This is a genomic window from Streptomyces venezuelae (genome assembly GCF_008642315.1).
In the GTDB taxonomy this organism is placed as follows: domain Bacteria; phylum Actinomycetota; class Actinomycetes; order Streptomycetales; family Streptomycetaceae; genus Streptomyces; species Streptomyces venezuelae_D.
In genome coordinates this window covers 4100561-4213628 of sequence record NZ_CP029192.1, presented here as the reverse complement: position 1 = coordinate 4213628, position 113068 = coordinate 4100561, and the positions used below count along the sequence as shown (strand labels likewise).

105 protein-coding genes and 2 tRNA genes (2 of these 107 cut by a window edge) are annotated in these 113068 nt (G+C 71.3%); 65 read left to right on the top strand and 42 right to left on the bottom strand.

The features are described 5' to 3' along the window. The 4 genes from DEJ48_RS18085 to DEJ48_RS18070 all read right to left on the bottom strand — a co-directional run. A protein-coding gene (locus DEJ48_RS18085) for a hypothetical protein (protein ID WP_150217189.1) crosses the window boundary here: on the bottom strand, nt 1-294 show its 5' portion. Its footprint begins 465 nt before the window's first position; the window shows 294 of its 759 coding nt (coding positions 1-294); it begins with the start codon at nt 292-294; its stop codon lies beyond the left edge, outside the window. Between the two features lie 137 nt (nt 295-431). After that, complete coding sequence (locus DEJ48_RS18080; RefSeq protein ID WP_150217188.1) at nt 432-863, bottom strand: hypothetical protein; 432 nt, start codon at nt 861-863, stop codon at nt 432-434. Nucleotides 864-993: 130 nt separating this feature from the next. Beyond that, nucleotides 994-1413 carry a hypothetical protein gene (locus DEJ48_RS18075; RefSeq protein ID WP_150217187.1) on the bottom strand — a complete coding sequence of 140 codons (420 nt, stop codon included), beginning with the start codon at nt 1411-1413 and terminating at the stop codon, nt 994-996. 144 nt (nt 1414-1557) lie between these two features. Then, nucleotides 1558-1815: a hypothetical protein gene (locus DEJ48_RS18070; RefSeq protein WP_150217186.1), complete on the bottom strand. Its 258-nt coding sequence runs from the start codon at nt 1813-1815 to the stop codon at nt 1558-1560. A 314-nt stretch (nt 1816-2129) separates the two neighbouring features. Between DEJ48_RS18070 and DEJ48_RS18065 the strand changes: the two genes are divergently transcribed. After that, the gene (locus DEJ48_RS18065) at nt 2130-2426 is read left to right on the top strand and encodes a hypothetical protein (RefSeq protein WP_150217185.1); all 297 of its coding nucleotides are present in this window, start codon (nt 2130-2132) and stop codon (nt 2424-2426) included. 21 nt (nt 2427-2447) lie between these two features. Here DEJ48_RS18065 and DEJ48_RS18060 read toward each other — a convergent pair whose 3' ends face one another. Beyond that, complete coding sequence (locus DEJ48_RS18060) at nt 2448-3092, bottom strand: M23 family metallopeptidase (RefSeq protein ID WP_150217184.1); 645 nt, start codon at nt 3090-3092, stop codon at nt 2448-2450. 78 nt (nt 3093-3170) lie between these two features. Further along, complete coding sequence (locus DEJ48_RS18055; RefSeq protein ID WP_150217183.1) at nt 3171-3596, bottom strand: STAS domain-containing protein; 426 nt, start codon at nt 3594-3596, stop codon at nt 3171-3173. A gap of 369 nt (nt 3597-3965) precedes the next feature. On the opposite strand from DEJ48_RS18055, the gene DEJ48_RS18050 reads away from it, so the two are divergent. Next, complete coding sequence (locus tag DEJ48_RS18050) at nt 3966-5180, top strand: FAD-dependent monooxygenase (protein ID WP_150217182.1); 1215 nt, start codon at nt 3966-3968, stop codon at nt 5178-5180. A gap of 98 nt (nt 5181-5278) precedes the next feature. Here the strand turns inward: DEJ48_RS18050 and DEJ48_RS39755 are convergent, their stop codons facing one another. Then, nucleotides 5279-5539 (bottom strand): hypothetical protein, encoded by a 261-nt coding sequence (locus DEJ48_RS39755; RefSeq protein ID WP_190537466.1) that lies wholly within the window; start codon nt 5537-5539, stop codon nt 5279-5281. 172 nt (nt 5540-5711) lie between these two features. Between DEJ48_RS39755 and DEJ48_RS18045 the strand changes: the two genes are divergently transcribed. Continuing rightward, nucleotides 5712-7094 (top strand): glutamate decarboxylase, encoded by a 1383-nt coding sequence (locus DEJ48_RS18045; protein WP_150217181.1) that lies wholly within the window; start codon nt 5712-5714, stop codon nt 7092-7094. A gap of 54 nt (nt 7095-7148) precedes the next feature. Here the strand turns inward: DEJ48_RS18045 and DEJ48_RS18040 are convergent, their stop codons facing one another. Beyond that, nucleotides 7149-7640 carry a hypothetical protein gene (locus tag DEJ48_RS18040; protein ID WP_150217180.1) on the bottom strand — a complete coding sequence of 164 codons (492 nt, stop codon included), beginning with the start codon at nt 7638-7640 and terminating at the stop codon, nt 7149-7151. A gap of 107 nt (nt 7641-7747) precedes the next feature. Continuing rightward, on the bottom strand, nt 7748-8197 hold the full coding sequence (locus DEJ48_RS18035) for a DoxX family membrane protein (protein ID WP_150217179.1): 450 nt from the start codon (nt 8195-8197) through the stop codon (nt 7748-7750). A gap of 196 nt (nt 8198-8393) precedes the next feature. Between DEJ48_RS18035 and DEJ48_RS18030 the strand changes: the two genes are divergently transcribed. Then, a complete protein-coding gene (locus DEJ48_RS18030) occupies nt 8394-9617 on the top strand; it encodes an amidohydrolase family protein (RefSeq protein WP_150217178.1) in 1224 nt (407 codons plus the stop codon). A gap of 139 nt (nt 9618-9756) precedes the next feature. Next, on the top strand, nt 9757-10650 hold the full coding sequence (locus DEJ48_RS18025) for an FkbM family methyltransferase (RefSeq protein ID WP_150221245.1): 894 nt from the start codon (nt 9757-9759) through the stop codon (nt 10648-10650). Nucleotides 10651-10932: 282 nt separating this feature from the next. Here the strand turns inward: DEJ48_RS18025 and DEJ48_RS18020 are convergent, their stop codons facing one another. The 9 genes from DEJ48_RS18020 to DEJ48_RS17980 form a co-directional block, all read right to left on the bottom strand. Then, nucleotides 10933-11694 (bottom strand): glycosyltransferase family 2 protein, encoded by a 762-nt coding sequence (locus DEJ48_RS18020; protein ID WP_150217177.1) that lies wholly within the window; start codon nt 11692-11694, stop codon nt 10933-10935. A gap of 5 nt (nt 11695-11699) precedes the next feature. Further along, nucleotides 11700-12488, bottom strand: coding sequence for a GntR family transcriptional regulator (locus DEJ48_RS18015; RefSeq protein ID WP_150217176.1), 789 nt, complete (start codon nt 12486-12488; stop codon nt 11700-11702). Nucleotides 12489-12884: 396 nt separating this feature from the next. Then, a complete protein-coding gene (locus DEJ48_RS18010) occupies nt 12885-17030 on the bottom strand; it encodes a WD40 repeat domain-containing protein (RefSeq protein ID WP_150217175.1) in 4146 nt (1381 codons plus the stop codon). A gap of 429 nt (nt 17031-17459) precedes the next feature. Next, nucleotides 17460-17684 carry a DUF4287 domain-containing protein gene (locus tag DEJ48_RS18005; RefSeq protein WP_150217174.1) on the bottom strand — a complete coding sequence of 75 codons (225 nt, stop codon included), beginning with the start codon at nt 17682-17684 and terminating at the stop codon, nt 17460-17462. 514 nt (nt 17685-18198) lie between these two features. After that, a complete protein-coding gene (locus tag DEJ48_RS18000) occupies nt 18199-19209 on the bottom strand; it encodes an acyl-CoA desaturase (protein WP_150217173.1) in 1011 nt (336 codons plus the stop codon). A gap of 78 nt (nt 19210-19287) precedes the next feature. Next, nucleotides 19288-19599 carry a hypothetical protein gene (locus DEJ48_RS17995; RefSeq protein WP_317850921.1) on the bottom strand — a complete coding sequence of 104 codons (312 nt, stop codon included), beginning with the start codon at nt 19597-19599 and terminating at the stop codon, nt 19288-19290. Continuing rightward, complete coding sequence (locus tag DEJ48_RS17990) at nt 19596-19874, bottom strand: hypothetical protein (protein ID WP_150217172.1); 279 nt, start codon at nt 19872-19874, stop codon at nt 19596-19598. The genes DEJ48_RS17995 and DEJ48_RS17990 overlap by 4 nt, the downstream gene beginning before the upstream one ends. 6 nt (nt 19875-19880) lie before the next feature. After that, on the bottom strand, nt 19881-20453 hold the full coding sequence (locus DEJ48_RS17985; protein WP_150217171.1) for a DUF5994 family protein: 573 nt from the start codon (nt 20451-20453) through the stop codon (nt 19881-19883). Between the two features lie 294 nt (nt 20454-20747). Then, entirely contained in the window at nt 20748-21212 is a 465-nt protein-coding gene (locus tag DEJ48_RS17980) for a DUF5994 family protein (RefSeq protein WP_150217170.1), read from the bottom strand. Nucleotides 21213-21796: 584 nt separating this feature from the next. Here DEJ48_RS17980 and DEJ48_RS17975 point away from each other — a divergent pair. The 3 genes from DEJ48_RS17975 to DEJ48_RS17965 all read left to right on the top strand — a co-directional run bounded on the left by DEJ48_RS17975 (nt 21797) and on the right by DEJ48_RS17965 (nt 24732). After that, the gene (locus DEJ48_RS17975; RefSeq protein WP_150217169.1) at nt 21797-22240 is read left to right on the top strand and encodes a DUF5994 family protein; all 444 of its coding nucleotides are present in this window, start codon (nt 21797-21799) and stop codon (nt 22238-22240) included. 237 nt (nt 22241-22477) lie between these two features. Continuing rightward, on the top strand, nt 22478-23602 hold the full coding sequence (locus DEJ48_RS17970) for a ferredoxin reductase (RefSeq protein ID WP_150217168.1): 1125 nt from the start codon (nt 22478-22480) through the stop codon (nt 23600-23602). Nucleotides 23603-23646: 44 nt separating this feature from the next. Continuing rightward, nucleotides 23647-24732, top strand: a complete 1086-nt coding sequence (locus tag DEJ48_RS17965; protein WP_150221243.1) for a fatty acid desaturase family protein — start codon at nt 23647-23649, stop codon at nt 24730-24732. A gap of 106 nt (nt 24733-24838) precedes the next feature. On the opposite strand, the gene DEJ48_RS17960 is transcribed toward DEJ48_RS17965, so the two are convergent. The 3 genes from DEJ48_RS17960 to DEJ48_RS17950 all read right to left on the bottom strand — a co-directional run bounded on the left by DEJ48_RS17960 (nt 24839) and on the right by DEJ48_RS17950 (nt 26756). Continuing rightward, nucleotides 24839-24912, bottom strand: a tRNA-Pro gene (locus DEJ48_RS17960). 51 nt (nt 24913-24963) lie between these two features. Further along, nucleotides 24964-25770 carry a Pr6Pr family membrane protein gene (locus DEJ48_RS17955; RefSeq protein WP_190537464.1) on the bottom strand — a complete coding sequence of 269 codons (807 nt, stop codon included), beginning with the start codon at nt 25768-25770 and terminating at the stop codon, nt 24964-24966. A 59-nt stretch (nt 25771-25829) separates the two neighbouring features. Beyond that, nucleotides 25830-26756, bottom strand: coding sequence for a metallophosphoesterase (locus DEJ48_RS17950; RefSeq protein WP_150217167.1), 927 nt, complete (start codon nt 26754-26756; stop codon nt 25830-25832). Between the two features lie 131 nt (nt 26757-26887). Here DEJ48_RS17950 and DEJ48_RS17945 point away from each other — a divergent pair, with 131 nt between their 5' ends. Continuing rightward, a complete protein-coding gene (locus DEJ48_RS17945) occupies nt 26888-27352 on the top strand; it encodes a GatB/YqeY domain-containing protein (RefSeq protein ID WP_150185357.1) in 465 nt (154 codons plus the stop codon). Between the two features lie 117 nt (nt 27353-27469). On the opposite strand, the gene DEJ48_RS17940 is transcribed toward DEJ48_RS17945, so the two are convergent. Continuing rightward, the gene (locus tag DEJ48_RS17940; RefSeq protein ID WP_150217166.1) at nt 27470-29758 is read right to left on the bottom strand and encodes a transglycosylase domain-containing protein; all 2289 of its coding nucleotides are present in this window, start codon (nt 29756-29758) and stop codon (nt 27470-27472) included. A 383-nt stretch (nt 29759-30141) separates the two neighbouring features. On the opposite strand from DEJ48_RS17940, the gene DEJ48_RS17930 reads away from it, so the two are divergent. Continuing rightward, entirely contained in the window at nt 30142-30486 is a 345-nt protein-coding gene (locus DEJ48_RS17930) for a WhiB family transcriptional regulator (RefSeq protein WP_030782081.1), read from the top strand. Nucleotides 30487-30584: 98 nt separating this feature from the next. Here the strand turns inward: DEJ48_RS17930 and DEJ48_RS17925 are convergent, their stop codons facing one another. Both DEJ48_RS17925 and DEJ48_RS17920 read right to left on the bottom strand, forming a co-directional pair. Beyond that, entirely contained in the window at nt 30585-31985 is a 1401-nt protein-coding gene (locus tag DEJ48_RS17925) for an ArsA family ATPase (RefSeq protein ID WP_150217165.1), read from the bottom strand. After that, nucleotides 31982-32962 carry an ArsA family ATPase gene (locus tag DEJ48_RS17920; RefSeq protein ID WP_150217164.1) on the bottom strand — a complete coding sequence of 327 codons (981 nt, stop codon included), beginning with the start codon at nt 32960-32962 and terminating at the stop codon, nt 31982-31984. The genes DEJ48_RS17925 and DEJ48_RS17920 overlap by 4 nt, the downstream gene beginning before the upstream one ends. Nucleotides 32963-33044: 82 nt before the next feature. Here DEJ48_RS17920 and DEJ48_RS17915 point away from each other — a divergent pair, with 82 nt between their 5' ends. The 4 genes from DEJ48_RS17915 to DEJ48_RS17900 all read left to right on the top strand — a co-directional run bounded on the left by DEJ48_RS17915 (nt 33045) and on the right by DEJ48_RS17900 (nt 35608). After that, nucleotides 33045-33206, top strand: a complete 162-nt coding sequence (locus DEJ48_RS17915; protein ID WP_003975360.1) for a DUF4177 domain-containing protein — start codon at nt 33045-33047, stop codon at nt 33204-33206. Then, a complete protein-coding gene (locus DEJ48_RS17910; RefSeq protein WP_150217163.1) occupies nt 33203-33673 on the top strand; it encodes a RidA family protein in 471 nt (156 codons plus the stop codon). The genes DEJ48_RS17915 and DEJ48_RS17910 overlap by 4 nt, the downstream gene beginning before the upstream one ends. 128 nt (nt 33674-33801) lie before the next feature. Next, entirely contained in the window at nt 33802-34680 is an 879-nt protein-coding gene (locus DEJ48_RS17905) for an NUDIX hydrolase (protein WP_150217162.1), read from the top strand. Between the two features lie 97 nt (nt 34681-34777). Further along, entirely contained in the window at nt 34778-35608 is an 831-nt protein-coding gene (locus tag DEJ48_RS17900) for an MBL fold metallo-hydrolase (RefSeq protein WP_150217161.1), read from the top strand. A 114-nt stretch (nt 35609-35722) separates the two neighbouring features. Here the strand turns inward: DEJ48_RS17900 and DEJ48_RS17895 are convergent, their stop codons facing one another. Next, a complete protein-coding gene (locus tag DEJ48_RS17895; protein WP_016642758.1) occupies nt 35723-36397 on the bottom strand; it encodes a Crp/Fnr family transcriptional regulator in 675 nt (224 codons plus the stop codon). A 359-nt stretch (nt 36398-36756) separates the two neighbouring features. On the opposite strand from DEJ48_RS17895, the gene nth reads away from it, so the two are divergent. From nth to DEJ48_RS17880, 3 genes are all read left to right on the top strand, one after another. Next, nucleotides 36757-37758: an endonuclease III gene (nth, locus tag DEJ48_RS17890; protein WP_150217160.1), complete on the top strand. Its 1002-nt coding sequence runs from the start codon at nt 36757-36759 to the stop codon at nt 37756-37758. A gap of 112 nt (nt 37759-37870) precedes the next feature. Then, nucleotides 37871-38584, top strand: a complete 714-nt coding sequence (locus DEJ48_RS17885; RefSeq protein WP_150221242.1) for an NUDIX hydrolase — start codon at nt 37871-37873, stop codon at nt 38582-38584. A gap of 48 nt (nt 38585-38632) precedes the next feature. Next, the gene (locus DEJ48_RS17880; RefSeq protein ID WP_150217159.1) at nt 38633-39838 is read left to right on the top strand and encodes a MarP family serine protease; all 1206 of its coding nucleotides are present in this window, start codon (nt 38633-38635) and stop codon (nt 39836-39838) included. A gap of 19 nt (nt 39839-39857) precedes the next feature. On the opposite strand, the gene DEJ48_RS40355 is transcribed toward DEJ48_RS17880, so the two are convergent. From DEJ48_RS40355 to DEJ48_RS17850, 6 genes are all read right to left on the bottom strand, one after another. Continuing rightward, nucleotides 39858-40046 (bottom strand): hypothetical protein, encoded by a 189-nt coding sequence (locus DEJ48_RS40355; protein WP_079075134.1) that lies wholly within the window; start codon nt 40044-40046, stop codon nt 39858-39860. Nucleotides 40047-40176: 130 nt separating this feature from the next. Next, complete coding sequence (locus tag DEJ48_RS17870) at nt 40177-41118, bottom strand: alpha/beta fold hydrolase (protein WP_150217158.1); 942 nt, start codon at nt 41116-41118, stop codon at nt 40177-40179. Beyond that, nucleotides 41115-41612, bottom strand: coding sequence for a phage holin family protein (locus DEJ48_RS17865; protein WP_150185368.1), 498 nt, complete (start codon nt 41610-41612; stop codon nt 41115-41117). Before DEJ48_RS17865 ends, DEJ48_RS17870 begins: the two co-directional genes overlap by 4 nt. A 52-nt stretch (nt 41613-41664) precedes the next feature. Beyond that, nucleotides 41665-43077, bottom strand: coding sequence for a Na+/H+ antiporter NhaA (nhaA, locus tag DEJ48_RS17860; RefSeq protein ID WP_150217157.1), 1413 nt, complete (start codon nt 43075-43077; stop codon nt 41665-41667). A 232-nt stretch (nt 43078-43309) separates the two neighbouring features. Then, nucleotides 43310-45268, bottom strand: coding sequence for an acetate--CoA ligase (acs, locus tag DEJ48_RS17855; protein ID WP_150217156.1), 1959 nt, complete (start codon nt 45266-45268; stop codon nt 43310-43312). Between the two features lie 131 nt (nt 45269-45399). Then, entirely contained in the window at nt 45400-47790 is a 2391-nt protein-coding gene (locus DEJ48_RS17850) for a bifunctional SulP family inorganic anion transporter/carbonic anhydrase (RefSeq protein ID WP_150217155.1), read from the bottom strand. Nucleotides 47791-48086: 296 nt separating this feature from the next. Between DEJ48_RS17850 and DEJ48_RS17845 the strand changes: the two genes are divergently transcribed. Beyond that, nucleotides 48087-49358 carry a hypothetical protein gene (locus DEJ48_RS17845; RefSeq protein WP_150217154.1) on the top strand — a complete coding sequence of 424 codons (1272 nt, stop codon included), beginning with the start codon at nt 48087-48089 and terminating at the stop codon, nt 49356-49358. Nucleotides 49359-49394: 36 nt separating this feature from the next. On the opposite strand, the gene DEJ48_RS17840 is transcribed toward DEJ48_RS17845, so the two are convergent. Beyond that, the gene (locus tag DEJ48_RS17840; protein WP_150217153.1) at nt 49395-50375 is read right to left on the bottom strand and encodes an ATP-binding protein; all 981 of its coding nucleotides are present in this window, start codon (nt 50373-50375) and stop codon (nt 49395-49397) included. Nucleotides 50376-50476: 101 nt separating this feature from the next. Between DEJ48_RS17840 and DEJ48_RS17835 the strand changes: the two genes are divergently transcribed. Next, a complete protein-coding gene (locus DEJ48_RS17835; protein ID WP_150217152.1) occupies nt 50477-51292 on the top strand; it encodes an oxidoreductase in 816 nt (271 codons plus the stop codon). Between the two features lie 394 nt (nt 51293-51686). Here the strand turns inward: DEJ48_RS17835 and DEJ48_RS17830 are convergent, their stop codons facing one another. Further along, nucleotides 51687-52511: an HAD family hydrolase gene (locus tag DEJ48_RS17830; protein WP_150217151.1), complete on the bottom strand. Its 825-nt coding sequence runs from the start codon at nt 52509-52511 to the stop codon at nt 51687-51689. Nucleotides 52512-53018: 507 nt separating this feature from the next. Between DEJ48_RS17830 and ssd the strand changes: the two genes are divergently transcribed. The 7 genes from ssd to DEJ48_RS17795 all read left to right on the top strand — a co-directional run bounded on the left by ssd (nt 53019) and on the right by DEJ48_RS17795 (nt 58015). After that, nucleotides 53019-54155, top strand: coding sequence for a septum site-determining protein Ssd (ssd, locus tag DEJ48_RS17825; RefSeq protein WP_150217150.1), 1137 nt, complete (start codon nt 53019-53021; stop codon nt 54153-54155). Continuing rightward, nucleotides 54152-55321: a TadA family conjugal transfer-associated ATPase gene (locus DEJ48_RS17820; protein WP_150217149.1), complete on the top strand. Its 1170-nt coding sequence runs from the start codon at nt 54152-54154 to the stop codon at nt 55319-55321. Before ssd ends, DEJ48_RS17820 begins: the two co-directional genes overlap by 4 nt. Then, complete coding sequence (locus tag DEJ48_RS17815) at nt 55318-56190, top strand: type II secretion system F family protein (protein ID WP_150217148.1); 873 nt, start codon at nt 55318-55320, stop codon at nt 56188-56190. The genes DEJ48_RS17820 and DEJ48_RS17815 overlap by 4 nt, the downstream gene beginning before the upstream one ends. A gap of 44 nt (nt 56191-56234) precedes the next feature. After that, complete coding sequence (locus DEJ48_RS17810) at nt 56235-56975, top strand: type II secretion system F family protein (protein ID WP_150221241.1); 741 nt, start codon at nt 56235-56237, stop codon at nt 56973-56975. 128 nt (nt 56976-57103) lie between these two features. Continuing rightward, nucleotides 57104-57241 carry a DUF4244 domain-containing protein gene (locus tag DEJ48_RS17805; protein WP_411757464.1) on the top strand — a complete coding sequence of 46 codons (138 nt, stop codon included), beginning with the start codon at nt 57104-57106 and terminating at the stop codon, nt 57239-57241. Next, on the top strand, nt 57228-57644 hold the full coding sequence (locus tag DEJ48_RS17800) for a TadE family type IV pilus minor pilin (protein ID WP_150217147.1): 417 nt from the start codon (nt 57228-57230) through the stop codon (nt 57642-57644). The genes DEJ48_RS17805 and DEJ48_RS17800 overlap by 14 nt, the downstream gene beginning before the upstream one ends. Continuing rightward, the gene (locus DEJ48_RS17795; protein WP_150217146.1) at nt 57641-58015 is read left to right on the top strand and encodes an Rv3654c family TadE-like protein; all 375 of its coding nucleotides are present in this window, start codon (nt 57641-57643) and stop codon (nt 58013-58015) included. Before DEJ48_RS17800 ends, DEJ48_RS17795 begins: the two co-directional genes overlap by 4 nt. An 89-nt stretch (nt 58016-58104) precedes the next feature. Here the strand turns inward: DEJ48_RS17795 and DEJ48_RS17790 are convergent, their stop codons facing one another. Then, a complete protein-coding gene (locus DEJ48_RS17790) occupies nt 58105-60567 on the bottom strand; it encodes a DEAD/DEAH box helicase (RefSeq protein WP_150217145.1) in 2463 nt (820 codons plus the stop codon). Nucleotides 60568-60647: 80 nt separating this feature from the next. Between DEJ48_RS17790 and bldG the strand changes: the two genes are divergently transcribed. The 11 genes from bldG (at nt 60648) to DEJ48_RS17735 (ending at nt 76852) form a co-directional block, all read left to right on the top strand. After that, complete coding sequence (gene bldG, locus DEJ48_RS17785) at nt 60648-60989, top strand: anti-sigma factor antagonist BldG (protein ID WP_003975386.1); 342 nt, start codon at nt 60648-60650, stop codon at nt 60987-60989. Between the two features lie 118 nt (nt 60990-61107). Beyond that, the gene (locus DEJ48_RS17780) at nt 61108-61548 is read left to right on the top strand and encodes an ATP-binding protein (RefSeq protein WP_150170413.1); all 441 of its coding nucleotides are present in this window, start codon (nt 61108-61110) and stop codon (nt 61546-61548) included. Between the two features lie 298 nt (nt 61549-61846). Next, nucleotides 61847-64249 (top strand): sodium-translocating pyrophosphatase, encoded by a 2403-nt coding sequence (locus DEJ48_RS17775; RefSeq protein WP_150217144.1) that lies wholly within the window; start codon nt 61847-61849, stop codon nt 64247-64249. Between the two features lie 238 nt (nt 64250-64487). Next, nucleotides 64488-65072, top strand: coding sequence for a small secreted protein (locus DEJ48_RS17770; RefSeq protein ID WP_190537462.1), 585 nt, complete (start codon nt 64488-64490; stop codon nt 65070-65072). 101 nt (nt 65073-65173) lie between these two features. After that, nucleotides 65174-66688, top strand: a complete 1515-nt coding sequence (locus DEJ48_RS17765) for a methyltransferase (protein ID WP_150217142.1) — start codon at nt 65174-65176, stop codon at nt 66686-66688. Between the two features lie 141 nt (nt 66689-66829). Next, on the top strand, nt 66830-67027 hold the full coding sequence (locus tag DEJ48_RS17760; RefSeq protein ID WP_150217141.1) for a hypothetical protein: 198 nt from the start codon (nt 66830-66832) through the stop codon (nt 67025-67027). Between the two features lie 374 nt (nt 67028-67401). Continuing rightward, on the top strand, nt 67402-70227 hold the full coding sequence (gene topA / locus DEJ48_RS17755) for a type I DNA topoisomerase (protein WP_150217140.1): 2826 nt from the start codon (nt 67402-67404) through the stop codon (nt 70225-70227). A gap of 144 nt (nt 70228-70371) precedes the next feature. Beyond that, nucleotides 70372-73575 carry a dTMP kinase gene (gene tmk, locus DEJ48_RS17750; RefSeq protein WP_150217139.1) on the top strand — a complete coding sequence of 1068 codons (3204 nt, stop codon included), beginning with the start codon at nt 70372-70374 and terminating at the stop codon, nt 73573-73575. Between the two features lie 181 nt (nt 73576-73756). Continuing rightward, nucleotides 73757-74962: a DNA polymerase III subunit delta' gene (locus DEJ48_RS17745; RefSeq protein WP_150217138.1), complete on the top strand. Its 1206-nt coding sequence runs from the start codon at nt 73757-73759 to the stop codon at nt 74960-74962. Nucleotides 74963-75083: 121 nt separating this feature from the next. Continuing rightward, entirely contained in the window at nt 75084-76694 is a 1611-nt protein-coding gene (locus DEJ48_RS17740) for an alpha/beta hydrolase (protein WP_150217137.1), read from the top strand. 84 nt (nt 76695-76778) lie between these two features. Next, a tRNA-Thr gene (locus tag DEJ48_RS17735) sits at nt 76779-76852 on the top strand. Between the two features lie 22 nt (nt 76853-76874). Here the strand turns inward: DEJ48_RS17735 and DEJ48_RS17730 are convergent. Continuing rightward, a complete protein-coding gene (locus DEJ48_RS17730; protein WP_150217136.1) occupies nt 76875-77798 on the bottom strand; it encodes a LysR family transcriptional regulator in 924 nt (307 codons plus the stop codon). Nucleotides 77799-77993: 195 nt separating this feature from the next. Between DEJ48_RS17730 and DEJ48_RS17725 the strand changes: the two genes are divergently transcribed. The 7 genes from DEJ48_RS17725 to DEJ48_RS17695 all read left to right on the top strand — a co-directional run bounded on the left by DEJ48_RS17725 (nt 77994) and on the right by DEJ48_RS17695 (nt 87271). Next, nucleotides 77994-78371, top strand: a complete 378-nt coding sequence (locus tag DEJ48_RS17725) for a YybH family protein (RefSeq protein WP_150217135.1) — start codon at nt 77994-77996, stop codon at nt 78369-78371. Between the two features lie 75 nt (nt 78372-78446). Then, nucleotides 78447-78995, top strand: coding sequence for a cupin domain-containing protein (locus tag DEJ48_RS17720; RefSeq protein WP_150217134.1), 549 nt, complete (start codon nt 78447-78449; stop codon nt 78993-78995). Continuing rightward, nucleotides 78964-79782: an SDR family NAD(P)-dependent oxidoreductase gene (locus tag DEJ48_RS17715; protein ID WP_150217133.1), complete on the top strand. Its 819-nt coding sequence runs from the start codon at nt 78964-78966 to the stop codon at nt 79780-79782. Before DEJ48_RS17720 ends, DEJ48_RS17715 begins: the two co-directional genes overlap by 32 nt. Nucleotides 79783-80113: 331 nt before the next feature. Then, nucleotides 80114-80608 carry a hypothetical protein gene (locus DEJ48_RS40780; RefSeq protein WP_190538120.1) on the top strand — a complete coding sequence of 165 codons (495 nt, stop codon included), beginning with the start codon at nt 80114-80116 and terminating at the stop codon, nt 80606-80608. 104 nt (nt 80609-80712) lie between these two features. Then, nucleotides 80713-81516 carry a response regulator transcription factor gene (locus DEJ48_RS17705; RefSeq protein ID WP_150217131.1) on the top strand — a complete coding sequence of 268 codons (804 nt, stop codon included), beginning with the start codon at nt 80713-80715 and terminating at the stop codon, nt 81514-81516. After that, on the top strand, nt 81506-83677 hold the full coding sequence (locus DEJ48_RS17700; protein ID WP_223832085.1) for a sensor histidine kinase: 2172 nt from the start codon (nt 81506-81508) through the stop codon (nt 83675-83677). The genes DEJ48_RS17705 and DEJ48_RS17700 overlap by 11 nt, the downstream gene beginning before the upstream one ends. A 312-nt stretch (nt 83678-83989) precedes the next feature. Beyond that, the gene (locus DEJ48_RS17695; protein WP_150217130.1) at nt 83990-87271 is read left to right on the top strand and encodes an AfsR/SARP family transcriptional regulator; all 3282 of its coding nucleotides are present in this window, start codon (nt 83990-83992) and stop codon (nt 87269-87271) included. Between the two features lie 111 nt (nt 87272-87382). Here DEJ48_RS17695 and DEJ48_RS17690 read toward each other — a convergent pair whose 3' ends face one another. Beyond that, on the bottom strand, nt 87383-89122 hold the full coding sequence (locus DEJ48_RS17690) for a bifunctional 3'-5' exonuclease/DNA polymerase (protein WP_150217129.1): 1740 nt from the start codon (nt 89120-89122) through the stop codon (nt 87383-87385). Nucleotides 89123-89578: 456 nt separating this feature from the next. Between DEJ48_RS17690 and DEJ48_RS17685 the strand changes: the two genes are divergently transcribed. From DEJ48_RS17685 to DEJ48_RS17675, 3 genes are all read left to right on the top strand, one after another. Next, entirely contained in the window at nt 89579-90439 is an 861-nt protein-coding gene (locus DEJ48_RS17685; RefSeq protein ID WP_150217128.1) for a nitrilase-related carbon-nitrogen hydrolase, read from the top strand. 104 nt (nt 90440-90543) lie between these two features. Next, nucleotides 90544-91713 (top strand): DUF2786 domain-containing protein, encoded by a 1170-nt coding sequence (locus DEJ48_RS17680; protein ID WP_150217127.1) that lies wholly within the window; start codon nt 90544-90546, stop codon nt 91711-91713. An 87-nt stretch (nt 91714-91800) separates the two neighbouring features. Then, entirely contained in the window at nt 91801-93948 is a 2148-nt protein-coding gene (locus DEJ48_RS17675; RefSeq protein WP_150217126.1) for an FUSC family protein, read from the top strand. A gap of 31 nt (nt 93949-93979) precedes the next feature. Here the strand turns inward: DEJ48_RS17675 and DEJ48_RS17670 are convergent, their stop codons facing one another. From DEJ48_RS17670 to rpmB, 3 genes are all read right to left on the bottom strand, one after another. Then, nucleotides 93980-94519, bottom strand: a complete 540-nt coding sequence (locus DEJ48_RS17670; RefSeq protein WP_150217125.1) for a hypothetical protein — start codon at nt 94517-94519, stop codon at nt 93980-93982. Nucleotides 94520-94586: 67 nt separating this feature from the next. Then, nucleotides 94587-94892, bottom strand: a complete 306-nt coding sequence (rpsN, locus tag DEJ48_RS17665) for a 30S ribosomal protein S14 (RefSeq protein ID WP_150217124.1) — start codon at nt 94890-94892, stop codon at nt 94587-94589. Beyond that, nucleotides 94892-95128: a 50S ribosomal protein L28 gene (rpmB, locus tag DEJ48_RS17660; RefSeq protein WP_150217123.1), complete on the bottom strand. Its 237-nt coding sequence runs from the start codon at nt 95126-95128 to the stop codon at nt 94892-94894. Before rpmB ends, rpsN begins: the two co-directional genes overlap by 1 nt. A gap of 81 nt (nt 95129-95209) precedes the next feature. Here rpmB and rpmG point away from each other — a divergent pair, with 81 nt between their 5' ends. The 6 genes from rpmG (at nt 95210) to DEJ48_RS17630 (ending at nt 97732) form a co-directional block, all read left to right on the top strand. After that, nucleotides 95210-95374, top strand: a complete 165-nt coding sequence (rpmG, locus tag DEJ48_RS17655) for a 50S ribosomal protein L33 (RefSeq protein ID WP_150217122.1) — start codon at nt 95210-95212, stop codon at nt 95372-95374. A gap of 5 nt (nt 95375-95379) precedes the next feature. Beyond that, nucleotides 95380-95643, top strand: coding sequence for a type B 50S ribosomal protein L31 (locus tag DEJ48_RS17650; protein ID WP_150217121.1), 264 nt, complete (start codon nt 95380-95382; stop codon nt 95641-95643). Continuing rightward, nucleotides 95643-96821 (top strand): CobW family GTP-binding protein, encoded by a 1179-nt coding sequence (locus DEJ48_RS17645; protein WP_223832084.1) that lies wholly within the window; start codon nt 95643-95645, stop codon nt 96819-96821. The genes DEJ48_RS17650 and DEJ48_RS17645 overlap by 1 nt, the downstream gene beginning before the upstream one ends. Before the next feature lie 3 nt (nt 96822-96824). Next, entirely contained in the window at nt 96825-97064 is a 240-nt protein-coding gene (rpsR, locus tag DEJ48_RS17640) for a 30S ribosomal protein S18 (protein WP_150217120.1), read from the top strand. A gap of 58 nt (nt 97065-97122) precedes the next feature. Further along, entirely contained in the window at nt 97123-97365 is a 243-nt protein-coding gene (locus DEJ48_RS17635) for a hypothetical protein (protein WP_150217119.1), read from the top strand. Between the two features lie 127 nt (nt 97366-97492). Beyond that, complete coding sequence (locus DEJ48_RS17630; RefSeq protein WP_223775964.1) at nt 97493-97732, top strand: DUF397 domain-containing protein; 240 nt, start codon at nt 97493-97495, stop codon at nt 97730-97732. A gap of 46 nt (nt 97733-97778) precedes the next feature. Here the strand turns inward: DEJ48_RS17630 and DEJ48_RS17625 are convergent, their stop codons facing one another. Next, entirely contained in the window at nt 97779-98270 is a 492-nt protein-coding gene (locus DEJ48_RS17625) for an ATP-binding protein (RefSeq protein WP_150217118.1), read from the bottom strand. Nucleotides 98271-98573: 303 nt separating this feature from the next. Between DEJ48_RS17625 and DEJ48_RS17620 the strand changes: the two genes are divergently transcribed. From DEJ48_RS17620 to DEJ48_RS17585, 8 genes are all read left to right on the top strand, one after another. After that, nucleotides 98574-99437 (top strand): helix-turn-helix domain-containing protein, encoded by an 864-nt coding sequence (locus DEJ48_RS17620; protein ID WP_150170547.1) that lies wholly within the window; start codon nt 98574-98576, stop codon nt 99435-99437. 77 nt (nt 99438-99514) lie between these two features. Then, nucleotides 99515-100972 carry an aldehyde dehydrogenase family protein gene (locus DEJ48_RS17615; protein ID WP_150217117.1) on the top strand — a complete coding sequence of 486 codons (1458 nt, stop codon included), beginning with the start codon at nt 99515-99517 and terminating at the stop codon, nt 100970-100972. A 142-nt stretch (nt 100973-101114) separates the two neighbouring features. After that, nucleotides 101115-101666 carry a DinB family protein gene (locus tag DEJ48_RS17610; RefSeq protein ID WP_150217116.1) on the top strand — a complete coding sequence of 184 codons (552 nt, stop codon included), beginning with the start codon at nt 101115-101117 and terminating at the stop codon, nt 101664-101666. A 52-nt stretch (nt 101667-101718) separates the two neighbouring features. Continuing rightward, nucleotides 101719-102360 carry a PadR family transcriptional regulator gene (locus tag DEJ48_RS17605; RefSeq protein ID WP_150217115.1) on the top strand — a complete coding sequence of 214 codons (642 nt, stop codon included), beginning with the start codon at nt 101719-101721 and terminating at the stop codon, nt 102358-102360. Nucleotides 102361-102438: 78 nt separating this feature from the next. Continuing rightward, entirely contained in the window at nt 102439-103392 is a 954-nt protein-coding gene (locus DEJ48_RS17600; RefSeq protein WP_150217114.1) for an ATP-binding cassette domain-containing protein, read from the top strand. A gap of 38 nt (nt 103393-103430) precedes the next feature. Continuing rightward, nucleotides 103431-104180 carry an ABC transporter permease gene (locus DEJ48_RS17595; RefSeq protein ID WP_150221237.1) on the top strand — a complete coding sequence of 250 codons (750 nt, stop codon included), beginning with the start codon at nt 103431-103433 and terminating at the stop codon, nt 104178-104180. An 87-nt stretch (nt 104181-104267) separates the two neighbouring features. Further along, a complete protein-coding gene (locus tag DEJ48_RS17590; RefSeq protein ID WP_150217113.1) occupies nt 104268-105026 on the top strand; it encodes a MerR family transcriptional regulator in 759 nt (252 codons plus the stop codon). A gap of 147 nt (nt 105027-105173) precedes the next feature. Continuing rightward, entirely contained in the window at nt 105174-105872 is a 699-nt protein-coding gene (locus tag DEJ48_RS17585) for a DedA family protein (protein ID WP_150217112.1), read from the top strand. Nucleotides 105873-105902: 30 nt separating this feature from the next. On the opposite strand, the gene DEJ48_RS17580 is transcribed toward DEJ48_RS17585, so the two are convergent. Further along, on the bottom strand, nt 105903-107576 hold the full coding sequence (locus DEJ48_RS17580; protein WP_150217111.1) for a threonine/serine exporter ThrE family protein: 1674 nt from the start codon (nt 107574-107576) through the stop codon (nt 105903-105905). 118 nt (nt 107577-107694) lie between these two features. Continuing rightward, nucleotides 107695-108186, bottom strand: a complete 492-nt coding sequence (locus DEJ48_RS17575) for an inorganic diphosphatase (protein WP_055701044.1) — start codon at nt 108184-108186, stop codon at nt 107695-107697. 124 nt (nt 108187-108310) lie between these two features. On the opposite strand from DEJ48_RS17575, the gene dacB reads away from it, so the two are divergent. The 4 genes from dacB to hpt form a co-directional block, all read left to right on the top strand. Then, nucleotides 108311-109819: a D-alanyl-D-alanine carboxypeptidase/D-alanyl-D-alanine-endopeptidase gene (gene dacB, locus DEJ48_RS17570; protein WP_223832083.1), complete on the top strand. Its 1509-nt coding sequence runs from the start codon at nt 108311-108313 to the stop codon at nt 109817-109819. A 583-nt stretch (nt 109820-110402) separates the two neighbouring features. After that, a complete protein-coding gene (locus DEJ48_RS17565) occupies nt 110403-111530 on the top strand; it encodes a zinc-dependent metalloprotease (protein ID WP_150217109.1) in 1128 nt (375 codons plus the stop codon). A gap of 232 nt (nt 111531-111762) precedes the next feature. Then, entirely contained in the window at nt 111763-112827 is a 1065-nt protein-coding gene (gene tilS / locus DEJ48_RS17560; RefSeq protein WP_150217108.1) for a tRNA lysidine(34) synthetase TilS, read from the top strand. A 54-nt stretch (nt 112828-112881) separates the two neighbouring features. Beyond that, a protein-coding gene (gene hpt, locus DEJ48_RS17555) for a hypoxanthine phosphoribosyltransferase (protein WP_150175769.1) crosses the window boundary here: on the top strand, nt 112882-113068 show its beginning. It continues 374 nt past the right edge of the window; the window shows 187 of its 561 coding nt (coding positions 1-187); its start codon is at nt 112882-112884; its stop codon lies off the right edge, out of view.

Genomic DNA, 113068 nt, shown 5'->3' with positions numbered 1-113068 from the left:
GGCCAGCGGGAAGGTGAGCGTGGAGCCCTCGACGAGCCGCCCGGTCACCTTGACGCGCGCCGTCGTTCCCGTGCTGATCTCCTCGGCCGAGAGCTCGGTGATGGCGGAGGCGGTGCGGGTGCTGTCGGTCCGCGCGGCGACGGGGGGAGCGGAGGCGGACGGTGCGGCGGCCCGCGGTGCGGCGGCGGGCTGCGCCTCGTGGCCGGTCAGGGCGGTGGCCGTCGTGGCGGTCCCGGCGGCGAGGCAGGCGACGGCCAGGGCCATGGTGCTCAGCATGGTGCGGGGGGCGGGCATCGGAACTCCGTTTCGGGCAGGTGCTGCGGGGTGCGTGGGGGGAGGGGTGCGGGTGCGGGGGACCGCGTCACACCCGCAGGCCCCGAGGAAGGGCTCCTCGGGGCCTGCTGCCCTACGGCTCCAGTGGAGCCGCCGGGTCAGGAATGCGAACCGGTCGCGTTACCCGTCGCACCGGTGGAGTTGGCGGTCTTCGAGACCTTCACGAAGTAGGCCTTTCCGTCCTTGAAGCCACTCAGGGTCTTGGACGACGAACCGCCGTAGACGGTCGCCGAGTTGTCCGACTTCCCGTAGCCCGGGCCACTGTCGGCGGACGCGACGGTGGCACCACCGAGGACGACCGGCACGACAACAGCTCCAACAGCGATCGCCTTGGCAAGCTTGCGCATGAGACGCATTCCCTTCGATTGGGTCGCGAGCATCGGAGTGACCGGTGTCCCCGAGGACGGGGGTTCAGGACGTTCCCTGACGGCCACGGTCAGGGCCCGCTCGCTGTGCCCTGCCGACACCACCGTGAGCACGTCCCGGCGGATGTGCCTGCCGAGAATGCCGGGCGGCCGCGGCACGACCATCCGATTGTCTCCGTCACACTGCGCTGACCTGCGGTGACGAGGCGTCACCACCCCTGTCCGGGGGATTTTTCCCGCGTGCACTAAAGGGGTGACGAGGGGGGTGGCGAGGGGTGGGTGACGCCCCGTCGGATCAGCGTGCGGTCTTCGTCGCGCCGGACGACACCGCGGGCGCGAACATCCCGAGCGATGCCATGCCCAACGAGGCGGAGACGACGCACTCGTGGCCCCGGACGAGCGGCGGACCCGCCGCGCGGGACGTGCGCACCCGCACCACGTGTGAGGTGCCGTCACAGACGGCCGCGGCGGTGCCCTGGAAGACCCCGCCCCCCTGTGTGTCGGAGACGCCCACCTGCACCGAGTCCAGGCCGGTCAGGGCGTCGCAGCGGTAGCGGACCTGCACGGACGGCTCACCGGCCGCGGCCGTCAGCCGCAGCACCGTGACGCTGTCCGCGGCCTGAGCGGGCGTCACGCCGCCCAGCGCGACCGCCGTCGGCAGCGCGCACAGCACCGCGGCCCGCAGCGCGAACCGGGTCTTCTGAAGGGTTCTCATCACTCGCACTCCTGTCTCGTGTTCGCCGGAACGTGGTCCGGCCGGGGGGAAAAACGCAGGACGGCGTGCGCCGCCGGGGGCGGCACACGCCGTCTCGTGTTGCCACGCAGACTCAGCACATGGGCCGGGGGCCCCGCACCTGCGTCAGGAGTGCGAACCCGTGCCGCTGCCCCAGGCGCCGTTCGGGCCCGCGGTGCGGGTGACCTTGTAGAAGTAGGCCTTGCCGTTCTTGAAGCCGCTGACGACCTTGGTGCACGAACCGCCGTTCGCGTTGGCCGAGTGCATGGACTTCTCGTAGGCCGGGCCGTCGTCGTGCGGGGCCGCGGAGGCGAGGCCGGCACCACCCAGCACGAGGGGAGCGGAGAGGGCGACGACCGCCGCGGCCTTGGCGAAGCTGCGCATCAGACTTTCCTTTCGAGGAACCGGTGCGCGCAGGCACGGGTGTGCCGCGCGCAGACCCAAGCTGGACCGGATCGGCGGCGTCCGCGCGCGGTCAGCGGATCCGTGCTACGTCCGCACGTGTGAACGACGGCGCGGGCGTACGGCTGTGACCTGGGGTGACGTGGGCGGTGACGTGCTGTGGGACAAGTAGTCCGGCCGGGTGGTCGACGGCCGCGGCCCGGCGCATCGCGCGTGCACGGCACGGCGGATGAGCTTCCCGAGTGAGGGCGGCGCCGAACCCGTGACCTTCGCCCGGCCCGACAGGTTTTGAGGACATGACATCAGCACGACGACTCATCGCCGCCGTCTCGCTGGCCGCCGGAGCCGCGGCCCTGGCCGCGCCGGCCGCTCAGGCGTCCGCCCCCGTCCCCGCCCCCGACGCGGGCAAGCTCTCGGTGCTCAGCACGGTCGACGACCTCGCGACCGCCGGCATGCCCGAGGAGCAGCGCGCCCAGATGCCGAGGCTCGAAAGCCAGCTCGCCGGAGTCAACCGGCTGAACGACCTGAACCAGCTGCACCAGCTCACCGACCTGGTGGCCCCCGTCACGAACCTGCTGCCCGCCGTTCAGTGACGTCGTCCGTCACCGGCACGCTCACAGAAGCCGGACGCCGCGTCTGGCCAGGTAACTCACCGGATTGATGTCCGATCCGTAGTCGCGACGGGCCCGGATCTCCAGATGGAGGTGCGGGCCCGTCGCGCGTCCGGTGGCGCCGCTCCTGCCGAGGAAGGTCCCGGCGTTGATCTGTGCGCCCTCGCGGACCGCGATGCTCGACAGGTGCGCCACGAGGGCGTAGTGCCCGTCGGGCATCCGTACCGTCACGGCATTGCCGTACGCGCCGGACCACCGCGCCACGAGCACGACGCCCGAGCCCACGGCATAGACGGGCGTCCCCTGCGGGACGGCGAGATCGATGCCCGTGTGGTGCCCGGCCAGCCAGTCGCCGCGGATTCCGTAGGGCGCGGTGACCCTGAACCCCCGGCGCAGCGGCAGCGCGTACTGCTGCGGGGGCCCTTCCGGTATGCCCCGCATCTCCTCCGCGCCGAGGAGGTCGTCCGCCGCCGCGAGGGCCGCCTCGAACTCGGCGTCGTACTCGCCGGTGCAGTCGTGATCCGAACGGGCCGCCGCGGGTGACGCCGTCAGCGGTACCGCCCCACCGACCAGCAGTGCCACGGCGGCTCCCAGGGCACGGCGCCGGGTGGTGGCCGCTTCCGCGGGGCTCGCTATGTCGTGTTCCATGTCCGTCAGCTCACTGGTGCCGGACCCTGATCGCATCTCGGGGTGAGCCGCCTGGCGTACGCGGGGCATCGCCTCGTGTCACTGGGCGGGCGGGGACACGCCTTCGTCCGAGCTCCGTTCCGCGGGCGGCGGCCAGTTGGGGCGGGCCGGCTCCGGCAGGGAACGCAGGGCCTGGCCGACCGAGGCGTGCGAGGAGAACAGGGCCGTGCTGCCGCTGTGTTCGAGGAGCGCGGCGAGACGGCGGCCCACGCCCGCGAGCATCAGCGCGCCGGCTCTGCGCCGCAGCAGCCAGTGCAGGGCGAGCAGGCAGTTCAGGCCGCGGGAGTCGCAGAACGTCAGGGCGGTCACGTCGAGGATGATGTGGCTCCGGCCCGCGTCGACCGGCACGGCCAGGGTGTCCATGAAGAACTTCTCCGACGCCCGGTCGAGTTCGCCGCTGAGCCGCAGCACGGCACAGACGTCGGAGTGCGCGAGGCCCGCGATGGACAGACGGTGCGGCGACATACCCCTCACACCTCCGGGGCCGACAGCGAGTGCGGAACCGATCAGGACCGACCAAGTCCGGACCGGCTCGGACGATCTGCTCTCTGCGGGTATACAGGATCGGCAGGGAGACGTCAGCCCACCGGGAACAAGTCACGGCCGCCACCCGTACCCGTCCGGCCACCCGGCCGCTCCGGGCGTCCCGGTCCTCTCCGACGCACTCCTCTCCGGCGAACTCCTATCTGATGAGCAATGCGCCGCTCGTGCGGCACGCGTGTGCGCGGGCCGCCAGGAAAGACGTTTCACCCGTCCGTCCCGCAGCGTGGCTCACCACGCACGCACCGCCGCCCCTTACGTTGAGGCTCCTCCCGAAGACACACAGGAGCGCGCGTGAAGATCGATTGCGTCGGTGGAGGGCCCGCCTCCCTCTACCTGGCCATCCTCGCCAAACTCCGGGAACCGGCTCATGAGGTCACGGTCCACGAGCGGCACGCGGCCGGGTCGAGCCACGGCTGGGGCGTGACGTACTGGCCCGATCTCCTGACGGACCTGTACGCCCACGACCCCGAGTCGGCCCGCCTCATCGAGGAGCGGTCCGTGTGCTGGCGGGGCGGGTTCGCGTACGTCGGCGACCGCACCACCGCGCAGGACGGCGACCCCGGACACGCGATCGGCCGCCACCGGCTGCGCACGATCCTCGCCGACCGGGCCCGCTCCCTGGGCGTGCGCCTGGAGTTCGGCAAGGAGATCCGCGGCCGCGCCGACCTGCCCGGCGCGGACCTCGTCGTCGCGGGCGACGGGGCGCACAGCAGGCTCCGCACGGAACACGCGGCGGAGTTCGGCACCCGCGTCACCACCGGCGCCAACCGCTTCATCTGGCTCGGCACGACCCGGGTGTTCACGGCGTTCACCTTCGCCTTCGCGGAGACCGAGCACGGCTGGATCTGGTGCTACGCGTACGGCTTCAGCGACGAGCACAGCACCTGTGTCGTGGAGTGCTCGGCCGCGACCTGGTCGGCCCTCGGCTTCGACCGGCTCGACCACTCGGAGACGCTGCGGCTGCTGGAGAAGCTCTTCGCCGACATGCTCGCGGGACACGAGCTCCTCGGCCGCAGGGACAGCGGCGGCCACGCCCAGTGGCAGGCCTTTCCGACCGTGACGAACACGGCCTGGTCGCACGGCAACCTCGCCCTCATCGGCGACGCCGCCCACACCACGCACTACTCCATCGGGGCCGGCACCACCCTCGCCCTGCGCGACGCGATGAGCCTGGCCGGCGCGCTGGGCTCCGTCGCCGGGCCGCGCGAGCTGCCCGCCGCACTCGCCGCGTACGAACAGGAGCGCAGGCAGGCCCTGCTGTCGGTGCAGAGCGCCGCACGGCACAGTGCCCAGTGGTACGAGGACCTGCCGCGCTACATGGGCCTGGCGCCGCACCAGATGTTCGCGCTGCTCGGCCAGCGCCACTCGCCCCTGCTGCCCCACGTGCCGCCGCAGCTGTACTTCCACGTCGACCGGGCCATCGGCCGCCTCGAGGTCCTGCGCCGGCTCAAGCAGCGCCTCGGCCCGCGCCTCGCCCGTACGCTCCAGAGCCGCCGCACGTCCTGAGCGCACGCAGAAGCACCGGCGCCGACGGTGTCGCGTCCGTCGGCCCCGGTGCTCCGTGACTCGCTGCGGCTCGGTGCCGCCGGGCCCCGTACCAGGTACTAGCTGTTGGCGGCCTTCGCGCCCGTCTGCACGGACTTCATGCCGGTCTCGACCACGGTCAGGCCCGTCTTGCCCGCGTCCAGCACGTCCCGGCCCGTCTCGGCCGGGTTCATCAGGGTCTCGCCGACGACACGGCCCACGTTGCGGGCGCCGTCGCCGGAGACGGGGGCGGCGGCCTGCGCGGGGGCGGCAGCGGCGACGGAGGCGGCGGCGGCCGCCGTCAGGGTCAGGGCGGTGAGCATGCGCTTCGAGGTGTTCATGGTCTCTCAAACGGCACAGAGCGCAGGAAGGTGCGCCCGACATCGTTAGTAACCCGGGCAATTCCACCGTCCGAGCGACCCGCGCCTTTACCCGTATCTTCCGCCCGGTCTGTGAGGCTGGGAGCCGTTCACTGCCGTCTTGAGCCGTTATTGAGGTGAAGGGAGCGTCATCGTGGGGCTGCACAAGGTGTCCGACGGGACCCGTCAGGCGTACGACGACATCTACAGCACACCGATCAGCGCGCGGAAGCTGGCCGCGTACCGCGTCCCCGAGCACAGCTCGGACCCCCGCGCGGTGGCGGCGATGGTCGAGGACGAGCTGGCGCTCGACGGCAACTCGTCGCAGAACCTCGCCACGTTCTGCACGACGTGGGCGGAGCCCGAGGTGCACCGCCTCATGGACGTCTGCATGGACAAGAACATGGTCGACAAGGACGAGTACCCGCAGACCGCGGAGATCGAGTCCCGCTGCGTCCACATGCTCGCCGACCTGTGGAACTCCCCGGACGGCGAGACCACGATGGGCTGCTCCACCACCGGTTCCAGCGAGGCGGCCATGCTCGGCGGGCTCGCCCTCAAGTGGCGCTGGCGCGAGGCGCGCAGGGCGGCGGGCAAGCCGGCCGACCGGCCCAACCTCGTCTGCGGCCCGGTACAGGTGTGCTGGGAGAAGTTCGCCCGCTACTTCGACGTGGAGCTGCGCCAGGTCCCGCTGGAGCCGGGCGCGACGGGCCTGCGCCCGCACCAGCTCCGCGAGTACGTCGACGAGAACACCATCGGCGTCGTCGCGATCCTCGGCGTCACCTTCACCTGCGACTACGAACCCGTCGCCGAGATCGCCGCCGAGCTCGACGCGATCCAGGCGGACACCGGCCTCGACGTGCCGGTCCACGTGGACGCGGCCAGCGGCGGCTTCGTCGCGCCCTTCCTGCAGCCGGACCTGGTCTGGGACTTCCGTGTGGACCGGGTCGTCTCCATCAACGCCTCGGGCCACAAGTACGGGATGGCGCCGCTCGGCGTCGGCTGGATCGTCTGGCGCACGGCCGACCACCTCCCCGAGGACCTGGTCTTCCGCGTCGACTACCTCGGCGGCGACATGCCCACCTTCGCCCTCAACTTCTCCCGGCCCGGCGGCGAGATCGTCGCGCAGTACTACACGCTGCTGCGGCTCGGCCGCGAGGGCTACCGCAAGGTGTACGAGGCGTGCGCGGCCAGCGCGCGGGCGCTGGCCGACGAGGTCGCGGCCATGGGCCCCTTCACGCTCCTCTACGACGGCCGCGGCGCCCTGCCCGCCGTCTCCTGGACGCTCACCGACGGCGCGGCAGCCGCAGGGTTCACCCTCTACGACCTCACGGAACAGCTGCGCACCCGCGGTTGGCAGGTCCCCGCCTACCCGCTGCCGCCCGAGCGGCAGGAGACCGTGATCCAGCGGGTCCTGGTCAGGCACGGCATCGGACACGACAAGATCATGCTGCTCGCCAAGGACCTGCGGGCCGCCGTGGACCGGCTGTCCGGCGGGTCGACGGGGGCACCGGAGTCACCCGCGTTCCACCACTGATCCCCGCATCGTCGCGCACCGCCCGCACGACAGGAGCGCGTCACAGCGTGCGTCTCAGAAGTGCATCATCGCCATCAGCTCGGGACTGCGCAGGCCGGCCGACATCTCGGGGAGGCGCTGCCCCGGCCGCATCCAGCCCGCGCGCTCGGCGGCCGCGACGGCCGCCGCCTCGGCCTCGTCCGCCGCGGTGTTCAGGGCCTCGTCCACGCCGAGGCCCGCACGCCCCGCGGCGGCCGACGCGGCCTGCGACGCGCCGAGCGCGGCACGGCAGGCGGCGACGGCGGTCTCGCTCTCGCCGTCGTGCAGCTGTCCCATCTGCGCGGCCTGGGCCGCGGCCGCCGCCGCGTTGCGCGCGCAGCGCGAGTCCGCCGCCGGGTCCGGTGCGGACTCGGAGAGCACGGCGAGGGCCTGGAGGGATACGCGGGCGGCGTGCGTGGCCTTCCAGACGACGTGTTCCGGCGCCTCGTGCCGTTCGACGTGGTGGCAGACCGAGGCGGCGCGGAGGGCCGCGCTCTTGGCGCGTGCGGCGTGGCTGCGTTCCGTCATGGCCGTCTCCCTGTCCGCGGGCGGTTCGTGCCGGATGAGCGGCAGGGTGACAGGTCGGGCTCCAACTGACCAGACGTACGACGGCAGTGCGCGGGAACCCCGTGGGGTCAGACGAACAGCCCCAGCGCGTCGTCCAGCGACCACACCTGCCAGCTCATCGCGAAGAAGGCGACGAACGAGGCAAGCGCCATCATGAGGTTCTGCCCCTGCTCGGCCCAGTCGTGGATCATCAGGACGAGGTAGACCAGGTTGAGGACGAACCCGCAGATCAGCGCGATCGGGGTGAGGAAGCCGACGATCAGGCCGAGGCCCAGGGCGAGTTCGGCGTAGGCGACGACGTACGCCATCACGCGCGGCCGCGGCTTCACCACCACGTTGAACCCCTCGCGCACCGCGGACCACCGGTGCTTCTCGGCGATGCCCGCGGCCCATCCGATGCCGCCGCCGCCGAACCACGTCTTCTTGTCCTTGTGGCGCCAGCTCTCCAGCCACCACAGGCCGATCCCGATCCGGAGTACGGCCACCCACTCGGCTCCGCCGAGCCAGATCGTCTGCATCGCGCGTCCTCCCAAGCCAACCTGACGGGGCGTCAGTTCAGCGGATCGGACGGAAACGCGCAAGGGGTCGAGTTGCGGGCGGACGCTTGCCGCCGGAGGGGTGAGGCCATAACCTCGATCCGAAAGCAAATCTGATGGAGCGTCAGATTTAGGGTGTGGAAACCGGCAGGCAGCGGCAGCAGTAGGGGGCACAACAGTGGTCAGCAGCGAGGACGGCACCAAGGAACTCCCCCGGGTCATCAGCGTGGACGACCACGTGATCGAGCCCGCACACCTCTTCGAGATATGGCTCCCCGCCAAGTACCGCGACCGGGGGCCCAAGCCCTTCACCGCGGGCATCGGCGAGCTGGAGTACATCGGCGGCAAGTACCGGTTCACGACGGACCCGGCGGGACAGATCACCGACTGGTGGGAGTACGAGGGCAGCATCTTCCCGTACAAGCGCATCATCGCCGCCGTCGGCTTCTCGCGCGACGAGATGACGCTCGACGGCATCACCCGCGAACAGATGCGCAAGGGCTGCTGGGACCCCAAGGCCCGCCTCGCGGACATGGACCTCAACCACGTCGAGGCGTCCCTCTGCTTCCCGACCTTCCCCCGCTTCTGCGGCCAGACCTTCTCCGAGGCCAAGGACAAGGAGGTCGGTCTCGCCTGCGTCCGCGCCTACAACGACTGGATGGTCGAGGAGTGGTGCGGCGACAGCGGCGGCCGGCTGATCCCGCTCTGCCTGATCCCCCTCTGGGACGTGGACCTCGCCGTCACCGAGATCAAACGCAACGCCGCGCGCGGGGTGCGGGCCGTCACGTTCAGCGAGATCCCGACGTACCTGGGCCTGCCGTCGATCCACTCCGGGTACTGGGACCCGTTCTTCGCGGCCTGCGAGGAGACCGGGACCGTCGTGAACATGCACATCGGCTCGTCGTCGCAGATGCCCGCCGCCTCCCCGGACGCGCCGCCCGCGGTCCAGGCCTCGCTCTCCTTCAACAACGCGATGGCGTCGATGATGGACTTCCTCTTCAGCGGCGTCCTGGTGAAGTTCCCGCGGCTCAAACTCGCGTACAGCGAAGGCCAGATGGGCTGGATCCCGTACGCCCTGGAGCGCGCCGACGACGTGTGGGAGGAGCACCGGGCCTGGGGCGGCGTGAAGGACCTGATCCCGGAGCCCCCGTCCACGTACTACTACCGGCAGATCTTCTGCTGCTTCTTCCGCGACAAGCACGGCATCGAGGCGATCGAGACCGTCGGCGTCGACAACGCCACCTTCGAGACCGACTACCCGCACGTCGACTCCACATGGCCGCACACCAAGGAGGTCGCCGCCGAGCACGTCGGCCACCTCCCGGAGGAGACGGCGTACAAGCTACTGCGCGGCAACGCGATCCGCATGCTGGACCTGCCGTTCGACCGGGCCGGGAGGTAGGGGACGGGGGAGGGGCGGATACGGTTCATTCGACCGCGACAGAGACCGCCGCGGAGGCGCGCGACGGAGAGGCGACCGAATGAGCACCCCCCCTGTGGAGCTTTCGCAGCTCTCGAAGCTTCCGCAGCTCTCGCAGACGATGGTCACGCTCGGGCGGCGGTACGTGCGTGACGCCCCCGGCACCGTCGGCAAGGCGGCGCTGGCCTCCCGGTTCCTGAACGCCCGCCTCAAGGAGCACCCTCGCCGCCGGGTCGTCGCCGACCGGTACGGCCACCGGTTCGCCGTCGACACCCAGGACCTCATCCAGCGCTACGTGTACCTCTTCGGCGCCTGGGAGCCGCACATGACGCGGTGGCTGCGCGGGCGCCTCGGCCCCGGGGACGTCTTCGTCGACGTCGGCGCGAACGTGGGCTACTTCGCCGTCCTGGGGGCCGGGCTCGTGGGCCCGGAGGGGCGGGTCGTGGCGGTCGAGGCGTCGACCGCGTTCCACGAGCGCGTGCTGCTGCACGCGGAGCTGAACGGATGCACCAACATCCGCGCGGTCAACGCCGCCGTCTCGGACGCGCACAAGCGGCTCACGTTCATCCTCGCCAGCTCCCACAACATGGGCGCGAACAGCATCGTCCCGTACGACGGGCCCGCCGAGTCCACGTTCGAGTCGGACGCCTCGCCGCTGCCCGAGCTCCTGGAGTCCGACGAGCTCGCCCGCGCGCGCGTGATCAAGATCGACGTGGAGGGGGCGGAGGGCGGTGTCGTCCGGGGACTCGCCCCCGTGCTCGGCGACCTCCGCGAGGACGTGGAGATCGCCGTGGAGGTGACGCCGGACCGCATGGAGCAACTCGGCGACTCCGTGGACGAGCTGATGAGGACGATGACCGAGGCGGGCTTCCACGCGTACCGGCTGATCAACGAGTACGCCCCCGAGACCTACCCGGCCGCGATCCGCCGCCCGGCACCTCCGGTGCGGTGGCGCGAGCCGATCACAGAGGAAACGGAGCTGGTCTTCTCAAGGGTGAACGCGGAATCCCTGTAACCCACACACCGAGCCCACGCTCCGGGCTCCTACACGCACTGCCCGGTGCGGGGTGAACGGGTGGGTGGGCGGGTGCGATCCGCCGCGAAGCGGCGGTCCAGGTTCGGCCCCACGCGAGGGGAGCGAGCCCACGCCCCGGGTTCCTACGGTCACTGCCCGGTGCGGGGTGCACGGGTGGGTGGGCGGGTGTGATCCGCCGCGAAGCGGCGGTCCAGGTTCCGCCCCACCCGCGGGAGCGAGCCCACGACCCGGCGGGTCAGGACAGCCCCCCCCCGAGCGGGGTCAGCCGACCTTCGGCGGGTACTCCCACCGCAACGCGCAGAGCGATCGCACCCGCTCCGCCACCACAGCCATCCGCGCACCCCGCTCCCCCGCATCGGTATGCGCGCTCTGACCGGTCGCCTGGCCCTCCCACTTGCGATAGAGGAGCCCCACCTCGGACGAGAACCACCCGCGCGCGACGGAGTTGAGCGCGAGCAGCAGACCCGTGTCCTCCGAGGCGGGCAGCGCCATCCAGCCGCCCAGGGCGACGAGCAGCTCGCGGCGGACGAAGAGCGTCGCGGGGTGGACCGGCGCCCGGTAGTCGTGCTCCGACCAGTGGTCGACGACCGTCATGCGCTCGACGGGACCGTGCTCGGGATCGCCGGGGAAGCCGACCGTGGAGCCGTCGGGCAGCAGGTCGAGCACGCGTGACGTGGCCCAGCCGATCGCCGGATCCCCTTCGAGCGCCGCGAGATCGCGGGCCAGCGCGCCGGGGGCGAGCTGGTCGTCGGCGTCCAGGACCTTCACGTACTCCCCGTCGGCGTGCGCGAGCGCCATCGTCCGCGCGACGCCGGGACCGCCGGGCCGCCCCTGCCGGAAGGTGACGCGCTCGTCGTCGGGGACGTGCGGCGCGACCTGGTCGGTGCTGCCGTCCTCCTGGACGACCCAGCGCCACTCCCACCCCTCGGGGAGCTCCTGCGCGAGCAGCGACGCGTACGCGTCGGAGAGGAAGGGGGCCGACGGCGCGTGGACGGCGGTGACGATGATGATGCGCCGGGGCACGGCACTCACCACCTTTCCAGGGGAGTGGTGAAGACGGCTTCCGTGCGGTCGCCGGGCAGGGTGATGTGGGCGACCTCGACGACGCGGCCCTGTGTGTCGTACGACGTCTTGCGGAGCAGCAGCACCGACGTGCCGGGCGGCAGCTCCAGTTCGGCGGCCTCCTCCGGCGTCGGCGGCCGGGCGGTGAGGCGCTCCTCGACGCGGTCGAGCTCGATGCCGACGGTGGACAGCTGGTTCTGCGTGCCGCCGGGCCACGGCTCCTTGGCGTCGTCCAGCAGGTCCGGGTTCGTGGCGACGTGGTCGCGGACCAGGTAGGAGGTGGCCAGGTTGAAGGGGGCGTTCTCGGAGGCGTAGCGCGTCCGGTAGGAACGTTCGATCAGGGGTGTCCCCTCCGGGACGGCGAAGGCGGATGCGAGGTGTTCGTCCGCGCGGATCTCGCGGTACGCCGCGTGGAACACGAGATCCTGGAGTTCGAGGCCGGTGTCGTGCTCGGTGGCGCCGGTGCGCGCCCTGCGCTGTTCCGGGCGGCGCACGCGGTTCTTCTCCCACTGGTGGCGGGAGTTGTCGCGGACGACGCCGGCGCGGGGCCTGCGGACGAAGTTGCCGCGCCCGTGCTCCTTCTCGATCAGCCCTTCCTCCCGCAGGAGGCGGAGCGCGTCGCGGAGCGTCGGGACGCTGCGCCGGTACTGCTCGGCGAGCTTCGTCTCGGCGGGCAGCCGTTCTCCCGGCCGCAGCAGGCCCGCGCGGATGGAGCGGCGGATGTCGTCCGCTATCTGCTCGTATGCCTTCGGCATCGCGCTCACCATCCGTCGTCGGGGGCCGGCCCACACCCTACGACTCCTAAAGAGGAGCTGACGACTGACGCGGAAAGTTTCCCTACGAAACGATCTCGTGCCTAAAAGGTAAAAGCGTCGACGGAAATGGAAGGGCCCGATCGCTGGCGACGGGGGATGCACCAGCGATCGGGCTCTGTTCCAACAGTAACAAGGTCGAATGGATAGTGGGAGTCAACTCCGCGAATAAAGTATGGAGTTGTGATCGGGATCACGTACCCGCCTGAACGGTCGAGAAGGCAGGCCGGGTGCCCGAACGGGCAGGGCTCTGGCCGAAAAGGCGCGGCTGCGGGGTGGAAACGGGCCGTCCGTTACTCTTCGCGCGCGGCGCTCCGTTACTCGTCCCGCAGTGGCCCGTTACTCGTCGCACGGCGGCTCGTACGAGAGACGGGGCAGATACTCATCCCATTTCTCCCGCGTGAGAACACCCCGAGTGGTCGAGCAAATACGGTTAACGGCTTCCTCGGTGTCCAAGTTCCACAACCGGACGGTATCCGTGCCGCTCGCCACCCCCAGCATGTCGCTCTGCGGGCTGAACGACAGGAAGCTGCCCATCTTGGTGTTGGGGCTCATCGACTGCCCGATGGGGGAGGTGTCGGTGGGGTCGGCGACGTTCCAGAGCCGGACGGTGTTGTCGTTGCCGCCCGTCGCCAGGGTGTGGCCGTCCTTGCTGAACGTCAGCGACACGACCGCGTCGGTGTGGCCCGCGAGGGAGGCGTCGAGCCGGACCGGTTCGCGCGGGTCGCCGATGTCCCAGAGCCGCACCGTGCCGTCGTCGCTGCCGCTGGCCAGCGTGCGGCCGTCGGGGCTGTAGACGACGATGTTGACGGGACCCTGGTGACCCTTGAGGGGCGCCTGGAAGGGCACGGCCCGCCGCGGATCGGTCACGTTCCACAGCCGTACGGTGCCGTCCGCGCTGCCACTGACCAGCGTGCGCCGGTCCTTGCCGAACGTGAGGGAGTTGACGTACCCCTGATGGCCGGTCAGCGGCTCGCCCAGCCTGCGCGGGCGGGCGGGAGAGCTGACGTCCCAGAGCTGGATGGTGCGGTCGGTGTACGGAGTCGCCAGCGTACGGCCGTCCCTGCTGAAGGCGAGCGCCGCCGCGAACCGGGTCTTCAGCCGGACGGGCGGCCCGTAGGGGACGGGGCGCTTCGGGTCCGCGACGTTCCACAGCTGCACCGCGCGGTTGCCCGTCAGCACGGCGAGCGTACGGCCGTCCGGTGAGAACACCGGCGCCCGGACGTTGCCCTCCCCGGGCCGGAACGGCTTGCCCAGCAGGGTGGGCCGGTCGGGCCGCTCCACGTCCCACAGCCGTACCTTCTCGTCCCGGGAGGCCGTCGCCAGCACCTTCCCGTCGGGCCGGAACGCGCCTATCCGCCCCAGCATGTCCCCCGTCGAGATCGACCAGAGGCGGACCTTGTTGTCGCCGCTCCCGGTGGCGAGGAACCGCCCGTCGGGGCTGAACCCCAACGAGTACATCTCCCCGCTGCTGCCCGAGAGCGACTCGCCGACCTGCGAGGGATGCGACGGGTCGCGGACGTTCCACAGGCTCGCCGTGCTGTCCGCGCTCGCCGCGGCGAGCATGGTGCCCGCCGGGTTGAAGGCCACCGACCACAGCGGACCCGTGTGCCCGGTGAGCGGCGTCCCGAGCGCCGCGCCGTGCTCCGGGTCGGAGACGTCCCAGAGCCGGATGGTGTTGTCGGCGCCGCCGCTCGCGAGGGTGTCGCCGTCGGGGCTGAACGCCACGGAGTGCACGGTGGTCGAGTGACCGCGCAGCACCGTGCCGACGGGCTCGGGCCGGCGCGGGTCGTCCGTCTTCCACAACCGGATGGTGCCGTCGTCCCCGCCGGCCGCGAGAGTCCTCCCGTCATGGCTGAACGCCACCGACCGCACGGCCTCGGTGTGCCCGGTCAGCGTGGCGATCCGTTTCGGCTCGCGCGGCTCGTCCACGTCCCACAGACGGACGGCCTTGTCCTCGTTCGCGGCGGCGAGCGTCTGCCCGTCAGGGCTGAAGGCGAGCAGGTAGATGGCCCCGCCCTGCCCGGTCACGGGGCTGCCGAGAAGCCGCGGATGCCGTGGGTCCCGTACGTTCCACAGCCGGATCGTGCCGTCGTCCGACGCGCTGGCCAGCGTGTTGCCGTCCGGGCTGAACACCGCGGTGCTCACCCAGCTCTTGTGGCCGGTGAGGGGCTTGCCCAGCGGTTCGGGGTGCGTCGGGTCCGAGAGGTCCCACAGCCGTACGGTCCGGTCGTAGCTGGCCGTGGCGAGGAGGCGCCCGTTCGGGCTGAACGAGGTGAGGTAGACGGCGCCCTTGTGGCCGAGGAGCGGGGTGGCGAGCGGCGCGTTCACGATGGAGATCAGCCGGTTCCGGGTGCCCTCGTCGCCGGGGCGCAACCGGTGCGCCACCAGGTCCAGCTGGGCGGACAGGGACGGGTCGGTGTGCTGGGCGCGGTCGGCCTCGGCGACCACCTGCTCGAACACCGCGTCGTCCCGCTGCTGTCGGGCGACGACCGCGGACACGACGGCGACCATCGCGAGGACGACCAGGGTCGCCACCGCGCCCCGGCTGATCCACACCATGCGCCTGCGCAGCCGCGCCGAGGCGGCCAGGAACTCCACGGCTCCCTTGGTGAGGTACGTGTCTCCGGCCGACCGCGCCCACTCCCGGGCCTGTTCGAGCCGAGACCCCCGATAGAGCAGCGAAGAGTCCCGGTCGGAGTCCTCCCAGGACTTCCCGTCCTCCTCCAGACGCTGCCGCAGCAGGTGGTCGTTCCTGTCCTCGTCGATCCACTCCCGCAGGCGCGGCCAGGCGTGCAGCAGCGCTTCGTGGGTGATCTCCACGGTCTCCGCGTCGAGGGTCACCAGCCGGGCGCGGACCAGCGCTTCGAGGGACTCCTCCGTCTTGTGCGGGTCGGTCGACTCCTCGGCCAGCTGCCGACGCGTGCCCCGCCGCCGGGTGGCCTGCGTGTCCTCGCCCAGCCGGACGAGCCGCAGCAGGAGCAGCCTCGCCGCCGTCCGCGCCGCCGGGTCGAGCCCGGACCAGGCGCGCTCGGCGGTCGCCGCGACGGCGCCCTGGATACCGCCCGCCGCCCGGTACCCGGCCAGCGTCAGCCGCCCCGTCTTCCGCCGCTGCCAGGTGGCGAGCAGCGCGTGCGACAACAGCGGCAGCACACCGGCGTCGTGCGCCCCGCGGGGCCCGTCCGTGCTCACCTCCCGCACGATCAGCTCGGCGAGCCCCGGCTCCAGTTCGAGCCCCACGGCCTTGGCCGGCCCGGTCACCGCCTTGCGCAGCTCGGAGGTGGTCAGCGGCCCGAGCACCATGTGCCGGTGCTGGAGCGCGTCCGCCAGCTCGGGATACGCGAGGCACTCCTCGTAGAAGTCGGCACGTATCCCGAGAACGACGAGCGCCGGGGCGTGGGCGGACCCCTCGGCGGGGGAACAGGCGGCGTGCAGGACCGCGACGAAGGCCCGACGGTCGGCTTCGTCGGGGCAGAGGGTGAAGGTCTCCTCGAACTGGTCGACGATGATGACGGGCCGAGCGACGACCCGGTCACCGTCCACGGCCCCCTGGGCGTCGGCGTTCACGGCCCCCTGCACCTCGGGGCTCACGCCCCCCTGCGCCTGCTCGGCGGCGGAACGCTCGCCCCACGCCGTGATGGCCTCCCGCACGCTTCGCGCACACGCACGGGCGCGGTCGTCCGCTTCCGCTTCCTCGTCGCCCTCCCCGGCGGGCAGGACGCGGGCGAGCTCGGGGATGTTCCGGGTGAGCTCGGTCAGGGGGTCGGCGCCGGGCACGAGCTGCAGAACGGGCCCGGCGACCCACGCGCTCCCCGCGTCCCGGGCCAGCGACGCACCCCCCTGAAGGGTCGGCACGAGCCCGGCATTGAGGAGGGAGGACTTCCCCGCGCCGGACGCGCCCACGAGCATGACGAGACCGCCCGACTCGGCGGCGCGGAGCTGGGCGACGAGGGCGTCGGTGCTCCGCTCACGGCCGAAGAACCACTGGGCGTCCTGCTGCCGATAGGAGGCGAGCCCGCGATACGGACAGACACCGGGAACCCCGGAGGGAGATACGGAGCTGCTCCCTCCGCCGCCCTCATCGCTCCCGGCCCGCTCCCCGCTCTCCGGGGTGCCGTCGGGGCCGGCGGCCGCCCGCTCGCCGACGGGATCGGCGACGGCGAGCTCCCAGAGGCGGTGCCACTGGGCCATGTCGTAGAGACCGGGGGACACGGGCGCGGGCCGCTCGCGCCGCGCTTCGGGGATGAGGACGTGGAGCACCGCGGCGAGGGCGGCGAACTGGGCCGGTACGTTCTTGGCCCGTCGCCAGTCACTGATCCGCTGGGCGGACACGCGTACGGGTCGCCCGCGCTCGTCCACCCGCTGGAGGCGGACGACCGCTTCGGCCACACGCTTGAGGGGCGGGTTGCCGGCTTCCTTGTACAGCAGCGCGAGACGCTCCGCGAAGCTTGTGCGTGCCCCTGAGTCGGAACTCAAGGCCTCCACCCCTTACTTCCGCCGCACTTGGTCATCCGGACCGGAAAACTCACTTTATACGGCTGACCTGCGGCGAAGGAGTCCGGACGGATCCGGTGCCTCCTCTGCGGCAGCCGTAACTGGCAGGATCTCGTCGCAGTAGCGAACCAACCACGCAGCGTCCTGGCAGGTCATGGGCTCACTGCTCGCGAGGGCGGCCGACACCACCGATCGTTCTGAGCCTGGCTTGTGCCGGAGTGACGACGGGAGCGCCGTGTGGGCCACGAAGACTTGTGCAGACGGCCATATCCGGACCGCATTCGCATCGAACGCGGATCCGGACTTTCCCTGATCCGCGCCGATACGCGGGAGCACCGCGGGTCGGCGCCGTCCGCGTCGATCGGTGCCGGTCCCCACGAGGGGAGGGACCGGCACCGATACGACGCGGAGAGCACGGCTCTACTCGTCGGCACCCGCGGCGTCCTCGGCGAGCGTATGAGCCACGAGCGCGTTGGCGTGCCCGTGCCCCATCGCGTATTCATCCTTGAGCCGGCCCACGAGCTCCATGTGCTTGCGCAGCGGTGAGGCCCGAATGATTTCCTTCCACTCGGTGACGGGCCGCCCGTACTTCTTCTCGATGGAGGGAAAGTAGGCGGCGGGTCCCTTGGGGGCGGTCCGAGTCATGGCGGAGTCCTCTGCGTAGGCCTGATCATCACGAGCACGACTGATCGTCAGGAGTACAGACGTCCGCCGGGGCGAGAGATCATCGGCCGGGGGGAGTGATCTGCGCCACGAGTCTGTGCCAGAACATCCCTTCTTACCGAGGTCGTATTCCTGATAGCCGTCGGCGCTGCCGTATTCGCCGGATTCGGCGGAAGTCGCCGTCCGGCTCTCCCTTCTCGTAGTGATCCACCCACAGGTCATTGCTCCACCAGCGCAGTCGCGGATGGGGTCTGGGTCGGCATTTCAGGGTGGCGCGGCGTATGCGACTCCTGGCGGGTTTCGCCGAAGAGCCGCGGGTGCACGCGCCGGGCTGCTGCACGGCGACGAGGCCGGATGCCCTGGAGGGCGTGCATCCCGGCAGGGCAGCGCCAACAGAGACGTCGGGGCGAGACGTCCCCGTTGTCGTCCAGGCGATCCGTCGCAGCGTGGGCGGTGGGTGGGGAACAACCCTCAAGCCCGAGCGTGCTCCCTGAGTTCAGTTGCGACGGGCCGCGATGCGGTCCGGCGTCGGCCAGCGCACGTCGTATACCCAGCCGAGGCGTTCGAGCAGACGGATGGCGGCGGCGGACGGGTCGATCTGCCCGCGGTCCACGCCGTGGCGGGCGCTGGTGGGGTCGGCGTGGTGGAGGTTGTGCCAGCTTTCGCCGAAGGAGAGCAGGGCCAGCGGCCACAGGTTGGTGGCTCGGTCGTGGCGCCGGGTGCGGAACGGGCGCCGCCCGATCACATGGCACAGGGAGTTGACGCTCCAGGTCACGTGGTGGAGCAGGGCGATGCGCACGAGGCCCGCCCACAGCAGGGCGGTCGTGGCGTGGACCCAGGTGCCGCCGATCGCCCAGCCGAGGGCGAAGGGGAGGGCCAGGGTGAGGACACACAGGGCCGGGAAGGCCCGGGAGACGGCACGGATGTCGCGGTCGGCGAGCAGGTCGGGGGCGTAGCGCTCGACGGGGGTGGGGTCGTTGCGGAACAGCCAGCCGACATGGGAGTGGGCAAGACCGCGCAACTGGCCGCGCAGGTGCGTGCCGTAGCGGTAGGGGGAGTGCGGGTCGCCGGGGCGGTCGGTGAAGGCGTGATGGCGGCGGTGAGTGGCGACCCAGCCGATGACGTCGCCCTGGAAACTCATCGACCCGGCCACCGCGAGGGCGATCCGCAAGGGCCGGGCGGCCCGGTACCCGCCGTGGGTCAGGCCGCGGTGGAAACCGACCGTGACCCCGAGCCCCGTGACGACGTACAGGGAAAGGGCGAGCAGCACGTCAGTGGAGTGGATGAGACGTCCCCACAGCCACCAGCCGACCAGGCCGAGCGCGAGGAACGGCAGGACGACGATCACCGCGGTCACTGTCACGTACAGCCGATCGCCGCCGCTGCGCTCGGGCGGCGGGTGGTCGCCGGTGGGGAAGGGGGCCGTGCCGTCGTACGTGTGGGATGTGGTGGTCTCGTGCGGCGGGGCTGGGTCCCGGGGGAGAGGGGTTGAACGTAGGGTCGACATGCAAGGCTCCTCGACCTCGGTCTGAAAGAGGTGGCCGGGGTCCGGGGCCAGGGGATCGGTGGTGCGGCGGTCCGGAGATCAGTCCGTTTCGCCGACGTGGGTGCGCCGTGCTTGTGAGCGGCTTCCGGCGAGCCAGGACGGCGCTGCCCGGCCGGGCACTTGGGTGAGCAGGGTGTCCACGGTCAGGTGGAGCCGGGTGCCGCCCCCTGCGGTGCCCGTGGGGTAGCTGCGGGGCTCGTCGCAGACGAAGAACCGGCTGAGGAACTGTGCGACCTGCCGTGCCGCGTCGGGATCGGCGGCGATGAGGCGGACCTCGACGTGCCCGTCGGCCGACTGTTCCTCGCGGCGCGGCCCGGCCGGGCCCCGCCGCGCTGCCGTATGCCCGGTCATGCCCTTCGGCCCTTCGCGGCTCGGTTGGTCCTGCGCCGCGGGCGGGAACGCCCGCGGCCACCGTCCCGGTGGTCGCGGCGGGCACGGACGGCGGACGGCGCGGTGCCGTCGGGTCGCGGCCGTGTGAGGCCGTGGGCGTCACGGCGCCCGGGAAGACGACGGCCGTACCGGTGCGGTGCGATCCGTTCGGAGTGCTGGGGGTCGAGGAGGTGGATCACGAATGCTCCCAGAGCGATCATCGCGAGTGTGACGGTGGCGGTGATGCCGGTGTCCATGGCCCGTCACCTCCCGCCGGTCGTGCCGACGGGTGCGGCCGTTGCGCCGCCCTCGGCCTCCCACGACTCCGCCTGTGTGCGGCCCGGCGGGTCCGCCTCGGCCGGGGCTGCGGGGTGACGGCTCAGCTCGTCGGCGACGAGAGCACTGCCGGTGCGTACGATCCGAGGATCGCAAGCGGTGGCCATGAGCCGTGCTGCGGCCTCCGCACCGATCTCCGGGGGGATGATCAGCAGGTCCCAGCGCCCTACACGGTAGGAGCGCAGCATGAGCTGGTGCGGGTCCTGCTCGGCGCGGAACCACCCCACATTGACCACATGGCCCTTGACGGGGACCTTGCGTGGTACGCCGGGCCAGTACGTCGGGTTGACCGAGACGCGCGTGATGCGGCCCCACAGGGGGTCCAACAGGTCCGTCAGAGCGGGGAGTTCACGAGCCAGGTCTCGGGAGCGTGGCCACCAGGCGCCGTCGAGCAGACCGGAGAGCGGGCCCGGAGGCTTGACGGAAAGCCGCAACGGCGAACAGTCGGAGGGCTTGGCGGCGGTTGCGGTCGGCGGGGGTCGTGCGGTGAGCACCGTCATGGTGTCGACCTGTCCCCGGGCTGTCGTGCCGGCCCGGTGCGATGGAACCGAGCGAGAGACCGGCATGACAGCCGGTCGGGAAATCCCTCGGTACTGCCAGCCTACTCCTGCGGCGGCCTCGACCACGACTGAGGAACGACCCGCCGACGGTCAGGTGTTGACGTCGGGACGGCCGACGGTAGCGCGGGATCAGCGGGACCACTTGCGCGATGCCACCCCCACGACGGATGGATCACGACCGCCGGGGCGGGGAGTTCGGCGGCGAGCCGGTCGCCGCCGGTCGTGAGCGGCGGGCTACCCGGGCGGGACCTCGGTCGCCATCAGGGCCGTTCCGGTGAGGTGGGAGGCGGGATCGGCCGCGGCGGTCATCAGCCGGGCCGCCGCGTCGGCCCCGCTGCGGGGCGGGACGACGAACAGGTCCCAGCGGCGGGCTCCGCAGGAGAAGAGCCGGATCGTGTGCGGGTCGAGGCCGGACGTGTACCAGCTGGCTGTGACCGTGTGACCCGTCACGGGGAGGGTGCGCGGCTCGTGCGGCCAGCTTCCGCGGTGGGACGCGATCCGTGTCACGAGGCCGTGGGAGGCGTCGAACACGTCGGTGAGCGCGGCCAGCTCGGCGGCGAGGTCGTCTGTGCGGGGCCACCAGGCCCCGCACACCGGGCCCTGCGGGAAGGTCGGCGGGCGCAGGACGAGCCTGGCGGGTGGGTACATGGCGCGTCGTCCGGGGCCGGCCGAACTGCGGTGGACGATGGGTGCGTTCATGACGCACGCCCCTCTTCGGGCCTGTGGCGGCGCGGCCCGCTGTCGTGGTGCGCCGGAGGCGACGCCGAGCGGAGTCGGCGTACGAGGAGCATCCGGCGGCTTCAGCATACGTCCGGTTGTTTTCCGTCCGGCAGGAGTACGGTGAAGGGGCGAGGGCACGTATGCCCGGCGTCCGACCGGCTGGAGCACTCCTCCCTCGCCGCCCGCCCACTCTGGGGCAGCCCTGGACCTCGGCCGCGCCATCCGCAACCACGGCGAGGAGTCCGTCCATGCCCCGGGCACCCGCTACCCGCGCCTCCCCGAATCCCCACAGGACGCAGCCCCGCTCCCGGGGGCATGACGGGAACCTTCCTTGTGCACAGGGGAGTGCGACGCCTCGCGGGACGGTGGGGAGCGGCGGTGCATCGCCGCGCTCGCACCCGCCACGCCGTGGAACGTGGTCGGCTCGACGCGTCGGCGCCCCCACGCGCCTCTCCGAAGCACCTCGGCCGCATGCGACGGCCTCCACGAACCACCCGCGAACCACCCGTCACGCCCCCCAGTGACGCCCCGTCCGAGCACAGCAGCCGGCAGGAGCCGCACCCATGACTCTCACACCGCCACCCCTCCTTCCCTCCCCGTCCCTGCTCCGCCTGCGCCTGGCGCCCCATGCCGGCGGGCCCCGCGCCATCGATGGAGCATGGTGGCCGCGCTCGTATGATCTGCTGGCCGAACTCCCCTGTCTGCTGGCCGGGTTGCCCCGCTCCTGGGGGCACATCACGAGCGTCGTGCTCAACGGCGCGGTGTGGACGCCGACGCCGGGCCGGATGTTCGTCGCCGGTCAGGTCGTCCGTCTGCGCCGGAGCCTGACGGCCACGGCAGCGCACACCGTCGTCCTTCTCGCCCCCGGTCATGGGCGCTGGGATCTGCTCGTCGTCCCGCCGGATGCGACGGAGGAGGCCGCGAAGCCGATCATGGAGAGTGTGACGGGAGCAGGCAGCGTCGTGGCGTCGGAACCCCCCGTGGCGATTCCCCGGTCGCGGCCCTGAGAGCGGCCGGACCCGCGACGCCGACACGCGCGGTTCCGGTCCGTGAGAGGCCGACCCCCTCGCCATCGGGCCATTCTCGGGCGCGTCGGCGGCGTCGCACGCTGGGCACCGGCGCGTCCCGCCTGACAGGGGCCGTGCGAGGGGCGGCGCAAAGCGTGCCGTGCGGCGGTGTGGTCCGGCGCGCGGTGTGTTTCGCTCGGTGCCGGGTCCAGAGGCCGTGAGGGGAGGGCCACCCGCATGTCCGTACGTCCATGGCTGTCGCCGGGAGCGTTGCGGCCCGGCACCCGGGCCACGCTGACGGCCTTGTCCTGGCTGACCAGTCCGCTCACGCCCGACGACTATCTCGGCCTGATCGATCCGCTGTGGTCGGCGCGGCATCCCGCGGGCCGGGTGAGCGCCGTGCGGCGGGAGGCACCCGGCGCGGCCACACTGGTGATCCGGCCGGGCAGGGGCTGGAACGGTCACCGGGCCGGGCAGTACCTGCCGCTCGGGGTCGAGATCGACGGCGTACGGCACTGGCGTACGTACTCGATCACCTCGCCGCCCGGCCGCAGCCCCGGCGGCGGACCCGGCGGTGAGATCACCGTCACCGTGAAGGCCCGTCGCGACGGCCGGGTGTCCCCGCACCTGGTGCACCGCACCGCACCCGGCTCCGTGCTCCGACTCGGCCCGGCACAGGGAGAGTTCGTGCTGCCCCGGCCGCTGCCCGGCCGACTCCTCTTCGTGACGGCGGGCAGTGGTGTCACGCCCGTCGTGGGGATGCTGCGCACGCTCGCACGGCACGGCGGTGCGGCTCCGGACACCCTGCTCCTGCACAGCGCGCCGTCACCGGACGAGTGCCTCTTCCACGCCGAACTGGCCGCGTTGGAAAGCCGGTTGCCCTGGCTGAGCGTCCGCCTGACGTATACGCGTACGGAGGGCCGGCTCACCACGGAGCGGATCGGCGAACTCTGCCCGGACTGGCACCGCCGGGAAACCTGGGCATGTGGTCCGTCCGGGCTCCTCGACATGGCCGAGGGGCATTGGGCCGCGGCGGGAGTGCGGGAACAGCTGCGGGTGGAGCGTTTCCACCTGGCACCCGTGCGGGCGCCGAGGGCCGATGCGGTCGGCGGCCGGGTGCGGTTCGACCGCAGCGCCGTGGAGGCGGACGCGGCGGCAGCGTCGCCCCTCCTGGCCGTCGGTGAATCGGCGGGTGTGCCCATGCCCCACGGGTGCCGCCGCGGCCTGTGCTTCGGCTGCCTCGTCCCGCTCCTCGACGGCCGCGTGCGCGATCTGCGGAACGGTGAACTGAGAGGTGAACCGGGCGAGTTGATCCAGACCTGCGTCAACGGTGCCGCAGGGCCGCTCGTCCTCGACCTGTGAGGACCAGAGCCTGCGAGGAGAGTCCCATGCCCGTACCCATGTCGATGCCCACAGCGGCTGCCGCCGGAGCCGACGGAACTCCGCCGCCCGTGGCGTCGCACGCCGACCGCGCCGAACAACTGGGCCGGGAGCTGGACCGGCTCCGCGACGAGATCGTGGCGGCCCGTGGACCGGACGACGCCCGCTACATCCGTACGGTGATCGCCGTGCAGCGCGGCTGCGAAGCCGGCGGCCGCCTCGCGCTCGCCGTCTCCCTCTTCCCGCCCGCCTGGGCGGCGGGCACCGCCCTGCTCGCGGTCGCCAAGACGCTGGAGAACATGGAGCTGGGCCACAACATCCTGCACGGCCAATGGGACTGGCTGGGCGACCCGGCAGTCCACTCCACCACCTGGGAGTGGGACTTCGCCGCCCCTGCCGACGCCTGGAAGCGCACCCACAACCACCTGCACCACACCTACACCAACGTCGTCGGCCGCGACCGGGACCTCGGCTACACGATCCTGCGCATGAGCCCGGACCAGCCCTGGCGCCCCGCCCATCTGCTCCAGCCCCTGTACACCGCCCTGCTCGCCCCCGTCTTCGAGTGGGGCATCGCCCTGTACGACCTGGAGGCCGAGGCCGTGGCGCAGGGTCGTAAGAGCGTACGCGCCTTTGTCCGCGACGCATCGGGCGTGACACGGAAGGCGGTGCGCCAGGCGGCCAAGGACTACGTCCTGTTTCCGCTCCTCGCCGGCCCGTCCGCGCTGCCCTGTCTCCTGGGCACGCTCACGGCCAACGGCGCCCGCAACATCTGGGCGCACACAGTCATATTCTGCGGCCACTTCCCAGGCGACGTGCAAACCTTCACGGAGGACCAGTTGGACGGCGAGACACGCGGCGAGTGGTACCTGCGCCAGATCCAGGGCTCCGCGAACATCGAAGGAGGCCCGCTGCTGCACCTCCTCACCGGCAACCTCAGCCACCAGATCGAGCATCACCTCTTCCCCGACCTGCCCAGCAACCGCTACGCCCAAATGGCACCGCGGGTCAGGGAGATCTGCGACCGCTACGGCCTCCCCTACGTCACCGGACCGCTGTGGCGCCAGTACGCATCCATGTGGAGTCGCGTATTGCGTCATGCCCTTCCGTAGCGGGGGCCCGAAGCCGACTCCCCAACGGCTCCCGAGAGGGAACCAGAAACAGGCCAGGGACCCGACCCGCAAAGCGGATCAGGCCCCTGACCTGGTGTTTCAGCTGTCGGGGTGGCGGGATTTGAACCCACGACCTCTTCGTCCCGAACGAAGCGCGCTGCCAAGCTGCGCTACACCCCGATGTCGTTGTTCCACTGGCCTGGCGGGCAGGTCGTGGCGACATCGATTACTTTAGCGGACCGGCGGCCGGAGACGAAATCCGGTTTTCGGAGGGCCGCTCCCGGGGGCCCTCGGGACCGGGCGGACGCGGTCGAGGCCGACGATCAGGAGGGCCAGGGCGTAGAAGGCCAGGCCGAAGATCACGGCGTTGCCGAGGACGCCGGTGTAGCCGTGCAGGTCGACGTCGAGGAACGGGTAGGGGTAGCGGGACATCGGGCCCGGGGACATGAGCGCGCCGCGGGTCAGGGCGAAGGCCAGGTAGGCGAGGGGGTAGAGCAGCCACAGGCCCGCGTGGCGCAGGCGCAGGCCGCCCGGCCCGGTCAGCAGGAGCCAGTCGAGGGCCACGCCGACCGGCGTCACCGTGTGCAGGAGCTGGTTGGACGCCGAGTGCCAGCCCGACAGCGCCGCGGCCCCCTCCGTCATCGAGAAGCCGCTCGCGTCGTTGGCCAGGACGAAGTGGTAGACGAGGCCCGTGATCGTGATGAAGAGCAGCGTGCCGGCCGTCAGCCATGGGGGGAGGGGCGGGCGGCCCTTCCACGAGCGCCACGCGGCGAAGGAGAGGACCACCGCCACCAGCACGTTGCTCTGGACCGTGAAGTAGCTGAGGACGCGCAGCGGGTCCCCGATGACCAGGTCGATGACGACCCCGGTCACCGCGGCGAGCACGATCAGCGCACGGAAGACGGCCACGAAGGGCCGGCGGACCGGGGGTACGACCGCCTCGACCGGGACACCCCCGCTCGTACCGCGGCCTTTGCCCCGGGTCCTGGCCCTGTTCCTGGTCCCGTTCCTGTCCCTCGATGGAGTCGGCGCGATCATGCCTCCACCGTAGGCATGGATGCCGGAAGTGTGCCTTCCGTGCGTGGAGTGGACCGTCCTCAGTCCCGCGCCGTCAGCGTCAGCAGCGTCGCCTCCGGCGGGCACGCGAACCGCATCGGCGTGTAGCGGTTCGCCCCGCACCCCGCCGACACGTGGAGGTACGACGTCCGCCCCTCGGACTCGTGCCGGGAGAGGCCCTTCACGCGGTCCGTGTCCAGGTCGCAGTTGGTGACCAAGGCACCGTAGAAGGGGATGCAGAGCTGCCCGCCGTGCGTGTGCCCGGCGAGGATCAGCGGGTAGCCGTCGGCCGTGAAGGCGTCCAGCGACCGCAGGTACGGGGCGTGCACGATGCCCATCGAGAAGTCCGCCCCGGAGTCCGGGCCGCCCGCCACCTCCGCGTACCGGTCCCGCTTGATGTGCGGGTCGTCCAGGCCCGTGAACGCGATCTCGTAACCGTCGATCTTCAGCGCGCCCCGCGTGTTCGTGAGGTTCACCCAGCCCGCCGCGTCGAAACCGTCGCGCAGGCCCTCCCAGGGGTTGCGCGGAACGCCCACGGCCGGCGCGTTGCCGTTCAGACCGTGCCTGCCCTGCACCTTCTCGATGAGGTAGCGGCCGGGGTTGCGCGGCTTGGGGCCGTAGTAGTCGTTGGAACCGAAGACGTACGCCCCGGGGAACTCCATCAGCGGTCCGAGGGCGTCCAGCGTCTCCGGGACGCCCTCCGGGTCGGACAGGTTGTCGCCCGTGTTGATCACGATGTCGGGCCGCAGGCCCGCCAGCGAGCGCAGCCACCGCTGCTTCTTGCGCTGCCCGGACACCATGTGGATGTCGGAGACCTGGAGGACCCGCAGGGAACGCATCCCCGGCGGCAGCACGGGCACCGTCACCCGCCTCAGCCGGAAGGAACGGGGCTCGACGCCCACCGAATAGGCGAGACCGGCCGCGGCCGTCGCCGTGATGCCCAGGGGTACTGCGTATCGCGCGCGCATCACCCCATCGTCTCAGACCCGGACGGCAGTGCTCGCGGGGCGGCCTCCGAGCAACCCGCCCGCGCCCCAAGGGAATCCGCCCCGGAGAAATCGATGGGCGGAGAATCGTCCGCACCTGCCACAATCAACGCATGACCACGCTCAAGTCGAAGCTGCACGAAGACCTCACCGCCGCGATCCGGGGGCGCGACGAGCTGCGCTCCTCGACGCTCCGGCTGACCCTCACCGCGATCACGAAGGAGGAGGTCGCGGGCAAGACGGCCCGTGAGCTCTCCGACGACGAGGTGCAGAAGGTGATCGCCCGCGAGGCCAAGAAGCGCCGTGAGGCGGCTGAGGCCTTCGCCGAGGGCGGCCGTGCCGAGCAGGCGGCGAAGGAGAAGGCGGAGGGCGAGATCCTCGCCGAGTACCTGCCGAAGCAGCTCTCCGACGACGAGCTCCAGGACATCGTCGCCCAGGCCGTCGCCGAGGCCAAGGCCGCCGGTGCCGAGGGGCCGCGCGCCATGGGCCAGGTCATGAAGATCGTGAACCCGAAGGTCGCGGGCCTCGCCGAGGGCGGCCGCGTCGCCGCCACGGTGAAGAAGCTCCTCGCGGGCTGAGTGTCGATTCAGTCAGTACGACGATGAGGGCGCCCCCTGTCTCAGGGGGCGCCCTCATTCACGTACAGCCGTCGAGTCGGCACTCACGTACAGCCGTCGAGTCGGCCGAGGCTACGGCTACCTCCGCCAGCCCCCACCGATCCCGCCCCCGAAACCGTTCCCGTTCCCACCGTTCCCGTTCCCGCCCAGCACACCCGGCGGGATCGAGATGTCGGGCCAGGGGTTCCCGCCCCCGCCACCGCCGCCATTGCCTCCGCCGTTGCCGCCACCGCCGAGACCGCCCCCGTCACCGGGCCTGCCGTCGTCGTGGCCGCCATCGCCGCCGTGGTCCTCGTCCTTGTCCTTGTCCCCGCCGGGGATGTGGACGGTCCTGAAGTTCGGCGCCGGCTTGCCCGCGAGCGCGCCGGTCATCGCGTCGCGCCAGATCGGACCCGGCACCTCGCCACCGAAGACCTTGCCGTAGGGGACGCCGCCGATGGTGATGTCGACCATGCGCCGCTTGTGCATCGGGTCGCCGACCCAGACCGCGCCCGACAGGTTCGGGGTGTAGCCCACGAACCAGGCGGCGTAGCGGTAGTCCGTCGTACCCGTCTTGCCCGCGCTCGCGCGGGAGCCGAGACCGGCCTGCTTGCCCGTACCGTCCTCGACCACGCCCTTGAGCAGCGTGTTGATGGTGTCGGCGGTCTTCTCCGACATGGCGCGCGAGCACGTCGACTTCGGGACCGGCAGCGACTTGCCGCCGAGCGTGGCGATCGACTCGATGGCGATCGGCGTGCAGTACGTGCCGCGCGAGGCGAACGTCGCGTACGCGCCCGCCATCGTCAGCGGCGACATCTCCTGCGTGCCGAGGGCGATCGACGGCGCCTGGTCCATCTTCTTGCCGTCGGCGCGCTCGACGCCCATCTTCGCGGCGAGCTGCGTCACCGGGCAGATGCCGATGTCGCCGATGAGCTGCACGTAGTAGGTGTTGACCGACTTCGCGGTCGCTTCCCGCATGCCGTACGGACCGACCTCGGACTCGTTCTCGTTGGTCAGCTTGTCGCCGCCCGAGTTCACCCACTGCTTGCCGCCACAGGCGGAGACCCGCTCCGGGTACGGCATCTCGTACGGGGACGAGTAGCTCTGCCCCGCCGACTTGCCGCCCTCCAGGGCCGCCGCGGCGACGATCGGCTTGAACGTCGAACCGGGCTGGTACCCCGCGCCGCCTCCCATGGAGTCGTCCACGGAGAGGTTGATCGTGGTCTCGTCCTTCTTGAAGCCGTACGGACGGGACTGGCCCATGCCGCGGATCTTGCCCGTGCCCGGCTCGACGATGGCGGCGGCGGTCGCCACGTCGTCGGTCTTGTTCACGTGATTCTTGATCGACGCCTGCACCGAGTCCTGCGCCTGCGGGTCCAGGGTCGTGTGGACCTTCAGGCCGCCGCGGTTCCAGACCTTGGCCCGGTCCTCCTTCGTCTTGCCGAAGACCGGATCGTTGAGGAAGACCTCGCGCACGTAGTCACAGAAGAACCCGGCGCCCTTGACCGAGGTGATGCAGCCGTTCTTGGGGCGGCTCACGTTCAGCCCGAGGTCGGTCTTCTTGGCCGCGTCGGCCTCGGCCTGCGTGATGTCGTGCGTCTCGGCCATCCGCTGCAGCACGACGTTGCGCCGCTTGGTGGCCTCGGCCGCGTCGTTCACCGGGTCGTACCGGCTGGGCGACTGCACGATGCCGGCCAGGAGCGCGGCCTCCTGGACCTCCAGGTCCTTGGCGTGCTTGGAGAAGTACCGCTGGGAGGCGGCCTCGATGCCGTACGCCTGCTGTCCGAAGTAGGTGATGTTCAGGTAGTTCTTGAGGATCCGCTTCTTGCCGAGCTCCTCCTCGACCTGGATCGCGTACTTCAGCTCGCGGACCTTGCGGCCGATCGTCTGCTGCGTGGCCTCGGCGACCTTCGTCGGGTCGTCGCCGGCCTCCTCGACGAACACGTTCTTCACGTACTGCTGCGTGAGCGTGGACGCGCCCTGCGAGACGCCGCCGCTCTGCGCGTTCTGGTTGAGCGCGCGCAGGATGCCCTTGAGGTCGACGGCGCCGTGCTCGTAGAAGCGGGCGTCCTCGATCGCGACGATCGCCTTCTGCATGTACGGCGAGATGTCCTTGAGCGGGACGACCGTGCGGTCACGCGAGTAGACCGTGGCGATCTGACCGCCCTTGTTGTCCAGAATGCTCGTGCGCTGACTGAGCGGCGGCTGCTTCAGGTTGGCGGGGATCTCGTCGAACCCCTCGACCGAGCCCTTGGCCGCGAGGCCCAGCGCCCCGAAGGCGGGCAGGGCGATCCCGGCGAGCACCGCACCCGCCAGAACGCTGACTCCGAGGAACTTCGCGGCCTGCTGTGTAGGTGACAGACCACCGCCCGAGCGCTTCTTTCCCATGAGGGCAGCCTACGTTCTGATTCGCCGGACAGGCCTTAATGCCTTGGCCTAAGCTGCTCCCAACTGTCACAGCAGAGCGTTTCGGCAACAAGCCCTGCTCGCTCCCAGATCCGACGGATCCATGTCCGAATTCGCCTTATGTGGCGTCCGGCGTCCGTTGTGACTCAACTGAACTGTCCCGGAATGCCGGGTTCCTCACGGATGTCGCCCGCTCACTCCGTCGGGTGATCTGCCGCTTACGCATAGTCCGTTCGGGCCATTCAAGATTGGGCCCGAAGGGGGTGTTGCGCTGTGCCCACCTTCCGTAACGTCCTCAACTGGCGGCGGTGCATATGCCGCTGCCGCCGTGGGGGAGCCTCGATTCGGGAGAGGACGGCGCCGGTATGGGCTGGGTAACCGACTGGAGTGCGCAGGCGGCCTGCCGCACTACCGATCCGGATGAACTGTTCGTTCAAGGAGCAGCGCAGAACAGGGCCAAGGCGGTGTGCACCGGATGTCCGGTGCGGACCGAGTGCCTGGCCGACGCGCTGGACAATCGCGTCGAGTTCGGCGTGTGGGGTGGCATGACGGAGCGAGAGCGCCGCGCACTGCTGCGCAGGCGTCCCACCGTCACCTCATGGCGCAGGCTCCTGGAGACTGCGCGCTCCGAGTACGAGCGCGGCGCGGGCCTGCTGCCCGTGGACTTGGAGGACGAGGAGACGTACGAGAGCTACGCGGCGGTCGGGTAGACCGCCGGGGCGAGACGAACCGACGAGCACCGACGGGCGGGGCCCCGCGCCCCGCAGCCGGGCATTCGGGCATCCGGGCCGATGAACCCCACGTTCCGTCAGCCTGCAAGCCGGTCCCCTACGGCCCGGAGCCCCGCAAGGTCATGCACATCACCGGGCAGCGCGGCCACTTCGGCCACCGCCACCTCGGGGTGGAGAGCGGTGAAACGGTTACGCGTGCGCTGCTCACGGTCGAGCAGCTGCATGCGCTCCGCGTGCAGCCGCAACAGACCCGCGGTCAGCTGCTCGACGGAGGGTTCGGGGCCCCCGGAGGGATCGGGGTCCTCGGATGGATCGTGGTCCCCGGACGGGGCGAGGTTCCCGGAGGGATCGGGATCCTCGGAGGGCGTGGAGTTCGCTGCGTCGGACGGCGCGGGATTCTCTGAAGTCGCGTCATTCTCGGGGGAGTTACGAACAGCTACCTTCCCGTCCTCCTGATCCACAATGCCGCTCTCCTCAAGATTTTCCGCGGCGGCCAGCGCCCGCTCGGCCGACAGCTGAGCGGCGCCGCTGCCGTGCACACGGTTGAGCACGAGACCCGCGAGCGGCATGTCGTCCGCGGCCAGGCGCTCCACGAAGTACGCCGCTTCCCGCAGCGCGTCCCGCTCCGGCGACGCGACCACGAGGAACGCCGTGCCGGGCGCCTGCAGCAGTCGGTACGTGGCATCGGCCCGCGTACGGAAACCGCCGAACATGCTGTCCATGGCCGTCACGAACATCTGTACGTCACGCAGGAGCTGGCCGCCGAGCAGCTTGCCGAGGGCCCCCGTCATCATCGACATGCCGGCGTTCAGGAACTTCATGCCTGCCCGGCCGCCCACCTTCGCCGGCGCCATCAGGAGCCGGATCAGCTTCCCGTCCAGGAAGGAGCCGAGGCGCTTGGGGGCGTCGAGGAAGTCCAGCGCGGAGCGCGACGGCGGCGTGTCCACGACGATCAGGTCCCACTCGTCGCGGGACCGCAGCTGCCCCAGCTTCTCCATCGCCATGTACTCCTGGGTGCCGGCGAAGCCCGCGGAGAGCGACTGGTAGAAGGGGTTGTTGAGGATCGCCTTCGCGCGCTCCTTGTCCGTGTGCGCCTCGACGATCTCGTCGAAGGTGCGCTTCATGTCGAGCATCATGGCGTGCAGTTCGCCGGTGCTGTCGGAGCCGTCGGCCGTCTCGACGGGTTCAATGGCCTTGACCCGACGCGGGACGTTGTCGAGCGAGTCGATGCCCATGGACTGCGCGAGCCTGCGCGCCGGGTCGATCGTGAGCACGACGACCTTGCGGCCCCGCTCCGCCGCACGCAGCCCGATGGCGGCGGCCGTGGTCGTCTTGCCGACGCCTCCGGAGCCGCAGCAGACAACGATGCGGGTCTTCGGGTCGTCGATCAGCGCGTCCACGTCGAGCGTGCGTTCGGGGGCCAGGGTGCGTGCCGGTTCCTGGGGCGTCCGGTCCCTGGTCGTGCGGTCCCTGGTCATGAGATCCCCTGCTTCCGCAGTGCCGTGGCGAGCTCGTACAGTCCCGCGAGGTCCATGCCGCCCGCGAGCAGCGGCAGTTCGTGCAGCGGCTGGCCGAACTCGGTCAGCTGGGCGCGCTGGTCGCGCTCCAGGGCATACCGCTCGGCGTACTCCGCGGCCTGTTCCAGGAGCGGGTCGACCAGCCGCTCCGCGCCCCCGCCGCGCCGCGCCCCGCCGAGTCCCGCGGCGGAGAGCGTCTTGGCGATGGCCGTACGGGGCGTGCGGTCGAGACCCAGTTCCAGGGAGGCGTCGCCCAGCAGGGCCGGGCGCACCATGTTGACGATGACGCGGCCCACGGGCAGCTGCGCGGCCCGCAGCTCGGCGATCCCGTCCGCGGTCTCCTGGACGGGCATCTCCTCGAGCAGGGACACCAGGTGGACCGCCGTCTCCGGGGACTTCAGGACCCGCATGACGGCTTGCGCCTGATTGTGTATCGGCCCGATCTTCGCGAGCCCGGCGACCTCGTCGTTCACGTTGAGGAAGCGCGTGATGCGACCGGTCGGCGGGGCGTCCATCACGACGCAGTCGTACGTGTACCGGCCGCGCTTGTCCTTGCGGCGCACGGCCTCACAGGCCTTGCCGGTCAGCAGCACGTCCCGAAGTCCGGGCGCGATGGTGGTGGCGAAGTCGATGGCCCCGAGCTTCTTCAGGGCGCGTCCCGCTCCCCCCAGTTTGTAGAACATCTGGAGGTAGTCGAGCAGCGCGAGCTCGGGGTCGATGGCGAGGGCATACACCTCCCCGCCCCCTGGAGCGACGGCGATCTTCCGCTCCTCATAGGGCAGCGCTTCGGTTTCGAAGAGCTGCGCGATGCCCTGCCTGCCCTCGACCTCCACGAGGAGGGTGCGTTTGCCCTCCGTCGCGAGGGCGAGCGCGAGGGCCGCGGCCACCGTGGTCTTGCCGGTACCGCCCTTGCCACTGACGACCTGGAGCCTGCTCACCCTTCCGAGCCTAACCAGTCGCCGCCCGGACCACGCAGGAGCCCACCCTGAGCAGTGCCTCACAGCGACTACAGTCGGCCATATGACCAAGTGGGAATACGCAACCGTGCCTCTGCTCGTCCACGCCACGAAGCAGATTCTGGACACCTGGGGCGAGGACGGCTGGGAGCTGGTCCAGGTCGTGCCCGGGCCGAACAACCCCGAGCAGCTCGTGGCCTACCTGAAGCGGGAGAAGCAGGCATGAGCGGCGCAGTCGAGGCGCGCCTCGCCGAGCTCGGACTGACGCTGCCGGAGGTCGTGCCGCCGCTGGCGTCGTACCAGCCGGCCGTCCAGTCCGGCGTGTACGTCTACACCGCGGGCCAGCTCCCGATGGTGGAGGGCAAGCTCGCGGTGACCGGCAAGGTCGGCGCCGAGGTGACCCCGGAGGAGGCCAAGGACCTGGCCCGCACCTGCGCGCTGAACGGCCTCGCCGCGATCAAGTCGGTCGCCGGTGACCTGGACCGCATCGCGCGCGTCGTGAAGGTCGTCGGCTTCGTCGCGTCGGCCACGGACTTCACGGGCCAGCCCGGCGTGATCAACGGCGCGAGCGAGCTCCTCGGCGAGGTCCTCGGGGACAAGGGCGTGCACGCGCGCAGCGCCGTCGGTGTCGCCGTGCTGCCGCTGGACGCTCCGGTCGAGGTCGAGTTCCAGGTGGAACTGACCGAGGCGTGACCGGTTTTCGGCCGCTCAGGGGCGCCGGTCTTGTGTACCGGGGCCCCTGGGGGCGCCGATCAGTTGCCTCTTCAGGGCGCCGATAGTTGCCTCTCGAACATCAGCTCACTAGGGGATAGCCTCCGCCCATGGCAAATGGGCAGTGGTACCCCCCGGAGTGGCCCGACCGCATCCGCGCCCTCGCGAGCGGTGAGCTGACGCCGGCGACCCCACGCCGCGCCGCGACCGTCATGCTGCTCAGGGACGGGCGCGACGAGGCGGGGAACGGCGCGCCGGAAGTACACATGCTGCGCAGACGCGCCTCCATGGCCTTCGCCGGAGGCGCGTACGCGTACCCCGGCGGCGGCGTCGACCCGCGCGACGACGACCAGCTGGTGCGCTGGGCGGGGCCCACGCGCGCGTCGTGGGCGGACCGCCTCGGTGTCGACGACGAGGCCCAGGCGATCGTCTGTGCCGCGGTCCGCGAGACGTACGAGGAAGCGGGCGTCCTGCTCGCCGGACGGACGCCGGACACGGTCGTCGGCGACACCACGGGCGACGACTGGGAGTCCGACCGCGAGGCCCTGGTGGCCCGCGAACTCTCCTTCGCGCAGTTCCTGGACCACCGGAACCTGTACCTGCGCAGTGACCTGCTCGCCGCGTGGGCGCGCTGGATCACTCCCGAGTTCGAGCCCAGGCGCTACGACACGTTCTTCTTCGTGGCCGCGCTCCCCGAGGGGCAGCGCACGCGCAACGCCTCCACGGAGGCCGACCGCACGGTCTGGATCCGTCCCTCGGAGGCGGCCGCCCGCTACGACGACGGCGAACTCCTGATGATGCCGCCCACGATCGCGACCCTGCGGTCCCTGAGCGCCCACCCGACGCCCCGCGCGGCCCTCGCCGCCGCCCCGGGCCAGGACATGACGCCCGTCCTGGCCCAGGCCCGCCTGGAGAACGACACGCTGGTGCTCTCCTGGCCGGGGCACGACGAGTTCACCAAGCGGGTGGGGGCGGGCGGGGAGCGGTGACGGGTTCCCGGGGACACCCCGTACGTGCCCTGATGGCCCGGCGCCACAGACAACCCCCGCTCGGCACCCGCCCGCCCCAGACAGGAGTCACCCCCGCATGACCGATGCCGCCGCCCTCCCCGGGCAGCCCCGCGGCGGGGTCCTCAGCGGCCCCGCCACCGCCCGCGCGGTCAACGTTCTCGCGCCCAACCCCTCCGCGATGACCCTGGACGGCACGAACACCTGGATCGTGTCCGAGCCGGACTCACCGCTCGCCGTGGTCATCGACCCGGGCCCCCAGGACGACGCCCACCTGAGCCGCGTCGTCGAGACGGCCGAGAAGATGGGCAAGCGCGTCGCCCTGACCCTGCTCACCCACGGCCACCCCGACCACGCCGAGGGAGCCGCCCGCTTCGCCGAGCTGACCCGTACCCCTGTACGGGCCCTGGACCCCGCCCTGCGCCTCGGCGACGAGGGCCTGGCACCCGGCGACGTCATCACCACGGGAGGCCTGGAGATGCGCGTCGTCGCGACCCCGGGCCACACCGCGGACTCGCTCTGCTTCCACCTGCCCGCGGATCAGGCGGTCCTGACGGGCGACACGATCCTCGGCCGGGGCACCACGGTCGTGGCGCACCCCGACGGCCGCCTCGGCGACTACCTGGACTCCCTGCGGCGGCTGCGCTCCCTGACGGTCGACGACGGCGTCCACACGGTCCTGCCGGGCCACGGGCCGGTCCTGGAGGACGCACAGGGGGCCGTCGAGTTCTATCTGGCCCACCGCGCCACGCGGCTCGCCCAGGTGGAGACGGCGGTGGAGAACGGTCACTCGGAGGCCTCCGACGTCGTCGCGCACGTGTACGCCGACGTGGACCGCTCCCTGTGGCCGGCGGCGGAGCTCTCGGTCAGGGCGCAGCTGGACTACCTGCGGGAGCACGGGCTGATCTGACGCGGCGCGGACGACGCTCGTACAAGAGCAACGCTCGTACAAGAACGACGCTCGTACGACGCGAATGGGTCCCGCCTCCCAAGAGGCGGGACCCATTCGCGTACAGATACGGCGTCAGCGCGACCGCTTGGCCAGCCGCTCCACGTCCAGCAGGATCACGGCGCGGGCCTCGAGCCGCAGCCAGCCGCGGCCCGCGAAGTCCGCGAGCGCCTTGTTGACCGTCTCGCGGGAGGCGCCGACCAGCTGGGCCAGCTCTTCCTGCGTGAGGTCGTGCACGACGTGGATGCCCTCCTCGGACTGCACGCCGAAGCGGCGCGACAGGTCGAGCAGCGCGCGGGCCACACGCCCGGGCACGTCGGAGAAGACCAGGTCGGACATCTGGTCGTTGGTCTTGCGCAGGCGCCGGGCGACGGCGCGCAGCAGCGCCGCGGCCACCTCGGGCCGGGCGTTCAGCCACGGCTGGAGGTCACCGTGGCCCAGGCCGAGCAGCTTCACCTCGGTGAGCGCGGAGGCCGTGGCGGTCCGCGGGCCCGGGTCGAAGAGCGAGAGCTCGCCGATGAGCTCGCCGGGGCCGAGCACCGCGAGCATGTTCTCGCGCCCGTCGGGCGAGGTGCGGTGGAGCTTCACCTTGCCCTCGGTGACCACGTAAAGGCGGTCTCCGGGGTCACCCTCATGGAAAAGAGCATCCCCGCGCGCGAGCGTCACCTCACTCATGGAGGCGCGGAGCTCCGCGGCCTGCTCGTCATCGAGCGCCGCGAAGAGCGGGGCGCGCCGCAGAACGTCGTCCACGAGTTCTCTCCTTGTCGACCTGCTCAGGGGATCTTGATTCCCCCGCATATCAGGGGTCCGTGTTCCCCATTTTGCCGGACGGTCCAAACAGTGTGATCAGTCACAAGTCTGCCGCACCGGCGTCGCAAGCTGTGCGGGAGGGGGCCAATTGGGGGCCGATCCCGGGGGCCAAGGACGAATGTCAGTGCCGGGCTCTAGGCTGGCGGGGTGTCCAAAAAGCCGGTGAGAGCGCAGGCCGAGGGGGCTGAGCAGGTGGCCGCGCCTCGTGATTCCGCTGTGGGCGAACACGCGTCCTACACCCCTGACAAAGCGACAAATCGGACAGGTTCCCTGATGTCCCCGGCGATGAGGTCGGCCCTGTGAGCACGAAGAAGACGACGAAAACGACGGCGAAGACGGCGGCGACGAAGACGACGACGGCGACGACGCCACCCGCGAAGTCAGCCGCCAAGAAGACCGCCGCCCCGGCCAAGAAGGCCGCAGCAGCCAAGAAGGCCACCGCCCCGGCCAAGAAGGTCGCAGCAGCCAAGAAGGCCCCCGCGGCCAAGAAGGCCACCGCAGCCGCAGCCAACAAAGCCCCCGCAGCCAAAAAGCCCCCGGAGTCCCACGCCGCCCTCGTCCGCCGCGCCCGGCGGATCAACCGGGAGCTCGCGGACGTCTACTCGTACGCGCACCCGGAGCTGGACTTCGAGAACCCCTTCGAGCTCCTGGTCGCCACGGTCCTCTCCGCCCAGACCACCGACCTGCGCGTGAACCAGACGACCCCGCGCCTCTTCGCCAAGTACCCGACTCCGGAGGACCTGGCCGCGGCCGTCCCCGAGGAAGTCGAGGAGCTGATCAGGCCGACCGGCTTCTTCCGCGCCAAGACCAAGTCGATCATGGGCCTGGCGAAGGCGCTCCGGGACGACTTCGGCGGCGAGGTACCCGGCCGCATAGACGATCTCGTGAAGCTGCCGGGCGTGGGCCGCAAGACCGCGTTCGTCGTGCTGGGCAACGCGTTCGGCGTCCCCGGCATCACCGTGGACACCCACTTCGGCCGTCTGGTGCGACGCTGGAAGTGGACCGAGGAGACCGACCCGGTAAAGGTCGAGACCGCGGTCGCCGCGCTCTTCCCGAAGAGCGAGTGGACGATGCTCTCGCACCGCGTGATCTTCCACGGCCGCCGCATCTGCCACTCCCGCAAGCCCGCCTGCGGCGCCTGCCCGATCGCCCCGCTCTGCCCGTCGTACGGGGAGGGGGAGACCGACCCGGAGAAGGCGAAGAAGCTGCTGAAGTACGAGATGGGCGGCTTCCCGGGCCAGCGGCTCAAGCCGCCGCCGGACTACCCCGGCAAGCCGGCGCCCCCGCTCGCCGCGGGATGAGGTCACACCGACGCAGGGTGGAACGAACGGCAGGGGAAAGAGCGTTGTCCAGAGACGGACGGGGGTGCCGATGACGCACGCGAGCGAGACGACGAACGCCAAGAACGGCGACATGACCCGATCGACGACCCAATCGACCCACGGGGGCCGGCAGCCCCACGAGGAGTTGCTCAGCACCGCGGGGCTGCCCTCCTGGCTCGACCCGGTCGTCCACGCCGCGCAGACCGTCCAGCCGCTCCAGCTGAGCCGTTTCCTGCCTCCGGAGAGCGGCGCCGGACGCCAGTCCGCCGTACTGATCCTCTTCGGAGAGGGCGAAAAGGGCCCGGAGATACTCCTGATGGAGCGCGCGGGCTCCCTCCGTTCGCACGCGGGCCAGCCCTCGTTCCCCGGCGGCGCCCTCGACCCCGAGGACGGCGACCCCCAGGGCGAGGGACCCCTGCGTGCCGCGCTGCGCGAGGCCGAGGAGGAGACGGGCCTCGACCCCCGGGGCGTCCAGCTCTTCGCCGAGCTGCCGCGCCTGTTCATCCCCGTCAGCGACTTCGTCGTGACCCCCGTCCTCGGCTGGTGGCGCACCCCGACGCCGGTCGGCGTCGTCGATCCCAACGAGACAGCCCGGGTCTTCACGGTTCCCGTGGCAGATCTCACGGACCCGGCGAACCGGGCGACGGCGGTCCACCCCAGCGGTCACCACGGCCCCGCCTTCCTCGTCGAGTCCGCTCTGGTCTGGGGATTCACCGCCGGCGTGATCGATAGAATCCTGCACTTCGCGGGCTGGGAGCGACCCTGGGACCGCAGCAGGCAGGTCCCGCTCGACTGGCGCGCATGACAAGGTTGCGTGGAACGGCGACCGCGATGCGAGGCGAGGATTGAATCGGTGAACATGCTGGACGTCCTGCTGCTGCTCGCCGCCGTGTGGTTCGCGGTCGTGGGGTACCGCCAGGGCTTCGTGGTCGGCATCCTCTCGGTGATCGGCTTCCTGGGCGGCGGCCTCGTCGCCGTCTACCTCCTGCCGATCGTCTGGGACGCGCTGAACGACGACGACGCGGCCACGGTGAGTACGACGGCGGCGGTGATCGCCGTCGTCATCGTGATCGTCTGTGCCTCGATCGGACAGGCCTTCACCACGCACCTCGGCAACAAGCTCCGCAGATACATCACCTGGCAGCCGGCCCGCGCCCTGGACGCGACGGGCGGCGCCCTGGTGAACGTGGTGGCGATGCTCCTCGTCGCCTGGCTGATCGGCTCGCTCCTCGCGGGCGCGACGCTGCCGACGCTCGGCAAGGAGGTCCGCAACTCCAAGGTGCTGCTCGGCGTCGACCGTGCCCTGCCGGGACAGGCCGACACCTGGTTCACGGACTTCTCCTCGGTCCTCGCGCGCAACGGCTTCCCGCAGGTCTTCAGTCCGTTCTCGGACGAGCCCATCACGGAGGTGAAGCCTCCGGACCCCAAGCTCGCCAAGAGCGCGGTCGCCACGAAGGCGAAGCGCTCCATCGTGAAGGTCCGGGGCGAGGCCCGCAGTTGCGGCAAGGTCCTCGAAGGCACCGGCTTCGTCTTCGCGAACCGCCGCGTGATGACGAACGCGCACGTGGTCGGCGGCGTGGACGACCCGACGGTCCAGATAGGCGACCAGGGCCAGATCTACGACGCGAAGGTCGTCCTCTACGACTGGGAGCGCGACATCGCCGTACTGGACGTGCCCACGCTCCAGGCGCCCGCCCTGCAGTTCACGTCCAAGGACGCGGCGAGCGGCGTGGGTGCCATCGTCGCGGGCTTCCCCGAGGACGGGCCCTACGACGTGCGCCCCGCGCGCGTGCGCGGTCGCATCACGGCCAAGGGCCCGGACATCTACCACCGGGGCACCGTGCGCCGTGATGTGTACTCGCTCTACGCGACCGTCCGCCAGGGCAACTCCGGCGGCCCGCTGCTCACGCCCGAAGGCAAGGTCTACGGCGTGGTCTTCGCGAAGTCCCTCGACGACCCGGACACCGGCTATGCGCTGACGGCGGACGAGGTGCGCGAGGACATCGAGAAGGGCCGCACCGCCAACCAAGAGGTCGACAGCGAGGGCTGCGCGCTCTAGGGCCCGAAGAGGAGCGGGGTCAGTCGCGGGTGTGCCGGAGCCGCGCGGAGACCCAGCGGGCCCTCCGGCGGAGAATGCGGGGAATGCCCATTTCCTGAGGGGGGCCGTGATGACCCGGGTCCTGCGGCCCGCCCCTCTCACGGCTGTTCAGCGCTGTGGCCGAGCGGCGATTGCGTGCTACGTCACTGTAGTCGTGCGTCCAGCCCATACCCCGACGTCTGCCCGGGCCCCATGGTCGGTAATCGCGCTCAGGGGCCCCAATTGGCCTATGCGCGAGGCAATTGGCGTTCGTAGGACAGACGTTCGTATGAACGCGCCAGGTGAGCCCGGCGAACCCGTCAGCGATCGGGCTCGGGGTCCTTCAGCCAGTTCACGAGTTCCGTCGAGAACGCCACCGGATCCTCCTCATGAGGGAAGTGTCCGAGGCCGTCGAACAGCCGCCAGCGGTACGGGGCTTCGACGTACTCGCCCGATCCCGCCGCGCTCCTCGTCCGCATCACGGGGTCCAGCGAGCCGTGCAGATGCAGCGTCGGCACGCGCACCGGGCGCTTCATGCGGCGGTTGAACTGGATGCCGTCGGGGCGCGCCATCGAACGGACCATCCAGCGGTACGGCTCGATCGAGCAGTGCGCCGTCGACGGGATGCACATGGCCCGCCGGTACGTCTCGACCGCGTCGTCGTCCGGGAGCCCGGGGCCGGACCAGTCCCGCATCAGACGCCCCACCAGGGCGCCGTCGTCGGCGACGAGTTGACGCTCCGGCACCCAGGGCCGCTGAAAGCCCCACACGTACGACGCCGAGGCGGTCTGCCTGCGGTCCGACAGCATCGCCGAGCGCCAGCGCCGCGGATGCGGCATCGAGGAGACGGCGAGGCGGCGCACCAGCTTGGGCCGCATCACGGCCGCCGTCCACGCGAGATATCCGCCCAGGTCGTGCCCGACGAGCGCGGCGTCCGGCTCCCCGAGGGAACGTACGACACCGGTGATGTCGAGGGCGAGGTTCGCCGGGTCGTAGCCGCGGGGCGTGCGGTCGCTGCCGCCCACGCCCCGCAGGTCCATCGCGACGGCCCGGAAACCGGCGTCCGCGAGCGCCGCCATCTGGTGCCGCCACGTCCACCAGAACTGCGGGAAACCGTGCAGGAGCAGGACCAGCGGCCCGTCCCCCATCTCGGCGATGTGGAAGCGCGCGCCGTTGGCGGCCACATCCCGGTGGGTCCAGGGTCCCTCGATGCGTACGACCGAGGCGGAGGATTGGGCCGATGGGGCGGCGGGGTCCGTCATGAGGACGAGCGTGCCACAGTGGCCCCCGTCTCACCGATTCGGACGTCGACAGCACCCGCGGGGCCCACCGCGCGGGGATGCGGCTTGACGTTCCCCAGTACGGCAGCCGTCTCCTTGGCCGAAGCGGCGACCTTCTGCGGGCCCTTGCCCTTCTTGGCCTTCTTCGCGAAGACGACGCCGATCAGCGCGAGCAATCCGGCCACCAGCACGTTCGCGGCGAAGGACAGCAGGAAGCAGACGGCGAGGTTCCAGCCGCTCCACGTACGGATGCCGTACGCGAGCGCGAAACTCAGCATGGGCAGCGAGAAGATGAGGACCGCTCCGGCCGCGGCGAACGCGCCACCGCCGATCGCTCCGCGCTTGACGTCCTGCCGCAGCTGCGCCTTGGCCAGTGCGATCTCGTCGTGGACCAGCGCGGACATCTCACCGGTCGCCGAGGCGACCAGTTGGCCGAGGCTGCGCTCGGCGCCGACGGGGCCGTCGGGTGAGCTCATCGCGTTCTCCCCTTTTTCTCTTCTGATCTCTTCTGAGAAGTGTCTGCTCAGATCATGCCGGACCGTTGCCATCCTCGCGTTCCCCACCCGCTACTTCGGCAAGCCTTCGGTGCTCCGCGGCCTTCTTCTCGTAGATGGCGGCCATCCGGTGGTGGTACGCCGGGTCGTCCATCTCGTAGATGTCGGGGACACCGCTGAGGTCGTCGTCGCGCTCCTCGTCCTCGCACAGCTTGCGGTACTTGGCGTTGCGCACCTTCAGCAGGATCCCGGAGAGCAGCGCCGCGATGAGGGAGCCGGTCAGGACGGCCGCCTTGATCTCGTCGGTGAGCAGCGGGTCCTCGGTGAAGGCGAGCTCGCCGATGAGCAGCGAGACGGTGAAGCCGATGCCCGCCAGTGAGGCGACCGCGAACACGTCCGGCCAGGCCAGATCGTCGTTCAGCTCCGCCTTGGTGAAGCGCGCCGCGAGCCAGGTGCCGCCGAAGATGCCGACGGCCTTGCCGACGACCAGGCCGAGCACCACGCCCAGTGTCTCCGGCTTGGTGAAGACGTCGCCGAGCGCGCCGCCCGAGACGACCACTCCGGCGCTGAACAGGGCGAACAGCGGCACGGCCAGGCCGGCGGAGAGGGGACGTACGAGATGTTCGATGTGCTCGCCGGGGGAGTGCTCCTCGATCTCGGCGCCCTCGCCCTCCTTGTGGCAGCGCAGCATCAGGCCCATGGCGACGCCCGCGATGGTGGCGTGGATGCCGCTGTTGTACATCAGGCCCCAGATGGCGAGCGCCAGCGGAACGTAGATGTACCAGCCGCGCACCCGCTTCCTGAGCAGCAGCCAGAACACGGCGAGGCCGAGGACGGCGCCGCCGAGCGCGGCGAAGTTGAGGTCGCTGGTGAAGAAGACCGCGATGATCAGGATCGCGAAGAGGTCGTCGACGACGGCGAGGGTCAGCAGGAAGGCACGGAGCGCGGACGGCAGCGAGGTGCCGATGACGGCGAGGACCGCGAGCGCGAAGGCGATGTCGGTGGCGGTCGGCACCGCCCAGCCGTCCAGCGAGCCGCCGCCGACGGTGTTGGTGAGGAAGTACACGAGCGCGGGCACCGCCATGCCGCAGAGTGCCGCGACGACGGGCAGCGCCGCCGCCTTGGGGTCGCGCAGGTCGCCAGCGACCAGCTCACGCTTGAGTTCGATGCCGGCCACGAAGAAGAAGACGGCGAGGAGACCGTCGGCCGCCCAGTGCTGGATGGAGAGGTCGAGGCCGAGCGAGCCGGGCCCGAGGTGGAAGCTCCGGACGGAGTCGTACGATCCGCCGGCCACGTTGGCCCAGATCAGGGCGGCGACCGCGGCGACGAGCAGCAGCACACCGCCGACGGTCTCGGCGCGCAGGGCTTCCGCGACGAAGTTCCGCTCGGGCAGGGAGAGGCGTCCGAGCACCTTGCGGTCGTTCTTGCTGGGGACGGGCGCGGACACGTGAGTCGACCTCCGGTCGGGTAGGCAGGGCTGAGCACATGCCGACCAGACTTCCCGGCGCACCTAGGTACTTCTCGTGCGTCGTACCGCCGCGTGATCTTGTCACGACGTTGACGCGATCCTTAGCTTACCTAACGTACGCCCGGACGAATCCAGTGATCTTCACCCTAAGTGCAAAAGGGGCACCCGGCGCGCTTGGCGCCGGGTGCCCCTTGCCGCATCACGGAGGGGTCTAGTCCTCGCTGGGCGCGGCCGGAAGCTTCGTCTGGATGAGATCCATCACGGACGAGTCGGTGAGCGTGGTGACGTCACCGAGCTCACGGTTCTCCGCGACGTCCCGCAGCAGGCGGCGCATGATCTTGCCGGACCGGGTCTTCGGCAGCTCGGCCACCGGCAGGACCCGCTTCGGCTTGGCGATCGGGCCGAGCGTGGCGCCCACGTGGTTGCGCAGGTCGGCGACGAGGCCTTCGTCCTCGGCGCTGGCCGTGCCGCGCAGGATCACGAACGCCACGATGGCCTGGCCCGTCGTCTCGTCCGCCGCGCCCACGACCGCCGCCTCGGCGACCGCCGGGTGCGAGACGAGCGCCGACTCGACCTCGGTGGTGGAGATGTTGTGCCCGGAGACGAGCATCACGTCGTCCACCCGGCCGAGGAGCCAGATGTCGCCGTCCTCGTCCTTCTTGGCGCCGTCACCGGCGAAGTACTTGCCCTCGAAACGCGACCAGTACGTGTCGATGAACCGCTGGTCGTCGCCCCAGATGGTGCGCAGCATCGACGGCCACGGCTCGGTCAGGACCAGGTAGCCACCGCCGCCGTCCGGCACCTCGTTCGCCTCGTCGTCGACGACGGTGGCGGAGATGCCCGGCAGGGCGCGCTGGGCGCTGCCCGGCTTGGTCTCGGTGACGCCCGGCAGCGGCGAGATCATCATCGCGCCGGTCTCGGTCTGCCACCAGGTGTCCACGATCGGACAGCGGTCGCCGCCGATGTTCTTGCGGTACCACATCCACGCCTCGGGGTTGATCGGCTCACCGACCGAGCCGAGCACCCGCAGGCTGCTCAGGTCGAACTTCGCGGGGATGTCGTCGCCCCACTTCATGAAGGTGCGGATGGCCGTGGGCGCCGTGTAGAGGATGCTGACCTTGTACTTCTGGACGATCTCCCAGAAGCGGCCCTGGTGCGGCGTGTCGGGGGTGCCCTCGTACATCACCTGCGTCGCGCCGTTGGCCAGCGGTCCGTACGTGATGTACGAGTGGCCGGTGACCCAGCCGATGTCGGCCGTGCACCAGTAGACGTCGGTCTCCGGCTTGAGGTCGAAGACGGCGTGGTGGGTGTAGGCCGCCTGGGTGAGGTAGCCGCCGGAGGTGTGCAGGATGCCCTTCGGCTTACCCGTGGTGCCCGAGGTGTAGAGGATGAAGAGCGGGTGCTCCGCGTCGAAGGCCTCGGGGGTGTGCTCGGCGGACTGCTTCTGCGTGATCTCGTGCCACCACACGTCGCGGCCCTCGGTCCACGCCACGTCCTGCTCGGTGCGCCGTACGACGAGGACGTGCCGGACGCCCTCGACGCGGCTCACGGCCTCGTCCACGGCGGGCTTGAGCGCGGAGGGCTTGCCCCGGCGGTAGCCGCCGTCGGAGGTGATGACGACCTTGGCGTCGGCGTCCTCGATGCGCTTGGCGATGGCGTCCGCGGAGAAGCCGCCGAAGACCACCGAGTGGGCGGCGCCGATGCGGGCGCAGGCCAGCATCGCGACGACCGCCTCGGGGATCATCGGCAGATAGACGGCGACGCGGTCGCCCTTCTGGACGCCGAGCTCGGTCAGCGCGTTGGCGGCGCGGCTGACCTCTTCCTTCAGCTCGGCGTAGGTGATGGCCCGGCTGTCGCCGGGCTCACCCTCGAAGTGGATCGCGACGCGGTCGCCGTTGCCGGCCTCCACATGGCGGTCCACGCAGTTGTACGCGACGTTGAGCTTCCCGTCGGCGAACCACTTGGCGAACGGAGGGTTCGACCAGTCGAGCGTCTCGGTCGGCTCCGTGGCCCAGGTCAGCCGACGGGCCTGCTCGGCCCAGAAGCCGAGCCGGTCAGCCTTGGCCTGCTCGTACGCCTCCGCCGTGACGTTGGCGGCGGCCGCCAACTCCGCCGGCGGCGCGAACCGACGCTCCTCCTTCAGAAGGTTGGCCAGGCTTTCGTTGCTCACGACATCTCCCTTGCGCTGCTTTGCCGGAGGCGACCGTTGTGTCCGAAGCCACAGCTCATCAGACACAACCGGTGGTGACAAGGGCCTGCCGAAAATTGGTTTAGACCTTTACCCGTGGTTTCCCGATGAGGTCACGCGGAGGGCGTCCGCTCGACCTCGGCCTGTGCTGTGGGCGCCACCTGATCGAAGACCTCGTCCGGAAGCGGCTCGGCACCGCTGCCCTCCGTCAACAGATAGGACTGCGCCTCTCCGACGTGGAAGTACATACCGTGCAGCTCAAGATCACCTTCGGCAAGTCGGCGCGCCACCGACTCGTGCGCCCTCAAGTGCTCCAGTTGCTGAACGACATTGGTGAGGCAGAGCTGCTCGACCGCGTCGGCGGGCGCGCGCCCGGCGAGACGCGCCCACGCCCTCTCCTGCGTGCTCATGCGCTCCAGGCTCGGCAGGCCGTGCCGCAACCACCGCTTCAGCGGCGTCTGGGCGCCTCCCGGTGGCGTGTTGAGCAGCGCCTGCATGGCACCGCACCCGGAGTGTCCGCACACGGTGATGGACCGGACCTTGAGCACATCCACCGCGTACTCGATGGCGGCGCCCACCGAGTCGTCCCCGCTCTCGGCGCCCGGCAGCGGCACCAGGTTGCCCACGTTCCGGACGACGAAGAGGTCACCCGGGCCGCTCGACGTGATCATCGACGTGACGACGCGGGAGTCCGCGCAGGTCAGGAAGAGCTGTGCGGGCTGCTGCCCCTCACGCGCGAGCCGGGCGAGCTCGCCCCGCACATGAGGCGCCGTGTTCCGCTGGAAGGCGCTGATCCCGCTGGCCAGTTGATGCCCGCTGGGCCGACGCCCCTCCTGTCCTTCCTGACGCTCCTCCTGCGGCCGGTCGCAGTGATGGTTGCGCCACGGCGCCCACGGCCTGCAACAGGAGTGGGAGGCGCCCACCAGCTCCCGGCTCCCCGGCCCCGACCCTCCGGCGGGCACGGAGATACGGGTCCCGGCGCGGCCGGTGACCTCGACGCTGCCGCCGTGCGCGGTGTGCGCGTCCTGCCAGCACTGCAGCGATTCGTACGCGGCATGGTCCATGAAAGATCCGTCCAACTCCACGATCACGTCGGCCCCGTGGGGCACCTGGTGCAGTGCCTTGCTGAGCCGAGGCACCGCGAGGAACGTCAACTGGCCACGCACCCGCACGTGATGGACGCCGTCGTCCTCGCAGTGCGTGATGCGGGTACGGGCGAGCCGGTGCAGCGAGACGCCCACGGCGACGGCGACGCCGAGCGCCACGCCTTCGAGGACACCGAGGAAGACCACGCCGAGGCTCGTGACGGCGTACACCACGATTTCGCGGTGGCGGGTGATGGTCCGGATGTGGTTGAGGCTGACCATCTGGATGCCGACCACCATGACCAGCGCGGCCAGGGCGGCGAGGGGGATCAGCTCCAGGACGGGCACCAGGAGCAGCGCGGCGACTACTACCCAAACGCCGTGCAGCATCGTGGAGTTCCGGCTCACGGCGCCCGCCCGGATATTGGCCATGCTGCGCACGGCGACCCCGGCGACGGGCAGTCCGCCGAGCGCTCCGGACACGATGTTCGCCGCGCCCTGGCCCAGCAGTTCGCGGTCGAGGTCGGAGCGGCGCACACCGGGGTGGAGCTCGGCTTGCCCGGCGATGACCTTGTCGACGGCGACCGCGCCGAGCAGCGACTGCACGCTGCACACCAGCGTGATGGTGAGCACGGCGGCGACCAGACCGAGGGCGGGCCCTTCCGGCAGCCCGACGAGGGCGTGGCTGCGCCAGGACGGCAGGTCGACCTCGTCGACCCGGAGCCCGGCGAGCGCGGAGACGGCCGTGGCGGCGGCCACGGAGATGAGGGCCGCGGGCATGACGCGGGTGAAGCGCCCGGCCCGCCCGGGAATCCGTGGCCAGAGCAACAGGATCGCCAGGGTGAGCAGGCTGATCGTCAGGGCGGCCAGATGCAGGTCGGCGAGTTGGGCGGGGAGCGCCCGCAGGTTGTCGAGCACGGAGCTCTGCGGGGTGCCGCCGAGCACGATGTGCAGCTGGGCGACGGCGATGGTGACTCCGATGCCGGTCAGCATGCCGTGGACGACGGCGGGGCTGACGGCGAGCGCGGTGCGAGCCACGTGCAGGCAGCCGAGGCCGAGTTGGGCGAGTCCGGCGAGGACGGTGATGGCGCAGGTGGTCCGCCAGCCGTACCGGTGGATGAGGTCGGCGGTGACGACCGTGAGGCCGGCGGCGGGGCCGCTGACCTGCAGCGGTGATCCGCCGAGTGCTCCGGCGAGGATGCCGCCGACGGCGGCGGCGACGAGGCCTGCCTGGAGCGGCGCTCCGGTGGCGAGGGCGATGCCCAGCGACAACGGCAGGGCGATCAGGAAGACGGCGACCGACGCGGAGAGGTCGGCACCGGCGATGCGGAACCTCTTGCCGGGCGGTGGGGCGTGGGGGTTGATGGCGCGAGGCGTGTGAGCCGAGTCAGGGGTGCGGGCGGGGACGCAGGCAGACATGTTTCCCGTCTCCTCCGGGGCAGCGCGGTCGCGGGACAAGGGGTCCTCCGGAGGTCTCCGGAAGGCAGATCGCGGCCGTGGGTCACGGCGTGCAGCGGCGGGATTTCTCAACTCTCGGTAAACGGATCGTAATCCAGAGTAAAGGTCTGGGACGGATTTTCAGGGCAAATGGTGCAATCAGTCACCCTGATGAGTGAATAAAGAATTTAATCGGCTCGTCGGAACATCAGATTCCACATGCCGTGCGAGGTTCGGTCCGAACTGTCCCGACTTGCACGGAAGTAGGTGGGCGGAACATGGCCGCCACCCGGAGGATCACCGCGAGCCTGACCGCCCTCGTGGCGTGCGGAGCGGCACTGGCCGGCTGCGCCGACGGCAGCACCGGTGCGAAGGAGAGCACGCAGGGGCCGAAGAAGGGCGCCGGTGCCCATGCCCCCAAGAACGCCGTCCGGATGATCGGTGACGGCTCGACGGCCTTCACCGGAAAACAGCCGCACCTGCCCAGACCCGCCCGCCTGAAGCCGGGCCAGAAGCCCCCGCAGTTCGTCGTCTTCTCGTGGGACGGTGCGGGGGAGGACAGTCAGAAGCTGTTCTCGCACTTCCGCAAGGTCGCCAAGCGGAACGACGCGACGATGACGTACTTCCTCAGCGGCGTGTACATGCTCCCCGAGGGGAAGCGGAAGCTCTACAAGCCGCCGCAGCACATGGCCGGCAGCTCGGACATCGGCTTCAACGACCGCAAGGGAATCAAGGACACCGTGGAGCAGCTCCGCGGCGCCTGGCTCGAGGGCAACGAGGTCGGCACGCACTTCAACGGCCACTTCTGCGGCGCCGGCGGCGGCGTGGGCGAGTGGTCCGTCGAGGACTGGAAGGACGAGATCAACCAGGCCAAGTCCTTCGTGAAGGCCTGGAAGACCAACACCGGCGCGAAGAAGGCGCAGCCCCTGCCCTTCGACTACGACAAGGAACTGATCGGCGCCCGCACGCCCTGCCTCGAAGGCCAGAAGAACTTCATGCGGGCCGCCCGCGAGCTGGGCTTCCGCTACGACACCAGCGGCGTCAACAACCAGGTCTGGCCCAAGAAGAAGGAAGGGCTGTGGGACCTGTCGATGCAGCTCGTCCCGGTCCCCGGCCGCAAGTTCGAGACGCTCACCATGGACTACAACTTCATGGTCAACCAGTCCGGTTCGACCTCGCACGGCGATCCGTCCCGTCACGAGTACTGGGGCGACCAGATGCGTGACGGCCTGCTCCAGGGCTTCGAACGCGCCTACAAGGGCAACCGCGCACCGCTGATCATCGGCAACCACTTCGAGTCCTGGAACGGCGGCACGTACATGCGCGCCATCGAGGAGACCATCGAGGCGGTCTGCACCAAGCGCGACGTGCGCTGCGTCTCCTTCCGTCAACTCGCGGACTGGCTCGACGCGCAGGACCCGAAGGTGCTGGCGAAGCTGACCGGTCTGCCGGTCGGCAAGGCGCCGAAGGAGGGCTGGCCGGCGTTCCTCTCCGCGCGGCCCGCACCCGCCCCGAAGGGCGTCCCGGGCGCTCCGGCGGACAAGCGGTAGCGCCCGGCTTCTCGATCCGGCGTTCGACGTCCGGGCTCAGGCCGTGGCGGCCATGCGCTCGCGGAGCACGAAGGCGGGGTCGACCTGGGCGGCCAGGTCGACCCCCGTCCGCTCGTTGCCCCAACTCCGCGCGTTCTTCAGGTGGAAGTGGACCATCTGGCTGGTGTAACGCTCCCAGTCGCGGCGTTCGTACGTGGCGTCGACCGCGGCCTGCAGCGCCCGAAGGGACCGGCGGTTCTCCTCCTCCAGGTGCTCGAAGCGCGGCGGGCGCCCCTTCTCCATGGCACGCACCCAGTCCGAGTGCCCGACGGTCACCAGCAGGTCGTCACCGACCTGCTCGCGCAGGAAGTCGATGTCGTCCTGGCCCTGCACCTTGTTGCCGACGACCGCGAGGCTCACGCCGAAGTCGCGGGCGTACTCCTTGTACTGGCGGTAGACGGAGACGCCCTTCTTCGTCGGTTCGGCCACCAGGAACGTCATGTCGAAGCGGGTGAACATGCCGGAGGCGAAGGAGTCCGAGCCTGCGGTCATGTCCACGACCGCGTACTCGTCGCGGCCGTCGACGAGGTGGTTCAGACACAGCTCCACCGCTCCGGTCTTGGAGTGGTAGCAGGCGACACCGAGGTCGGCTTCGGTGAACTGCCCGGTGACCATCAAACGGACGGCGGCGTCGTCGAGTTCCACGGTCCGCGCGCACGCGTCGAACACGGGGTTGTCCTCGCGCACCCGCAGGAGCCGCGAGCCCTCGCCGGGCGGCGTCGTCTTGATCATCGTGTCGGCCGAGGCGATCCGCGGGTTGGAGCCCCGCAGATACTCCTTGATCAGCGGCAGGCGTGCGCCGAGGGCGGGCAGCTCGGCGGCCTCCGCCTCGTCGAGGCCCAGGGCGGGGCCCAGATGCTGGTTGATGTCGGCGTCGACCGCGATGACGGGTGCGCCGGTGTCGGCGAGGTGGCGGATGAAGAGCGAGGACAACGTGGTCTTGCCACTGCCGCCCTTCCCTACGAAAGCGATTTTCATAACCACGTAGCGTAGTGGCACGCTTACGTCGGGTGGGGCATGTGCGTGAAGAAGACCACTCCTTCGTGGAGCGGGGCCCGGGAGTACGTAGGGTCGTACTCATGAGTACGACAGCCGATCCGCTCGCGGCCCTCGGGGCACTCCCCGGCGTGGCCGACTCCGTGGACTCCGTGCGCAAGGCCGTGGACCGGGTCTACGGACACCGGGTCATGCGGCGCCGCAGCAACGAGATCACCTCCGAGGCCGCGCTGCGCGGCGCCCGGGGTTCGGCGGCGCTCTCCGGTGCCGACTGGGCACTCGAAGAGGTGCGTCGGCGCACCGACTTCAGCGGTGACGGCGAGGAGCGCACGGTCGGCGCGGCGCTGCGGCTCACGGCGGAGGCGGGACAGTTCCTGTCCATCTGGCGGCAGTCGCCGCTGCGGGTCCTCGCGCGTCTGCACCTGGTCGCCGCGGCCGACTCGACGGAGGGCGCGGGCCGCCCGAGGCTCCACGGCGAACCCGTCGACGAGCCGTTGATCGAGCTTCCGGTGCCGGACGCGGGCGAGGTGGCGGGCCGCCTGGAGGGGCTTTCGCAGCTGATCATCGCGGGCAGCGAGGCGCCGGCGCTGGTGACGGCGGCCGTCGTCCACGGCGAACTGGCCAGTCTCCGCCCCTTCGGCTCGCACAACGGGCTGGTGGCGCGCGCCGCCGAACGCATTGTCCTGGTGGGCAGCGGCCTCGACCCGAAGTCGATCTGCCCGGCCGAGGCGGGATACGCGGAGCTGGGCCGGGCGGCCTACGTGGCGGCCCTCGACGGCTACGCGTCCGGCAGGCCGGAGGGCATGGCCGCCTGGATCGCCCACTGCGGCAAGGCGGTCGAGCTCGGCGTCAGGGAATCGACGGCTGTCTGCGAGGCGCTGCAGCGCGGCGCGGCGTGAGGGGCCGGGGGTCCACAGGGGCCTGAACAGGGTTGCGGCGGTACGGAATCCGTACCGCCGCTGGCATGTTCACCGGGTTACCAAGCGTCCTCGAAGTGTTGCCCATCAGGTCGGGACGTTGCCCGTCACCTGGTGCGGCTGGCCCGTAATCGACGGGTCGACGTCGCGTGGGTGCTCGATGTCCATGCTTCGGTCCGTGGGGCCTTTACTGCGTTTGAAGGTGATCCTCTCGGATGTCCTTGGTCTCGCGGGCCGTTGACTCCTTTGTACTCCTGTCCTGGGGTAAGCGGAAGTGCTGGCTGCACTTCTTTACTTTTGTGTTCAAACAGGCGTGAACCGGACAAACCCGCTTCTGGGTGTGCCGCCCGGGCCACGGAGGGCTCGCGGGACCCGGTCAGCCCGTGGTCGCGCGGCGTCGGCTGGCGAACCAGACGAGCCCGGCCGTGGCCGCCGCGGCGCCCACGGCGGCGGCAGCGACGAGCGCGGGCCGGGGCGGCGCGGGGATGCGCTGCTTCAGTCGTACCGGACGGTTGAAGTCGAGGATCGGCCACGCGCGCGTGAGTGCCTCGCGGCGCAGCGCGCGGTCCGGATTGACCGCGAAGGGGTGCCCGACCGACTCCAGCATCGGCACGTCGGTCGCCGAGTCGCTGTAGGCGTAGCAGCGGTCGAGGTCGTACCCCTCCGACCGGGCGAGCTCCTTGACCGCCTCCGCCTTGGTGGGGCCGTACGCGTAGTACTCCACCTCGCCCGTGAAGCAGCCGTCGTCCCCGACCACCATGCGGGTCGCCACCACGCGGTCCGCGCCGAGGAGCTCCCCGATCGGCTCGACGACCTCGGCGCCCGACGTGGAGACGATGACGACGTCGCGGCCCGCGGTGTGGTGCTCCTCGATGAGGGACGCCGCCTCGTCGTAGATGATCGGGTCGATGAGGTCGTGCAGGGTCTCGGCGACGATCTCCTTGACCTGCTCCACGTTCCAGCCGCGGCACAGTGCGGACAGGTAGGAACGCATCCGTTCCATCTGGTCGTGGTCGGCGCCGCCCGCGAGGAACACGAACTGCGCGTACGCGGTGCGCAGTACCGCTCTGCGGTTGATCAGGCCGCCTTGGTAGAACGACTTGCTGAAGGTGAGAGTGCTCGACTTCGCAATGACCGTCTTGTCCAGGTCAAAGAACGCGGCAGTGCGGGGCAGGGAGTGGTTTTCCACGAGCCCGAGCATAGGCGCCCACCATTCGGCGTAAGCTGAGGCGCGTGGGTTTGCCTGAGAAGGCTCTCGGGTACACCATGGAAGTCACGGATCGTTCGCGACCGTGCTAACCCGGTCTGGCTCCTCCCCCCCCGAGTCGGACCGTGGGGACGACCCCCGCTCTCCCCCCCGGCGGGGGTCGTCGCATGTCCGGATGGGTTTTTGAACCCTCCGCTGATCCTCTTCCGGCCCTTGAGCCGTTCTCGTCGCCTTCTTGACCGCGGCGGCCCCTGCCCAAGATTCGTCACTGTGAGTAGTCGTGAGGCTGCTCTGTGGAAGTCAGGGCGAAGGCCGCGGGATGTCACTGGTATGGGTGATGGGGTTATTCACAGGCACCGTCTTGTCCACAGTTATTGACCAAGATCCACATGTTTTCCGGCGCCGTCGCACGCTGATTCCGCCCGTTCCACTCGCGAAGTTCATGGCCGGATTGCTTTGCCCGGTTCTTCGCGGCTGACGAGCGCGGCATTCACAGGAGTCATGTGCCAAGAGGGGGACGGGATCGTGGACGGAGCCATTTCGAGTGACGTGGCCGCGCAGGCCGAGGGCCGGCGGGGCGGACCGCTGATCGTCACGGAGGATGTGCGGCTGCTGGATGACCTGCTGCGGCTGTGCGCCGCGGCGGGGGCCCTGCCCGAGGTGCATCACGGCGGGCCCGAGCGCCGGGGAAGCTGGGACGCGGCGCCGCTCGTTCTGGTCGGGGACGACGCGGCGGACCGGGTGCGCGGAGCCGTGCGACGGCGTGGCGTCGTGTTGGTTGGGCTGGATCAGGACGATCCCGGTATCTGGCAGCGGGCGGTGGAGATCGGCGCCGACCACGTGCTGGTCCTGCCGGACGGCGAGCAGTGGCTCGTGGACCGCATCGCCGACGTGGCCGAGGGCGTGGGGAGCCCCGCGCTGACCGTCGGGGTCATCGGCGGCCGAGGCGGCGCCGGAGCCTCCACTCTGGCCTGCGCCCTCGCGGTCACGGCGGCTCGTGAGGGGCGGCGCACGATGCTCGTCGACGCGGACCCGCTGGGCGGCGGCTTGGACGTGGTCCTTGGCGCCGAGCACACCGAAGGGCTCCGCTGGCCGGCGTTCGCCGCCTCGCGCGGTCGGGTCGGCGGCGGCGCGCTCGAGGAGTCGCTGCCCCACATGCACGCGCTGCGGATCCTCAGCTGGGACCGGGGCGAGGCCGTCGCGGTAGCCCCCGAAGCCGTGCGGGCCGTCGTCGCCGCGGCCCGCAGGCGGGGCGGCGCGGTGGTCGTGGACCTGCCGCGCCGGGTGGACGAGGCGGTCGCAGAGGCGATGGCCCAGGTGGACCTGGGACTGCTCGTGGTGCCCGCGGAGCTGCGCGCCGTGGCGGGGGCCCGACGGGTGGCCTCCGCCGCGGGCATGGCGCTGCGGGATATGCGCGTAGTCGTCGCGAGGGGCCCGGCCCCCGGCGGACTCGACCCCGAGGAGGTGTCAGGCCTCCTCGGCCTCCCGCTGGCCGGGGAGGTGCCCTGGGAGGCCGGTCTGGCGGCACAGCAAGCCTCGGGAACACCACCGGGCGGCACGGCACGCGGACCGCTCGCCCGCTTCTGCTCCGCCTTCTGGGACCGACTGCCGGTCGACGCCGTGGGAGGAGACGCATGAGCGCCGTCGTGGGAGCCCGAATGCTGGACGGAGTGCGGCAGTGGCTCGCCGAAAGCGGCACGGAACCGACCCCCGCCCGGGTCGCCGAGGCGCTGCGGGCCCAGGGCCGGGTGCTCGGTGACACGGAGATCCTCGGCGCGGCGGAACAACTGCGCTCGGAGCTGGTCGGGGCGGGCCCCCTGGAGCCGCTGCTCGCGGACGACTCCGTGACCGACGTGCTGGTCTCCGCGCCCGACCGGGTGTGGGTGGACCGGGGCGGCGGCCTGGAGCTCACGGACATCACGTTCCGGGACGCCGCCGCACTGCGCCGGCTCGCCCAGCGACTCGCCGCCGTGGCGGGCCGCCGCCTGGACGACGCACGCCCCTGGGTGGACGCACGCCTGCCGGACGGCACCCGCCTGCACGCCGTCCTGCCACCGGTGGCGGTCGGCTCGACGTGCCTGTCCCTGCGGGTCGTCCGGCCCAGGGCCTTCACGCTCACGGAACTGGTCGAGGCAGGGACGATCCCGCCGGACGGCGACGGGATCCTGCGGGCCCTCCTCGACGCCCGCCTCTCGTTCCTGATCAGCGGCGGCACCGGCACCGGCAAGACGACCCTGCTGAGCGCGCTGCTGAGCCTGGTGGGCCCGAAGGAGCGGATCGTGCTCGCCGAGGACTCGGCCGAGCTGAAACCCGACCATCCGCACGTGGTGCGCCTGGAATCGAGGCCCGCGAACCAGGAAGGGGCAGGCCTCGTCGGCCTGGACGACCTGGTGCGCCAGGCCCTGCGGATGCGCCCGGACCGCCTGGTCGTGGGTGAGGTGCGGGGAGCGGAGGTCGTGCACCTGCTGGCGGCGCTGAACACAGGACACGAGGGAGGCTGCGGCACGGTCCACGCCAACGCCGCCGGAGACGTACCCGCCCGCCTGGAGGCCCTGGGCACGACCGCGGGCCTCGACCGAGCGGCCCTGCACAGCCAGTTGGCGGCAGCTCTGTCCGTGGTGATCCATCTCGTACGCGACCGGGCGGGCCGCCGCCGCATGGCCGAGGTGCACGTCCTGGAGCGCGCCGCGTCGGGTCTGGTGGTGACCGTTCCGGCGCTGAGATGGGGCGAGCGGGCCTTCACACGGGAACAGGGGTGGAACCGCCTGAACACCCTGCTCGCAGGCGGGGGTGAGGGCCGATGACCACGGCGATGGGCGCGTGGACACTCGCGCTGACGCTGTGTGCGGGGGCCGCGGTCTGGCTCCTGGGTCGACGGGATCACGAGTCGCACCGCCTACGAAAGCTCCTGAAACCCCACGCTCCACCACCGTCTCCCACCCCACGGTGGCGACAACTGATCGAGACGGCCCACGGCCGGTTGCGTCCCGAATGGTGGTGCCTCCCGGCCGGCGCGACCCTGGCCCTGTTGGCCGAGTCCGTGGTGCCGCTGATCGCCGGAGCGGCCGGAGTGCCGTTGGCGGCGGGGGTGCGCCGGGCCAGGGACGCGCGCAGGGAACGGGAGCGGCGCCGGGCCGCGGTGATCGCTTGGCTCGGCGAGGTGGCGGCCGAGGTGCGGGCGGGCCGCCAGCCCGATGAGGCACTGCGGCTGACACTCGACGACCCTGCCGATGCCGGCCCGGGCCTGGGAGGCGCCCGAAGTTCGGTGCTGGCTGCGGCACGCTTCGGCGGCGACGTGCCGGGTGCGCTGCGCTCGGCGGCCCGAGAGCCGGGCGCCGAAGGCCTCCTGGGGTTGGCGGCGTGCTGGCGGGTCGCAGTGGACCGGGGCGCGGGCCTCGCCGCCGGACTGGGCCGCCTGGAGGCCGCCCTGCGCGCCGAACGCGACCAACACGCGGACCTACGGGCCCAACTGGCAGGAGCCCGCTCCACGGCCGTGATGCTGGCCGCCCTCCCCCTGCTGGGCCTGCTGATGGGCAGCGCCCTGGGAGCGGAGCCCCTGCGAGTGCTGTTCCACACCGCCCCGGGGCTGGCCTGCCTCGCCGTGGGCGGAGTCCTGGAGGGCGTCGGGGTGTGGTGGGCGCTGCGCATCGTCCGAAGGGCGGAGGAACGGTGAGCGTTGTCCACAGGCTGGGGGTGATCGTGTGGGTAGCGGCAGCGATGCTCTGGCTGACGCTGACGGCGCTGGCCGCGCGAAGGGAGAGGGCGCAGCGAAGGCGAGCGGAAAGAACGTTGCCCGCGGCGCGGCCACCGGAGCCCGGGGACCAGAAGCCACCACGCCCGAACCGTTGGGCGCGGCACCGCCTTTGGCTGACGACGGCCGGGATGTCGAGCGTGGCCTATGTGCTGCTGGATGGCGTGCCGGGAATGCTGGCCGCGCCCGCAGTCGGCTACCTGGCTTGGCGCCACGCACGGCAGCAACACGCGTCCTTTTCGGCCCGGTCTGACGACACACAAAAGACGGCCCGCCAACTACCGCTGGCAGCAGACCTCCTGGCGGCTTGCATCGCATCAGGAGCAAGCCCGCTCACGGCGGCTCACGCGGTGGGCGAGTCCTTGCAGGGACCGATCGGCGTACGACTGTCCCGAGGTGCGGCCGAGGTACGCCTGGGCGGCGAACCCACGCACGCATGGCGCCACTTGAGTGCGATACCGGGCGCCGCACCGCTGGCCCGCCTTCTGGAGCGCGCGGGCGACTCCGGTGCCCCGACGGCGGATCCGGTGGCCCGCCTGGCCGCGGACGCCAGGGCGGACCGCGCCAGAACCGCGACGGCCGGGGCACGCAAGGCGGCGGTCCTGATGACGGCCCCGGTCGGCCTGTGCTTCCTGCCGGCGTTCGTGGCGGTCGGAGTGCTGCCGGTGGTGATCGGCCTGGCGGAGGGCCTGTTGAGCGCGGGCTAGGACCGAACACGAAGAAGAACCGAGACGAAATGACGGAGGCTGCAATGCGGGGACGGATGATGCGAAAGCTGCGCGCTCTGAGGCGGCGGGCCCGGAGGTCGCCGGAGCCACTCGGCTCGGATGCGGGGATGGTGACGTCCGAGTACGCCATGGGCTTGATCGCGGCGGTGGGGTTCGCCGGCTTGCTTTACAAGGTGGTGACGAGCGGGCAGGTCAGGGCGGCGCTGCAGGGGCTGGTGGAGAGGGCTCTCGATGTCCCGTTCTGAGGTCGAGCGGCATCGGGGCCACACCCGGCTCCGGGCGCGCTTCCGTGGCCTCTCGGACCGGGGTTACGTGACGGCGGAGGCGGCCGTGGTCCTGCCGACGCTGGTGCTCTTCACGATGGCGCTGATCTGGACATTGCTGGCGGCCTCGGCTCAGATCCAGTGCGTGGACGCCGCCAGGGCCGGGGCGCGGGCGGCGGCCCGACAGGACCCCGATGACGTGGCCTTGGCTGCGGCACGGCAGGCGGCGCCGCGCGGGGCGAACGTGTCCGTGCGGCGTGAGGCCGACCTCGTGCGGGTCGAGGTGGTGGCGGACGCGCCGGGTCCCGAGGTGCTGGGCCTGGGCCTGCGTCTGCGGTCCGAAGCGGTGGCGTTGGCCGAGGAGAGCGTGGGGGTGGCCGTATGAGTGTCGCTAGGTGGCGGGATGCGGGGCGCGATCGTGGGGCCGCCACGGTGTGGGTGGTCGTGGTGATGGCCGTGCTCGGCGTGATCTGCGGGGCGGTCCTCGCCATGACTCAGGTCGTCGTGGCCCGGCACCGGGCGGGCGGCGCGGCGGACCTGGCGGCGCTCGCGGCGGCGGACCGGTGGTCGGCCGGTTCCGATGCGGCTTGCGCGGGGGCGGGACGGGTGGCGGGGGCGCAGGGTGTGCGGGTGGTTCGGTGCGTGGTTCGGGGCGAGACCTCGGAGGTCTCGGTCTCCTCGTCGGCGGGCCCCTTCACGGTGACGGCCCGCTCCCGGGCGGGCCCAGCACCCCGTGACGGGCCACCCTCCGGCTAAGAGCTGCCCTCCACCGCCCCGCACCCGCACCCAGGCCCCTAGGGCCTGTGTCGGAAGTCCCGCCTGCCCCGCCACGCCCGGCACAGGCCCTAGGCGCCCCCGTCAGCCCCCGCGTCGCGCAGCAGTACCGAGAGCAGGCGTACCGCACCCCGCTTGTGCAGTGGGTCGTTGCCGTTGCCGCACTTGGGGGACTGGATGCAGGAAGGGCAGCCCGCCTCGCATTCGCAGGAGGCGATGGCCTCGCGGGTGGCCGTGAGCCATTCGCGGGCCGTGTGGAAGGCGCGCTCGGCGAAGCCCGCCCCGCCGGGGTGGCCGTCGTAGACGAAGACCGTGGGAAGGAGCGTGTCCGGGTGCAGCGGGACGGAGACGCCACCGATGTCCCATCGGTCACACGTGGCGAAGAGCGGAAGCATGCCGATGGACGCGTGTTCCGCGGCGTGCAGCGCGCCGCCGAGGATCTCGGGATTGATGCGTGCGGCGTCGAGTTGGTCCTCGGTCACCGTCCACCACACCGCGCGCGTCCGCAGCGTGCGGGGAGGGAGGTCCAGCTTGGTCTCGCCGAGGACCTCGCCGGTGATGACGCGTCGACGCAGGAAGGAGACGACTTGGTTGGTGACTTCGACGGAGCCGTAGCAGAGGCGCCCCGCACCCCAGGGGATCTCCGTGTCCGTTTCCAGGATGGAGATCGCCGTCGTGTCGCGGGCGGTCGTGGAGTAGGGCGGCGCGGCCTCCTCGACGAGGGCGACGGAGTCCTCCAGGTCGAGGTGGCGCACGAGATACGTACGCCCTTGGTGGAGATGGACCGCGCCCTCGTGCACGCTCGTGTGCGCGGCGGACGCGTCGACCGTGCCGAGCAGCCGCCCCGTGCCCTCTTCGACGATCTGGACGGGCTTCCCGCCCTCGCCGCGGATGTCGGTGAGGTCGGCGGCCCGCTCCCGGCGGGTCCAGTGCCAGGCCCTGGTCCGGCGCCGGAGGAGCTTCGCGGCCTCCAACTGCGGGAGGAGTTCCTCGGTGGTGGGGCCGAAGAGGGCGAAGTCCTCCTCGACCAGCGGGAGTTCGGAGGCGGCCGCGCAGAGGTGAGGCGCGAGTACGTACGGGTTGTCGGGGTCGAGGACCGTGCATTCGACGGGCTGCTGGAACAGCGCTTCGGGGTGGTGGACGAGATACGTGTCCAGCGGATCGTCCCGGGCGACGAGGACGGCGAGCGCGCCCTGCGCCGACCGTCCCGCCCGCCCGGCCTGCTGCCAGAGCGAGGCCCGCGTGCCCGGGTATCCGGCGATGACGACCGCGTCCAGCCCCGAGACGTCGACGCCGAGTTCGAGGGCGGTGGTGGCGGCGAGCCCGAGGAGCTCACCGGAGTGCAGGGCGCGCTCCAGGGCGCGGCGCTCCTCGGGGAGGTAGCCACCGCGATAGGCCGCGACACGCCGGGGCAGGGAGCGGTCGACCTCGGCGAGGCGTTCCTGGGCGATCACGGAGACGAGTTCGGCGCCGCGCCGGGAGCGTACGAAGGCGACCGATCGGACTCCCTGGACGGTGAGGTCGGTGAGGAGGTCGGCGGTCTCGGCGGTGGCGGTGCGGCGGACGGGGGCGCCCTTCTCGCCGTGGAGCTCGGTGAGAGGGGGTTCCCAGAGGGCGAAGACGAGGTCGCCGCGGGGTGAGGCGTCGTCGGCGACCTCCTTCACGGGAAGGCCGGTGAGGCGCTCCGCGGACGCCGAGGGGTCGGCGCAGGTGGCGGAGGCGAGGAGGAAGACGGGCTCGGAGCCGTAGCGGGCGCAGAGGCGGCGCAGGCGGCGCAGGACCTGGGCGACGTGGGAGCCGAAGACGCCGCGATAGGTGTGGCACTCGTCGATGACGACGTAGCGCAGGGAGCGCAGGAAGGAGGACCAGCGCGGGTGGGAGGGGAGTATCCCGCGGTGCAGCATGTCGGGGTTGGTCAGGACGTAATTGGCGTACTGCCGGACCCATTCGCGTTCCTCGAAGGGGGTGTCGCCGTCGTAGACGGCGGGGCGTACCGCGTTGCCGAGAGGGGCTGCCAGGGCGCGGACGGCGCGGCGCTGGTCGGCGGCGAGGGCCTTCGTGGGGGCGAGGTACAGGGCGGTGGTGCCGCGCCCGTTCGGCGCCTCCGAGCCGTCCAGGAGGGCGGAGAGGACGGGGGTGAGGTAGGCCAGGGATTTGCCGGATGCGGTGCCGGTGGCGACGACGACGGATTCCCCGTCCAGGGCGTGCTCGGCGGCGAGCGCCTGGTGCGCCCAGGGGTGCTCGATGCCGGCGGCCTGGACGGCGGATATGACCTCGGACCGGATGCGGTCGGGCCAGACTGCATACCGGGCCTCACGTGGGGGCAGGTGCTCCGTATGAGTGACGCGCGATGCACGGCTCGGCCCCGCGGTGAGCCGGTCAAGAACGGTCCGCGGGGACGTGCGTGCCGGGGCGCCCGCAGAGGGTCCTCCGGGAGGAGAAATTTTGGCCATCGGCATCGAGTGTGTCACTGGCGGGATGGACAATGGTCCGAAGGCGTCGTGCACGCCTGCCGGTAAGTGATTGAATGCCATCGCGGCTGGCGATCCGTCCTGGGGGCTCTGCCGAGGTGTCCCGAGGGATGACCGCTCGATAGCAAGGTGCTGGAGGATCCGTGGACCTGTCCCTGTCGACCCGTACCGTCGGCGATCGTACGGTCGTCGAGGTCGGTGGCGAAATCGATGTATATACCGCGCCCAAGCTGCGCGAGCAGTTGGTCGAGCTGGTGAACGACGGCAGTTTTCATCTGGTCGTCGACATGGAGGGCGTGGACTTCCTCGACTCCACCGGGCTCGGCGTGCTGGTCGGCGGCCTGAAGCGCGTGCGTGCCCATGAGGGCTCGCTGCGCCTGGTCTGCAACCAGGAGCGCATTCTCAAGATTTTCCGTATCACCGGCCTGACCAAGGTGTTCCCCATCCACACCTCGGTCGAGGAAGCGGTCGCGGCCACCGACTGAGTGGCCTTCGACCGAGCGCCGGACCTCCCGGGCCCCTGGGCCCGGGAAGGCAGTACAGCAGGGGACCGGGCCTGCGGCCCGGCCCCCTGACAGCACGTGCGTATGTCGAGGGGGATGCATGGCCACCGTTGAGCTCCGCTTCAGCGCCCTGCCCGAGCACGTCAGGACCGCCCGTCTGGTGGCGGCCGCGGTGGCGCGCAGGGCCGGGGTGGACGAGGCCGTTCTCGACGAGGTCAGGCTCGCCGTCGGCGAAGCCTGCACGCGCGCCGTCGGGCTGCATCAGAGCAGCGGAGTGACGGCGCCGGTGCGGGTCGCGCTGATCGAGGACGAGAAGCAGTTCTCCATCGAGGTCGGCGACGAGGCTCCCCGTGCGGCACCCGGTGACCGGGTGCCCGGCGGGCGTCTCGACGACGGCGAAGAGGCGGATGCCGAGGGCGAGGACGAGATGGGCCTCGCGGTCATCAGCGGCCTCGTGGACGACGTGGAGGTCACGGCCGGCGAGGCCGGTGGCCTGATCCGCATGAGCTGGCCGACGACGCCGGCGCCACTCGTGCCCTGACCTCACCCCGTCGTACCGTTCCGGCCCACCCCCGCTCTGCCTTCAAGGCCTGGTCACCACCACGGTGAACTGGACCTTTTGTTTTTCCGATCATTTGCGGCCCTAGATCGACGATCTTTCGCCGGTCAACTGTCAACGGTTTTGAGGCATTACCGCTTTCGGGGCCAATCCGGACGCGCGATCATTTGCTCAGAAGCAATCTCAGGTCAATTCCGTTTGTGGCGCTCTGTTTTGATCAGGTTCCGCTCCCTACAATCCGTCCACATCTTGAGCTCAGCCCAAGCGTCAAGGAGGACGAATGGCGGGGCTTTCTACCCCTCATCAGTTTGACCATCCCACAACCTTCGCAGCCGCAGTCCTGACAGACGACAACCGTCTCATCGTGATGGTGATCGCCGCCGTCGCGCTGGCGGCGCTCGTCGTCGCGGGTGTGCTCGTACGACAAGTACTCGCGGCGGGCGAGGGCACCGACAGCATGAAGAAGATCGCGGCGGCGGTCCAGGAAGGCGCGAATGCCTATCTGGGTCGACAGCTGCGCACTCTCGGCGTATTCGCCGTCGTGGTGTTCTTCCTGCTCATGCTGCTGCCCGCGGACGACTGGAATCAGCGCGCCGGACGATCGATCTTCTTCTTGGTCGGAGCGGCGTTCTCGGCGACCACCGGTTATATCGGTATGTGGCTCGCCGTACGCAGCAATGTGCGCGTGGCGGCCGCCGCCCGAGAGGCCACTCCGGCAGAGGGTGAACCCGAAAAGGATCTCACCGCTGTCTCGCACAAGGCCATGAAGATCGCTTTCCGCACGGGCGGCGTAGTCGGCATGTTCACGGTGGGGCTCGGTCTTCTGGGCGCCTCCTGTGTGGTGCTCGTCTACGCGGCCGACGCGCCGAAGGTGCTCGAAGGTTTCGGCCTCGGTGCCGCGTTGATCGCGATGTTCATGCGTGTCGGCGGCGGCATCTTCACCAAGGCCGCCGACGTCGGCGCCGACCTGGTCGGCAAGGTCGAGCAGGGCATTCCGGAGGACGATCCGCGCAATGCCGCGACCATCGCCGACAACGTGGGCGACAACGTCGGCGACTGCGCCGGTATGGCCGCCGACCTCTTCGAGTCGTACGCCGTGACGCTCGTCGCGGCGCTGATCCTCGGCAAGGTGGCGTTCGGCGACTCCGGGCTCGCCTTCCCCCTGCTCGTCCCGGCCATCGGCGTCGTGACGGCGATGATCGGCATCTTCGCGGTGGCGCCCCGGCGCTCCGACCGCAGCGGGATGAGCGCCATCAACCGCGGCTTCTTCATCTCCGCGGTCATCTCGCTCGTACTCGTGGCCGCGGCGGTCTTCATCTACCTGCCGTCCACGTACGCGGACCTGGACGGCGTCACGGACGCCGCGATCAAGGGCCACGGCGGCGATCCGCGGGTCCTCGCGCTCGTCGCCGTCGCCATCGGCATCGTGATGGCCGCGCTGATCCAGCAGCTCACCGGCTACTTCACCGAGACCACCCGGCGTCCCGTGAAGGACATCGGGAAGACCTCGCTCACCGGCCCGGCCACCGTCATTCTCGCCGGTATCTCGATCGGCCTGGAATCGGCCGTCTACACCGCGCTGCTGATCGGGCTCGGCGTGTACGGGGCGTTCCTGCTCGGCGGTACGTCGATCATGCTCGCCCTCTTCGCGGTCGCGCTCGCCGGTACGGGACTGCTGACCACGGTCGGCGTCATCGTCGCCATGGACACGTTCGGGCCCGTCTCCGACAACGCGCAGGGCATCGCCGAGATGTCCGGCGACGTCGAGGGCGCGGGCGCGCAGGTCCTCACCGACCTGGACGCCGTCGGCAACACCACCAAGGCCATCACCAAGGGCATCGCCATCGCGACCGCGGTCCTCGCGGCGTCGGCGCTCTTCGGCTCGTACCGCGACGCCATCGCGGAGGCGGCCAAGGACGTCGGCGAGAAACTCGGCGACGGCGCTCCGATGAACCTCGTGATGGACATCTCACAGCCCAACAACCTGGTGGGCCTGATCCTCGGCGCCGCGGTCGTCTTCCTCTTCTCGGGGCTCGCGATCAACGCGGTGTCGCGGTCGGCGGGCGCCGTGGTCTACGAGGTGCGGCGGCAGTTCCGTGAGAAGCCCGGGATCATGGACTACACCGAGCAGCCCGAGTACGGGCGCGTCGTCGACATCTGCACCAAGGACGCGTTGCGCGAGCTGGCCACACCGGGTCTGCTCGCCGTGCTCACGCCGATCGCGGTCGGCTTCTCGCTCGGCGTCGGCGCGCTCGGCTCGTTCCTCGCCGGCGCGATCGGCACGGGCACGCTCATGGCGGTCTTCCTCGCCAACTCCGGGGGCGCCTGGGACAACGCCAAGAAGCTCGTCGAGGACGGGCACCACGGCGGCAAGGGCAGCGAGGCGCATGCCGCGACCGTCATCGGCGACACGGTCGGCGACCCGTTCAAGGACACCGCGGGTCCCGCGATCAACCCCCTGCTGAAGGTGATGAACCTGGTGGCGCTGCTCATCGCGCCCGCGGTCGTCAAGTTCAGCTACGGGGACGACGCGAGCGTCGGAATGCGGGTGCTGATCGCGGCGCTCTCCATCGCGGTCATCATCGGCGCGGTCTACGTCTCCAAGCGGCGCGGCATCGCCGTCGGGGACGAGGGCAACTCCGAGCGGGTGGCCAAGCCGGCCGACCCGGCGGTGGTCTCGTAGGGACGCGGTCCCGTAACCCGACTCGGTGACGTTGAGTCGGGCTCTGCCCAACACGCGGGCGGACGGCGCTTTTTGATGCGCCGTCCGCCCGCAGTGCGTCCACGGCAGGATCCGTGAGCCTTCTCTCGCGCCCCGTTCCCGTACGCCGCTTGGTGCAAATGGCTGCAATAGGGGAGGTACCGAGCCCCCGGCATGCGGATGCCGCCCAGTTGGCGTGTAAGTTCCGGGGCCGAGAGCCATGGAAGGGACCAATCCGGTGAACAAGAAGCTTGCAGCCGCACTGTCCGGCGGTGCGGTACTGGTACTCGCTTTGTCAGGGTGCAGCGACGACGGCAACAAGAAGCTGGACGACTGGGCCAAGAAGGTCTGTGACTCGGTGCAGCCGCAGTCGAAGAAGATCGCGGACGCCAACGCCGCGATCCAGAAGGAGACCTCTGACAACAGCTCGCCGGGCGACGTCCAGAAGACCGACTCCAAGGCGTTCAAGGACATGTCCGACGCCTACAAGTCGATGGGCGACGCAGTGAAGAAGGCGGGCGCGCCCCCGGTCGACGACGGCAAGAAGAAGACGGACGACGCCGTCAAGGAGCTCAACGCCATCTCCAAGTCGTACGGCGACCTGAAGAAGCAGGTCGACGGCTTGGACACCAAGAACCAGGCGGACTTCGCCGACGGCCTCAAGGACGTCGCGGGCGAGCTGGACAAGCTCAGCAAGAGCGGCAACGAGGCCCTGGAGAAGCTGCAGGAGGGCGAGGTCGGCAAGGCGATGGGCAAGCAGGACAGCTGCAAGAGCGCGTCCGCCACGCCCTCCGGCAAGAGCTGACCCTTCCGGCCGTACGTTCCGTACGCTCCCCGATTTCCGATGCCCTCGGCGCCCGGGCGGTGCCGAGGGCATCGGCGCGCCCGGCGGGCCACAATGGAGGGGTGAGTAACGCCTCCCTTCCCCTGCCCTCGTCCGAACGCGCCGATGTCGCCGCCGCCCTGCGCGACGCGCTGCTCGCCGCCGACTTCACCGCCGACGGGCTGCTCGACCTGCTCGGGGCCCCGGCCTACACCGCGCTGGCCCGCAGCGAGACCGTGCCCGCGCTGCGGGCCACGCGCGGGGACGGGGCGCTCCCGGCGCTCGTACGGCTCTTCCTGCTCCAGGAATCGGTGCCCCACGCGCGCGTGGCCGACGTTCTCCCCGTCGACGTACTCCTGGAGAGCGACTGGCTGGCAGAGCGGGACGGCGAGCTGTGGGCGACGGTGGACGTGCGGCCGTACGGCGGGCCGAGCGGCGAGGACTGGTTCATCGTCTCCGACCTCGGGTGCGCGGTCGGCGGTGCCGGCGGCATCGGCAAGCACGAGGAGGGCGTCGTCCTCGGCGTGGGCGGCGCCTCCACCACGCTGGCCGGCGTCACGGTGCGCCTGCCCGTCGCGAGCGCCCTCGACCTCGGCACCGGCTCCGGCATCCAGGCCCTGCACGCCGCCCAGCACGCCACGCGCGTGACCGCGACCGACCTCAACCCGCGGGCGCTGCGCTTCACGCGGCTCACCCTGGCGCTGTCCGGCGCCCCGGAGGCGGACCTGCGGGAGGGCTCCCTCTTCGAGCCGGTGGCGGACGAGACGTACGACCTGATCGTCTCCAACCCGCCCTTCGTCATCTCGCCGGGTGCACGGCTCACGTACCGGGACGGCGGCATGGGCGGGGACGATCTGTGCCGCTCGCTCGTTCAGGAGGCGGGGGAGCATTTGAACGAAGGGGGGTACGCGCACTTCCTGGCCAACTGGCAGCACGTGGAGGGCGAGGAGTGGCAGGACCGGCTGCGGTCCTGGGTGCCGCGCGACTGCGACGCCTGGATCGTGCAGCGCGAGGTGCAGGACATCACGCAGTACGCCGAGCTGTGGCTGCGCGACGCGGGGGACCATCGCACGGACTCCGCGGAGTACGCCGCGCGGTACGACGCGTGGCTGGACGAGTTCGAGGCGCGGGGCACGCGCGCCGTCGGGTTCGGCTGGATCACGCTCAGGAAGACGGCCGTCGCCGAGCCGTCCGTCACCGTCGAGGAGTGGCCGCACCCCGTCGAGCAGCCGCTCGGCGAGACGGTGCGCGAGTTCTTCGAACGGCAGGACTACCTGCGCGCCCACGACGACGCCGCGTTGCTCACCGCGCACTTCAAGCTGGCCGACGAGGTCGTGCAGGAGCAGGTCGGACTGCCGGGCGCCGAGGACCCGGAGCACGTCGTGCTGCGCCAGAACCGCGGCATGCGCAGGGCCACCAAGGTCGACACGGTGGGAGCCGGGTTCGCGGGCGTCTGCGACGGCTCGCTGAGCGCCGGGCGGATTCTGGACGCCATCGCGCAACTGGTCGGCGAGGACCCGGTGTTGCTGCGGGACCGTACGCCCGCGCAGATCAGGCTGCTCGTGCAGCAGGGCTTCCTGCTGCCCGCGTCGGAGTAGGGGCCGACGGGGGCCGGCCGGGGGCGGGGCATGGGCTGATCAGGCCAACATCCCCGCTCGCCGTTCACCCCGATTTCGTCCTCCCGATTCCCGTGCGTGTCAGCCTCCCCGCAGGGGAACTCGGCACGGGGAGGCAGGACCATGGAGAGCGGGCCAGCGATCTTCGCCGGAACGGTGTTCGCACTGTTCGGCGCCGGACTGCTGATGTGGACGGGTGTGCGTGCCGCGCACCGGGCCCCCGTCGCCCAGGGTGTGAACCCCGTCGCATCGGTGACGCTCGCGACGCTCGCGGGAGCGGCCGCCCTGCTCCTCGGAGTGTGGTGCTTCACGAGGCTGTGAAGCGGAGGCAAAGCGGCAGGAGAACGGCCGCGACACCACTCCGGTGCAGCACGCTTCCCAGTGATCACACAGGCCTCGCGCGGACTCCGGCCGTCCGAGGCGCTGGAACAGCGGGTCGCCACTCCGGGCGGCAGGAATGGCGGTAGTCGGGTTACCGTTCGAGTGGCCGTTGCGGGCTTTTCCCGTTTGACACGGGGGCGGGATGTACCGTCACACTCCGCAGCGACAGCGCAACGCAAGCCATGCGGGCACTGTCACCGCACTGCCACGAGCATTGCCACCGCGCAATGTGACTGAGCGGTGCGACGCGGCAGTGCGACCGAGCACTGCTGCCGCGCACTGCCACCGAGCGTCGACCGGAGAGAAGAGCGAAGTTGTCCCCGACCAGCGAGACCGCACAGGGCGGCCGCCGACTCGTCATCGTCGAGTCGCCTGCCAAGGCGAAGACGATCAAGAGCTACCTCGGCCCCGGCTACGTAGTCGAGGCCAGCGTCGGGCACATCCGCGACCTCCCCAACGGCGCCGCGGAGGTGCCCGAGAAGTACACCGGTGAGGTGCGCCGCCTCGGCGTGGACGTCGAACACGACTTCCAGCCCATCTATGTCGTCAACTCCGACAAGAAGGCGCAGGTCAAGAAGCTCAAGGACCTCCTCAAGGAGTCCGACGAACTCTTCCTCGCCACCGATGAGGACCGCGAGGGCGAAGCCATCGCGTGGCACCTCCTCGAGGTCCTGAAGCCCAAGGTCCCCGTCCACCGCATGGTGTTCCACGAGATCACCAAGGACGCGATCCGCAGCGCCGTCGCCAACCCGCGCGAGCTCAACAAGCGCATGGTCGACGCCCAGGAGACCCGCCGCATCCTCGACCGCCTCTACGGCTACGAGGTGTCGCCGGTCCTGTGGAAGAAGGTCATGCCGCGTCTGTCGGCAGGACGCGTGCAGTCCGTGGCCACCCGTCTCGTCGTCGAGCGCGAACGCGAGCGCATCGCCTTCCGCTCCGCCGAGTACTGGGACCTGACCGGCACCTTCGGCACCGGCCGCGCCGGTGACGCCTCCGACCCGTCGCAGCTCGTCGCCCGCCTCACCACGGTCGACGGCAAGCGCATCGCGCAGGGCCGCGACTTCAACTCCGTCGGGCAGCTCAAGTCCGACACCCTGCACCTGGACGAGGCGAACGCCCGCGCGCTGGCCGCCGCCCTCCAGGACACCGCTTTCTCCGTGCGGTCGGTCGAGTCCAAGCCGTACCGCCGCTCGCCGTACGCCCCGTTCCGTACGACGACGATGCAGCAGGAGGCCTCGCGCAAGCTGGGCTTCGGCGCGAAGGCCACCATGCAGGTGGCCCAGAAGCTGTACGAGAACGGCTTCATCACGTACATGCGTACGGACTCCACGACCCTGTCGGACACGGCGGTCGCCGCCGCGCGCTCGCAGGTCACGCAGCTCTACGGCAGCGACTACCTGCCGGACAAGCCCCGCACGTACGCCGGGAAGGTCAAGAACGCCCAGGAGGCGCACGAGGCGATCCGACCTTCGGGTGATCGTTTCCGCACGCCCGCCGAGACGGGTCTGACGGGCGACCAGTTCCGGCTCTACGAGCTCATCTGGAAGCGGACCGTCGCCTCCCAGATGAAGGACGCGACGGGCAACTCCGTCACGGTCAAGATCGGCGGCCGCGCCTCCGACGGCCGCGACGCCGAGTTCAGCGCGTCCGGCAAGACCATCACCTTCCACGGCTTCCTCAAGGCGTACGTCGAGGGCGCCGACGACCCGAACGCCGAGCTGGACGACCGCGAGCGCAGGCTCCCGCAGGTCAACGAGGGCGACGCGCTCTCCGCCGACGAGATCTCGGTCGACGGCCACGCCACCAAGCCCCCGGCCCGCTACACCGAGGCCTCGCTGGTCAAGGAGCTCGAAGAGCGCGAGATCGGCCGCCCGTCGACGTACGCGTCGATCCTCGGCACGATCCTCGACCGCGGATACGTCTTCAAGAAGGGGACGGCCCTCGTGCCCTCCTTCCTGTCGTTCGCCGTGGTCAACCTGCTCGAGAAGCACTTCGGCCGCCTCGTCGACTACGACTTCACCGCCAAGATGGAGGACGACCTCGACCGCATCGCGCGGGGCGAGGCGCAGGCCGTGCCGTGGCTGCGGCGCTTCTACTTCGGCGAGGGCGAGGGATCCGGCGGCGCAGCGGAGGCGGGCAACGGCGACGGCGACCACCTCGGCGGCCTCAAGGAGCTCGTCACCGACCTCGGCGCGATCGACGCCCGCGAGGTGTCCTCCTTCCCCGTCGGCAACGACATCGTGCTGCGCGTCGGGCGCTACGGCCCCTACATCGAGCGCGGCGAGCGCGACTCCGAGAACCACCAGCGCGCGGACGTCCCCGACGACCTGGCGCCCGACGAGCTGACCGTCGAGTACGCGGAGGAGCTGCTCGCCAAGCCGAGCGGCGACTTCGAGCTCGGCGCCGACCCGGAGACCGGCCGTCAGATCATCGCCAAGGACGGGCGCTACGGCCCGTACGTCACCGAGGTGCTCCCCGAGGGCACCCCGAAGACCGGCAAGAACGCGGTCAAGCCGCGCACGGCCTCCCTCTTCAAGACCATGTCGCTCGACACGGTCACTCTGGAGGACGCCCTCAAGCTGATGTCCCTCCCGCGCGTGGTGGGTGCCGACGCGGAAGGCGTCGAGATCACCGCGCAGAACGGGCGGTACGGGCCGTACCTGAAGAAGGGCACCGACTCGCGCTCCATCGACACCGAGGAGCAGCTCTTCACCATCACGCTGGAAGAGGCCCTGGAGATCTACTCCAAGCCGAAGCAGCGTGGCCGCGCCGCCGCGAAGCCGCCGCTCAAGGAGCTCGGCGAGGACCCGGTCAGCGGAAAGCCGGTCGTCGTCAAGGACGGCCGCTTCGGGGCGTACGTCACGGACGGCGAGACGAACGCGACGCTGCGGGCGGCCGACTCCGTCGAGGACATCACCCCCGAGCGGGGCTACGAGCTCCTCGCGGAGAAGCGGGCTAAGGGCCCCGCCAAGAAGACCGCGAAGAAGGCGGCCAAGAAGGCACCTGCCAAGAAGGCGCCCGCCAAGAAGACCGCTGCCAAGAAAACGGCGGCCAAGAAGACCACGGCCGCGAAGACCACGGCAAAGAAGACTGCCGCCAAGAAGACGGCCGCTTCGAAGGCTGCCGCTTCGGAGGAGTGACTCCGCGCCGGAGGAGTGACGCCGCTTCGTAGGAATGACGCCCGGCGGCGTACGACACCTCGCAAAACGGGTGCCACCCGGACCTGACGGTCGTTTGTTCGGGTGGCTCCGCGGGGAGTCGGTCCGTCCAGATAGGCTGGACGGATGACGCGTGCCGAGCAGCCAACGGCCGGAAACCCGGCCCCCGACGACGCCCTGGTCGCAGATTCCCGAGAGCGTGCCGTCCGCGCCTTGCTGCGCGTACCGCAGCTGAAGAGGTTGTGGAGCGCCCATCTCGTCGGCAGTGTCGGCGACGCGCTCGCGCTCCTCGTTCTGGTGATCCTCGCGCTCCAGTCGGCCATCGCCGAAGCCGCCTTCGGAGGTGGCTATCGGGGCGTCGCCCTCGCCGTGACCGCCGTCTTCGGAGCACGCGTTCTCGCGACGCTGCTCTTCGGAGCGGTGCTTCTGGGCCCGCTGACCTCGCTCACCTCTCCGGGCGGCCCGCTCGACCGCCGCTGGACCATGATCGGCGCCGACGGAGTGCGTGCCGCGCTCCTCGTCGTCGCGCCCCTGTGGATCGACTGGACCCCGGACAACGCCCTCGCGATGATCCTGGTGACGTCCTTCGTGGTCGCCGTCGCCGAGCGCTTCTGGACCGTCGCCAAGGAGAGCGCGGCGCCCGCGCTGCTGCCCGCGCCGCCCCTGGAGGGCGCGACGGTGCGGCCGCTGCCGGACCACATGGACGCGCTGCGGCGCCTGTCCCTGCGTACGGGATTCCTCGCGCTGCCCCTCGCGGCCGCGACCCTCGTCGCCATCACCCTCATCGGCAACCTGCTCGGCGCGGGCCTCGACTGGTTCGAGCTGCACCAGGCCGGACTCGCCTCGTTCGTCGCGGCCGGGCTCTTCGCCGCCTCCCTGTCGATCCTGTACTTCCTCGAACTTCCCCGTACGCAGACGCCCCGCGCACGCAGCCCGCTGGAGGGCCTGCGCAGGCCGCGCACCGGCACCGGCACCGACAAGGGCCGCACCGGCGCCATCCCGCTGTTCGTCGCGGCCTGCGCCGCCGTCGCGGGGGCCGTCGCGGCCGCCGTCGCCGTCGCCGTGCTGCACGCCAAGGACCTGGGCGGCGGACCCGTCACGTACGGCCTGATCGTCCTCGCCCTGACCGGCGGCACCGCCGTCGGCATCCGCACGGCGCCGTCCCTGCTGCCCACGCTCTCGCGCCGCAGGCTGCTCGCGCTCGCCATCGCCCTGACCGGCATCGCGCTGCTCGTCGCCGGCCTCGTGCCCGACGTGACGACCGTGCTGCTGCTCCTGGCCCTCGCCGGGGTCTGCGCGGGCGTCGCCGCGAACATCGGCCACGCGCTCCTCGACCAGGAGGTCGAGGACTACCGCAGGGCCCGTACGACGGAACACCTCCACGCGGTCGTACGCCTCACGCTCGCGCTCGGCGCGCTCCTCGCCCCGGTCGTGGCCGCCGTCATCGGCCCGCACCGCATGGTCAACGGCAAGTTCGTCTTCGACCACGGCGGCGCCGCGTTCACGCTCATGCTCGTCGGCGCCCTGCTCCTGCCCGTGGCCGCACTGGTCCTGGCCAAGGCCGACGACCGACAGGGCGTACCGCTCCGGCACGACCTGCTCGACGCGCTGCGCGGCGGCGACGACCCGGTGCAGGCACCCTGCGCCACCGGCTTCTTCATCGCCCTGGAGGGCGGCGACGGCGCCGGGAAGTCCACGCAGGCCGAGGCGCTCGCGGAGTGGATCCGCGCCAAGGGACACGAGGTCGTCGTCACGCGCGAGCCCGGCGCGACGCCCGTCGGCAAGCGGCTGCGCTCGATCCTCCTCGACGTGTCGTCGGCCGGTCTGTCGCACCGCGCCGAAGCACTCCTGTACGCCGCCGACCGCGCGGAGCACGTCGACACGGTCGTACGCCCCGCCCTGGAGCGCGGCGCCATCGTCATCTCCGACCGCTACATCGACTCGTCCGTCGCCTACCAGGGCGCCGGCCGTGACCTGTCACCGACCGAGGTCGCCCGCATCAACCGCTGGGCGACCGGCGGTCTCGTGCCGAACCTGACGTGCCTGCTCGACGTCGCGCCGGAGACGGCCCGCGAGCGGTTCACGGAGGCACCCGACCGGCTGGAGTCCGAGCCCGCCGAGTTCCACGCGCGCGTGCGCTCCGGATTCCTGACGCTCGCCGCCGCCGCCCCCGGGCGGTACCTGATCGTCGACGCCTCCCAGGAACCGGAGGCGGTCACGACCGTGATCCGGCACCGGCTCGACCTCGTTCTGCCGCTCTCCGAAGCCGAGGTGAAGGCACAGGAGGAGGCCCGCAAGGCCGCCGAGGAGGAAGCCAGGCGCAAGGCCGAGGAAGAGGCCGCGCGCAAGGCCGAGGAGGAGCGTCTGGAGCGCGAGCGCCAGGAGCAGCTCGCCAAGCTCCGTGCCGAGGAGGAGGAGCGCAAGCGGCGCGAGCTGGAGGAGGCCCAGCGCCGCGAGGCCGAGCGGCAGGCCGAGGAGGCCAGGAAGCGTGCCGAGGAGGCGCGGCGCAAGGCCGAGGAGGAGAAGGCCAGGCTCCTCGCAGAGGAGAAGGTGCGCGCCGCCGAGGAGGCGCGGCGCAAGCGCGAGGCCGAGGAAGAGGCGCGGCTGCGCGCAGAGGCGGAGGAACGGCGCCTCGAGAAGCAGCGCAAGGCCGAGGAGGCGCTGCTGCGGGCGGAGGAGGCGCGGCGGCTCGCGGCGGCTTCCGCGGCCGCGGCTACGGCTGCGGCGGCTCCGGAGCGGAAGGCTGCGGCGGCGGCTCCCGCGAAGAAGGCGCAGGCTCCTGCGAAGAAGGCTCCGGCCACTGAGCAGAAGGCTCCGGCCTCTGAGCAGAGGGCGTCGGCGGAACCGTCCGCGCCATCCGCGCCGTCCGTGCCCGACAACGAGACCACCGTGCCGACGCCCGTGGTGAAGCCCGAGCCGCCGGTCGGTGCCGCCGACGAGACGGCCGTGCTGCCTGCGGTCGGTGCCGACGGGCCGAGTGCGGAGGACACCGCGGTGCTGCCGCAGGTGTCCGAGCCCGCGGGTGCGGCGGACGAGACGGCCGTGCTGCCTGCCGTGGGCCAGGACAAGGTGCCGCCGGGGTACTTCCGCGACGAGCGGCCCGCCGCCGAGCCCGCGTCCTCGCTCGACGGCGCCAACGACCGGACCCGTGAGCTGCCGCAGGTCGACGAGCAGGGCGTGCCCCGGCGCGCGGCCTCCGACTGGGCCGAGGAGACGCCGCTCGACGACCTGCCGTCGCTCGCGGACGAACTGCTTGGTTCGCACGACGACCAGGACGAGGACGACCGTGACGGTGGTCGGCGGGGACGGCGCGGTCGTCGCGACCGCTGAGCGCCGAGGCCGTTGAACACGGCGGCCGGGCCGGATTGTCAGAGGCGTCCCGCACAATGGGCAGTCCGGCGGATCGGTCCGGCGGATCGGCCAGGCAGACCGGTCCGGCAGATCGGTCCGATCGGTCGGTCCGGTCGATCGGTCAGAACAGCGGCAGAGCGCAGCGTAAGGCGGTGACCCCATGAGCGTGTGGGACGACCTGGTGGGGCAGGAGCGGGTGAGCGAGCAGCTGGGCGCTGCCGCCCGGGACGCCGACGCGCTGGTGACCGCGGCGGCGACGGACACGCCGCCTCCGGAGTCGTCGAAGATGACGCACGCCTGGCTGTTCACGGGCCCGCCCGGTTCCGGGCGTGCCACCGCCGCGCGTGCCTTCGCCGCCGCCCTGCAGTGCACCAGCCCGGACCGCGCGCTCGGCGGCGCGCCCGGCTGCGGATTCTGCGACGGCTGCCACACCAGCCTGATCGGCACCCACGCCGACGTGGAAGTGGTCCGCACGGACATGCTCTCCATCGGCGTGAAGGAGACCCGTGAACTCGTCCGGCGCGCACAGCTGTCGCCCGCCGTCGGACGGTGGCAGGTCATCGTCATGGAGGACGCCGACCGGCTCACCGAAGGCGCGGGAAACGTCCTCCTGAAGGCCGTCGAAGAGCCCGCACCCCGCACGGTGTGGCTGCTGTGCGCGCCCTCCCTGGAGGACGTGCTGCCGACCATTCGTTCGCGCTGCCGGCACCTGACGCTGCGTACGCCTCCCGTGGACGCGGTCGCCGACGTGCTCGTCCGCAGGGACGGCATCGAGCCCGACGTGGCGTCGGCCGCGGCGCGCGCCACTCAGGGGCACATCGACCGGGCCCGACGCCTTGCGACCGACCCACGCGCGCGTGAGCGCAGGAACGCCGTCCTGAAGCTGCCGCTGCGGGTGGAGGAGATCGGCGGCTGTCTCAAGGCCGCGCAGGAGCTGATCGACACGGCGACCGAGGACGCGAAGCAGGTCGCCGAGGAGGTCGACACCAAGGAGACCGAGGAGCTGAAGGCGGCGCTGGGCGCGGCGCAGGGCGGCCGTATGCCGCGTGGCACGGCCGGTGCGATGAAGGAGCTGGAGGACAAGCAGAAGCGGCGCAGGACGCGTACGCAGCGCGACAGCCTCGACCTCGCTCTCACCGATCTGACCGCGCTCTACAGAGACGTGCTGGCCCTGCAGCTCGGCTCGCAGGTGGCCATCGCCAACACCGAGGTCCAGGACATGCTGCAACGCCTGGCCCTGGCCGCCGCGCCCGAGGCCACGCTCCGCCGCATCGAGGCGATCAGCGCCTGCCGCACCGCCCTCGACCGCAATGTGGCGCCGCTGCTGGCGGTCGAGGCGATGACGGTGGCGCTGCGGGCGGGCTGAACGGCGGAACGGCTGAACGGCTGAACGGCCGCGTGCGGGCCAAGGGTTGGCGGAGACTGGCGTCTTCACCCGTACGAGCGCGTTGTGTGACCGTTCGCGCGCGGAGAGTTACTCTCGCGGGATGGACATCAGCAGTCGCGGTCGGAACGGTCGCAGCGGTCGCCCCCGTAACCGTCGCCTCAGCCGCAGCCGCAATCTCCCCCTCCGTACGGGGGGCATCCTGCTCGTGGCGGCGGGGCTGCTCATCTCCGGCTGCTCGAACGGCAGTTCACCGGCGGATGCCTCCCTGGCGTCGCTGTCCCGCTCGACACCGGCGGAACTCTCCCCGTACTACGGGCAGAAGCTGAGCTGGCGCGACTGCGGTGCGCCCGGGTTCCAGTGCGCGTCGATGAAGGTCCCGCTCGACTACGCGAAGCCCGCGGCGGGCGACATCCAGCTGGCGGTCTCCCGCAAGCAGGCCACGAAGAAGAAGGGCCGACTCGGCTCGCTCCTGGTCAATCCGGGCGGGCCCGGCGGCTCGGCGATCGGTTACCTCCAGTCGTACGCGGCCCTCGGCTACCCCGCGGAGGTCCGCGCCCGCTACGACATGGTGGCCGTCGACCCGCGCGGCGTGGCCCGCAGCGAGCCCGTGACCTGCCTCGAGGGCGAGCGCATGGACGCGTACACGCAGACCGACGTCACCCCGGACGACCGCCGCGAGACCGACGGCCTGCGCACCGCCTTCCAGTCGTTCGCGTCCGGCTGCAAGGAGCGGTCGGCCAAGGTGCTGCCGCACGTCTCCACGGTCGAGGCGGCCCGCGACATGGACGTCCTGAGGTCGGTCCTCGGCGACGGGAAGCTGTCGTACGTAGGCGCGTCGTACGGGACGTTCCTCGGTGCGACGTACGCCGAGCTGTACCCGGAGCGGGTGGGCCGGCTGGTCCTGGACGGCGCGATGGACCCGTCCCTGCCCGCGCGCCGCATGAACCGTGACCAGACCGCGGGCTTCGAGACGGCGTTCCGTTCCTTCGCGAAGGACTGCGCGTCGCGCGGCAAGGAGTGCCCGCTCGGCGCGGGGAGCCCCGAGGACGCGGGCAAGCGCCTCAAGGCGTTCTTCGGCGAGCTGGACCGGAAGCCGCTGCTCATCGGGGGGAGTGGCGGCCGGCGGCTCGGCGAGGCGCTGGCCACGACGGGCGTGATCGCGGCGATGTACGACGAGGCGGGCTGGCCCCAGCTGCGGGACGCGCTCACCTCGGCGATGAAGAACAAGGACGGCTCGGGCCTGCTCGCCCTCTCCGACGGCTACTACGAGCGGGACGGCGACGGAAAGTACGCGAACCTGATGTTCGCGAACGCGGCCGTGAACTGCCTGGACCTCCCGCCCGCCTTCGCTTCCCCCGCCGAGGTGCAGAAGGGCCTCCCCGCCTTCCGCGAAGCCTCCCCGGTCTTCGGCGAGGGCCTCGCGTGGTCCTCGCTGAACTGCGCGTACTGGCCGGTGCGGGCCACGGGCGAGGCCCACCGCATCGAGGCGAAGGGCGCGGCGCCGATCCTGGTGGCCGGCACGACCCGCGACCCGGCGACCCCCTACCGCTGGGCCAAGGCCCTGGCCTCCCAGCTCTCCTCCGGCCGCCTCCTCACCTACGAGGGCGACGGCCACACGGCGTACGGCCGCGGCAGCGAGTGCGTCGACTCGATGATCAACGCGTACCTCCTGAAGGGCACCGTCCCGAAGGAAGGGAAGCGCTGCTCATAGCCGTGCGAGGGGGGTGTGCGGAGCACCCTCAAAAACTGTGTAGACTTGGCCGCGTTGCTGATCGCACGATGGTGCGGACGGCGCGCCGCCTTAGCTCAGATGGCCAGAGCAACGCACTCGTAATGCGTAGGTCTCGGGTTCGAATCCCGAAGGCGGCTCATCTAGGACCCCAGGTCAGATTCATTCTGACCTGGGGTCTTCTGTGTTTCGGGCCGGGGTGGGGGTTGGGTGGGTGAAGGCTGTGTGGCAGTGGTGGAGGAGTTGGCGTAGGGCCGGGTTGTCCGTGGTGGGCCAGGTCAGGGAGAGGACCGGCTGCGTGTGGATGTCCGTGATCGTGCGGGTCGTCAGGTGGGGGCGGTGCTGGGCCACCATGGACTCGGAGAGGATCGCCACGCCCAGGCCGCGTATGGCCAGGTCCGCGATCGCGCTGGGGGCGGCGGCCTGGAACGCGATCTCGACGTGGACTCCCGCCGCCGCGCACGCGTCGTCGAAGACCTTCCGGATTCCGGTGCCCGTCGGGAGGCTCACCACCGAGTGCCGGGCCAGGTCCGCGAGGGTCACCTCCGGTGCGGAGCCGAGGGGGTGGTTCGTGGGGATCGCTGCGACCAGGGGCTCGCGGATGATCTCGTAGGCCTCCAGGCCCGGAGGTGGCGTGCCGGGGGTGCTGACCAGGGCCAGGTCGGCGGTGCCCGCGCGCAGTCGTTCCACGAGGCGGTCGGAGGTGTCCTCGAGCAGGGTGATCTCCACGCCGGGGTGATGGTGGTGGAAGGCGGACAGGGCGTCGAAGAGCGGGGTGACCGTGCACGCCGTCACCATGCCGACCACGAGCCTGCCGCGGATCAGGCCGTTCACCTCGTCCACCGCCTGCCGCACGGCGTCGACGGCGGCCAGGGCCGAGCGGGCGTGGCGCAGTGCGGCACGGCCGGCCGAGGTGAGTCCGGTGTTGCGGCCCGAGCGGTGGAACAAGGGAGCGCCGAGGTCGTGCTCCAACTGCCGGATCTGAGCGCTCACTCCGGACTGGCTGATGTGCACGCGCTCCGCGGCGCGAGTGAAGTTCTCCTCCTCGGCCACCGCTATGAAGTATTCGAGCTGCCTGAGTTCCATGACTTTGGATTCTAGGAATCGGCCTCGTGGGGGGTGGGGCTTCTGGGTGGCTTCTTTCGATCCGGGGCCCGGGGAGCCCGCGGGGCAACTAGAACTGGTGGTTCTGGTGGGCATGAACAAGGGGCGTTGGACTTGTTTCAGGCGCCTGGCCAAGCTGGTCGGAGCTGCTCAACGGCTCCGAACGAGAGGCTCCCTGTGTCTGTGTACGAGAAGGCCTACCAGCCGGAAGACATCACGCGTCTGCTCGTCGAGCGCGTCAACAAAGGTGACGCGGCCGGCGTCGCGGAGCTCTACGCCGATGACGCGGTCATCGCCTTTCCGCCCGGGCAGATCACCGAAGGGCGCGAGGCCATCCGTCGGCTGTGGGAGGTGCTGATGTCGAGCAACCCGAAGTTCGAGCCGGAGGAGCCCCTGCCGACTCTGATCAGCGGTGACATCGCGCTCACGGCCACGCCGCCGAAGGACGGCGCGGGTGCGCGCGCCCAGGTCGTGCGCCGCCAGCCCGACGGGTCGTGGCTGCGCGTCCTCGACCAGCCCGAGTTCGTCCAGCCCGAGTCCGTCCCGCAGTCCTAGTAGGCGGGAGCCCTGGCTCGGGATCCGGTGCGGAATCCGTGGTTATGGCCGCCACCGGGTGGGGAGCGATCGGCCATGGTCGAGAAAGTGCTGACAGCTGAGGAGGTCGCCGCCCGGCACGGGTTGCGGCCGCTGCCCGTGGAAGGCGGGTTGTACCGGCGGACCTGGGTGGGGCCGGCCGACGCGGACGGGCGGCCCGCGGGCTCGGCGATCATCGTGCTCCTGACCACCGCCCCCGGCGACTTCTCCGCCCTGCACCGCCTGCCCACCGACGAGGTCTGGCACTTCTACGAGGGCGACGCCCTGGAGCTGTTGCTGCTTGCTCCCGACGGGACCGACCGCACGGCCGTCCTGGGCCCCGGAGGACATGTGCAGTTGGTCGTCCCGGCCGGGACGTGGATGGGCGCGTACGTTCCGGCCGTCGGGGGGCGGCACGGCTGGGCGTTGTTCGGGACGACCATGGCGCCCGGTTTCGTCGAGGAGGATTACGAGGGCGGGGACGTGGAGGAGTTGAGCGCGCGGTATCCGGGGCGGGCCGGGCTCATTCGGGCTTTGTGCCGGGTGGGGGAGCCGTTGCGGATGCCTTCGGGCGATGGCAGGGAGGTTGCTGGACGTGGTGAGTGAGGCGGGGGGCCTGAGGGATGAGGCGCTGCCCGGGTTGGGCGGGCGGGTGGCTCTGGTGACCGGGGCCAGTGGCGGGATCGGGGCCGGGATCGCATGGCGGTTCGCGCAGGCGGGCGCCTCGGTCGTCGTTCACTACCGGAGCGGTAAGGAGCGGGCCGAGGAGGTGGTCGGGCGGATCGTCGCGGCGGGCGGTGACGCCGTCGCCGTACCGGCGGACCTTAAGCGGGAAGAGGAGTGCCACCGTCTGGTCGAGGAGGCGCGGGCCTGGCGGGGGCGGCTCGACGCGCTGGTCAACAACGCCGGAATCCAGCCCTTGCAGGAACTGGCCGGGATGTCGGCGGCGGACTGGCGGGAGCTGTCCGAGGCGAACGTGACGAGTGCGTTCTGCTGCACGCAGGCGGCCGCGGAGGTCATGGCCGGGCAGGACGGCGGCGGTACGGTCACGCAGATCGCGTCCATCGAGGGCTCGCACCCCGCCCCCGGCCACGCGCACTACAGCGCGTCCAAGGCCGCCCTGATCATGTTCGCCCGTTCGGCCGCCCTGGAGTACGGGCCGCGCGGCATCCGCGTCAACAGCGTCTCGCCGGGCCTCGTCGACCGGCCGGGGCTCGCCGGGGACTGGCCCGAGGGCGTGGAGCGGTGGGGCCGGGCGGCGCCGCTCGGCAGGCTCGGCACGCCCGAGGACATCGGCAGCGCGTGCGTGTTCCTCGCGTCGGACGCGGCTTCCTGGATCACCGGGACGGATCTTGTGGTGGATGGCGGGGTGGGGGCGCGGCCTACCTGGTAGGGGTGGTGCGGTCGAGGGATCGGATTGCCGTGTCCCGTACGTCTTGAGGTGGACGGCGGGTACGACCTCTGTCTTTCGGAGGGAGCGGACGTTCGTTCTCGGGCCGTACGAAATCTGGTGGGCGGGGGCGAAGACTGGGGGTATGTCCCCTCGGCCCTCTCAGCCCTCTCAGCCCTCTCAGTCCTTTCAGTCCTCTCGGTCCTCACAGTCCCTTCGGTCCCCTCAGCCCCTGAAGAAGAAGGTTCGTGGCGTTGTCCTCGTCGCGGCCGGGTGCCTGGCCGCCGTCGGCGTGGTCACCGTCGCCGCGCCCGCGCTCAGGAACAGTGCGCTGATGCCGGACGCGGTGAGCGAGCACGTCTTCAAGGAGAAGACGAAGTCTTTTCCCACGGCGGCGGATGCGCCCGCACCCGCGCCTGCGGCCGGGGCCGGGGCTGAGAAGGGGGACCGGGCGTTCGTGCTGCCCGCCTGGATCCCGAAGGACGCCAGGAACATCAAGGTGAAGGTGAAGACGACCGGCGAAGCCAAGCTGATCCGCTTCACGGTGGCTGGGGCTGGGGCTGGGGCTGGGGCTGGGGCTGGGGCTGGGGATGGGGCTGGCGTCGGCTCCGGGGCCGGGGCCGACGCCGGGGTGAAGGGCGGGACCGGGTGCGGCGGTGCGGTGCGGGAACCCGTCGGCGAGCCGCGGCTCGACGCGTCCTGGTGGCCGGACCGGACCCCGCGCGACACCCGCGCGGAGTGCGGGGACCGCTACCGGTACCGGGTCGCGGTCCAGGGCGACACGGTGTACGCCTGGACGAACGGGGAGCTCTCCGCGGGCGGGCGGTAGGGCCCGGTGCAGCCTGGCAGCGACTTGTGAGGATCCTGTCAGGCCGCCGTCGCGATCCCATTTGCCCAGCCGGAATCCGTCGGGCGGTGCCTATCCTCAACGCCATGTGCGCTTTTGTCCTGGTCGCGGAGGACGACGAGAAACAGGCCGAGCTGGTCCGCCGCTATCTGGAACGCGAGGGCCACGAGGTCGCCGTCGTCCACGACGGCTCCGCCGCTCTCGCCGAGGTGCGGCGCAGGCTGCCGGACCTGCTGATCCTCGACGTGATGATGCCCGGCACCGACGGTCTTCAGGTCACCCGTTTCCTCCGGGACGGGGACAGCCCCGCGGAGCTGACCCGCCTCCCGGTCCTGATGCTGACCGCCCGCACCACCGAGGACGACCTCCTCGTGGGCCTCGACACGGGCGCCGACGACTACCTCACCAAGCCGTACAGCCCCCGCGAACTCATGGCCCGCGTCCGGACGCTGCTGCGCCGCGCGGGCGGCATCCACCCGCCGCTGCCCGGCACCGACCGGCGGATCCTGCGGGTCGGCGGCCTCGTCGTCGACCCGCTGCGGCACGAGGTGACGGTCGACGGGCGGCACGTCGACTGCACGCCGGGCGAGTTCGACCTGCTCTCGGCCCTCGCGGAGGAGCCGGACCGGGTCTTCACGCGGCCGCAGCTCCTCGACCGCATCCACGGGTCCTCGGGCTACATATCCGCGCGGACGGTCGACGTACACGTGCTGAATCTCCGCAAGAAGATCGAGTCCGACCCTCGGCGTCCCGACCGCCTTCTGACGGTGTTCGGGGTGGGGTACAAGCTGACGGGGGCGGGGCCCGGGGCGGGGCCGGCGGGATCGGGAGCGGGTGCGGGCGCCGACTCGGGCGCAGGGGCCGGCTCGGGGGCGACGCGTGGCGCGTGACGTTCCCCTGCGCAAGAGCCTGCTGGCCCGGCTGCTCGCCGTGTCCGTGCTGGTCTCCATCGGCTCCATCGCCGCCACCGCGTGGCTCGCCGCGCAGACCACGTCCGGCGCGCTGCGGCAGGAGCAGGGGCAGGTGCTCGCCGACGACGCCCGTATCTACGACAAGCTCCTCGGCGTCGGCGCGACCTCCCCGGAGTGGCGGGGCGCCGACGCGGCCGTCCGTGAACTGTCCCGGCAGACCGGTCGCCGTATCGCCCTCACCACGCAGGAACGCAAGGTCATCGCGGACTCGGCGGCGCCACCGAAGCGGGGTGGTGCCGCCAAGGGCGGTGCTGACACGGGTGGTGTCGGCAAGGGCGGCGCCGACAAGGATGGCGCCAACAAGGGCGGGGACTCCGGGAGCCCCACTCCGTCCTCCAAGGACGACGACGCCGGGCACGAAGCCAAGGGTGGCGCCAAGGAGAACCCCAAGGACACCCCCCAGGACAACCCCAAGGACAACCCCGAGGCCCGCCTCCCCCCGACCGCCTCCGCCGTCCTCGACCCCCTCTCCGTCGACAGCGCGCTCACCCCGGGCCGTTCGGGCGAGGAGGCAGTGGAAGTGGGGGACACCTCCGCCGATCGCATCGATCCGCGGGCGGTCGGCCCGTACCGCCTCACCCGAGCGGAACGTACGCGCCTGAAGGACGCCGCCGACCGGCGCGCGGCCTGTCTGGTGGACCTCGGCATGACTCCTCAGGTCGTCGTCGGGCCCGGCGGCCGCCCCACTGTCCGCATCGACCACGACCCGGGCGAGTTCCTGCAGTCCCAGTGCCGTACGCCTCCTCTGGAGATGCCCACCGAGACCGAGCAGAAGGCCCTGAAGAAGCTCAACGCCCTGACCGGCGCGTGCCTGAAGCGGCAGGGCCTCGATCCCGTACCGGTCGGCCTCGACCTGGAGGGGCGGAGTGGTCCGAAGCCGGTCGCCGCCTCCGTACCCTCCGTACCGTCGATGACGGCCGCGGAGCGCAACGTACCCCAGCTGCCCGACGCACCCGACGGTCCCGACGGCGGCGTCCGGCCCGACGGCGAGCCCACGGCGATCCGGCCGAGCGCCGGGGCCGTCGGGCCGGAGTCCACCACCGCCGCCACCGCGTCCTGCGTCGACACCGCGCGCCGCGAGCAGCTCGGGCCATACGTCTCGTCGCCCGCGCTCCTCTTCATCACCAGCTCCGACGGCACCCGGAGCGCCCCCGCCTTCAGCCTCTCCCGCGCCAACACCATCCGTCTGGCGGGGCTCGCCGCGGCCGTCCTCGCCGTCACGATCGCCGTCACGGCGCTGGCCGCGACCCGGCTGACGCGGCCGCTGCGCGCGCTCACCACCGCGACGCGGCGCATGAAGACGGGCGAGTCGAGCGAGCCGGTCCCGGCACGGGCCACGCGCTCGGCGGGGGAGATCAGCCAACTGGCCGCCGCGTTCAACGACATGGCGGCCCACCGCAAGGCCCTGGAGGAACAGCGGAAGGCCATGGTCAGCGACGTGGCGCATGAGTTGCGCACGCCGCTGTCCAACATCCGCGGCTGGCTGGAGGCGGCGGAGGACGGGGTCGTCGACACCGACCCCGAACTGGTCACCTCGCTGCTCGAGGAGGCGCTGCTGCTCCAGCACATCGTCGACGACCTCCAGGATCTGGCGGCCGCCGACGCCGGTACGCTCCGGCTGCACCGTGAGCCGGTACGGGCCGCCGAGATCGCCGACCAGGTGGCGGCGGCGCACCAGGCGCGCGCGGACGGCGCGGGGGTACGGCTCAGGGCCACCGCGTTCGGCGACCCGTGGGTGACGGCCGATCCGCTGCGGCTGCGGCAGGCGATCGGCAACCTCGTCTCCAACGCCGTCCGCCACACTCCTGAGGGCGGCAGCGTCCGCATCAGCTGCCGCACGACACCTGAGGCGGTGCTGATCGAGGTCGCCGACACGGGCACGGGGATCGCGTCCGCCGACCTGCCGCACGTCTTCGACCGCTTCTGGCGCGCGGACAAGTCGCGGACGCGGGCGACGGGTGGCAGCGGGCTCGGTCTGTCCATCGTGCGGAAGCTGGTGGAGGCGCACGACGGGGCGGTGTCCGCGCAGAGCGTGCCGGGGAAGGGCTCGCTGTTCACGGTGCGGTTGCCGGTGGGGTGAGGCGGCAGGGCGAAAGCCCCGGTCGTTCACCTCCGACGACCGGGGCTCTCTCTGCCCCCGGACCCGGCCGCGGCGGCGACACTCCCCCGAGCAACGCGCTGTGCGCGAGTACCGGCGGGCCAGGTCCGATGAAGAGATCACATCAGGCCACGCCAACAGATCGCTAACATGTGGCCAACGGTCCTGCGGTACGGATGCGGTACGGACGCGGTATGGACGCGGTATGGACGCGGTTAGGGACGCGGTACGGATAACGGCGCTGCAGGACGCTGCGGGGCGTCGTACGGCGCGACATGGCACAGGGAGACGGCGTTGAGCGAGCGGTGCGGACTGCGGTTCGGTCTGCTCGGGGCTCCCGCCGTGTACGACGCGGAGGGCGTTCCGCGTCCCGTGCGCAGCGCGAAGGGGCGTGCGTTGCTGGCCGCGCTCCTGCTCGAACCCGACCGGGTCGTCTCCCTCGGCGCGCTCAAGGACGCCCTGTGGGGCGACTTCCCGCCTGCTTCGGCACAGGCGTCCCTCCAGAACCATGTGACGCGGCTGCGTCGGCTCCTGGACGATCCGGGGCGGCTGCACGCGGTCCCGCCGGGGTACCGGTTGCGGGTCTCCGAGGGCGAGTTGGACGTACGGGTCTTCGAGCACCTCGTCGCACGGGCGCGGGCGGCGCACGCGGAGCGGGACTGGGCGCGGGCGGCGGCTTGTGCCGTGGACGCGCTGGCGCTGTGGCGGGGTACGCCGTTGAGCGGCCTCCCCGACTCGCTGGACGGCCATCCTCTCGTACCGCGCCTGGAGGAGGCACGTCTCCTCGCGCTGCAGTGGCGGTACGACGCGGAACTGGAACTCGGCACGGGGCTTACCGCGTTGGCGCCCGAACTCGCGTCGCTGGTCGCGGAGTACCCCCTCCGTGAGGTCTTCCACCGCCAGCTGATGCTGGTGCTCCACCGCACGGGCCGCCAGGCGGAGGCCCTCGCCGTCCACCGCGAACTGCGCCGCAGACTGATCGAGGAACTCGGCACGGAGCCGGGGGAGGGGGTACGGGACGCGCATCGGGAGGTGTTGCGGGGGCCGTGGGTGGCCGCCTCAGTGGGTGATGGTCTTGGGTCCGATGCCGATGCCGATGCCGATGCCGATGCCGACGCCCACGCCGACGCCGACGCGCACGCCCACGCCGCTGCCTTCGCCGAGCCGGTGGCTGACAGCGGTGCGTCCGAGGTGCTTGGTGCGTCCGAGGTGCCCGGTGCGTCCGGGATGCCCGATGTGACTGTCCTGCCCGGTGCGACCGGCCTGTCCGGTGTTACCGACCCGACGGCGGCGACGACGACGGCGACGGCCGACGCGCCGCCGTCCCGTGCGTTCGCGTCGACTGCCTCGGGCGTCTCGCAACTACCCCCCGACCCCGCCCACTTCACCGGCCGGACCCGCACCGTGCGGGAACTGCGGCGAGCCCTCGGGGGCGGGAGGCGCGTTGCCGTCGTGTCCGGTATGGCCGGAGTCGGCAAGAGCGCTCTCGCCGTACACGTCGCCCACACGTTGCGCGCCGAGTTTCCGGACGGGCAGCTCTACGTGAACCTGCGCGGCGCCACCCCCGGCATGACCCCGCTCACCCCGGCGCAGGCCCTCGCCGCGCTCCTGCGTGACCTCGGTGCCGAGCCCCGGCACGCGGCGGACGGCACCGAGGACCCCGCCGCGTCGAGCGCGTTGCTGCGGTCGCTGCTCGCGCCCACCCGCACCCTCATGGTCCTCGACGACGCCGCCACGGCCGCACAGGTGCGGCCCCTGCTGCCCGCGGGCGACGGGTGCGCGGTCGTCGTCACCAGCCGCTCCCCGTTGACCGCCCTCGACGGCGCGGAACGTTTCCCGCTGGAGCTCCTCTCCGACGGGGACAGCGCCGCACTCCTGCGCGCCGTCTCCGGTCGCGCCGGGCTCGACGCCGGGCACCCCCTCGTCGAGCTCGCGGGACGCCTCCCCCTCGCCCTGCGCATCGTCGCCGCCCGCCTGGCCGCGCGGCGCGCCCTCACCCCGGACGCCCTCGCCGAACTCCTCACCGTCAGCGGCGGCCGCCTGCATCACCTCGAGTACGACGACCTGAGCGTGCGCCGCTCCCTCGCCGTCGCCCTCGACGCCCTGCGGACGTCCGACCGCGAGGCCGACCGTGACGCGGCCCGCGCCCTCGCCCGGATCGGCGCGCTCGACCTCCCCACGTACGGAGTACCGCTCCTGGCCCGCCTGTTGGGCACCGGCGAACTGCGCGCGGGCGCGGCCCTCGACCGCCTCGTCGACGTCGCGCTCCTCGACGAGACGTCCTACGGCCGGTACACCCCGCACGACCTCGTACGCGACTTCGCGAGGGAGACGGCGGCGGGCGGCTCAGGTCATGCAAACGGCTTGGGCGGTGCAGGATGCTCGGACGGGGCGGGTGGTGTGGACGGCTCGGGCGGTGCGGCCGACGTGGGCGGCGATACGTACGGGCAGACGGACCTCGTGGAAGAGGCCTTCCGCTGGTACGCCGAGTCCGCCCGCCGCACCCTCCTCGCCATCCTCCCCGAGAGCCTCGACCGCGCGGACCGCCTCCGCGGTGTGGCGGCCCACCTCGCTCGCCCCGGCCGGCCCGTCCCCGACGCGGGCCCTCCCCTCACCGCCGAGTCCGCCTTCGCCTGGGGCGACACCGAACTCCCCAACGTCCTCGCGCTCACCGAGCGGCACCCCGACCCCGCGGGACTGCTCCCCGTCCTGGTCCGCTGCCTCTTCCCGTACCTCCAGCGCCGCGGCCGCCTCACCGAACTGGCCGCACTCGGCGCACTCGCCCTCGACGCCGCCCGACGCCAGGGCGACACCGCCGCCGAGGCGCAGGCCCTCACCGACGCCGCCGGCGTGCACTTCATGTCGGGCCGCAGCAGCGAGGCCCTCGCCCTGAACGACCAGGCCCTCGACCTATGGCGCACGCTCGGGTACGTGTCCTGCGTACGCCGCGGCCTCAACAACCGCGGCCTCCTCCTCGAAGGCCTCGGCCGGCACGCCGAGTCCGCCGAGTCCCTCCACCGGAGCCTGGACCTCGCCAGGGAGCTCGCCGACCCGCTCAGCGAGGCGATCACCCTCAGCCATCTCGGCAACCTGTACGAGCACACGGACGCCCGCGCCGCCATCACCCACCACGAACGCAGCCTCGCCATCGGCGACACACTCGGGCACGCCGTCGTACGCCAGTCCGCCCACTGCAACATCGGCTACGCCCACCTCACCCTCGGCGAACCCGCCGCCGCCCTCGGCCACTTCGAGGAGAGCCTGCGGCTGCACGGCGAGTACGAGGACTGGCACGGCGCCTCCCAGGCCCGCCTCGGCCTGGTCCGCGCCCTGCGCGAGCTCTCCCGCACCGCGGACGCAACACGCGAGTGTGCCGCGCTGCTCGACCGCGCCGAACACCGCGGCGACACCCACATGACGGGCCTCGCCCGGCACCAGCACGGCCTTCTCCTGCGGACGGAGGGTCACGAGCGGGAGGCGTACGAGCAGTGGAGGTCGGCGCTTGCGGCGCTGGACGGCACGGACAGCAGGGTGGCGGACGAACTCAGGGACCTGTTGGCGCGGCCGACGCGGTAGTTGGCTCCCGCACGAGCGGGTTTCCGCACGAGCGGGTTCCCGTACGAGTTGCCTCCCGTACGAGTTGTCTCCCGCAAGAGTGGGTTCGACGCGACCAGGTTCGTCGCCGCCTCACTTCGCGTCCGCGTAGCACTCCACGATCGCCGTCGTGAACGGGAAGCGGACCGGCGTCTCCCCGAACGCGATCCGGCCCGCGAGATCCCCCGCCTCGCGCACGGCCAGCGCCACCGTCTCCGCCTCCTCGGCGGGGCAGTGCACGATGACCTCGTCGTGCTGGAAGAACACGAGCTCGGCCCGCAGCCCGCCCTCCGCGATCGTCCGCCGCAGGGCGGCCAGCATCAGCAGTGCCCAGTCCGCCGCGCTGCCCTGCACGACGAAGTTGCGCGTGAAGCGGCCGCGCGCGCGGGCGTTGGTGGAGGCGTACCCGGGAACGAACTCCCCGTCGCCGCCCCCGAGTCCGCCCCCGATTCCGGTTCCGGTTCCGGAACCCGGACTCGGCGCCTCCTCCTGTGGAATGCCCGCCTCGTCGTCCTCGCCCGCGCCCGCCGCCGGGGGACTGGTCCGGCCGAGCCAGGTCCGTACGAGCCTGCCCTCCTCGCCCGCCTTCGCCGCGTCGTCCACGTACGCCACGGCCAGCGGGAAGCGGCGGCGCAGCGCGGCGAGGTTCTTCAGGCCGTCGCCCGACGTCTGGCCGTACACCGCGCCCAGCAGCGCGATCTTCGCGTGGTCGCGGTCGCCGGAGAAGGCGCGGTCCGACAGGCGGGTGTACAGGTCCTCCTCGCTGCCCGCCACCTCCATCAGGCCCCGGTCGCGGGAGATCGCGGCCAGGACCCTCGGCTCCATCTGGTCGGCGTCGGCCACGACGAGCCGCCAGCCCGGGTCGGCCACGACGGCCCTGCGGATGATCTTGGGGATCTGCAGCGCCCCGCCGCCGTTGGTCGTCCAGCGGCCGCTGACGGTGCCGCCCGGGGTGTACTCGGGGCGGAAGCGGCCGTCGTGCACCCAGTCCTGGAGCCAGCTCCAGCCGTGGGCCGTCCAGATCCGGTACAGCTTCTTGTACTCGATCAGGGGCTTCACCGCCGGGTGGTCGAGACCCTCCAGCTCCCAGCGCCGCGTCGACTTCACCCTGATGCCGGCCTGCGCGAAGGCCTTCACCACGTCGGCGGCCAGGTCCGGGCGGACGCGGCGGCCGAACGCCGCGGACACCTCGTCGGCGAGCTCGGCGAGGCGGCGGGGTTCGCCCCGGCCCGCGTACCGCTCGCCGAGCAGTTCGTTCAGGAGCCCGCGGTGGACGTCGGCACGCCAGGGCAGCCCGGCGGCGTTCATCTCGGCGGCCACCAGCATGCCCGCGGACTCCGACGCGGTGAGCAGCCGCATCCGGCCGGGGTGTGCGGTGGCGTCGTGTCTTCGCTGCTGCTCGGCGTGGATCTCGACGAGTTCGTCGACCGTGACGGGGGCGCCGCCGGGGCGCGGCTCGAAGAGGGAGTCCTGCGTGCCGGGCTCGGCGGCGCGGGGTGGGGGATCCGGGGGTACGGGGGTGTGGCGGAGGCGGGCGAGTGCGGCGGCCGCGGAACGGGGCTCGCCGAGGCGGCCCTCGTGGCCCAGGAGGAGGAGCTCGGCGGCCTCGATGTCGTAGCAACGGGTCACGCGGACGCCGGCGGCGAGGAGGCGGGGGTAGATCTCGGCGGTGGTCCGCCAGACCCATCGGTCGACGTCCGGGCGGGAGCGGACTGCTTCGGCGAGGTCGGGCTCGCGGACGACGGGGCTCGCGGGCAGGCCGTCGTCCCCGAGGGGGACGAGCTCTGCTCCTCCTCCGTCGGCAACCCCGACGACCCAACGCTGCCCAGCCATGTGGCGAGTCTTGCACTCCCCACTGACATCGGGCGGGGGCGCCTGTTGCTCGTTCTTGGGTGCGGGGCCGCGGGGGTATGTCCGTACTCGCCATCCCTGCGCCGCGCCCGACATTTCCGGCCGCTATGGCTGGCTCGGTGCTCCGTGCGCACATACCCCCACGTCCCCTCCCGTTTCGTGCGCGGGTGCGGCCCGGTGGGGTTCCCTACTCCCGCTGGACGGTGCGGGGCAAACGGGTGGGTGGGTGGGGACCATCCGCCGCGAAGCGGCGGTGTCGGCGCCCCTACTCCCACTGGACGGTGCGGGGTGAACGGGCGGGTGGGTGGGGACCGTCCGCCGCGAAGCGGCGGGGTTGGTGCTCCTACCCGCCACGGGCAGTCGCAGGGAACACACGCCCCGCCCCCGTCCGGAGGACCCCCGCGTGCGCGGCGGACCCCCCGCTGCAAAGCTCGACCCATGCGAGTCGCCCTGGCACAGACCGACTGCGACCTGGGAGACGTCGGCCGGAACCTGGACACCGCGCGGGACCACATCGCCCAGGCCGCGAGCCAGGGCGCGGACCTCGTCGTCTTCCCGGAGCTGAGCCTGCACGGCTACCACCTGGGCGGTCTGGAGAAGGACACGTCCATCACGACGGACGACCCGCGCCTGCTGACCCTCTCCGCTCCGGGCGCTCCGGGCGCTCCGGGCGCGCCGGACGTCTTGGTCGGTCTCCACGAGCACACCAGCCTGCGCGCGTACAACACCGCGGCGTACTACTCGGGCGGCCGCCTCCACCACGTGCACCGGAAGCTGTACCTCCCCAACTACCTGGCGTGGGAGGAACGCAAGCATGTCAGCCCGGGCCAGCACCTGCGCGCGTACGACCTGCCCGGCGGGCACGGCCGTGCCGCCACCCTCATCTGCAACGACGCCTGGCAGCCCGTGCTGCCGTGGCTCGCCGTGCAGGACGGCGCCGAGGTCATCGTCGTACCGACGAACAGCGCGGCCAGCCTGGACCCCGAGGCGATGGACACCGGCCTGTACTGGGACACACTGCTCTCGTACACCGCCCGCATGCTCCAGTGCTGGGTCGTCTTCGTGAACCGCGTCGGCAACGAGAACGGCGCCTCCTTCTGGGGCGGGTCCCGTGTCGTCGACCCGCGCGGCACGGTCGTCGCGCAGGCGCCGAAGTGGGAGCCCGGACTGGTGACGGTCGACATCGACGTGCACGAGGCGCGCAGACAGCGCCGCGCCGTACCGCTCGTGGCCGAGGCGCGGCTCGGTCTGGTGGACCGTGAGGTGCGGCGGCTCATCGACGAGGGCGGGGACAGCTGAGGTGCGGCGGTGCGGCGGTACGCGGTCCATCCACTTCATCCACAGCCTGTGGATGAAGTGGCCGGGGGCGCTTTCGCCATGCGATCTGCACCTACCCTGATGCCATGGATTCGGTGATCGACAGAGCGTTCGCGGCGGCGCTTTACGGCGACGGCGACGACGGTCTGGACACCGGCGCGTCCCTCCTCGCGGCCGCCCCCGACACGGACGCCGACCTGCGCCGACGCGGCGAGGAGTACCTGCACCGGGCCTGGCGGCACGGCTGGCAGCCCGCCGACGTGATCCGCCTGGTCCGCCGCGACCTGGACGACCCGCACGTACGCCTCGTCGCGGACCTCATCCGCGGCGAGACCGCGCGCTACGCCCACCTGCCGCCCCGCTGGCCCGCCCAGCTCGCCGACCTCGGGCCGCACGGAGAGCCCGTCCGCGACCGGGACCGCTTCACCCGCGCCACCGTCCACCTCCAGCTGTACCGGCTCCTCCTGCGCCTCCCCCCGATCGAACCGGCCGGCCCGCCGCCCGGCGACACCGTCCCCGGCCCGGTCCAGGGCGAGCCCCGCGCGCTCACCCGTGTCCGCGCCCTCCTCGCCAAGGCCGAGGCGACCGGTTACCCGGAGGAGGCGGAGGCGCTCACCGCCAAGGCGCAGGAGCTGATGGCGCGGCACTCGCTCGACGAGGCGCTGCTCGCGGCCCGTACGCACGCGAAGGACGTCCCGACCGCGTGCCGGATCGGTGTGGACGCCCCGTACGAGACGGCGAAGGCGATCCTGCTCGACGCCGTCGCCGCCGCGAACCACTGCCGGGCGGTGTGGAGCGAGGCGTACGGCTTCTCGACCGTCGTCGGTTTCGACTCCGACCTGGAGTCGGTCGAGCTCCTCCACACCTCCCTGCTCGTGCAGGGCACCGCCGCGATGACCAGGGCGGAGGCCGGTCAGCGCGCCGCGGGCCGCAAGCGTACGAAGACGTTCCGGCAGGCCTTCCTGATGGCGTACGCGCACCGCATCGGCGGCCGCCTGGCCGAGGCGGGCGAGCACGCGGTGCGGGAGGCGGCGGCCGAAGCGGGTGGGGAGTCGCGGGAGGCGGCGTCGCTGCTTCCCGTCCTCGCCGCACGCGACGTCGCCGTCACGGACCACACGGAGCGGATGTTCCCCGAGACGACCACGGCGCGCGTACGGGGAGTGACGGACGCGGAGGGCTGGCACCACGGCACTGCGGCGGCCGACCGCGCCCATGTCACGCCACGCGACCGGCGCGGGGGCCCGGCGCTGCCCTGACTCGCCGGGCCGCTCGTTCGTGGCGGCGTACGTCGTGGTCTCCGAACGCGTGACGTGCCCGTCCGATATGCCCCGTATCATCACAGAGTGACCTGGCTCCGCGCGCTGAAAGAGACAGCTCGCGCGGGTCTGACCGTCGAGCGCAAACGTCTGGAACCCCTCGTCGCCCTGCGCGGCGCCGCCGGCCTCGCGATCGTCATCGGCCTCAGCCTCACGCTGTTCGGTCCCGCGGTGGCGGCGAGCTCCGCGTTCGGCGCGTTCCAGGCGGCCATCGCCACGTTCCAGCGCAGCTGGCGGCCGCGTCCCGAGCTCGCGCTGGCCTCCGGCACCAGCCTCGCCGTCTCCACCTTCCTCGGCTACCTCACCGGCTCCCACCTGCTCCTCTTCCTCGCCCTGCTCTGCCTGTGGACGTTCCTCGCGGGCCTGAGCTGGGCGGCGGGGCCCACGGTCGGCATCATCGCGTCGTCGAACGTGGCGATCATGCTGGTGACGGTAACGATTCCGACGTCGGTCGTCGCGGCGGCGGGCCACGCGGCGATGATGATCGTGGGTGGCTGCGTGCAGGCGGCGCTTGTCATCCTTTTCCCGGTACGCCGATGGGGCGCCCACCGGGACGCGCTGGCCGACGCGTTGGCGGCCGAGGCGGACTACGCGCGGCGCCTCCGCCACGATCCGGTGGCCGCGTTCGACCCCGAACCCCTGATGGCGGCGCGCGACGCGGCGACGATCACCGCGCGCCAGGCCCGTACGCGCCCCGCCGAGCTGCACGGGGCGAGGGGCGTCGCCGAACGGATCCGCCCGGTCCTCGCCTCCCTGGCGGACCCGGCGGTGGGCGTGCCCGAGGAGGGCAAGGAGCGGGACCGGGTCCGGGAACTCCTGGCGGCGGCCGGGGCGGTCCTGGACGCGGCGGCGCGGGCGATCCGGCACGGCGAGCCGGTCAGGATCCCCCCGGAGGCGCAGGCGGCGCTGCGGACCCCGGACACGGGGGCGATCCTCACGGGCCCGGCGTACCGCGCGGCCACACGTTTGGGCGCACTCCTGAAGGACGTCCTGGAAACAGCGGGCAACTCGGGCGGCCCGAGTGCGGAAGCAGACCGGACGGCGCCCGCGCCCCTCCTGCGTCCCACCCTCTTCGCGCTGGTCCCCGCCGCGATGCGGGCCGTGCGGGCCGAGTTGCGGCATGAGTCGCCCGTGACCCGGCACGCCATCCGGGTCACCGCCGTGGCCGCCGCGGGGTACCTGCTCGGGCACTGGCTGCCCCTCGGGCACGGCTACTGGGCGCCCATGGCCTCCGTCATGGTGATGCGGCCCGACTTCTCCCAGACCTACTCCCGCGCGGTCGCCCGTTTCGGCGGCACCCTCGTCGGCGTCGCCCTCGCCACGGGGCTCGTCCAGCTCGCCCACCCCGGCACGGGGCTCTCCGCCGCACTCGCCGTGCTCTGCGCCGGGATGATGTACCTGCTGATGCGCACCGGCCAGGTCGCGGCGCAGGCCTGCGTGGCCGCGTACGTCGTCTTCCTGCTCGGCATGGGCGGCCAGCAGTGGACGCAGACCGTCCCCGAACGCGTCGTCCTGACCCTGCTCGGCGGCGTGCTCGGAATGATCGCGTACGCGCTCTACCCCGCCTGGGAGACCCCCCGCCTCCGCACCCACCTCGCCGACTGGCTGATCGCCGACGGCCGTTACGCCGCCGCCGTCGTCGACCGCTACGCCCACCCCGCCGGCAAGGCCTGCCCCGACGTGCGCGAGGCCCTGCTCGCCGCCCGGGACGCGCGCGTCGCCTGGCAGGAAGCCGTCGACCGGGCCAAGAACGAGCCGGTGCGCCACCGCGGCCTCTCCCGTGCCGCGGCCGCCGACGCGGAGGAAGTACTCGCCCAACTGGGCCGCGTCGCCATGCTGATGGAGGCGCACCTGCCGGAGCGCGGTGACACCCCCGTCCCCGCTGCGGCCCGCCTCGCCGACGCGCTGCGCAAGTCCACGGAGCAGGGCGCGAAGGCGCTGCGCGAGCGCCGGGTGCCCAAGTGGGAGGCGGTCCGCACCGCACTGGACGAGTGGGACGGCGAGGGCGTCCCCGACCGCGTGGTGCGCAGGGGCGCGGGCCTGCTCCTGGAGACCCTCGACGAGCTGTCCGACGCCATGGACACCTCGCCCCCGCCGATGCTGGTCGACGGCACGTCCACGAAGCGCCCGGACGACGACGGGCCGCGGAACCCCGAGGGTCCCGCGGCCCGTTGAAGGGGGTGGGTACGGCAGCGACGCGGCGGCGTCAGGACTGCGGCGGCCCGGTGGGCAGTCCCTCGGGCAGCTTGCCGCCCTCCGTCTTCAGGAACTCGTCCGTGCCCGCGTCACCCCAGGCGACCTTCATCGACTTGGCGTTCACGGACTCGACGCGGCCCGCCGTACGGTCCCCGTCGCCCTTCGGGCACTTGAGGGTGAGCGTCCGCGAGCCCGCGTCGCCGCCGACGTTGCCGTTGCACAGCACGTCCTCGCCGAGGAGCGTCGCCGTCTTCCCGTTGACCGCGAGGACGAGCGGCTTCCCACCGGACGTGGCGATCCACGAACCCTCCAGGCTGCCACCACCCTTGGAGCCCGATCCACCGCCGGACCCGTCGGAGCCGCCAGCGCCACCAGACCCGTCGGACGACCCGGACGAGCCCGATGAGTCGGAGGAGCCGCGGTCCTTCTTGCCGCCACCTCCGCCCCCGTCCCCGTCCCCGCCGCTCCCGCATCCGCTCAGCACCAGCGCGGCGGCGAGCCCCGCTACTGCCGTACCGAGAACCCGGACACTACGGACGTACGTACGCACTTGAAGTCCCCCTAGCCGACGCGGCGTCGCGCCGGGCGGTCGTGGCCCGGCCGAATCGCGCGCCAAGCTACCAGGACGACTTGCGTACCCCGGGGAGAAATCCGGCGTGCGCTTGCTCACGCAGCCTCACCCTCGACAGCCCGAACGCCCCCACGTATCCGCGCGGGCGGCCGTCGACGCTGTCCCGGTTCCGTACCCGTGTCGGACTCGCGTCCCGCGGCTGGCGCGCCAACTCCTGCCGGGCAGCCCGTCGTTCGGCATCCGGAGTGTCCGGCCTGCGGATGAGTTCCTTCAGCTCCGCACGCCTCGCCGCGTACCGCGCGACGATCACGCGCCGCTGCTCGTTCTTCGCGATCTTGCTCTTCTTGGCCATCAGACCCTCACCCCGCGCGCACGGATCCTGGCGACGGCCGCCTCGATCCCGATGCGGTCGACGGTCCTGATCCCCTTCGTGCTGAGCCGCAGCCGGACGTGCCGGCCCTCGCTCGGCAGCCAGTACCGCTTGCGCTGGACGTTGGGGTCGAAGCGGCGCGACGTACGCCTGTGGGAGTGGGAGATGTTGTTGCCGAAGCGGGGTTCCGCTCCGGTCAGCTGGCAGTGGGCGGACAAGGTGACGCACCTCTCGGTAGGAACGCGGGGCTGGGCAGGACCCCCTATTGAAAACGGGAGTCATTTTCATATACTAGCCCCATGGCCCGCAACGAACTCCGCCCCGTGATCAAGCTCCGCTCCACAGCGGGGACCGGCTACACGTACGTCACCCGCAAGAACCGGCGGAACGACCCCGACCGCCTCACCATCCGCAAGTACGACCCGATGGCCCGCCGCCACGTCGACTTCCGAGAGGAGCGCTGACCGTCATGCGCAAGGACATCCACCCCCCGTACGGCCCCGTCGTCTTCCGCGACAAGGCCGCGGGCTTCGCCTTCCTCACCCGCTCGACGGCGGCGGGGAGCGAGACCGCCACCGGCGGCAGGACGATCGAGTGGGAGGACGGTCGTACGTACCCCGTCATCGACGTCGAGGTCTCGTCCGCGAGCCACCCCTTCTACACGGGCACGTCCCGCGTGATGGACACGGCGGGCCGCGTCGAGCGCTTCGAGCGCCGGTTCGGCAAGCGCTGATGGCGCCCACGGACCCGCCGCCCATGGACCCGCCGCGCCGCATGGACGTCGTGATCGTCGGCGGTCTGCACGCGGTCGCCCGCAAGGCGGCCGTCGACGAGCTCCTGGCCACCGTCCCCGACAGCGTGGCCCTCCACCACGACCTGTCGACCGCCGTGCACGGCACCGTCGTCCGCACGGTCCGCGACACCACCGGCGTGCTCTCCACCGGCGACGCGCCCCTGGTCAACGACTGTGCGTGCTGCGCGCTCCGCGAGGACCTGATGCCCGAGCTCGGCCGCCTCGCGGACGCGGGCCTCACCCGGCTCGCGGTCGTCGAACTGTGGGACTCGGTCGAGCCCAAGGCGATGGCCGAGGTCGTCGCCGCGCACGCCGGTGACGCCCTCGTCATCGGCGGCGTCGTCACGGCCGTCGACCCGGCCCTGCTGCTGCCCTGCCTCGGCAACGGCGACGACCTCGTCGACGTCGGACTCGCCGCCGCCCCGAACGACCGGCGCACCGTCGCCGACACGTGGGCGCGCCAACTGGAGTACGCGCCCGTGCTCGCCGTGGCAGAGGCCGATGGCGCCGGACCCGACGACGAGGACCGTGCCCTGCTCGCCCAGCTCCACCCGACGGCGCGGCGCGTGCCGGTCGGGCGGGGGGAGCTGGCCGCGGCCGCCCTCGCCGGATTCGACGTCGAGGCCGCCGCCGCGGCGCAGCACCCCGCCTGCGCGCTGCTGCCGGCCGAGGCCGACGCGTGCGGGGTCGCGACGTTCGTGTGGCGCAGGGAGCGGCCGTTCCACCCGGAGCGGCTGTACGACGCCCTGGAGGATCTGACCTGTGCGGCAGCCCGCAGCAGGGGCAGGTTCTGGCTGGCCGACCACCCGGACACGCTGCTCGGCTGGGACGCGGCGGGCGGCGCGCTCTCCGTCGAGAGCGCGGGGCCGTGGCTGGCCTCGCTGCCGGACGCGGCGTGGGAGATGGTCCCGCCGGTGCGACGGGCGGCCGCCGCCCTCGACTGGCATCCGGAACACGGCGACCGCTGCAACCACCTGGTGTTCACCTCGCCGGGCCTGGACCGCGACGGGCTCGCCCAGGTCCTGGAGTCCTGCCTGCTGACGGACGAGGAGTACGCCGCCGGGCGCGACGCCTGGAAACACCTGCCCCCCGCCTTCGACACCCTCCTGGAGGTCTGACCTTTGTCCCCGCGCAAGCCCGTCGCCCGCCCGCGCGCACCGAAGCCCAACCCTCTGGACGTCGCCGGCATCACGTACATCGACTACAAGGACACCGACCTGCTCCGGAAGTTCGTCTCGGATCGCGGCAAGATCCGCGGCCGGCGCGTCACGCGCGTGTCGGCGCGGCAGCAGCGGCGGATCGCCGCGGCGATCAAGAACGCCCGCGAGATGGCGCTGCTGCCGTACGGGTCGCCGAGGTAGGAGACCCACAGGCCCGGCCTCCCCGAGCACCTCCAGGTGCGCGGGGAGGCCGGTCTCGTTGCCGCACCCCCGCACGAACTTTTCCGGCACCGTGCACGTTCAGGTTCTTGCGTACGAGGCCGGCCGGACGCTCGGCGTCCGTTGGATGGATCCCGATCCGGCCAACTTCGCCGACTGTTCCCTTACCCGGACGCTGGAACACGAAGGGCGCGGCATGCGTCTCTTCCTGGTACACGAAGGATTCGATCCGCTGGCGTTCGCACGTCATGCGGGCTCCGAGCAGGTGCTGACAAGCCTGTAATCAAGGGAACACCCCGCGTGCACGTGCATCTGCCCATGCATCCGCATGTGAACACAGCTATGATCCGGGACAGTTGACCACTGCATCTAGAGCCACACACGGCACCGCACCACCCGGGGAGCGATCTGTGCACCACGCGTTTAACGGCATGGCGGCCACGGAGCTTCACGGGGTCGTCTGGCAGAAGAGCAGGCACAGCAACTCGCAGGGCTCGTGCGTGGAGTTCGCGAAACTGCCGGGCGGCGACGTCGCCGTGCGCAACTCGCGGTTCCCGGACGGCCCGGCGCTCGTCTATACGCGCGCCGAGATCGAGGCGATGCTGCTGGGGATGAAGGACGGGGAGTTCGACCACCTGATAGGTGGTTGACTCGACCCTGAAGGGTGGGCGGTGCCGCTCGCGCGGCGCCCCGCGCTCAGCCCAGGCCGAACAGCGCCCAGACCACCTTGCCGCGCAGCGCGCCGGCGAGCGGGTGCCAGCCCCAGCTGTCGCTGAACGAGTCCACGAGGAACAGGCCCCGGCCGGACTCCGCCGAGAAGTCGTCGTCCGTGTCGCGGGCGACCGGACTCTCGTCGCTGGGGTCGCGCACCGCGCACACGAGCCGCGTCGCCGCCCAGTGCATGAGGTGCAGCCGCACCGGCGGTTCCTGTTGGTCGCGCGGGGTGTCGGCGGGCAGCGCGTGGCGCAGCGCGTTGGTGACGAGTTCGGAGACGACCAGCGCGATGTCGTCGAACCGCTCGTCGAGGTCCCACTGGCCCAGCGTCTTGCGGGTGAACTGCCGGGCGCTGCCCACCGCTTCGTAGCGGGCGGGGAGGGCTACGGAGGCCGCGTCCGAGACGGCGGAGGGGTCGATCGGAGGTAGCCCCTGCCTTAACGGCTCGAGCATGGTCGATCCATTCGTCCCCATGCGAGGCACTCCCCGGTTTCGCGGTACGTAGCGATGGAGCGGTGGCGCGGTCGGTCGCCGATGGTGCGGTCGGTACAGCGGTGGCGCGCGGACCATGGTTCCGAATGCGTACAGCAGATGCAAGGGCAGATGCACGTGCACGCGCCGGACTTGAACAATCCCGTGCCGTTTCTTGCCCATTTATTCCCGCGACTTCTTGTGAAGAGCTTTCGGACCCTTTCTGTTTCTGTAACCGGACGTGTACCGCCCGGAGCGTTTAATGGCAGACTGCTGGCTTCCAGTCGATCGGGAGGATTGAGCGAAGTGACCGCAGGGGAGTCGAGCGGCTCGGTGGTACGGCGCATCCTGCTGGGCTCGCAGCTGAGGCGGCTCAGGGAATCCCGCGGCATCACCCGCGAAGCGGCCGGGTACTCCATCCGCGCCTCCGAATCGAAGATCAGCCGCATGGAGTTGGGACGGGTGAGCTTCAAGTCCAGGGATGTCGAGGACCTGCTGACGCTCTACGGCGTCACCGACGACGCCGAGCGCGGCGCACTGCTCTCGCTCGCCAAAGAGGCCAACCTCACGGGCTGGTGGCACAGTTACTCGGACGTCCTGCCCGGCTGGTTCCAGACATACATCGGTCTTGAGGGTGCGGCCTCGCTCATCCGCGTCTACGAAGTCCAGTTCGTGAACGGCCTGTTGCAGACCGAGGCGTACGCGCACGCGGTCGTCGCCCGCGGCATGAAGGGCGCGAGCAGGGCCGAGATCGACCGCCGCGTCGCCCTGCGCCTCGAACGCCAGAAACTCCTCACCTCCGAGCACGCACCCCGCTTCCACTGCGTCCTGGACGAGGCCGCGCTCCGCCGGCCCTACGGCGATCGTGAGGTGATGAGGGGTCAGATCCAGCACCTCATCGAGATCTCCGAGCGCCCCAACGTCACCCTCCAGGTCATGCCGTTCAGCTTCGGCGGGCACGCGGGCGAGAGCGGCGCCTTCACCATGCTGAGCTTCCCGGAGTCCGACCTCTCCGACGTCGTGTACGTGGAACAGCTCACCGGTGCGCTCTACCTCGACAAGGCCGAGGAAGTCGCCCAGTACGAGCGCGTGGTCGCGCAGCTGCAGAAGGACAGTCCCGATCCGGTCGGAAGCCGGGATCTTCTCCGTGGTCTGCTCCAACTCACCTGAAACATAAGTACTATGACGTGAGATCAGGTGTCTGCTTCCGTATGCGGCCGTCTGCTGCCGCGGCAAGGGGTCCGCTCATGTCCTTCTTCACCGACCTGGCTCACCAGTACATCGACGGGGAGTGGAAGGCCGGGTCGGGTTCCTGGGACATCATCGACTTCAATCCGTACGACGGGGAGAAGCTGGCGTCCATCACGGTCGCCACGGCGGACGAGGTCGACCAGGCCTACCGCGCGGCCGAGCGGGCGCAGCGGGACTGGGCGGAGACGAACCCCTACACGCGCCGTGCCGTGTTCGAGCGCGCCCTGCGGATCATCGAGGACCGCGAGGAGGAGATCGCCGACGCGATCGTCGCCGAGCTGGGCGGCACCCGGCTCAAGGCCGCCTTCGAGCTCCACCTCACCAAGGAGTTCCTGCGCGAGGCGGTCCATCTCGCGCTGCGCCCCGAGGGCCGCGTCCTGCCCTCCCCGGACGAGGGCAAGGAGAACCGCCTCTACCGCGTCCCGGTCGGCGTGGTGGGCGTCATCAGCCCCTTCAACTTCCCTTTCCTGCTGTCCATCAAGAGCGTCGCCCCCGCGCTCGCCCTCGGCAACGCGGTGGTGCTGAAGCCGCACCAGAACGCCCCGGTCCTCGGCGGCAGCCTGGTCGCGAAGGTCTTCGAGGACGCGGGCCTGCCGGCCGGCCTGCTCAACGTAGTGATCACGGACATAGCCGAGATAGGCGACGCCTTCCTCGAGAACACCGTGCCGAGCGTCATCTCCTTCACCGGCTCGGACCGCGTGGGACGCCATGTCGCGACGGTGTGCGCATCGCACTTCAAGCGCTCGATCCTGGAGATGGGCGGCAACAGCGCACTGATCGTCCTGGACGACGCCGACATCGACTACGCGGTCGACGCGGCGGTCTTCAGCCGCTTCGTGCACCAGGGCCAGGTCTGCATGGCCGCCAACCGCATCCTCGTGGACCGTTCCGTGCAGGCGGAGTTCACCGAGAAGTTCGTCGACAAGGTCGCGAGCCTCAAGGTCGGCGACCCGGCCGACCCCGCCACCCACATCGGCCCGCTCATCAACTCCTCGCAGGCGGACGCCGTCACGGCCGTCGTCGAGCAGGCCGTCGCGGCCGGGGCGAAGGCCCTGCTGCACGGGCGCACCGACGGCAACCTGGTCGCCCCCTCGGTCCTGACCGAACTCCCCGACGACTCCCCGGTCCTCACCCAGGAGATCTTCGGCCCCGTCGCCCTGCTGCTGCCCTTCGACGGCGAGGACGAGGCGGTCCGCATCGCCAACGACACCCCGTACGGCCTGAGCGGCGCCGTGCACACCGCCGACACCGAGCGCGGCGTACGCATCGCCAAGCGCGTCAGGACCGGCATGATCCACGTGAACGACGGCACCGTGCACGACGAGGCGATCGTGCCGTTCGGCGGCGAGAAGAACTCCGGCCTGGGGCGGCTGAACGGCGAGTCGACGGTGGACGCCTTCACCACGCAGAAGTGGATCTCGGTGCAGCACGGCAGGGCGCGCTTCCCCTTCTGAACCGGCTCGTCTTTCGGAGCCTCCCGGAGCCTTGCGGACAGAACCTGACCGCAAGGCTCCGTAGTGTCTGTGGTGTCGAGAAGCCCGGCGGACGAGCCCGGCGGAACAGCCCGTGACAGCGGGCGCGAGAGAGGCGGACACCATGGTCACCCACGTCAGCGCGGAAGCCCACGGCGACGAGCGCGGCGCCCTGATCGCCTTCGTGGAGGCGCAGCGCGGCGGTGTCCGGCGCTCGGTCATCGGTCTCACCGACGAGCAGGCGAAGGCCCGCCCGAGCGCCAGCGAGCTGACGCTCGGCGGCCTGGTGAAGCACGTCGCGGAGGTGGAGCTCAACTGGCTCCGCATGGCGCAGCGGAAGCCCAACGAGAAGGCCCGCACGCAGGAGACGTGGGGCGAGGGATTCGTCCTCGTGGAGGGCGAGACGCTCGCGGAGACGCTGGCGTTCTGGGACGGGGTCGCCCGGGAGACCGAGGCGTTCATCCGCGAGGTGCCGAGCCTCGACGACACGTTCCCGCTGCCCGACGCGCCGTGGTTCCCGAAGGACGGCGCCGTGTCGATGCGCTGGCTGATGCTGCACCTGGTCGAGGAGATCGGGCGGCACGCGGGCCACGCCGACATCGTCCGCGAGTCCCTGGACGGGAAGACGGCCTTCGAGCTGGTGGCGCTGGAGCAGGGCTACCCTAGTCAAAGTTGAAGACCGGGGGCGGGGCGAAGAGGTCCGGGGGCTGAACGAAAGGGCGCGGTACATGTCGGCGATCCGGCTGCTGGTGATGGGGGCCGTGCGCCAGCACGGCCGCGCCCACGGCTATCAGGTCCGCAACGACCTGGAGTACTGGGGCGCCCACGAGTGGTCCAACGCCAAGCCGGGCTCGATCTACCACGCCCTGAAGCAGCTGGCGAAGCAAGGGATGCTGCGCGCGCACGAGATCGCCCCGTCCACGGCCGGCGGCCCGCCGCGCACGGAGTACGAGATGACGGATCAGGGCACGGAGGAGTACCTCTCCCTCCTCCGTGAGTCCCTGACGATGTACGACCAGCGGCCCGACATCCTCACGGCGGCGCTCGGCCTCATGGTCGACCTGCCGCGCGAGGAGGTCGTGGGCCTCCTCAAGGAGCGGGTGCGGCGCATCGAGGAGTGGCGGACGTCCGTCACCGAGTACTACACGCCCGAGGAAGGGCCCGGTCAGCTGGGCCACATCGGCGAGATCATGAACTACTGGGTGCACTCCGCCGACACGGGCGCGGAGTGGACCAGGAGTCTCATCTCGCGCGTGGAGGGCGGCGCGTACACCTTCGCGGGCGAGGGCGATCCCTTTGTGGGCGTGCTCGCGGACGGTGAGGAGAACCCGTTCGCTTCGGGGGACCGGCACGCGGGGGATCGCCGCTAATCAAGTTTGACGACTGACCTCGCCTCGGCTACCTTCGCCTGCCTAGTCAAGTTTGACTACGAGTCTGGAGGGAGCCGGATGACGGACGCGATCGTCGTCGAGGGCGCGCACAAGACGTACGGGCGGACATCGAAGGGGGCGGGGAAGAAGGCGCTGAACGGCCTCGACCTGCGGGTCGAGCGCGGCACGGTGCACGGCGTGCTCGGACCGAACGGGGCGGGCAAGACCACGGCGGTGCGCATGCTGGCCACCCTCCTGCGGGCCGACGAGGGGCGCGTGGAGGTCGCGGGGCACGACGCGCGGCGCAGGCCCGACGAGGTGCGCAGGCGCATCGGACTGCTCGGCCAGCACGCCGCGGTGGACGAGGAGCTGAGCGGCCGCCAGAACCTGGACATGTTCGGGCGGCTCCACCACCTGGGCGCCCGCCACGCGCGCGTGCGGGCCGACGAGCTCCTGGAGAGGTTCGGTCTCGCGGACACGGGCCGCAAGGCCGTCAAGCAGTACAGCGGCGGCATGCGGCGCCGCCTGGATCTCGCGGCGTCCCTCGTCACGGACCCCGAGGTGCTCTTCCTGGACGAGCCGACCACGGGCCTCGATCCGCGCGGCCGCGCCGAGGTGTGGGACTCGGTGCGCTCGCTGGTCGGGGGCGGCACCACCGTGCTCCTGACGACGCAGTACCTGGAGGAGGCGGATCAGCTGGCCCACCGCATGTCGGTGATCGACGGGGGCCGGGTCGTCGCTCAGGGCACGGCGGACGACCTCAAGGCGGAGCTCGGCGGCGACCGGATCGACGTCGTGGTCCGGGACGCCACCCAACTGGCGCGTGCGGCCGCCGTGCTGCCTCCGGGCGCCACGGTGGACGCGGACCGCAGGATGGCCTCCGCGCCCGTCACGGACCGCATGGAGGCCCTCACGGCCGTCGTGCGGGGCCTGCGGGACGCCGGCATCGACGCGGAGGACGTGGCGCTGCGCAGGCCCACGCTGGACGAGGTCTTCCTGAGCCTGACGGAACGTACGAAGGAGTCCGTGTGAGTACGCCGATCAGCTGGGCCGTGACCGACTCCTGGACGATGACGCGGCGCGAACTCGCCCACTGGGCGCGGCAGCCCGTGCAGGTCCTGGTGGGTCTCGTCTTCCCGGTGATGCTGCTGCTGATGTTCGCCTACCTGATCGGTGGCGGGAAGGGCATCGCGGGGGAGTACGCCGGGTTCCTCGTGCCCGGCATGTTCGCGCTGACGATGGTCTTCGGGCTCGACGCGACGATGGTCGCGGTCACCCAGGACCTCAACAAGGGCGTGATCGACCGGTTCCGCTCCATGCCCATGGCCAACGGCGCCGTCCTGGTGGGGCGTTCGGTCGCCGACATGCTCCAGTCGTTCGTCTCGCTCCTGGTCATGATGGGGGTCGGGCTCGCGATCGGCTGGCGCTGGCACGGCTCGTTCGGGGCGGCCGTCGGGGCGGTCGGGCTGCTTCTGATGCTGCGGTTCGCGATGCTGTGGCTCGGGATTCAGCTGGCGATGGTCGCGGGCAGGCCGGAGCTGGTGGCGACCGTGCAGATCCTGGTGTGGCCGGTCGGGTTCCTCTCCAACGCCTTCACGGTCCCGGAGAACATGCCGGGCTGGCTGGGCGCCCTCGTCGAGTGGAACCCGCTCTCGGCGACGGCCACGGCCGTCCGTGACCTCTTCGGCAACGACCCGGGGGTGGCCGGCACGTCCTGGGCCGCGGAACACGCGGGGCTCCTGGCGGTGCTGTGGCCGGTGGTGCTCGTGGGGGTATTCCTTCCGTTGGCGGTCCGGAGGTTCACGGCGCTGAGCAGGTAGCGCCGCCCGCCCGGCTTTCGCACTTGCACCTCACGCGACGTGAGGACCCAGGCTGATCCGCGTACCGAGAGAAGAAGGGCGGACGCCATGAGCTACTCCGTGGGACAGGTCGCCGCATTCGCCGGAGTGACCGTGCGCACGCTGCACCACTACGACGAGATCGGCCTGCTCGTGCCCGGCGGGCGCAGCCACGCGGGTCACCGGCGCTACAGCGACGACGACCTCGACCGGCTCCAGCAGATTCTGTTCTACAGAGAGCTCGGCTTCCCCCTCGACGAGGTGGCGGCCCTCCTGGACGACCCGGACACGGACCCGCGGGACCACCTGCGCCGCCAGCACGACCTGCTGACCGCGCGGATCCACCGGCTCCAGGAGATGGCCGCCGCCGTCGAGACCGCCATGGAGGCGAAGAAGATGGGCATCAACCTCACGCCCGAGGAGAAGTTCGAGGTCTTCGGAGACCACGATCCCGACCAGTACGCGGACGAGGTCGAGCAGCGCTGGGGCGACACGGAGGCCTACCGCGAGTCGCAGCGCAAGGCCGCCACGTACACAAAGGACGACTGGAAGCGGATCAACGACGAGTTCAACGCGGTCCACGCGCGCGTGGGCGAGCTGCTCGGCCGCGGCGTGCCCGCGGACTCCGAGGAGGCCATGGACGCCGCGGAGGAGCACCGCCTCTTCATCACGGCGAACCACTACACCTGCTCGCACGAGATGCACACCTGTCTCGGTGAGATGTACGTGGCCGACGAGCGCTTCACGGCCTTCTACGAAGCCATCAGGCCCGGCCTCGCGGAGTACCTGCGGGACGCGATCCTCGCGAACGCGGCACGCAACGGGTGAGGCGCGTGCGGCCCGGCTATGTCCCAGTTGTCGCACAGTGCGGCGGGAGAGGGGCACTGGAACCTGGGCGGGCCGCCCCGCGTTGATAAATTTGGGGGGCTGCACCTGCCGCCGCCCCGCCCCCTCACCCCTCAGGAGCCCGGAACCGTGACGACGCTTGCGCTCGGACCAAGCTGGTTGGATCCGGATTACCTGCTCAACCAGTTCGGCCTCTGGGGCCTGCTGGTGATCGTCTTCGCCGAGTCGGGCCTGCTCATCGGCTTCTTCCTGCCCGGTGACTCGCTGCTGTTCACCACGGGTCTGCTGATCACCACGAACAAGCTGGACACCCCGCTGTGGCTGGCCTGCCTGCTGATCTGCGTGGCCGCGATCCTCGGTGACCAGGCGGGCTATCTGTTCGGCAAGAAGGTCGGCCCCTCGCTCTTCAACCGCCCGGACTCCAAGCTCTTCAAGCAGGAGAACGTGGTCAAGGCCCACGACTTCTTCGAGAAGTACGGCCCGAAGTCCCTGGTCCTGGCCCGCTTCGTGCCGATCGTGCGCACCTTCACGCCGATCATCGCCGGCGTCTCCGGCATGCGGTACCGCTCGTTCATCACGTTCAACATCATCGGCGGCGTCATGTGGGGCGCGGGCGTCACGCTGCTCGGCGCCTGGCTCGGCAACATCGAGTTCGTGCACAAGAACATCGAGGCGATCCTCATCCTGATCGTCCTCGTCTCGGTGGTGCCGATCGCCATCGAGTTCCTGCGGGCGCGCAGCAAGTCCAAGAAGGCCGCGTCCGTCGAGGGCGCGGGCGCCCCGGGCACGCCCCCCGGCCAGCAGCGCGGCCGCCACGCCAAGCGCTGACGCGCGCCGTCGCAGGCGGCCTGCAAGGCCTTAGAAGCCGCGCGTCCGCTTGGCCGCGCGGCGGTTCACCGCCGAGGTCGCGCCCGGCACCTTCAGGATCAGCCGGGAGACCTCGCTTCCCAGGTTCACGCCGATCGCGATGGCCAGGGCCGTCGCGACGGCCTTGGTGAGCGAGTTCATGCCCGTGTTCAGGTCGTTCTGCGCCAGCGCGAGCAGCCCGAAGTACGTGGCGCTACCGGGCAGCAGCGGGCCGATCGCCGCGGTGACGTACGGCAGTGAGGACGCGAACCGGTACCGCGAGAAGAGCTGCCCGAACAGGCCCACCAGACCGGCCGCGATGGCCGTCGCGGCCACGGGCGACAGTTCGAGCGGCGTCTGCGCAAGGGCGCCGAACATCACCCAGGCGATGCCGCCGTTGAGGGTCACCATCAGCACGGTGTTACGTTCCTGCTGAAGCAGGATCGCGAAGGCCAGACTCAGCGCCATCGACGCCAGGATCTGGATGACCGGCCGCGACGACGTCACACCGAACTTCGTCTCCGGGGTCAGGTTCGTCGCGTCGAGCATGACGCCGAGCGACAGCACGAGCAGCACACCGCAGACGATGCCCACGATGAGGTACATGACCTCCAGGAGACGTGCGGCCGCGGTGATGTAGTAGCCGGTCAGACCGTCCTGGACGCCCGCCACCAGGGCCCGCCCCGGGATCAGCGCGAAGAGCCCACCGGTGATGACCGCCGACGCCATGGACGCCTCGGTGTGCACGAAGCTGAGCGCCACACCCATCCCGGCGGGCGGCATCGCGGCGCCCACGAACTGGTAGAACTCCGGCAGCCCGCGTCCCGCGCACAGCCAGGCGAGCCGGTCGCCGAGCATCGCGCCCACGGCGGCCACCAGGAAGACCAGCGCGCCACCGCCCACGAGCACCGAAGCGGAGCCCGCGAGGAGCCCGCTGGCGGCCGTGAGGGCCCAGCCGGGATAGGGGTGACGGTTACGCCGAATGCCCGCGAGCCGCCGGTAGGCCTCCTCCAGGGAGATCTCGAGCTCCGGGTCGCTGATGTCGTCCACCAGGTGGAAGACCGCCGCGAGACGCGTGTAGTCGGTGCCGCGCCTGCGCACCGTCCTGGAGGCCGTGACCGGGTCGTCGACCAGGGAGGGCTGGTGCGAGATCGACAGGAGCGTGAACGTCACGTTCGGCTCGCAGCGGTCGAGTCCGTACGAGCGGCAGACGGCGAACATCGCCGCCTCCACGTCCTCGGCGCCCTCACCGCCCGCGAGCAGCAGCTCGCCGATACGCAGCGTCAGGTCGAGCACGCGCGGCACGGCGGGACCGGTTTCGTCCTCCTGCTTCTGCGCGGGCTCCGGAGCGGGCCGCTCGGTGACCGGCATGCGCAGCATCGTGCGCATTTGGTCCTGCCACGGCACGTCCTTGGTGAGCTTCACCAGGGGTATGCCCTGCGCGGGCGTGAAGGCCTGCGGGGCGTTGCGGGAGGTGTAGGTGTGCGGCGTGGTGAACGCCGACTTCTCGGTCTCCTGCGTCGTCGTCGACGGGGTCGCGAGACCGGTGGGGATGGCGAACTCGGACGTCGTCTGGGACTCGTCCTCAGGGGCCGGTGGCTGCGCCACCACACCGCTGGGCTGCACGAACGCGCTGCGTGCTTCGTCCGACTGCGGCTTGCGGTCCTCGGCCTCCTGCTCGGCCACTGATGCCCTCACTTTTCATACGACTCGTACGCACCCTCCGTATGGCCAGTATGGGCACAGATACACGAACGGGCCGCGTGACCCCCTTGGGTCGCGCGGCCCGTCCGGGGCGAGTGGCTCAGTGGCCGCCCTCGTCCTTGAAGCGCTTGTAGGAACGCTCGATCTCGGCCTCGGCGTCCGCGCGGCCGACCCAGTCGGCGCCCTCGACGGACTTGCCGGGCTCCAGGTCCTTGTAGACCTCGAAGAAGTGCTGGATCTCCAGGCGGTCGAACTCGGAGACGTGGTGAATGTCGCGCAGGTGCTCCACGCGCGGGTCGGAGGCCGGCACGCAGAGCAGCTTGTCGTCGCCGCCCGCCTCGTCGGTCATCCGGAACATGCCGATCGCGCGGCACTTGATGAGGCAGCCCGGGAAGGTCGGCTCGTCCAGGATGACCAGGGCGTCCAGCGGGTCACCGTCCTCGCCGAGGGTGTTCTCGACGAAGCCGTAGTCCGCGGGGTAGCTGGTCGACGTGAAGAGGCGACGGTCCAGACGGATCCGGCCGGTCTCGTGGTCCACCTCGTACTTGTTCCGCGAACCCTTCGGAATCTCGATGGTGACGTCGAACTCCACGGGTGGCTCCTCCATGATCAGCACATACTTCGGGTGATTAAGTGTCCCTCACGCAGATGTGTGATCGCGAAAGGGGCTGGTCGTCGTGCCGGAGCTCAAGCCTTGGCAGCGGCCTCGACAGCTTTTGAGACAGCTGGCAAAGCCTTCCGCCATCAAGCTCTCCGGGTTCTCCGGGAAGCTCACGACCTGGCAGCTCACAGCTGGGTCCGCCGCCTTCGGCCTGGTCATCGCGGCCGGGGCGGTGGCCGCGGCCGGCCCTTGGGACTCCTCCGGTCAGCGTACGGCGGAGCGGGACCGGGCCGCTTCCCAGGAGGCCTGGGGTGGCGCAGATCACGCTGGTCGGGCGCCCGGAAGCGAGCCCGACGCCGCTCCGAGCGCCCCTTCGGTGCTCGCCGGACTCGGGGCGCCCGCGGGCGTCGCTCCGGCGCCGACGGACTCCGCGCTGGCGGAGGTGCTCGATCCGCTCATGCGGGATCCGGCGCTCGGCCCGAAGCGGTCGGCCGTCGTCCTGGACGCGGCCTCCGGGAAGCCGGTCTACGGCAAGAGCGCGGGCGACGGGCTGACGCCCGCGTCGACCATCAAGATCGCCACGGCTGTCGCCGCGCTGTCCGCGGTGGGCCCGGACCACCGCATCGCCACGAAGACGGTGATCGAGTCCGACGCGTCCGGGACGCCCGACGTCGTCCTGGTGGGCGGTGGCGACCCCACGCTCACCGCCCGCAAGGACGGCCGCTACACGGACACGGCGGCGAGCCTGCGCACCCTCGCCGAGGACACGGCACGCGCCCTCAAGAGCCGCGGCATCGACAAGATCAAACTCTCGTACGACACGTCGCTGTACTCCGGACCCGTGCAGCACCCGATCGGCCCGAACGAGAACATCACGCCGGTCAGCGCGCTCATGGCCGACGAGGGCCGCCTCGACGACTCCACGAGCGGCCCCGCACCGCGCACGGCCGACCCGGCGGGCGAGGCGACGAGGAAGTTCGCGCAGTTCCTCCGCGACAAGGGCATCGACACGTCGACGCCCCCCGAGGCGACCCCGGGCCCCTCCAAGGCATCGGACCGCGCCGAGTCCCTGGCGAAGGTCGAGTCGCCGCCGCTGTCGGCCCTGGTCGAGCGGATGCTGACGCACAGCGACAACGACATCGCCGAGGCGCTGGCCCGCCAGGCGGCGATCGCCGCGAAGGAGCCGGCGAGCTTCGACGGCGCGGGCAAGGCGGTGCGCGACACCCTCTCCGAGCAGAAGCTCCCCCTCTCCGGCACGAAGTTCGCCGACGGCAGCGGCCTGGACCGCGCCGACCGCGTCTCCGCGGAGCTCCTCGCCGCGCTCCTGGACCACGCGGCGGACCCGGGCCGCCCCGAACTGCGCTCGGTCGTCACGGGCCTGCCCGTGGCGGGCTTCACCGGCACGCTCGTCGACCGCTACCCCAAGGACTCCCCGGGCACGGGCGTGGTCCGCGCCAAGACAGGCACGCTGACCGGCGTGAACAGCCTCGCGGGAACGGTGGTGGACGCGGACGGCCGCCTCTTGGTCTTCGCCTTCATGACCACGGGCACGACGGACCCCCAATCGGCCCAGAAGGCCCTGGACCACATGGCCTCAACAGTGGCGAACTGCGGCTGCCGCTGAGCGCAAGACTCTTCGCCGATCCGAGAACTGCTCGCCGAGCCCTGAACGTCCGACGCCCAGGTCTCGCCGCAAAGGGGCGCGGGGAACTGCGCGAGCAACCCCCACTCACCCGCGGCCGAGGGGGTGACTGCCTCGCCGAGCCCTGTACGGCCGACGCCCAGGTCTCGCCGCAAGGGGGCGCGGGGAACGGCGCGAGCAACCCCCGCCCACCCGCGGCCGAGGGGGTGACTGCCTCGCCGAGCCCTGTACGGCCGACGCCCAGGTCTCGCCGCAAGGGGGCGCGGGGAACGGCGCGAGCAACCCCCGCCCACCCGCGGCCGAGGGGGTGACTGCCTCGCCGAGCCCTGAACGTCCGACGCCCAGGTCTCGCCGCAAAGGGGCGCGGGGAACTGCGCGAGCAACCCCCACTCACCCGCGGCCGAGGGGGTGACTGCCTCGCCGAGCCCGGCGCGAGCAACCCCCACCCACCCGTACATGAACACCGGGGCCATCCGCCCCACCCGGGCCCTAGGGGCAGGCTCCAGGGCAATGTCAGGGGTGCCAGCCCCTCCACAGGAGGGAGCCAGCACGTACCGTTGAGCGCATGACGAGCATCGGTGGTGCCGAGATGGTCGACTGGAATCTCGCGGTGGCGACCGCGACCCGGCTCGTGAGGCCGGGCCCGGAAGTGAGCCGCGACGAAGCGCGAGCCGTCGTCGCGGAGCTCCGCCGGCACGCCAAATCCTCGGAGGAACACGTCCGTTCCTTCACGAGGATGGGGACGGAGGCCACCCACGACACCCCGGTCCTCGTGGTGGACAGGGCCGGCTGGGTGAAGGCGAACGTCGCGGGGTTCAGGGAGATCCTCAAGCCCCTCCTCGACAAGATGCAGGACCGCCGCACGGGCACCGGCAACGCCGTGCTGGGCGCGGTCGGCGGCAAGGTGACGGGCGTGGAGCTCGGCATGCTCCTGTCGTTCCTCGCCTCCCGCGTCCTCGGCCAGTACGAGACGTTCGCCCCGGCCACCCGAGACCTCCCCGCGGGAGCGAACGGCGGCGGCAGGCTCCTCCTGGTCGCCCCGAACATCGTGCACGTGGAGCGCGAGCTCGACGTCGACCCCCACGACTTCCGCCTCTGGGTCTGCCTCCACGAGGAGACGCACCGCACGCAGTTCACCGCCGTGCCGTGGCTGCGCGACCACCTGGAGGCCGAGATCCAGTCGTTCCTCGGCGAGACCGAGGTGGACCCGATGACGGTCCTGGAGCGCGTCAGGGAGGCCGCCCAGACCTTCGCGGGCGGCCGCACCGACGCGGCGGAGGGCGAGGAGTCCGAGGGCGGCCGCTCCCTCGTCGAGCTCGTCCAGACCCCCGCCCAGCGCGAGATCCTCGCCCGCCTCACGGCCGTGATGTCCCTGCTGGAGGGCCACGCGGACTTCGTGATGGACGGCGTGGGCCCGGACGTCGTGCCGTCCGTCGGCGAGATCCGGGAGAAGTTTCAGCAGCGCAGGGCCCGCGGCGCGAGCCGTCTCGACCAGGCGCTGCGCAAGCTCCTCGGCCTGGACGCGAAACTGCGCCAGTACCGCGACGGCGAGCGCTTCGTGCGCGCCGTCGTCGACGAGGTCGGCATGGACGGCTTCAACCGCGTGTGGACGTCGCCGAACACGCTGCCCACGAAGGCGGAGATCGCCAAACCCGCGGACTGGGTCGCGCGGGTGCACCGTAAAGGAGACTGAGAGGCCGGATGCGGCCGATGGCAGGAGAACGCCCCCGTAATCACCCGTCCGAGGGACCGTGGGCGATGGGTAGGCGTGCGATGCTCGGGTAACGGCTCGGCTCTGTCACCATCGACACACTCTGAGTGACCGAACGCACGGGAAGCAAGGCCCCCCGAGGGGTCGGACGACCCGAGTGGGTCCTGAGTGACTGGCCCGAGCTCACCCCCGAACTTCACGAAGGGAACCGGACATGGGTCCCCATCCTGCGGTCGCGGCGATACGCCTGGCGGTCCGCCGCGTACTCCACGACGTCCTGACCGACCTACAGCGCACCTCCGAGAACGCCCCCCCACGCCCCTCACGCCCCCCTCTGCCCCCGCAGTCCCCGCACGAGCAGGCCGCGTCGCCGCTCGTGCTCGTCGCCTGCTCCGGCGGCGCGGACTCCATGGCGCTCGCCTCGGCGCTCGCCTTCGAAGCTCCCAAGCTCGGCATGCGTGCCGGCGGCATCACCGTCGACCACGGCCTGCAGCCGGGGTCCGACCTGCGCGCCGCCGAAGTCGTCGTGCGCCTCACCGCGCTCGGCCTGACCCCGGTCGAGTCCGCGGCCGTGGACGTGGGCCGCGACGGAGGCCCCGAGGCCGCCGCCCGCGACGCGCGCTACGCAGCCCTGGATGCCGCCGCCGAACGGCATTCAGCAGCCGCCGTCCTGCTCGGCCACACCCGCGACGACCAGGCGGAGACCGTCCTGCTCGGCCTCGCCCGCGGTTCCGGGATCCGCTCGCTGTCCGGAATGGCGGCGACCTCGGGGGTCGCCGGCCGTTACCGCCGCCCCTTCCTGCACCTCGACCGGCAGACCGCCCGCAAGGCCTGCATGGTCCAGTCGCTGCCCGTCTGGGACGACCCGCACAACGCCGACCCGGCGTACACCCGGTCCCGCCTGCGCCACGAGGGCCTGCCCGCCCTGGAGAAGGCGCTCGGCAAAGGCGTCGTCGAAGCGCTCGCCCGCACGGCCCAGCTCTCCCGGGACGACGCCGACGCCCTCGACACCTGGGCCGCCCAGGCCGAGACGACCGTGCGCGACGCCACCGGCCTCCTGGAGTGCGCGAAGCTCTACGCACTGCCCCCCGCGGTGCGCCGCCGCATCGTCCGCCGGGCCGCCATCGACGCGGGCGCCCCGGCGGGTTCGCTCTTCGCCCGGCACATCGAAGAGGTCGACCGCCTGATCACGGGCTGGCGCGGCCAGGGAGCCATCAACCTCCCGGGCAAAGTCGTGGCTCAGCGCCAGGGTGGCAGACTGGTGATCCGGCAAGGCTGACGAGAGGCCCGTGTGACTGACGGGCCGAGTCGGCCGGTGGGACGACCGAAAGTGATGCGGGTGGACGCGAAAGACATGGGCACCGACCTCCAGTCGGTGCTCATCACCAAAGAAGAGATCGACGCGAAGCTGGCCGAGCTGGCCGCCAAGATCGACGCGGAGTACGCGGGCAAGGACCTGCTGATCGTCGGCGTCCTCAAGGGCGCGGTGATGGTCATGGCGGACCTGGCGCGCGCGCTGT

Bases quoted from the DNA above. Each gene is read 5' to 3' on its own strand.
- DEJ48_RS18080 (WP_150217188.1), bottom strand. From the start codon at position 863: ATGGTCGTGCCGCGGCCGCCCGGCATTCTCGGCAGGCACATCCGCCGG.
- DEJ48_RS18075 (WP_150217187.1), bottom strand. From the start codon at position 1,413: ATGAGAACCCTTCAGAAGACCCGGTTCGCGCTGCGGGCCGCGGTGCTG.
- DEJ48_RS18070 (WP_150217186.1), bottom strand. From the start codon at position 1,815: ATGCGCAGCTTCGCCAAGGCCGCGGCGGTCGTCGCCCTCTCCGCTCCC.
- DEJ48_RS18065 (WP_150217185.1), top strand. From the start codon at position 2,130: ATGACATCAGCACGACGACTCATCGCCGCCGTCTCGCTGGCCGCCGGA.
- DEJ48_RS18060 (WP_150217184.1), bottom strand. From the start codon at position 3,092: ATGGAACACGACATAGCGAGCCCCGCGGAAGCGGCCACCACCCGGCGC.
- DEJ48_RS18055 (WP_150217183.1), bottom strand. From the start codon at position 3,596: ATGTCGCCGCACCGTCTGTCCATCGCGGGCCTCGCGCACTCCGACGTC.
- DEJ48_RS39755 (WP_190537466.1), bottom strand. From the start codon at position 5,539: ATGAACACCTCGAAGCGCATGCTCACCGCCCTGACCCTGACGGCGGCC.
- DEJ48_RS18040 (WP_150217180.1), bottom strand. From the start codon at position 7,640: ATGACGGAACGCAGCCACGCCGCACGCGCCAAGAGCGCGGCCCTCCGC.
- DEJ48_RS18035 (WP_150217179.1), bottom strand. From the start codon at position 8,197: ATGCAGACGATCTGGCTCGGCGGAGCCGAGTGGGTGGCCGTACTCCGG.
- DEJ48_RS18025 (WP_150221245.1), top strand. From the start codon at position 9,757: ATGGTCACGCTCGGGCGGCGGTACGTGCGTGACGCCCCCGGCACCGTC.
- DEJ48_RS18015 (WP_150217176.1), bottom strand. From the start codon at position 12,488: ATGCCGAAGGCATACGAGCAGATAGCGGACGACATCCGCCGCTCCATC.
- DEJ48_RS18005 (WP_150217174.1), bottom strand. From the start codon at position 17,684: ATGACTCGGACCGCCCCCAAGGGACCCGCCGCCTACTTTCCCTCCATC.
- DEJ48_RS18000 (WP_150217173.1), bottom strand. From the start codon at position 19,209: ATGTCGACCCTACGTTCAACCCCTCTCCCCCGGGACCCAGCCCCGCCG.
- DEJ48_RS17995 (WP_317850921.1), bottom strand. From the start codon at position 19,599: ATGACCGGGCATACGGCAGCGCGGCGGGGCCCGGCCGGGCCGCGCCGC.
- DEJ48_RS17990 (WP_150217172.1), bottom strand. From the start codon at position 19,874: ATGGACACCGGCATCACCGCCACCGTCACACTCGCGATGATCGCTCTG.
- DEJ48_RS17985 (WP_150217171.1), bottom strand. From the start codon at position 20,453: ATGACGGTGCTCACCGCACGACCCCCGCCGACCGCAACCGCCGCCAAG.
- DEJ48_RS17980 (WP_150217170.1), bottom strand. From the start codon at position 21,212: ATGAACGCACCCATCGTCCACCGCAGTTCGGCCGGCCCCGGACGACGC.
- DEJ48_RS17975 (WP_150217169.1), top strand. From the start codon at position 21,797: ATGACTCTCACACCGCCACCCCTCCTTCCCTCCCCGTCCCTGCTCCGC.
- DEJ48_RS17970 (WP_150217168.1), top strand. From the start codon at position 22,478: ATGTCCGTACGTCCATGGCTGTCGCCGGGAGCGTTGCGGCCCGGCACC.
- DEJ48_RS17965 (WP_150221243.1), top strand. From the start codon at position 23,647: ATGCCCACAGCGGCTGCCGCCGGAGCCGACGGAACTCCGCCGCCCGTG.
- DEJ48_RS17955 (WP_190537464.1), bottom strand. From the start codon at position 25,770: ATGATCGCGCCGACTCCATCGAGGGACAGGAACGGGACCAGGAACAGG.
- DEJ48_RS17950 (WP_150217167.1), bottom strand. From the start codon at position 26,756: ATGCGCGCGCGATACGCAGTACCCCTGGGCATCACGGCGACGGCCGCG.
- DEJ48_RS17945 (WP_150185357.1), top strand. From the start codon at position 26,888: ATGACCACGCTCAAGTCGAAGCTGCACGAAGACCTCACCGCCGCGATC.
- DEJ48_RS17940 (WP_150217166.1), bottom strand. From the start codon at position 29,758: ATGGGAAAGAAGCGCTCGGGCGGTGGTCTGTCACCTACACAGCAGGCC.
- DEJ48_RS17930 (WP_030782081.1), top strand. From the start codon at position 30,142: ATGGGCTGGGTAACCGACTGGAGTGCGCAGGCGGCCTGCCGCACTACC.
- DEJ48_RS17925 (WP_150217165.1), bottom strand. From the start codon at position 31,985: ATGACCAGGGACCGCACGACCAGGGACCGGACGCCCCAGGAACCGGCA.
- DEJ48_RS17915 (WP_003975360.1), top strand. From the start codon at position 33,045: ATGACCAAGTGGGAATACGCAACCGTGCCTCTGCTCGTCCACGCCACG.
- DEJ48_RS17910 (WP_150217163.1), top strand. From the start codon at position 33,203: ATGAGCGGCGCAGTCGAGGCGCGCCTCGCCGAGCTCGGACTGACGCTG.
- DEJ48_RS17905 (WP_150217162.1), top strand. From the start codon at position 33,802: ATGGCAAATGGGCAGTGGTACCCCCCGGAGTGGCCCGACCGCATCCGC.
- DEJ48_RS17900 (WP_150217161.1), top strand. From the start codon at position 34,778: ATGACCGATGCCGCCGCCCTCCCCGGGCAGCCCCGCGGCGGGGTCCTC.
- DEJ48_RS17885 (WP_150221242.1), top strand. From the start codon at position 37,871: ATGACCCGATCGACGACCCAATCGACCCACGGGGGCCGGCAGCCCCAC.
- DEJ48_RS40355 (WP_079075134.1), bottom strand. From the start codon at position 40,046: ATGGGCTGGACGCACGACTACAGTGACGTAGCACGCAATCGCCGCTCG.
- DEJ48_RS17870 (WP_150217158.1), bottom strand. From the start codon at position 41,118: ATGACGGACCCCGCCGCCCCATCGGCCCAATCCTCCGCCTCGGTCGTA.
- DEJ48_RS17865 (WP_150185368.1), bottom strand. From the start codon at position 41,612: ATGAGCTCACCCGACGGCCCCGTCGGCGCCGAGCGCAGCCTCGGCCAA.
- DEJ48_RS17850 (WP_150217155.1), bottom strand. From the start codon at position 47,790: ATGTCTGCCTGCGTCCCCGCCCGCACCCCTGACTCGGCTCACACGCCT.
- DEJ48_RS17845 (WP_150217154.1), top strand. From the start codon at position 48,087: ATGGCCGCCACCCGGAGGATCACCGCGAGCCTGACCGCCCTCGTGGCG.
- DEJ48_RS17840 (WP_150217153.1), bottom strand. From the start codon at position 50,375: ATGAAAATCGCTTTCGTAGGGAAGGGCGGCAGTGGCAAGACCACGTTG.
- DEJ48_RS17835 (WP_150217152.1), top strand. From the start codon at position 50,477: ATGAGTACGACAGCCGATCCGCTCGCGGCCCTCGGGGCACTCCCCGGC.
- DEJ48_RS17830 (WP_150217151.1), bottom strand. From the start codon at position 52,511: ATGCTCGGGCTCGTGGAAAACCACTCCCTGCCCCGCACTGCCGCGTTC.
- ssd (WP_150217150.1), top strand. From the start codon at position 53,019: ATGTGCCAAGAGGGGGACGGGATCGTGGACGGAGCCATTTCGAGTGAC.
- DEJ48_RS17820 (WP_150217149.1), top strand. From the start codon at position 54,152: ATGAGCGCCGTCGTGGGAGCCCGAATGCTGGACGGAGTGCGGCAGTGG.
- DEJ48_RS17815 (WP_150217148.1), top strand. From the start codon at position 55,318: ATGACCACGGCGATGGGCGCGTGGACACTCGCGCTGACGCTGTGTGCG.
- DEJ48_RS17810 (WP_150221241.1), top strand. From the start codon at position 56,235: ATGCTCTGGCTGACGCTGACGGCGCTGGCCGCGCGAAGGGAGAGGGCG.
- DEJ48_RS17805 (WP_411757464.1), top strand. From the start codon at position 57,104: ATGGTGACGTCCGAGTACGCCATGGGCTTGATCGCGGCGGTGGGGTTC.
- DEJ48_RS17800 (WP_150217147.1), top strand. From the start codon at position 57,228: ATGTCCCGTTCTGAGGTCGAGCGGCATCGGGGCCACACCCGGCTCCGG.
- DEJ48_RS17795 (WP_150217146.1), top strand. From the start codon at position 57,641: ATGAGTGTCGCTAGGTGGCGGGATGCGGGGCGCGATCGTGGGGCCGCC.
- DEJ48_RS17790 (WP_150217145.1), bottom strand. From the start codon at position 60,567: ATGGCATTCAATCACTTACCGGCAGGCGTGCACGACGCCTTCGGACCA.
- DEJ48_RS17780 (WP_150170413.1), top strand. From the start codon at position 61,108: ATGGCCACCGTTGAGCTCCGCTTCAGCGCCCTGCCCGAGCACGTCAGG.
- DEJ48_RS17775 (WP_150217144.1), top strand. From the start codon at position 61,847: ATGGCGGGGCTTTCTACCCCTCATCAGTTTGACCATCCCACAACCTTC.
- DEJ48_RS17770 (WP_190537462.1), top strand. From the start codon at position 64,488: ATGGAAGGGACCAATCCGGTGAACAAGAAGCTTGCAGCCGCACTGTCC.
- DEJ48_RS17760 (WP_150217141.1), top strand. From the start codon at position 66,830: ATGGAGAGCGGGCCAGCGATCTTCGCCGGAACGGTGTTCGCACTGTTC.
- tmk (WP_150217139.1), top strand. From the start codon at position 70,372: ATGACGCGTGCCGAGCAGCCAACGGCCGGAAACCCGGCCCCCGACGAC.
- DEJ48_RS17745 (WP_150217138.1), top strand. From the start codon at position 73,757: ATGAGCGTGTGGGACGACCTGGTGGGGCAGGAGCGGGTGAGCGAGCAG.
- DEJ48_RS17740 (WP_150217137.1), top strand. From the start codon at position 75,084: ATGGACATCAGCAGTCGCGGTCGGAACGGTCGCAGCGGTCGCCCCCGT.
- DEJ48_RS17730 (WP_150217136.1), bottom strand. From the start codon at position 77,798: ATGGAACTCAGGCAGCTCGAATACTTCATAGCGGTGGCCGAGGAGGAG.
- DEJ48_RS17720 (WP_150217134.1), top strand. From the start codon at position 78,447: ATGGTCGAGAAAGTGCTGACAGCTGAGGAGGTCGCCGCCCGGCACGGG.
- DEJ48_RS17715 (WP_150217133.1), top strand. From the start codon at position 78,964: ATGGCAGGGAGGTTGCTGGACGTGGTGAGTGAGGCGGGGGGCCTGAGG.
- DEJ48_RS40780 (WP_190538120.1), top strand. From the start codon at position 80,114: ATGCCGGACGCGGTGAGCGAGCACGTCTTCAAGGAGAAGACGAAGTCT.
- DEJ48_RS17705 (WP_150217131.1), top strand. From the start codon at position 80,713: ATGTGCGCTTTTGTCCTGGTCGCGGAGGACGACGAGAAACAGGCCGAG.
- DEJ48_RS17690 (WP_150217129.1), bottom strand. From the start codon at position 89,122: ATGGCTGGGCAGCGTTGGGTCGTCGGGGTTGCCGACGGAGGAGGAGCA.
- DEJ48_RS17685 (WP_150217128.1), top strand. From the start codon at position 89,579: ATGCGAGTCGCCCTGGCACAGACCGACTGCGACCTGGGAGACGTCGGC.
- DEJ48_RS17680 (WP_150217127.1), top strand. From the start codon at position 90,544: ATGGATTCGGTGATCGACAGAGCGTTCGCGGCGGCGCTTTACGGCGAC.
- rpsN (WP_150217124.1), bottom strand. From the start codon at position 94,892: ATGGCCAAGAAGAGCAAGATCGCGAAGAACGAGCAGCGGCGCGTGATC.
- rpmG (WP_150217122.1), top strand. From the start codon at position 95,210: ATGGCCCGCAACGAACTCCGCCCCGTGATCAAGCTCCGCTCCACAGCG.
- DEJ48_RS17650 (WP_150217121.1), top strand. From the start codon at position 95,380: ATGCGCAAGGACATCCACCCCCCGTACGGCCCCGTCGTCTTCCGCGAC.
- DEJ48_RS17645 (WP_223832084.1), top strand. From the start codon at position 95,643: ATGGCGCCCACGGACCCGCCGCCCATGGACCCGCCGCGCCGCATGGAC.
- DEJ48_RS17625 (WP_150217118.1), bottom strand. From the start codon at position 98,270: ATGGGGACGAATGGATCGACCATGCTCGAGCCGTTAAGGCAGGGGCTA.
- DEJ48_RS17615 (WP_150217117.1), top strand. From the start codon at position 99,515: ATGTCCTTCTTCACCGACCTGGCTCACCAGTACATCGACGGGGAGTGG.
- DEJ48_RS17610 (WP_150217116.1), top strand. From the start codon at position 101,115: ATGGTCACCCACGTCAGCGCGGAAGCCCACGGCGACGAGCGCGGCGCC.
- DEJ48_RS17605 (WP_150217115.1), top strand. From the start codon at position 101,719: ATGTCGGCGATCCGGCTGCTGGTGATGGGGGCCGTGCGCCAGCACGGC.
- DEJ48_RS17600 (WP_150217114.1), top strand. From the start codon at position 102,439: ATGACGGACGCGATCGTCGTCGAGGGCGCGCACAAGACGTACGGGCGG.
- DEJ48_RS17595 (WP_150221237.1), top strand. From the start codon at position 103,431: ATGACGCGGCGCGAACTCGCCCACTGGGCGCGGCAGCCCGTGCAGGTC.
- DEJ48_RS17590 (WP_150217113.1), top strand. From the start codon at position 104,268: ATGAGCTACTCCGTGGGACAGGTCGCCGCATTCGCCGGAGTGACCGTG.
- DEJ48_RS17565 (WP_150217109.1), top strand. From the start codon at position 110,403: ATGACGAGCATCGGTGGTGCCGAGATGGTCGACTGGAATCTCGCGGTG.
- tilS (WP_150217108.1), top strand. From the start codon at position 111,763: ATGGGTCCCCATCCTGCGGTCGCGGCGATACGCCTGGCGGTCCGCCGC.